Raw genomic sequence first — 96,696 nt, forward strand, 5'->3', positions numbered from 1 at the left:
GAACTACTTTTACGCATGAAAAACTCCCCGAAAGTAAGGAACTGAATTAGTCAGTCCAACTTTCGGGGAGCAGTTCACAAGGACACCACCCCACGAGAATATTCGCTGGTGCACCAGCGTGACTAGCTCACCGGAATGAGTGATTCCCCCGAATGTGTGGAGGTTGGAGTCCAGCGCAAATGCGTTTGCTCATCAACTTCTTCTTCCTTCAGCAGGGATAGACGCGGTCGAACGGCGTCGGTGCGGGCGCTTGGTGGTTTGCGGCGCCCCGCCTTGAATGGCAACGGCCAGCTGGCACCGGCTCCCACGTATTCCTGCTCTGCTGCGGCCTGCAGCGTCCATTGCGGGTTGTACAGGTGTGTACGACCCAAGGCCACCAGGTCGGCGCGACCCGCGAGCAGGATCGAATTCACATCATCGTAGGAGGAGATGGCACCCACCGCGATGACCGTAACGCCGGCTGCTGCGGCGACCTGGTTGCGGATCTTGTCCGCAAACGGGGTCTGGTAGCTACGGCCAAAAGCCGGGCGTTCGTTGCGCACGATCTGCCCGGAGGAGACGTCGATTGAATCGATGCCGTGGTCGATGAACCTCTGAGCGATGACCAATGCGTCATCCTCGGTATTCCCGCCCTCGGTCCAGTCGGTGGCGGATATACGAACACCGATAGGTTTGTGTGCTGGCCAGACCGCACGCACCGCGTCAAGCACCTCGAGCGGGTAGCGCAGGCGATTCTCTAACGATCCGCCGTATGCGTCGGTGCGTGTATTCGATAGCGGGGAGAGGAAGGAAGAGAGCAGGTAACCGTGTGCGGCGTGTAGCTCCAGCAGGTCGAAGCCTGCCGCATCCGCGCGGCGGGCAGCGTCTATGAATTGTTCGCGGACCGTATCCATCTGCGCCCGGGTGATTTCTGCCGGGACGTGGCAGCCCTCGCCATAGGGGATGGCGCTGGGAGCCAGCACCTCCCAGTTACCTTCCTCGAGCGGCTCATCGATGCCCTCCCACATGAGTTTGGTGGATCCCTTGCGCCCCGAATGGCCAATCTGCGCGCCGATCTTGGCGTTCGAGTTGCCATGTACGTAGTCGGTGATGCGCTTCCACGCCGAGCCCTGCTCACCGGTGTACAGGCCGGTGCAACCGGGGGTGATGCGCCCAATGTCCGAGACACAGACCATTTCAGTCATGACCAGCCCGGCTCCGCCCATGGCCTTGGAACCAAGGTGTACCAGGTGGAAGTCGCCCGGCACGCCATCAACTGCGCAGTACATATCCATGGGGGAAACTACCACGCGGTTCACCAGCTCCAGTTCACCGATCTTGTAGGGCTGGAACATTGCCGGGGAGATTTCCGAGGAGCCGGAGCGGCGTGCGAAGTCCTCATCAACCTTGTGCGCAAAATCCGTGTCGCGCAGTTTCAAGTTGTCATAGGTGATGCGGCGGGAGCGGGTGAGCAAGTTGAAGCAGAACTGCACCGGGTCTTGTTCCTTGTACTGGCCAATGTTTTCGAACCATTCCATGGAAGCTTGGGCTGCACGTTGGGTGGATTCGACCACGGGGCGGCGTTCGGTCTCATAGGCCTCAAGCGCTGCGGCGACATTTCCGTGCTCGTGCAGGCAGGCGGCCAAGGCCAGGGAATCTTCCATGGCGAGTTTGGTACCCGAGCCGATGGAGAAGTGCGCGGTGTGCGCGGCATCGCCCAGCAGCACGATATTTTCGTGGCGCCAGTTCTGGTTGCGGACCGTGGTGAAATTGATCCACTTGGAGTTATTGGTCAGCACCTCATACCCGGCAAGTTCTTCGGCGAAGATCTCCTTGACCTTCGCCACGGCCTTTTCGTCGCTCACGCCGGGGGCGAAGGCGTCGTTTTCGGTCTCGTCGAATCCCGCTGCACGCCAGACGTCCTCGTGCATTTCCACGATGAAGGTTGAACCTTCATCCGAATAGGGGTAACCATGGATCTGCATGGTTCCGGCGTCGGTTTCCTTGACGAAAAACTTGAACGCCTCAAAGACTTGGTTGGTGCCCAGCCACATGTACTTGGATACACGCGCATCAAGCGATGGCTTGAAGGAATCGGAGAACCGTGTGCGGATGGCAGAGTTCAACCCGTCTGCCGCCAGTACCAGATCATATTCGGCAGAAAGCTGTTCTACCTCCGGGGCCATGGTGGAGAAATGTACCTCCACGCCGAGTTCAAGGCAGCGGCGCTGCAGCAGCTCGAGGAGTTCCTTGCGGCTCATCGCGGCAAAACCCTGCCCGCCAACTGTATGCATTTCGCCACGGAAGTGAATATCAATATCACTCCAGCGGGCAAAGCGACGGGACATATATTCGGCAATGACGGTGTCCGCATTCCCAATTCCGCCCAGGGTCTCATCGGAGAAGACCACACCAAAGCCGAAGGTATCCGAGGCGGCATTGCGTTCCCACACGGTGACCTCATGCGCCGGGTCAAGTTGCTTCATCAGAGCTGCGAAGTACAGGCCGCCGGGGCCGCCACCAACGATTGCGATTTTCATGGGGGTGTTTCCTTTCAACGGTGTCAATCGGCCCGAAAACGGGGTCGACAAATGACCGTGGGGTGTTGCCTGTGAGTAAAGATGGGGGAGAAACTACGGTTTAGCTAGGGTGCAGGTGTCTGCATAAGAGCCTCACGCAGTTTGAAGTGCTGCAGCTTGCCGCTGGGGTTGCGGGGTAGCTCTTCAACAAAGCGAACCTCGCGTGGATACTTATATGGAGCAATGATGCTCTTGACGAAGTCCTGAAGTTCCTTGGCCTTTGCTTCGGAGCCCGTAACGCCCTCAATGAGAACTACGAAGGCACATACCACCGAGCCACGCTGTTCATCGGGACGAGCCACCACTGCGGTTTCTAAAACCTCGGGGTGCTGAATGATTGCCTCTTCAACCTCGGGGCCACCAATGTTGTAGCCGGAGGAAACGATCATATTGTCGCTGCGTGCCTGGTAGGTGAAGTAGCCCTCGGCGTCCTTGACGAAGGTGTCACCGGTAACGTTCCAACCATTGGAAACATAAGCATGCTGGCGCTCATCATCGAGGTACCGGCAACCGGTAGGACCGATGACCGCTAATCTTCCGATCTCATTGGGACCAAGTTCATTTCCCTCAAAATCCAAGATGGTGGCCCGATACCCGGGTATTGCCTTGCCGGTGGCCCCGGGACGAATATCTGTCCCGGCGGCGGAGATAAATACATGCAAGAGCTCGGTAGACCCAATGCCGTCAATTAGCTCGAGCCCGGTGGCTTCCTTGACCAAATGCCAGGTGGCCTCGGGCAGGTGTTCACCGGCCGAAACTGCTAGGCGCAGGCTACGCAAGAGATCTGCTTGGTCTTCTTTCAGAATGGCGCGGTAGGCGGTGGGAGCGGTGAATAGAATTGTTGCTCCGGCATCATGTGAGAACCGTGCAAGTTCTACCGGGGTGGTGCGTTCGGTCAACAGGGTGCTGGCACCAAAGCGCAGTGGAAAGACCACCAATCCACCGAGCCCAAAGGTGAAAGCCAACGGGGGAGAACCTGCAAAGACATCAGTGGATGTTGGCTCAAGAATATGCTTGGCAAAGGTATCGGCGTTGGCAAGAATATCCCGATGAAAATGCATGGTGATCTTAGGAACGCCGGTGGTACCGGATGTAGGGCCAAGGAGCGCAACATCTTCCGCCGAGGTTTCCACATTTGCGAATTCTCCGGACTTTGCCGCCGCTAACGCCAGCAAATCTGCGCCAGTTTCGGAACCCACCGAGATCACCGGGTACTGCGAATCTGCCGCGGCGAGTGCATCAGCCATGAACCGGTGATCACAAAGCATGACCGAGGGCCGTGTCAAAGCCGCAAGTTTGCTAATTTCCGGTGCGCGTAGTGCCGGCATGGTGGTGACAACCACCGCTCCGGCCTTGAGTACCCCTAACCAACAAGCAACTAACCATGCGTTGTTAGGTGCACGGAGCATGACCCGGTTCCCCGGAACGATTCCCAAATCTTCGGTGAGTACCGCGGCCACCTGATTGGCTCGAAGCAGTAACTCGCCATAGCTTTGGGTGGATCCATCCGGTGCTCTCAGGGCTATGGAATCTGCCCCAAATTTACGTACACCCTCATCAATCAGCTCAACGGCGGCGTTGAGCCGATCGGGATATTGCAGCTCGGGCAAGGTGAATTCTAGAGTTGGCCACAACTCGTGGGGTGGAAGGTGATCACGTGTAAAGGTGTCTTGGTGTGCCGAAAGCGATAATTCCATGAACTTGCCGTCTCTTTCCAGGAGTCGATTTTCAATGGTGCTCGGATAAATAAGTGGTTGCTAGCCGCGCGGCGCGCGGATCATGCCTTCTTGGGCGACAGTGGCAAGGAGCGCTCCCTGCCGAGTATAGAAACGGCCCCAAGCCAAACCCCGGCTGTTCTGCGTAGAGACAGCTTCCTGAACATAAAGCACCCAGTCATCAACTCGGCCCTCACGGTGGAACCACATCGCATGATCCAGACTTGCGGTCACCAGCCCCTCGGTACCCCACGACAGATTCTGGGTACGCAGGAGTGGTTCAAGAATCGTGTAATCACATACGTAGGCTAGCGCCGCACGCTGGGTGATCCCGTCATCTGGAAGTTCGGTAAATGCCTTGACCCATACTGCCTGGTGAGCCGTGCGCTCGCCGTCAACATTCAGGTAGAGGGCACCGGGGACGTGGCGCATGTCGAAACTACGGCCCGTTGACCAGTAGTCGGCTGCCGCACCTTCTGCCTCGGTGAGGACTTGGGCGGCGCTGGCCAATGATTCTGGGTCAATATCTAGGTATTCGGAGGGAGCCGTTGAAGATTGTTCGCTTCCATCTTCGGCAACATGGAAGGAACCTAAAGCCGTGTAAACGGGCTTATTATTCTGAAATCCACGTACCTGACGCGTTGAGTAACCGCGTCCATCACGTAAGAGTTCTACCTCGTAGCGGACCGGTACGTGCATATCTACCGGACGCAGGAAATAGGAATGCATTGAGTGAAGCGTTCGGTCATCACCGACCGATCGCATCATTGCCGAAGCGCCCTGGGCCACCATATCTCCACCATAGGCCTTGGGCCACGGAACATATTGTGGAATTGCGGTGTACGCCTGATCGAATACTTCGGCTTCACACGTGGTGAGCTCGATGGCATCGAGGAAAATCTGGGAACTCATGCTCGGCGGTATCCTTCCAAGGACGTATCTGCGACATCTTCGAGATTGACAACAATGTTTTCTGGAGTGCGGGCGGTGAGCCAGACGAGATCTTCGGTGATCGACATGTTGGCCTCAACATGTGGCATGAATGGTGGTACAAAAACCCAATCGCCGGCTGTCATATCGAGGAACTGTTCGTAGTTCTCACCGAAGTAGATCCGTCCGTGCCCGCGAAGTACGTAACCTCCGGTTTCTGCTTCACCGTGATGGTGTGGCAGCGAACGGTAGCCGGGGGTGTTAGAAACCTGACCGAACCAGATCTTGGTTGCGGGGGTGTGCTGAATGCTGACCCCGGAAACACGGATGCAGTCACCTGACTGAGCGGTGTTTGCGTCTTCTTCTCCGGCGCGGGTGACAACCGGAACTACTACGCCGTCTTTTCCTGCGTAAATGGAGTTATCGCCTTCGGTGCGGTAGACGGTGGGTGTGCTGCTCATGGGTGTGCTCCTTTGGACTATGTATTGGTGGGTGAGGCGTTAGCCGGGATTTTGATGCTGAAAGTGTTGGATAGAGTGCCGATACCCGTGATGGTGGTTTCTAGCGTGTCTCCGTCGTGGAGGAAGCGCGGGGGCACCATACCCATGCCGACTCCGCCGGGGGTGCCGGTCAACACGATGTCTCCCGGGCGCAGGACCGTAAAAGTCGAGATGTAGGACAGTAGTCTGGCGCTGGAGAAGACCAGCGTCTTGGTGTTACCGTGCTGGACTTCCTCACCATTGAGGGTGCAGATGACGTCCAATCCGGCTTCCGGATCTAGGCTGTCCGCAGTCACAAGAACAGGGCCAAGGGGAGTGGTGCCGTCAAAGGCCTTGCCCTGGAACCACTGCAGCGTGCGGCGCTGCCAATCGCGCATTGAAACATCGTTGGCGATCGTGTATCCGGCGATGGCGTTTGCTGCTTCGGCTTCTGAGGCGTTGCGTAGTTCGCCGCCCACAATCACCGCAAGTTCAGCTTCCCAATCAACATTTTCCGAATGTTCAGAAACAATTTTGGCGTGGGGACCGGTGAGGGTATCGGCAAATTTGGCAAAAAGCGTGGGGTACTCGGGTAACTCACGACCCATTTCTAGGATGTGATCGGAGTAGTTGAGCCCGCAGCAGATAACCTTGTGCGGGTTTGGCAGTGGGGTCAGCAACGTGGCCTCTGCCGAGACGATAACGTCATGTGCTCGGTGAGTGCTCAGGATCGTTTCTGCGGTGGACTTCCAACCGGCCTGTAAGAGTAGCTCGTTCAGATCGAGTGCCGGTAGCGGGAGATATCCTGTGGCGATTTCAAGCGCAGCGGTGCGTTGGCCCTTGTGCAGAATCGTTGCAAGCCTCATCCGTGTTCCCTTCAAGATACGAAATATATATGTGTCGACTTTTTGACCGCCGTCACGTATCCTCAATGTAACACGCGTCACCATTGTGGCGCTAGGGGGTGGAATAACCACCAAGCCAACCAAGTTCAAAGGGAGTGTCGCATGACCGAGACCAAGGTTCACGAAAACCTCACGATCAACCCCGAATCAATGGCAAAGCCATCCGGATACGCGCATGGAATGCTTGCCGGGAAGACTGTCTATCTTGGCGGGCAGACGGCACTGGATAAGAACATGCAAATTGTTCCGGGCGGAATCGTTGAGCAGTTCAAACAGGTGTTCTCAAATATTCTGACAACTCTTGAAGAAGCCGGGGGGCACCCGGAAGACCTGGTCAGCGTGACGATTTACCTGACCGATGTTGATGACTACATGGCCAATGGTCGTGAAATTGGCAGGCTGTGGCGTGACATGGCGGGAACTAAGTATCCGGCAATGGCCGGAGTGGGAGTAAGCCGTCTATGGCAGAAGGAAGCTCTTATTGAAATTCAGGGTGTTGCTGTCATTCAGGACCGCAACGACTAAAGAATGACTTTCTGAGTTAAACGACATGTGCCGCCCGGAGACGCTGCTATTTTCAGCGTCACCGGGCGGCACATGTGTATGGAACTAGTAATTAACGCGCTGCCAACGACCTCTCGATGGCTAGAGATGCGTGTCGTTCGGCGCGCGGGGCCAATATTGCATGCAATTGTTGGAAAAGACTCTCGGCTTCTAACGCATTCCAGTCATCAGGTAGATAGTTTGTGGGTAGGCCCGGGTCAAGATAGGGGAGCCGGCGCCATTGCGTGACAAGGACCAGATAGTCGGCAAATGCGCGCTCATCGATCTCGTAACTTTCGCTTAGCTCTGCTTGGTTTTTCCACGCAGTAAATAATTCGCTATTGTGCGCAAGGAAATCCGAGTACAGCGAATCTAGCGCGGGAAGATCCCACCAGCTTCCAATATTTTGGCGCAGGTCGGCTCCACCAACATGATCTGCCATGAAGAATTCTAGAAATTCATTGAGCTTTCGGCGAGCGAAATATGCAAGGACTTCATCGCGGAGGTGACCAGGCGCAATCCATAGACCGGGAGTTACCGAGCCAAAGCCCATGCGAACCAGAGATGAACGAATCTTATGGCGAATATTGCGTTGGGATTCAGGAACTGTAAAAGTCGCAAGTAGCCATGGGTCCCCAACTTCTGCACGGTGAGGGTGGAAGATCCTTTCATCACCTTCAATGAAAGTTTCAATGACGGACTCCGCGAGTGAGTAGCCGCTGCGCCCATTGACTTGGATGCTTTCAATAACTCCGCGCTTTTTGAGACGAGAAATTGAGGAGCGGGTTCCGGTGGAACCAACACCGATGTCCTCCATCAGTGAAATGATTGTTGCAACCTGTAACCCGCCACCGTGCTGGCGTGCATAAAGGCCAAAGAGCGAGACTATTAGTTGATGATGCCGGGGTGCTGCAGGCTCTGAAACTGCCTTATGGGGGCCTGCCGGGGAAGTCATGCGATTACTTTATCCAATCCGGACGGGTTACCTGACTGATCAGTGGGCTTCGGCCGTACGTGTCGTTAATATGACGTGCGATAATAATGCTCTTTGTCTTCCCAATAGACTCAAACGAGAACTCCAACAAAAGTAAAAGGAATCACTTATCATCATGCGCCCAAAGGTTTTGATAGCTTCGTATCTCGCTGAGGAACTCGTTTCACAGATTCGAAGCGACGTTCCTGACGTTGAAGTGATTTATGAACCCGAGCTTTTGCCCGTACCGCGTTATTCATGTGATCACCACGGCGATCCTCGGCAACTAACCGTTGCGCAACGAGCTCGTTGGCAAGAACATCTGGACACTGCCGAAATTATGTTTGATTTTGACTGGTGGCAGCCGGAGCTCTGGCGTGAGCATTCTCCGAAGCTTAAATGGATTCAGGCATCACAAGCTGGTGTTGGCACCCGGGCGAAGGCGCTAGGCCATACAAAGGGGGAAACCCGTATCACTAGTGCGGCTGGCGTGCATGCAAAACCACTTGCCGAATTTGCCGTGGCAGGATTGTTACATTTTGTGCGTAGGATCCCCGGCCTTGAAGCCGACAAGGAAGCCCAACGCTGGGGCGGTGGATCAACCTCAACTCTGTATGGGCGCCGTGCATTGATTATTGGCGCCGGAAGCATTGGTCGTGAAGTTGCACGGACTCTTGATTTCTTTGGTGTCACTACCGACGGGACCACTCGAAGCGAGCGAACGTTGGAGAAACCTTTTGCTCGAAGTCTCAACTTTGAGGAGCTCGAACTTGGGGACTACGACATTGTTATTCTTGCCTGCCCATTGACCGATGAAACTATCGGATTATTCTCAAGAGAGCGCATTGCAAGCATGAAACCAGGTGCCTTGTTAGTGAATTTGGCGCGTGGCCCAGTGCTTGATCAAGACGCGATTATTGAGGCATTGGAATCCGGGCATGTGGCAGGTGCCGTACTTGATGTGGCAACCCCGGAGCCGTTGCCTGTGGGTAGCCCGTTGTGGAATGCCCCGAACCTAATTCTCTCCCCACATAATGCGGCAAATGTCGATGCTGAAAACGCTCGGCTTGTAGAACTGTTTATTACTAATTTGCACCGATACCTAGCCGGAGAAACTCTAGTGAATATATACGACCCAGTAGCAGGATATTGATTTTCCCTAGGCACGCGGTGTTGTAGGGCGGGCGAGACCAACGCTGAGTGAGAGTGATACCTTGTTTTGCTCAAGCAAGCCAGCTTGGGCAACGAGAACCGCGAGCTGAACCCGCGTTTGGATATGTAGCGGTTCCATTAACTTGGCAATCTGTGCCTTGACGGTTCCTTCGCTGACATGGAGGATACTTGCAATTTGGGAGTTTGTCTTGCCTTGGGCAAGCGCGATGAGTAGCCGCTTATCGCGCGGATTTGCTTGGCGCAGGAACTGCGTCTGTAGCTCGTATTTGCGAGTCGGGTGTTCGGAAAAGTTTGAAGCGTTTGCTGGCTTTGAAAAAATTTCGTTGCCAGAGACGATAAGACGAATAGCCGGGGCAAGATCTGTAGCGATAGAGCTCTTGGCTAGGTAACTATGTGCCCCTGCAGAATACGAACGGCTCATGGTTTCAATGTCATGAATAGCCGAAAATATTACAATCTTCGTAAGTGGTGCATGAGCTCGAATTCGTCGAGTGGCTTCGAGGCTCCCCACATTGGTAATGCTTGATTCCATAAGCACGATTTCGGGCTTTGCCGACACAGCGGCTTCAGCGGCGTCAGTGCCGTTCTCAGTGACCTGTTCTAGAAGAATGTCTGGACTTGCCTCAAGCATCCGTTCCAACCCCAAACGGAGGAAAGGGTCTGCGTCTGCAAGATGAACCCGGATTGGGGTGACTGGCATTGTTCTCCTGCTGATTTCTTGACATCGCTACGTATTTGTTCTTGTCAGGCGCAGGACAGTTACTCGTCGCGCACATAAGAGCTTATCGGCTGAGCCGTCTATCGGTGATATCGAGCAGAATTTTTCACAGCCATACAATGGGTTCTCCTGCGCGTTTGAGCTTCGGTAGGCGCCGTCGGATTTTAGCCGGATAGCCGGATGGCTAGTAACACTGCTGCGTTGCACTGATCTCGGCAAACCCCATGGAATCTATCAAACATTGAGTCAGGAAAGTTTGTACAGAACCGGGGTCACGAAAAAAATTCTGAAGAAAAATGCTGGTAAGGCTAGCTATATAGCCAAAAGAAACTACTCGCTAGTGCTCGCTTGCATGCTCGAATGGCGATAATTTCATGTAGGCACGGCGGTATGAATCGGGTCGTTTGGCAAAAGCCATGAACTGTTTGCTTTTCTATGATGATTTTTGTGTATCGAAGCGATTGCCTCAACACTCATCACTCATCCACCCGAATGCCTAAGACGGAGAATTCCTTGAACGTAAAGAACCAGTCGAAGCGAAACGGAAAGCGGAGCTTTTCGGTTTCACGTCGCCTTGTCGCAGGGGCAGTTGCATCCAGCCTCGTCATTTTGCCCGCAACTTCCGCGTTTGCCGCACCAGCGGACAACTCTGAGGCCATTGGCCAGCTCATCGATACCAACTTGCTGAAGCAGGATCTACTTGATGCTGTAAAGAGTACTGCTGGTGATATTTCAGATCCGGGTCCAAACCAGAAGAAGCTAGCTTTGGGTGGAATTGAACTTCCACTCATCAGCAATGGCACGAACAACGGGCTGCTGGATCTAGGTTCAGTTGGACTGTTGAGTAGCTACGCGGCTGCTCCAAATGCTCAGACCGCAAAGGCTGCCGCTGGCGTATTGGGCGAGAACGGAATCATTAAGATTGGCAGCGGAACAAGCCCGTACGACAATGCAACGATCGACTTGACACGTCTTTTGACTGGTCTTGGTGTCAGCGGTCTCTCGAATAAAGTACTTGATGAGTTTGAGCTTTCGCTCGGTGCAGTTGCCTCGACAGCTTCGAAGTCAAATGGCAAAATCACTTCAGACTACAAGTTGGCTGATGCAGAGCTGAACATTGGCAGCCCTTTGGTTGCAAATCTCACCAAGACCCTTGGTAAATCCGTCAATGGCATCGGCAGCACATTGAATACGGCTGTTGGCACCAAGGGCGTCTTGGGTTCAGCGGTCAATGCGTTGAATGTGAACGTCAACGTGCTTGGACTCGTTAAGCTAAAAACGAGTGACGTTTCCATTGGCATTAACGGCCTAGACAAGGCTCTTGACGTTGTAGTCAAGGATGTGCTTCAGGGCACGGTCAAGGATAAGAACGGTTTGGTCAAGATTGACCTCAAGACCGGAGACATCAACGTTGACCTGGCCAAATTAGTCAAGAACAACCCTAAAACTGGTGACCTGAATGGGCTGGCCCCAAACACCGAAGTTCTCACGGCTGCAACAATTTCAAAGATTACCGATGGTGTTGCGCAGGCTCTGGGTACCGTTGTCGCTGATTTGAACACAGCGCTTAAAAAAGCACTGAACAGTGTTGAATTGGTCATCACGGTCAAGGCAAACGCGAAGGCTCTGCTTCTGGCAAAGGTCAATGGTGACGTTGTCATTAAGAGCACGCTGGGTGGCCTTGCTGGTGTTAAGGGTGCCGCTGCTCCAAAGGCTACAACTACTTTGACAGTGAAGGTCCTTGGGATCAAGCTTTCCGTCGGCAAGATCGTTGAACCGATTCTGAATGCGGTGCTGAAACTTGTTAAGGCTCCGGCCGGACTGCTGCTCAATGACGTGCTTGGCTCTGTAGAGCCGACCCTCACTAAGGTGGTAAACCCGGTTCTGAAGACACTTGATCCGGTTCTGGAAAAGGTAATTTCCAAGGCTCTCAAGGTGACAATCAATGAGCAAAAAAACCCGAAGGCAACTGATAATGAATCCTTCACCGTAAGTGCAGTAACCGTTACTTTGCTTCCAAACGCCAATACCTCGAACACCGCTAAGGTTTCGCTAGCGACCTCGACAGTTCGTGCGAAAGACAACGCTTCCAAGTAACCGCCGATAGAAGATATTGAGCGGGGCATAAGTCTTGTGGTGTCCTCCGGAGTTCTCATCCAAAATACCTAAGGTAGCCGCATGAGATATACCGCTAGGCGCTAGTACTCGCAATATTCTTTATGGTTGAACAAAGCCCATGGGCCGGTCTATATCGAGTCGATTGACCGGCCCATGGGCTTTTAACTATTTTTACTGAGACTCGTTCGCACGCGTGCTCGAGACTGGCTACGCTCGGTGCATGGACTGCCGCTTTGGCCCGGCAGTCAGCGGAATTGTGGGTCTAATTTCTTCAAGTAGACCGGCCTGTACAACAAGGACTGCTAGCTGGACACGATTTTTTACGTTTAGAGGCTCCATGATTTTTGCCAGTTGAGCCTTGACCGTCCCCTCACTGACGTGGAGCAGCGACGCAATTTGAGTGTTCGTGTATCCCCTGGCCAATGAGTTCAGCAGCCTTCTGTCCCTTGGACTGGTCTGTCGCAGCAGCTGGGACTGCAACTCATAGTTGCTCACGGTATTTAGGGGGAATCGTTCGGCATCTGCGGGCTTGGAAAATATCATGTTTCCGGCGTTGATCATTCGCAGAGCCGCGCCAAGATCGGTTGAAACGGAGCTTTTGGATAGATAACTGCATGCGCCCGCGGAATGTGCCCGGGTCATGGTCTCTAGATCGTGAACTGACGAAAGCATAACTACTTTGGTATTGGGCGACGCTAAAATAATCCGTCGAGTCGCTTCCATGCTGCAGACGTTATTGATGGTTGATTCCATCAGTACAACGTCTGGTTTCTCTTGCTTGGCCAATTGGATAGCGTCGTTACCGTTACTTGTAACTTCTTCAAGGCAAACATCAGGAGTCGCGGTAAGCAGGCTTTCCAAGCCTAAACGAAGAAAATAGTCAGAGTCGGCAAGGTGCACTCTGATTTGGGGCAACGTCATGGTTCTCCTACTGAAAATGTGATGCTGTCATTGCAAGTGAACTTGGCAGTGCATATCACCGCGTTGTGCCCCAAAACTTTACAAATCGATGTATGCACTTTCCATAGTAGCCATAAAAACTAGCTAGTTGGCGAACGGTGATGGGTTTTCTGTCATTTTCGCGTAAGAAAGCACTCAATAGATATAGGCAAGTGGCTATCATCTATGCCTTCTGACGGAAGTCTACGCGCTCGGTGCAGAACATTTACTAGTGATTTTCCCAGTAACTGGAGTATTCCCACTGTTCTAGCCTGAGCATTGAATGTTCGTAGGTTTGGGATACAAGCCAGTTCTCAACAACGTCATCCAACTGATAACGACTGAGGGGCTCTCCTTCATGGTGTAGCCACCGTTCTCGCAACTCAGATCATAATCGGAGCAATTTAATCCGTGACAGCGTCGGCATAAAATCGTACCCGGGGATTTCGTTACAAACCAACGGCTTGTGCTGAGTGCAACACACAGATGCAATCGGCCCGTGCAGACGTCCCGCCGGTTCCAAGAACATCCTCAACAACAGTCGCTTCAGCACGAGTTTGCAGCATCAGCCTCACACCGTTTTTCTTACTCGCCATTGGCAATGCTGATTCACCCACGAATTGCTAGGAAGCAACAGGCTACCTTTCCGAGCTTTCAAAGACTCGATAGGTGGCTCTGAATGGCAACATGGGCGGCTCTCAAGAAGCCAAATATTCGATGAATTGAGAACGAGTATCCAATCAGACCAACACGTTTCCCAAAACAGTTTATGAAAACGCAGTGAAACCAGCACCTCATCATGAGAGGACGTCTTAGATCTAATCTGGAATATTTCGTTCTCAACGGTAATCAGCTCGACTAAGAAATGTGAGCAGGCATTACAGGAGCTCTAGCGGATCGGCGAGATCTTGGCCTTGAAATCCACAGATGAGAGGAACAACGTTTGATGGAAAACATCAGCAGAGGCTGAGTTGTTTTTGTGGGAACAGAATCTACCCCGACTACGCGCCTACCCCGTGGATCGGCGCTAGCTGACACCTATCACCCAATACGAGGGAAGAGTCTGAGCAGGATGTAGCTAGCGGATTTCGGCTGAAACGACTTAGAAATTCCGCCAGTAGGCACTTAGCCCGGAGCTACCCATGAGCAATCTCCGTCATTAATCCGAGGACCAACGTCATTAAAGTGCAAGGCAGGCACGAGCCTATGTTAAAAATGTTTTCGACCAAGAAAACGTTTTATCAGGAGCATCGTCCCTGCCCTTCCATCTTTCCTTATGGAACCCCTCCGGAACCAATTCAAAGACCTCATTCCGAAGGTCGAAGACCATCATCCCTGGGGCTGTCACCGGCCGCGGATCAGCGATCGGCTGGTCTTTGAAAAACTCATCCAAGTCCTCGTCCTCGGCGCGCCTACGAAAAGATCAGTGACAACACCTGTCCTGCAACCACGATCCGACGACGCCGAGATGAATGGATCACCGCCGGAATCTTTGCCGATCTAGAACAAATTTGCCTCGAAGCCTATGACCGCATCGTGGGCCTAGAACTAGAAAATCTCACCGTGGATGGATGTATCGTCAAGGCACCCTGCGGCGGTGAAGTAGCCGGAAAATCCCCGGTAGACCGCGGCAAACTAGGAACCAAACGTTCCATGCTCACCGATGGCAAGGCATCCCTCTTGGCTGTATCGCAGCACCAGCTAACCGACATGATTCACCACTTTTACGACCCACCCTCGAAAAGCTCTCCCGCTTTGGATTCCACCGGCCACCCCAGATCACCGTGCACCTAGACGCCGGCTACGACAGCACCAAAACCCGCGATCTGTTAACCGAACTCGGTTGTGAATGGGAGATCAGTGAACACGGCGAACCGCTCCAAGCCGGAGCGCGGTGGGTCGTGGAACGCACCAACTCATGGCACAACCGCGGATTCAAGAAGCTGCTGATCTGTACCGAGCGAAAAGTCCGTGTCATCGACGCCATGATCAGCCTCGCCAACAGCATCATCGTTCTACGACGGCTCATCCGCGAAGCCTGGTACACCCACCGCTGGGACACCCGACCCACACGAAAACCCTAAGCAACGCTCCCTATTGGTGGAATTTCTTAGATTAAATTGCGTTGCAAAATTTAGGACTACTTTGCTCCGTCTTTTCAGCCAAGACGTTAGGGAAAGCTAGGGGTGAATCCGACTTGTTGTGGCAGGAATTCTTATCGAAGCCCGCGCGCGCCTGAATATTTCGTTAAACAGGTTGGTCTCCATACTCAGAGCAACCTGAGCATGGAGACCAACTCGGAAAATCTCAGTCTGTTAGCCTTCGCGGATGGTAAGAACCTTCGCATCTTCGAACGGAGCAAACGGCCCATAACCAACAGAGGTAATTACAGCACCGACTGGGCCCGTGACCATGAAGTTAATTCTCGGCTTCCCAGGGAAATCTGCGATTACATCTGCGGTAATTCGCCCATCCGCGTGAGTCTGAACATTGATGAATCCTGGGTAGGAGTTGACCTTGAGCGTCACACCTTCTGGTGGTGTGATTACGATCGTGAAGCCTGCAGGGACAGTTGCGTCTTCACCGTCGGCGCTCTGCCCATTGACGGTGAAGAAAGCGTTGTTTCCGCTGCCAACTGAGGCGGAGCCTCCAACTGACCAGTCGTAGAAGACCGGAGTCTCAACTTCGCCACTTGCTGCGGCGGAAGGTGCAGCGACTGCAAGTGCAACTACCGGGACAGACCACGCGGCGCCCTTGACGAGGGTACGTCGATTTGTTGAACCTTTTGAAATGTTTTCGAACATTGAAGACCCCAAAGCTTTCGTGACGAGTAGATATTCAGACGACAAATTGATTCGGCTACATCCTGCCATGCCCACACTTCAGCGAAATAGGCTAGAAAATCTAGGTCAAGTTCACTGAGCAAGCACCATGAATTATGAGATTTCTAATATAGTAAAGTTTCTTGAATAAAAATAAAGAAATTTATTTAAAAATAAAATACAAATTAACTTCAGTTTGTTGACCTGCTCAAAGATGGGTGACTTGTCACGAGATGTTTCCGAGTAAACAGGCACTTGGAGAGGTTTTTCGGTGCGCGGCAGCCGCTCCGTGGTTCTACGGGGCTGCAACGAAGAGCGTCTTCTCCATCTAAGGTCATGCGGCAGCAGCCGGCTGTTTCAATAGGTCTGAGTTCACCCTAGGTGCGGTCGGTGCAAACACAGTGCTCGGGAGGCGTATGATCGCCGTAGTTGGTGCGATCTTCTGATGGGTTCAAGAACTTGAGATGAGGGGGGTACGTGCACTATTCGTGAATATCTGAGGGACCAGGCCCCTCATGATCACTTTGCAGGATTTCCACAATGCTCGAGGGTTTAGCCACTCTACGCTGTTGCGCTTGGCGGATATCGGCTGGGCGTGTGATTGTCCGATCAAGTGGCCTCAGCCTACATTTGAAGGTGTCGACGGAACGTAGTGCCGCGTGCCTTATGTGAGCATGTTCGTAATGTTTGATTGGCTATGCATAATACAATCATAATCACGGAGCCTTGTGCGATCTTGAGTGTTTTATTGAAGGCGACTAATAGATGTCGGTTATTCACCGTCTTCTGGCCGAGTTGGTGGGCTGGTTAGTGTGTGCTCGAGTGGTTCCAAGAAGGGTGAATCTTGAATTCGTTTCCCATTTGAATATCGAGCTGGAGGAGGCAATACCACTCGAAGTTCGACATTGATTGAAGGATAACTCGTCACGAATCGTCGACTTTGATACCTGTGACCAAAGCATCCGAGCAGAATGACGGAAGCACTTCGTAGGATAGCCACTGCCCGTTGTGTTTGTCCGCCGCGCGCCCAGTGTTTGTCCTCTTGAAATAGAACAGCGAGTCGCCAGTGGAGGCCGCGTTCGATACCCAAGTAGCTTCGAGCTCGGCTTGCCATTTGGGGAAGACGCGCCTAATAAGTAGGTAATGACGTGACTGCTGAGACAATTTCCAGATGCCACGGTTTGGTGTTTAGGGGCCGTGAACTTGAATGTGATTTGCGTGGCTTGGAGTGCGTCGGGAAACTAGATCTCTGGGCTCAGCCTGGCACAATTGATGCTGCGGATGATCTGTCTGCTGGTAGTAGGCCGTGGCTCTGGCTCGATGCCCGGTTGGAACCTGCTGCCAGTGAGCATGTGGCAAACGGTTTCAATAGTGTGGGCTGGTTGACTTTCAATGTGAAGATGTAGTGCGCACCACGCCCTGCGAGAATGTGGACATAATCTGCCTGCGGATGCAGCGCTTCGGCATTGGCCACAACTGCAGCGCCTGACATAGCTGATCAAGGAGTCCTTCGGAATGGATGAGCCATTTTGGGCGCTCCGTTACATCAGGGGTGTGAGGTTCGGAGGAGACTGCAACGGGATGCACAGCGGCAATACACTATATTTCCTCACGTCACTCACCAGGCGGCCATAGCAGTACTCCGATTGCCAAGGAAACCCAACATCGCCGAAACCGCTCGAGCCAACCACATCAATCCCGAACTGACTCACAGCTACCTAAAATGAATGGGAGGCCGTAAGCGGACTACCCAACGGCCCTGCTTCGATGGTAATCGATCGAGGTCCGAAAGATCACGGTAAGAGACCACATCAGTGAGCGATTCGGAGAGGAGCTGGGATACAAGCATAATGAATCTATGAGCAATACGATCCAGTTTCTTTTACCTGCCATTCTAGGCCTAGTGCTCATTGTCAGTGGCAGTCAGAAACTTAGAGTTCCAGCGTCGACAGTGGAAGCCTTTCGCGGATTTGGACTACCAAAATTCGTACAGACGCGTCCGGTTGCATTGTTGTTTGCAGGTACTGAGATGCTTCTGGGCATCAGCTTGATACTTACAACAGGGCAACTATTGGTCATTGTGTCAATACTCGTTGCGGCGCTTTTTTTCAGTTTCACGATACTTGTCGGAATCGTATTGAAGCGAAAGACAACGGTTCACTGCAACTGTTTTGGCAATTTGAGTACTACTCCCGTAAACTTGGGGACTCTCATTAGAAATATTGCTCTTACCGCTGGTGCCGGGATACTGGCCTTAGCTTCACCGACAATGACGGGGAGCATGGTTGCAATGGCAAAATTCCTTGCCGATGACTACTGGTGGCTTATTGCGGTGCTTTGTTGCGGAGCTTGGATACTTCTTCTCCAGAACAGAGATTTCAACTTCGTTGTGCCATTACCTGAGCCTCAGAAGATCATAGACAATACAGGTAAATCCGTCGAGGCTGACTACAGTTTGCAAGGCCAACCTATCGCTAAAGCAGAATTGCGGACTAGAACGGGTGATGTCGTGGTTCTATCAGAGATGGCTAGTAAACAAGCCCAACTACTTATCTTTGTCCAGCCTGACTGCTACGCCTGTAAGCCAGTCACCGAATCTGTAGGGGAGTGGCGGGAACAGCTCGAACCTGCTGTGAGAATCAGATTGGTGACTAGCGCAAAGGCCGAAGACTTTGCAGAGCACTATCCACACGAAGCAGAAGACGCTTTGTACGATGGTTCTTCTATGGTGGCTACTATCTTGGGTTTGCCGGTTACACCAAGTGCCATCTTGTTAGGAACTGACGGTCATGTTGGTGCAGGTCCAGCTCTTGGACCGGATTCGATTCAGGGATTACAGGAAGCCATATCTATCGCAGTTTCTGCTCAGAACTGACGGATGCTTTTGTTGGCTATTTACCTATGGCAAAAAGATCATTACTTCTAGAAAGAGAAGGTCAAACAGGAAGCAACCTAAGTTAACTAGTGAGTTGGGAATGCGAGAGGCTCATCAGCTTAACCTATGTTGCCTAAAGCTCATAGCAGACTTAGTTTATTGTTTAAGCTGGCGACGCTTGGACTCGAAAGCTCTTCAGCTGGGGTTGATAAACCAGACTAAACCAGGGAGCTGAAAGCGGTCGAGTAATTCATCGGAGCTGGAAACTGGTTGCAGAATATGCGGAGTCCCACATCGAAAGTCGTGGATCAGAACGGCATAGTGCAAGCAAAAGCTGGGTCAACAATTTGAGAATGTTGACCCAGCTTTTGACTATTGTGTAGCCCGTACTAGAACGAGCATCCAATTAGGGCTCTAATTAGTTGGTGCTGCAGAGGGTGACGAGACCCAACAGGCCCAAGGTGAGGGACATGGTCTTCGAATCTCCGTTAGCGACTGCGCCCGTGTAAGATCCCAACAGCGAGACAAGCTGAGCATTGGACTTAAGTGTGACACTCTGGCCAGCAGTCAAAGCAGGGATAGTGAAGCTCCAAGTGTTGCCGCTCAGGACAATGAGGCTAATGCCACCGACTCCGGTCCAAGCGTTCTGCAGGGTTAGGTTAACGACCTTGCTACTCGTGATGTTGAATGTGGTCGTTGCGGTATCGCCACCCGAAGCTGTAATGACGAACTCAGGGTTACTGGCGATTTCAAGTCCGCTACAGTTATTGGTAGATACAACGAGCGTACCGGTTTCACCCGATGCCGCTGCCATCGGCGCAGCAATTGCAGCGGCGATGACTGGTACAGACCAGGCGGCGCCCTTGACGATGGTGCGGCGGTTCTGCGTGCTGGACATGATGCCCTGCTTTTCGATCTCAGACATGAATCTCCTCAAAGGAATGAAATGGGGGATGCCTACCTTTACGGTCTGCAATCCTGATTCAACCTTGAATTTGGAAGAATTTGTTGAGGAACCGAGCTACCTGTCGCTTATTGGCAACATTGACGTCGCGAATTGTCTTGTACGTTAAATTCATTGCGTTCGAGATGCAGTGCTTACGGCCTAAATAGTTTGCTGACCTGAACTCACTCGGAGATCTGTCGGATTGCCAAGTCCGGCTGCTTGCAGTGCTCGGCGAAGCTGCACTAGCGAGGTGAAGCCGGAGTGCTCTGCGATCTTTTCAATGGACAGAACCATGAACTTAGGATCCTGCAGTAGTCGAACCGCCAGATCAATCCTGTTCTGTTTGATGGAACTCGCAATTGTCAGACCCTGACGCTTAAACTCGCGCTGTAACTGACGCAATGAGACTGAGAGCTCTGTCGCAAGTTTTAGAGGAGTCAGTTCGGGATCTCCGGTTGTCGCAGCTATGTAGGCGATGGATTGTTCAAAGAGGCTCCGACGCGTAGTGCCGCTCTTTGAAACTCCCATGTTCTCGAGAATGATACCGCCGACCATTTCATGAACTAGTTTTTCTAGGAAATATCTTGAAACAGATGGTAGCTGGGAATCTAAATTGAGCGTTGATTCTAGGAACGCACGGGTGGGACCTACCAGTCCATCGTCGTAGCGCAACTGGAGAAGCTGGGCGGAGTCCGAAATTCCAAACTCGGATAGGACCTGAGCAGGTAGCCGCACTGCAATAATTTGTGAATCATCGATGAACTCAACTGTGGTTTCGGTTGATTCATCGTAAAACCAGGTTGTATCAGCAAGAGCTGGTGTTGTGAATTCTTGTGGTTCACCCAGCCTTATTATTGCACCGGCCACCACGAATATGATTACGATGCTCGTCGAATCCGTCGATTGACCGAGCGTTGAGGTGGCACCTTTCTGGAAGGCGATCTTTAGGATCGCAGTATCACCGAAATTAAGACAAGTTGCGCTGGAAGAAGCGTTGTCTTCAACCTTGATTCTAAATCCGGACAGCTCACGAATCTTATGGGTATCTGGCCGCTCGATTACTCGAGTTGTAGGTTCCCTGAGTGACGAATCGCTATTTACTCCCCGCATATTGCTCCCTAAGTCTCTATGCTCGTTCTAAGATCCCAAGGGAGCAGAGCGACTCTAATTGTTCATGCAATATTTGTTTGGCATGCGCAACACTTCCAAAAGTGATTATTGCAGCGTCGAATAGCTCGTCGAACGTCTTCCAATCGGACAAAGAATCCCAAATAAAGGGGCCGATGCCCGTAAGTAAAATGTATTGCTCGTCCTTGAGGAGCCCGAGGTCTGGACCAAGCCAGATGGCATCATCAACGGTTTGTCGGCGGATGGACCACACTGCTGGGGCAGGGCGCGATGTTACTTGGATGTCTGCTGCGGACCACTCGTGGTTCTTTGAGGCTCTGGGGGAACCCAATAAATCCTTGATAATTGCAGCAAGCTCGGATGCTTCAGCGTAGCGTAGCTGAACGACGCCTCCCAAAGAATCGATTAGCTGACAAAGCTGAACTAAGCCACGATCCAAATATGACAGCGAAGACATTTGGGGAATGAGCTGATTCAGTGCTTCCCCGAGTGAGAGCTTGCTTGCAATTGGTTCTGCTAAAAGCCCCGAACGATCGCGGTCTAGAACAGCGATCGTGGCGACGCGAGCTTCTCCCTCATAGGGTTGAAGTTCCAGCTCAGCCGGTGAGAACTGAGTCTTTGGGCGTTGTTTTGCGCCCGTAAGAATGGATAGTGGCTTTGCATATGGGTAGAGAACCCCATCAGTATCGAACGCTGCGGTTTCATCGGTAATGTAGCCGAGCTCAGTCGCAAGTACACGTGTTGCCGTGGTCTTTCCAGTCCCAGACTCGGCCGCCAAAACAATTGATGCTCCAGAACTAGGTGAGCATAGCGCGGCCGCATGGAACATGAATAGATTTCCGCGCCCAGATTCAATCGCTTGGCGAGTTATCCAGCTCACCAAGTTTTCGTGAAACTGCTTCCACTCCAATGACGGAGAACGTTCAATAGTGGGATGAGCCGTATTCACTGACTTAACAGGGGCTAAACGTGCTTTGCAACGTTCCCAAGCGGTCAGTAGTATCTGCGATTCCTCGAAGGATAGTCCGACAACCTGAACTGTCGTTTTGACTACGTCAATTAGGACAGATTCTACGTTTTCTTGGGAATGGTCCTCATCCGGACAATCGGACACACAAGTCTCAGAGTAGGCCTTCATAATTCTTCCACATTATCTCAAAGGGAGGTCTTATCTTGCTTCCGGCTTGGTATTTGACCCATACCGAACTGGAATTGGAAATATTTCCTGCGGTGAAGGCAAGTAGTAAGCGAGAAAGTAAACTTTACTTGCTTGAAGCAACATGTTCTCGCGAAGCAAATGCTATGGGTAGTCTTTGGCCAGAGGGAAGCTTAGCCATGATTCGATTCGAAACGTGCGATGGTCGCTATTAACGGATCTAAATCTTCAACCATGGTGTCGAAGGCTGCCTCGCCGCGCTTATAGGGATCGTCTACATCCAGAATTCCGTTAAGACGAGTACGAGCAGCATGGCGCTTAAGAATTGATACTTGGCGTAGCTGGACCCAACGAGCTGCTGTCGTGGCAGCATCATGTCCGCGTGGCATATTGATTGCGGGGTCGGACTCAACCTCATCGATTATTGCTGCGAACTCTCTAATGGTGAATGCGCGCTTAAGCATCCGTGGAGACAAACTGGCGACAGCTGTGCGATGTTCTTCCGTCATTGCGAATGCGATATCGATATCGGCGAGAATTACCTCGCTCAACTGCCGGGCTGCAAATCCTGTGTCGTCACCGCCGCCCTCGATTAGACGAGCCGCCGCGGTCTGCTCAATGGGATGACCAACCATTGCATGAGTTCCGGAGCTTCGAACAAGAAATACCCCGGGCGTTACCGCATCCAATTGTTTTTGGAGCATTCGCTCGGCATACGCAGAACGGCAAATATTGCCCGTGCAAACCATCAATAGTGTGATCATGCACTGATCTTACTGTTGATTGGAACCAATCGTAGGGAACAACATACGATGGAGTCATGATTCAAAATGCCGAGGAAATGCATTGGATAAAATCTCCAAGGTTGGCAGTCGTTGCATCCGCTGAAGCCGACCGTTTCGCGATATTGCATTTGGACGCTACTCAACCAATAGTTCTCACTGGAACTGGAGCGGCTATTTGGGAAGCCTTAGATCAAGCCGAAACAATCCGGAGCATTTCCGCGCTCTTGGCCGATGCATACGAAGTAGATCCCGCTATGATTCAGCCTCAAATTATGGATTTTCTTGAGCAGCTAGCTACACAGAGTTTGATCATCACCAAAACTGACGGATTGATCGATGTAAGCACACTGACTTCCTGATCGAAGGCAACGCGCGCCACAAAAAGCAAGTGGGTGCTGAATAACCGGTAGTATCAATGAGAAAGTCATGCGCGATTCTGTTGCCATGCTATTTGACTATGACAATTATTGAAGACCGCCAGGGAGCATAGCTGTGGAACCGACCGAGACCAATGCCGAGTCCGGCCCCGATTTACGTCACTATATGCAGGTCGTTCGCGCTTATTGGCGAGGTATTATCGGGATTTTCCTGATTTGTATTTTATTGGCCTTCCTGTGGACACTTACCCAACCGCGAATCTACGCTGCGACTTCTTCGGGACTAGTTATTGCTGGAGACTCGGAGAACATTGGTAATGCGCTCGCTGGCGATAACCTCGCTAAATCAAAGGCCGTTGGATATAAGAGCATCGCAGGAACCCGGACGATTGCCGATCTCGTTCGCAAAGAACTGAAGCTGGATGAAAGTTCGGATGTATTACTTGGCAAGGTCGAAGTTACAGTGCCAACCAATACCGCTGAAATTCGCGTCACTGCTTCATCTCAAGGTGCCGAAGAAGCACGGAATTTGGCGGATGCATGGGTGGTAGCTCTTGCTGCGCAAGTAGAAGAGCTAGAATCTGTTTCAGTCGGAGGTTCGGACCGAGCTACGGCTGTGAAGCTACAGCCGCTGGGTCAAGCCGTGCTTCCGTCGTCTCCAGTTTCTCCAAATACTAAACTTTCGCTGGCACTGGGTGGGGTCATTGGACTGGCATTAGGACTCGGTTACGCGCTGACTCGAAACCACCTAGACAGACGTATCCGCTCGGTGGAAGCCATTGAGCGTCTTGGCGTTAGCGTTGTCGGAACAATCCCTGAAGACCAACGACTGACAGAAGGCCGCTCAGTTGTTGAAACAGGATCCATCGTTCACGATGATCGCGCAGCACACGCATTTTCGGAATCACTTCGTGAGCTGAGAACAAACCTTAACTATATTGATGTAGATAACCCACCGAGAATTATTGTCGTTTCGTCTTCAGTCCCCGGTGAAGGAAAGTCATCGGTAACCGCGAACCTTGCAGTAGCAATCGCTTCTACAGGGCGTAATGTCGTTTTGATTGACGCCGATCTTCGACGCCCGGTTCAAACCGAGCTTTTCGACATGATGGATGGTGCTGGACTCACTGATGTGCTGAGCCATTCCGCAGATCTAGAAGATGTTCTTCAGCCCTACGGACATTTACCAAATCTGCAAGTATTGTGCTCGGGCCGCATTCCGCCCAACCCATCCGAGCTGCTCGGCTCTAAAGCTATGAAGTCACTCTTAAGCGAATTAGCATTAGACGCAGTGGTTCTAGTCGACGCGCCACCGCTACTTCCGGTTACCGATGCCGCGATTCTGAGTACATCAGCCGATGGAATCCTAGTTGTGGTACGTGCAGGAAGTACCACAGGTGACGAGCTCGGTAAAGCAATCGAAAACTTGAAGAAGGTCGATGCGAACATATTGGGTGCAATTTTGAACCAAGTGCCAACTAAGGGCGCTGGCGCCGCGCAGTACGGCTACTACGGAAAATACTACTACTCCAATACCGAACAGGATCCGAAGGCCGACGCAAAGCCCAGCAGGAGACTTCAGGATCCAGTTCCCGTAGATCAACCTGTAATTTCATCGAACAGATTCGGTGAGATACCTGGACTAGGCGCGCACGCAGGTTCTAGCGAACCAGAATTCCGAAGGCTTCGCCGTCGCCGATAGCTGTAGTCCAACCGTACTAGACATAGTCTCTCATCCAACGTATTCGAATCTTAGGGTTACGTCACCTGTGCATGGGAGTTAGTCTTGGAGGTTGCACAGTAGATTAAAGTGCGGCGATTCTTCGAGTGATGGCCGCCAAGTCTAAGCCTGAAGGAGTTCTTTGAGGGCCTGGCACTTGGGTGGTAGCGTGAGGCTGGTGCCCTTGATACGGTTTGCTGGGTTGTTTGACACAACGTATAGGCGCACGTGGCGTCCGATCCTCCCCGAACGATTGATCGTGGTTTGCTTGGTAGGAGGAAGAAGTTTCTGAGCTGGTTTATCATGGTCAGAGCCCGTGAAGGATGGCAAGTTCTCTGGGAGTGCGCCCGTATGGTGATCTGACAGGGTCTAGGAGAATTTGTTTCATGTCAGGTCGTCGTAGTTTTAGTAAAGAGTTCAAGGCTGGTGCCGTTGAGCTTGTTATTGCCTCGGGTCGTTCCTTGGCAGATGTTTCCTCGGAGTTGGGTAAGAGGTTGGAAGGCTGAGCATCCCGATTCAACGGCAGATGAGCCGGGTCCGGTGGAGTGGGCCAAATACAAGGTGTTGCAGGCTGAAAATGCTGCGCTGAAGAGAGAAAATGAATTTCTGGGAAAAGCCAGCGCCTTCTTTGCCGCGAAGCATCTGTAGCGGATTTCTTTGCTTTTATGTGGCAACAGAAGGCTAACTTTCCGATTGCCTGGATGTGCCAGAAGCTCGGAGTTTCGAGAGCTTCCTACTATCGGTGGGCACAGCCGACTGGGTTGACGCCGACCGCGGCTAGGCATGCCGAACTAAGCGTGGCTGTCCAGAAAGAATTTGAGGATAGTGATCAGATGGCCGGACGTGACCAGCTGACCAAGATCCTCAATGCTCAGGGCGTCAAGGTTACTGCTGGGACCGTGGGCTCGATCATGAATAAGTGTGGGCTACGGTCCCGGCGGATGCGCGCACTGAGCACATCAAGAACCATATGCTCGATCAGCACGGTAACCGTGATTTCACCGCCGTGGTTCCCGGGACCAAGCTGGTGGGAGATATTACCTACCTCAAGACCGGTTCTGGGTGGTTGTACCTGGCTACGGTGATCGTCCTAGCCACCCGCATGGTCGTCGGTTGGTCGATGTCTTCAAACATGCGAACACAGCTGATCATTGATGCGATGACGATGGCTCGGACACATGGCCGCCTAGCCACAGATGGCGCAATTTTCCATAGCGATTATGCCGAGGAATCCGTTAAGCCGAGCATGGGAAATCACCCCTTGTGGTTCAGGGGTTTGGAACCCATTCCTCGGCTTAACGTTTTTGCTATTTCAGTGAATAGAGCAGTCGAAGCTTGTCTTCGCCAAGCAGCTCGGTGGTTGCTTCGCTGATTGCCGGCGTGGCGGCATTCATGGCCTCTCGCATCATGTCGAGGGTCGCAAGGGATAGAACGCTGAGGTGGTGCTCATGCTTTCGTGCCCGAGCAACTGTATGATCAGCGGCAATGGGATGCCTTGCTTGTAAAGGTCCATGGCCTTGGTCTTCCGCAACATGTGGCAGTTAAGGTTCCCTGGAATTGAGGGACATTGTTCGCGGCCAAGGGTTCCGGCTTTCTTAAGCACTGCGTCAACCGTATCGCTGGAAAGAGCAATCGCTTCTCCACGGTGCCAGCTATAGAACAAGGGGCACGTCGCGCGATGAGCTGCGCTTCGTGCATGGAACTCATCCAGATAGACCTTGAGATGCTCAACCGTTTTCTCTCCCAAGGGCACGGTACGGCTCTTGGATCTCTTGCCGGTCAAGGTCAGGCGGGCTGGCTTTTCCAGGTTCAGATCATCAAGGGTGAGCGCCGTGATCTCACCGACGCGAGCACCGCTGTCATAGAGCAGGATCAGCAGTATGCGGTTCCGCCGTGACTTCAAGTCCCTGCCATCGAAAGCAGCGAGAACTGCTGCTGTCTCGTTCTCTTGCAGGTATTCGATGGGTTTGCGCGGTTGGGCTGGGGCCTTGATGTTTTTGGCCGCTTGATAAACCGCGACCAAGCTCAGGTCTTCGGCGGAGGCGAACCGTAGGAAGGCTTTGACCGCACTCAGACGCAATCCGATAGTTGCGGGCTGGTATTCCTTGGCCTGTTGCATCCAGGCCAGCCATGCCTTCAAGAATTGCCGCTCGAAGTGATCGAAGCTGATGTCTTGGCGGTGAACGTGTTGCTCGATGACCAGGTAGTTGACGTAGTTTTCCAGGCTGATGCGGTAGGACTCGATGCTGCGTGGCGCCATGGACCTCACGTGGGGCAGATAGTCGTGCAGGTAGTTCCGGGCGTAGCCCCAGAAGTTGGATGTTGGTTCTTGCGGCGTGCGTTTCATTCGAATCCCACCTCGGGAATCATTCCTTGGCTATCCTTCACGAGTGTTGCGTACCCATCCATGAAGTCCGGTGATGTGTGAATGTAGTAAAACGTGCTGTCCAGCGTTGCATGCCCCATATAACGGGAAAGGTAGGGCATCATGGCGTTGATATCCCGGCCCTGGGACATCCACCGTTCGATGTTCGCGTAAGCAAAATGATGCCGGAAAGAATATGGATGTGGTTGCTTCCCTCCGAGAAGTAACGGCAAACCTGCCTGGTTCCAGATCCTGTTGAACATGACCCCGGTGGTGGCCGGATCTACCGGTGCTGCAGTCGAGGAGACAAAGAACGTAGAACGGTGTTGCCCGAATTGCTGACGGGAGATCCTGTTGCAATCGGCAAGTACTGCGGTGATCTGATCATTCAGTGGCAATCGCCGGCTCCGGTTGCCCTTGGACCACAACACGTCGATGAACCCTGCGGTGAGGTCGACATCTTGGAGCTGAAGCCTGCGGACTTCACAGGTCCGTAGCCCGCACGAATGCATCAGCGCAAAGAACGCAACGGACTGCCAACGCCACGGAGAAGTGGTCTGAAGTTCCGCTGCGGATCCGAAGAAAGCATCGATTTCCTTGCGGCTCAACAAATAGGGCTGAGAGCGATAGAATTCGCTTTTCCAGGAATCGGCAAGCACATACGCGTCGGGGTTTTCGTGGGTGCGCATCCAACGACCAAAATCCCTGATGTATGACATCTACGACGGGCTGGACCCTGGTTGGGATGCCTTCTTGAAGCGCACCCAACTTTCGATGGCCTGCTGGTCAAAAGAGCGCACGTGGTGTTCCGTGCAGTATGCATCAAAGCTTCGCAGGTAGTGGATGCGTGATGCGCCGTTGCAACCCATGCTTTCCTTGAACGCAAGAAACAGCCGTAGTTCGCGGGCAAACACACTGGTGAATTCAAAAGTGCCCATCACAAGCCAGCTCCCGGCAAAGGAAGAATGCAGGAGCGTAGCCGTTCGGTATCCACGCTCAAATACACATTGGTCGAGTCGCTGTGGGCATGGCCTAGGATCGCCGAGATCGTGGGCAATGCGGTTCCCGCCTGCAGCAACTTGGACGCCGCGTTGTAGCGAAGGGACCGCGTTCCAACCTTCACACCTTCCATACCCGACGCGTGGAAGACCTTGTTGACGATCACGTAATTCGAGGCATGATCGGTCAAGGCAATGTGTGGGGCCTTCAGCCTCAAGAACACTTCGTGGGCATCGGAATCAGGCCGGTCCTCAAGCACATACTGCGCAAGTTTGGTGAGGACCAAAGGTGGTAGCGGCAGCGTCAACGGGTTGCCCGTCTTTTGCTGCACCAGCCCAATCGTGCCCTCCCGCCAATGAATATCCGTCAGCTGCAGGTTACGGATATCGCATGCGCGCAGGCCCGTGCCCAGGGCGAGCAGGGTAATCGCGGCATCCCGGGCCGAGACTAAACCCTGCTGGCAGGCATCAACAACTTGCCGTTCAACTCCGGAATCGAGCATGGGAATGATGCCATGGTGTCGTTTCGTGCGGGCCAATGCCAGCGCATCGAGCAGATCGGTGCGCTGCGTGAATTTCAGGAATGGGCGGAAGCTTGATAGCGCCGACCACATGCTCGTTGCAGCCCACCGGTCACGCAGGGATTCAGGGAATTCCAAGATGCTGGCCCCGTCTGCCGCATCCCATGAGGTTACTCCGCCAGTTTCCAAAAACCGCAAGTACTGGCAAGCCAACCCGCCAAAACAGGTTTGCGTGGAAGGTGTCAGGCCCCTTTGCTCCATGTCCAGGGACCATGACTCCAGCAGCCCTGAAAATTCCGGGCTGCTGGGCTTTTCCTTCTGCAATCCACGGGGCCGCATGGACAGATCCACGGTGCCGGTGAGTATATAGGAATCGAACAAACACACCAGCCGGCCATAATCGAAATGACGCTGCGCGCTATATTTTCCACTCCGGGGGCTGATGGTCATGGAGACGAACTTCTTGCCCAAGGTGAGTGTGTATTGGCCGTCTTGTTCCTCGGCCAGGACGCCGAGCCATTTGATGGATTTGCGGTACTGGTTAATTGTCGACTGCATGTAGTCGGCTTCTTTCAATGCGGTCACGATGACATCACCGAGGGCCGCAACTGTCGTATCCATTGCCTTGTCCTTCCACTGGGAACATGGATACAAGTCAGGTTAAGCCGAAATATTAAGCCGGGGAATGGGTTCCAAACCCCTGAACCACAAGGGGTGATTTCCCATGCTCGGCTTAACGGATTCCTCGGCTTAATCACTATTAAACGGAATTCCGTTTAATAGTGATCGTGGCACGCAATATACCTCGAGTGACTTTCAGCGGTGGTGCGCTGGCAATAATGTCGCTCAGTCGATGGGAATGACCGGGGATGTTGGGATAATTCGGTGGCTGAAAATTTCTTCTCCCATCTGAAAACCGAGATGTATCACCACTATGATTTTCCGAACCATCTCTCTGCCCGGACGGCGGTCATGGAATACGTCGAGTCTTGGTACAACAGACGCCGGCCACACAGCAACAACCAGGGCCTGCCTCCGGCAAAGGCCGTCGCCGCATACGAAAATCAGTTCAAACCAAAAGCAGCCTAAGAAGAAAAATCAATCAAGCTGTCTCAAAAACTTGACGAGCGCAGTCAGACGTTGTAGGAGGTTCACCTAATCAATTTCCCGCCATATGCCCGGACCGCAACCCGATCGAGCATGTCTGGAACGACACCAAAAAACGCGATCAGCAACGTCCAACGCGACGGCTTCGAACCCATCGTCACAGCCTTCGAAGCCCACACCCGATCACGGATCCTCGACTACAAGACCTGAGCTTCAGAGTCCGGTTCTGAAAAATTAGAGTCATACCCGGTAGCTTTGTCTCGCCTTTAGGATTGGTGATTAATCCCGTTGCGTCTAAGACCGGTATAGTTATGTCTTTCGCAGTCCTAAAATGGACAAAAGTTGCGGTAACTATTTCTGCAGTCAGAAGTTGACCGCCGCGCCACGCAAAAATCATCCAAGTGCGGGCATTCAACAGCTTCCATTATGGCTTAGCCCGGTAGGCTAGAAAGCATGTTAACCAGTGAGTCCACAACAACTTCGCTTTTGATTTCAGAATCAGTGGAATTATCGGCTGCGCTGACTGCGACATTGGCTAGTGGAGCAGATTTACGTGTCTTATTCATCAAAGGTCCAGCAGCAGTAGCTGCTGGCGTGCGTCCTCAGCGTGCTTCTGCCGATATCGATGTTCTTGTGCATCCAGAAGACACCAATAAACTACTAGCACTTTTAGCGGAGCGTGGGTGGAAGAAACGGCCTTTCGCAGATGGTGTAGGAATTCCCATGCATTCACATACTCTCTACCATCCCAATTGGCCGTCGGACATTGACGTGCATTTCCGTTTTCCTGGCCTGGACGCAGACCCAGGTGAAAGTTTTGACGTATTAGCTCAAAATTGTGCAAATCATAGTTTCTCAGGAGTCTCCGCACCCACTCCTTGCCACGCAGGCATGGCATTGATCCAGATAACGCATGCCTTGAGAAACTTACATTTGGAGGATTCACGGTCATCTGCGTCCCAGAAAGATTATGCTTTTTTGTTGGATCAGACTGAAAGTCTCCGCTGGGAGGAACTCTTAGCGGTGATGAAAGGGACTAAATCATTAGCCGCGATGAAACCATTTCTCTATGAGGCTTATCCGACGCTAGCACGCGACTTGGTATTTCCAACACCCTCCGAAGACTGGCAGTCACGAACAGCAACACGTTATCGAGGGACTCATCGATTGGTGTTACTTCAGCGTGCTTCATGGAGAAACAAACCAGCAATTATTTATCGATCCTTATTTCCTCCGCGCGAGCATTTAGCCGCCAAAAACCTTGAACTGCTTGATGCAAAGTACTCGACCTTGGTGAAATACCAATTATCCAGAATCTTCCTTTTCTTGCGTCTGATGCCACAAGCAGCTCAAGAGTCAAAAAGAAGAATAATCCAAAGTGAGGGCGATCAATTCCCTAAGCGAGATAACTCCTAGTAACCCTGCTACGAGGTTCCTGCAGGTTACTGAGTTGGCATTCTGGAGCCGGGCTGGCCGTTTTTGGGGATGCACTTCGATACCGAGTCGCTGGTGTTTTATGTTTTGTTCCACATATCCGCGCCGGTCTTCTTGCTGGTGATCTTGGATGGATTGGGCACTCTGTGTGATTAGAACGCAATCTTTGAAGCGTACCAGCAGACCCCTCTCGTGGGCGAACAAGTCAAAAATGACAACTAAGTTCACCGGATGTTTGAGTCACATTCAGCGGGTAGAACAGTAGGAACTTATGCCGCCAGTCAATTCAGAGCAGCTACAAACAAGCCTCACGGAGAGTCTCGGTCCTGTTTTTGCAGTGGCCTCGGTGCAGGGCATCAAGAAACGCAACGTTTTATCTGGGTGAATTGGACGAATAATGCGGTGACAAAGTTCCCCTCGGCGGCTAACAGGCTAGCCCGGGGTTTTCATGAAGGTGTGCGTCATTAACGTCGAATTTGTTATGTCACAGGACAGCGGTGACAGTTCTGCATCAGAACATCGGTAACATAACAAGCAGTTTTAGTGGTGACACTTCACCGGCTTGTTAAGGGTGTCCGTTTCGGGTTGAACTCGTTCATGAAGTCCAACAACGACCCAGTCGATGCCCGTGTCCGGCTGGAAATCGCCCAGTGGACAGATGATGCTCCCGGAGCGCCATGACGACCTTTTGCCTTGAACATGGAATCATCGACATGACGTTTTACAAGATCCGTGCCATCGCACTAGCCGAGGGACAGGCGCACTGCACTTGAACCACGTTCGCGCTGGCCCAAGCCTCGCCCCAACTACCCGATAAGTTCTACGACCCGGACGGTAAGTTAATCGGCGAGAAGACCCTGATCCGTACCGACAGTGCCGGCCCCTCCTTCGAATTCCCGAACCACCTACACGCGTTGGGATTGCAGCTCTCAACCTCATTCTTTTTGCCGGTGGCCAACGAATGGTTGATTGGGCGGATCAATGAGGAAAAGTACTGGGAACCAGCCACCGACCAACACGGCCAAGAACGCCATAATGCGTGGGTGATTGATGCCAGCAAAGCCATGCCCCTGAAAACTATCCACCCGGAACCCGTCTACACCTGAGAGCCGAACGCCCACACCCAGGTGCCAGTGCCAGCTTTTTCTACACCGACGGAATCGGGTCACCGCGTTCTTGACCAATGCGCCCCGATTCAACGTTGCGTTTCTTGATGCTCAGCACAGAGCCCACGATAGGTGCGAAATAGAGAATCATGGCTCTGAAGAATACGGGGCTTGGTAAGCTTTGTGTGTCAGCGCTAAACTTTGGGCCGTTTCAGCTATGAGTGTGAGCCAAATCGGAAGCTCAATTCAGACCAAAAAGCGGTAAGCACCTGCCACTCCGTATCAGCTCGAAATTACCCATCCGCGGTTCCCGCCGGCCAGACTGATTCGCTGCTGGCTAGGCCGCCGAAGGCGTGATGCAACAGGTGGCCGTTGACGGCCCGTATCCACTATGCGTACGTGGCATCAATGATGACGCCGCAGCTCAAAGTCGGCGGCAGGAACCTGCAGAGGACGCCATGCTGGAAAGCCTTGTGATCGGTCAGGGGATTCGGCGATGCCCCTCACTGCCAGGAGCGAATGGAAGCACGATAGATACTGATTGAAGATCGTCGCCGGTGCACAGATTGCACCATCGTTGACGGAGACACTCACCCTTGCAGGGCGTCTGCAAAGTCGTCAGTTCGAGTAGAAGCCAGCGATCTTGAGTGCTTGAGCAGGATGACTTCGTAGCGTGCGGGTAGCTTTGGCGATATTTTTTGCAACCTGCACGTTTAAGCAACGTGATGGCAATGTTCCTCAAAATCGACATCATGTGAGGTGAGTTTGCGGTGAGAACTTGTGATTTGTCTTCTTGCCAAACCACATCCCTACGCCAATATAGAGAATTTTCAATGCTCCAATGTCCACGGATCAACGCAGCTAGCTGTGCTGGACTAGCCAGATGGGTGGGCAGTGACGTGACCGCGTAAATGGTTTCGGTATGCCAGGTCTTGAGGTCTTGTTTTCGTGACTTTCGGATGATTTGGATGGCTTGTTCCGCGTGCAGGAATCTAATCCAGGGGTTGCGCGTGGCGCATTTGATAGCGCGGAATATGACCTTCCCATTGGCAACCGTCCTGACACGGTCCCCGTCGGGGACTTTCTCCCACGGGTTCTGTTCGAGCTGGGCGAGCAGGGTGGGTTGGTTTGCTTTCACTGTGAAAACATAGTGAGCACCACGCTGGGCAAGATAGCGAGCATGACCCGTCTGGGTGTGCAATGAATCTGCAGTGACTACGATACCTTGAGGTCCATGAAGTGGTCCAGAAGTACCGGGAATGCGGTGATTCCATTGTTTTTCTCGCTCACCGATACCTAGGCCAAGACCGTGTGGCTCTCTTGGTTCAGAGCAGACATTAGATGCACTCTGGTGCCTTTGCCGTCCACGGTAATCGATGCAGGGCTGTCAACCTTTTGGGCCCAGAGGCGAAAGCAACAGTTCCATAGCTGCGGCATCAAAAAGTACAAAGACTCGGGCCAGCGTGGTGGCATGAGGTGCGCCGACACCGTGGACTTCTAGTTCTGAGCGTGCGGTATCGAACGGCCCTTTCGGCCATTTCTACCAGCGTCTTGACGCCGACAATCACCGAACACACCATGATGACCAACAGGTGCACGAAGCTAAGTCTGATTCCTCGTTTGGCTCGTGGATCAGGCAGCCCAGTCAGAGCAGGTAAGACTTCGGTAGGATCCAATTTCACTGTCTCAACGCCATCAAATTGGTCTCACATATTAAGACTCTAGGCTAGCGCACCACTTAGCAGACGCCCTGCTCACCCTTGGGAGATCAGCACAGACCTGAGGTTTCAGCGGGTGAAAGCGAAGAATCGCCGAGGGTGCACGCGCAACTGCCGAAATGGCCTATTTTTAGTTGAGAAACAGAAAGCCTCCAACCACTCTTATGTTGCCAATGGTGCCTGGGCGAAACTTGCCATGTTTGCCATGAACCTAGTCAGCTGGCTCCAACTCGTAGCAGTACAAGGGGGCATGACGCAGGCTGCTTGGAAATGAAACGGTGGTGCTACCGACTATTTTCAATGGCAAGAAGAATCATCCACAGCGGCAGACAAACCAAACTCTTACTCCCATTCAAGGCACCAGTAGCCATGCTCCTCATGAACGTATAAACACCATCACCAGCACTTCAAAAAGCACATCCTGATCACCTCCACCGGCACCAAAGCTATCCAACATCACCAGAAAGGAGACCTGAGCGGAAAATGGTATCCGACGCACAGTCAGGGATTCGACCAACATCATTGTGCCCACAAACAGCAAAACCGCCAACCCGCACCGAAATGCGAAATCAGCGCTCTGCCATCGCTTCATGAAATGGCTGGGCTAAGAACATGGCTTCTAAGTCCGTAACCGTCATGAATTTTCGACTACAAAATCTGATCCTGCAACGATCGACTTTGAAAGATCAGACTACTTTTTTCAAAAGAAGAAACCTGACATCAATATAGAGACGGTTAGGAAAGTCTATTATCTGATCAGTATGCGCCGTCTTTACCAAAAACGGCTTTAACAGTACGGAAAAGAATTATTAAATCCTGCATTAGTGACCAGTTCTCGACGTAGTACAGATCTAACCGTACACTTTCTTCCCACGAAAGATCCGAACGTCCGCTCACTTGCCACAAACCTGTTACACCAGGTTTGACCATTAGCCTGCGCGAAACGTATTTCTCATATGCGGCCACTTCGGCTGGGAGAGGAGGACGCGGTCCCACCATGCTCATTTCTCCTACTAAGACATTCCACAGTTGCGGCAGCTCATCAATACTGTATCGGCGAATGAATGCCCCGAGCTTTGTAATTCGAGGATCGTCTTTCATCTTGAATAGTACGGCATTTCCTTCATTAGATGGCTGGAGATCCATCAATTGTGCTTCGGCATCAACTACCATAGAACGGAATTTGTGCATCTTAAATGCTTTTCCATTTAGACCAACGCGTTCTTGATGAAAAAAGGCTGGGCCTGGGCTATCAAGTTTGATCAGTGCAGCGATCAATAGAAAAAACGGAGACAATAAAAGGAGCCCAATAGTGGATCCCAAAATATCGAAGGTTCGTTTGAGGCTGGCTTGGCCCCCTTTCAGCCGCGGAGTTGAGACATGAATAAGCGGAAGACCTGCCACCGGCTGAGTATGAATTCTCGGTCCTGCAATGTCAGTCAGCGCGGGAGCCAAGATCATGGAAACTCGCCTTTCCTGAAGTTCCCAGCCCAGCTGACGTATCGTCACTGGATTGAGCTGTGAATCTGAAGAGAGCGCAATGGCATCTACATCATGAAACTCCACTGCACTCAGAATTCCACTTAGGCCTGTGCTCACTGATACGACAGGGACGGGTAGTTCCTCCCCTTTGGGCGACTTCATCGCATATCCGGGAAGGATTGCTCCTATCGGTTCGAATCCGGCGCCTGGCTCACTAGAGAGCGAATTGTAGAGATGTTCTACTGCGCTGGGCGCTCCCACAAGTAGCAGACGTCGGGTGAAATTACCTCGCAATCGGTGCCGTACCAGCCACCGGCGCGAAAACCACCGTGATAGTAGGAGCAAAAATAGGCCCACTGGCAGTGCAATTCCGACATAGCCGCGTGCGGTGCTGAGGTCGAGAGCGTAGGAAATGATGGCGATGCCACCGAAAAGGTACATAGTTGAAACGACAACTCTTTTATATTCTTCGCTTCCAGCCCCTAGGATCCTAAGATCCCGAGCTCCCCATATTTCCAGCACAATCCACCAGAACGCAGCGAACAGAAGTGTCAGTGTCCAATAATTAGTATTGAGATAGTCGGAGCTTAGAGACGGATCTTTGGCTGTTCCGAAGCGAGTAAGTTGTGCTGTAAGCATCGCGGACATGATAAGCACTGCGTCCATGAATGCAATTCTTCTCGGAAGCACAGAGCGCCATGAGTGGCGTGTTTTGAGCAATTTCGTCTCCCCCGAATATTGTGCCCAGCTAAGTTTGAGACTTTATGTGAAAACAATTGTTCCAAATCAGTGAAACTAGTTCTTGCTTTCGAATTTGCGACCCAACGCGGTGATGTTCCAGCCAGCGTGTTCCCACTCATCGATAGGCATAACATTGCGTCCGTCGATGAAGTTTCGGTTTGCTACGACGGTCGCGAGTTCGGTAGGAACGAGGGCACGGAATTCGGACCATTCAGTCAAGAGAATTACTAGATCCGCTTGTGTGGCTGCTTCAAAAGCTGAATCGACATATTTTAAGCGCGGGAATCGCTTTGCAGCGTTCGCGTTTGCCTTGGGGTCGTAGACGTTTACGTCAGCGCCTGAATTAAAGAGACGGGCAGCAACATCTAGGGCTGGAGAATCTCGTACATCATCACTATTTGGTTTAAATGCCGCGCCAAGCACGGCAATCTTCTTACCAGCTAGCGGACCAATCATGTCTTCGGCAAGGTAAACAACACGATCGCGACGACGAAGGTTGATTTCATCAACTTCAGACAGGAAACGCATCGTGCGTTCTAACCCCAGCTCACTGATTCGTGCCTGGAGGGCTCTGATGTCTTTGGGTAAGCAACCGCCTCCAAAACCTACACCAGCGTTGAGGAAACGACGACCGATCCTAACGTCAAAACCGATCGCATCTGCCAACGTTCTGATATCGCCACCGACGGTCTCAGTAACTTCAGAAAACGCATTGATGAATGAGATTTTGGTAGCTAAGAATGCGTTTGCTGCGACTTTGACCAATTCAGCAGTTTCAAAATCAGTGCTAATAAAAGGCGTATCTACCGCAAGTGCACGTGCGTAAACTTCGCGGAGCACCTTTTCGGTAACGGCGCTATCTGCACCAACGACGAGACGGTCTGGCGTCAAAGTGTCTTCAACTGCGAACCCCTCACGTAGGAACTCCGGGTTCCATGCAAAGCCAATTGAAATATCGGGATTTTTAATCTCAGCAATCATTTTGCTTAGACGTCGAGCTGTACCAACGGGTACAGTTGACTTTCCAACGATGAATGCATCCTTGCTAATGTTCTCTGCAAGCGAACGAGTGGCCGCGTCGACAAACGTTAGATCAGCTGCGATATCACCTGCTTTCTGGGGCGTTCCTACACCGATGAAGTGTACATCTGCCCAACCACCGATTTCTTCGTAAGAAGTAGTGAAACGTAGGCGTCCAGTGGCTATGTGCTTGCGAAGTAGTTCCGGCAGACCCGGTTCATGGAAAGGCAGCTCACCTCGGGTCAAGCTGTCAATCTTGTCTTGATCGATGTCAAGTCCGATGACCTCGAAACCCAATTCCGCCATACAAGCCGCATGGGTTGCACCCAAATAGCCGGTTCCGATGACGCTCATCCGCAATGACATTCTTCTCCAAATATGTAAAAACTAGGCTGCGCAAGCACACATAAGTTGCAGGCAGCTGTACTGATCAACCCTTGAAAAAATGACTTTGGCAGAAAAAGCTGAGTCTGCCCAATGAAGCATATCCGCAAACCGAGTCGAGGGTGAGTCGAGCAACTTTGCCCCCCGAGAGGCGTTCATCACATGGTTAATGCATCAACAGTTCGTTAAAACCTTGAAATTGCAGATAGATTTATATGTTGGTAGTAGGTTTTCAAAGAATAACGTAGGAGAGTCTTGAGCGGTCTCATTGTGCACGAGTGGTTGGAACCTACTGGCGGCGCGGAAAAAGTAGTCCAAGAAATGGCTAGCACTTACCCAGATGCAAGGATTCTAACGCTTTGGAACGATGGCCATGCAGAAATAGATGATTCGAGAGTCTCGGAGACTTGGCTCGCCAAAACGCCTTTCCGATCGAATAAAGCAATCGCTATACCTGCAATGTTGCCCACGTGGCGTCGCCAGAGCCTAGGCGATGCTGATTGGGCGCTTGTTAGCTCCCACCTGTTTGCACATCATGTTTCATTCACAGACGCAAAACGAGATGTTGAAAAATTTGTGTACGTCCACACCCCAGCACGGTACATCTGGGAACCTGATCTTGACGCGCGAGGTAACTCAATGATTGCGCGGGGCTTGGCTGGACTCCTGAAACCGGTTGATAGGAGACGGGCCGCAGAAGGGGCTAATTTTGCTGCGAATAGTGAATTTGTAAGAGACCGTATTCGGCGAACATGGAACCAAGACGCGGAAGTTATTTATCCGCCAGTATCCGTGAAGGCAATTCAAAGCGTTGAATGTTGGGCTGATGAGCTGGGACCTGATGACGCTGAAATCCTAGCCCGTCTTCCCGAGAAGTTTGTACTTTCTGCCTCTCGATTCGTTCCTTATAAGAGACTTGACATGGCCATAACAGTCGCTGAGGCCTCAGGAATCCCAGCAGTTATAGCTGGAAGTGGTCCAGATGAGACGAGGCTTCGAGCTCGGGCTGCAGAATCCTCTGTACCAGTTCACTTCGTCCAACGGCCCTCGGACCCATTCTTGTATGCGTTATATGAACGGGCTGTGGCATACGTTTTTATGGCCATAGAAGATTTCGGGATCATGCCAGTTGAGGCTATGGCAATCGGAACACCCGTAATCTGTGGAAACGAAGGTGGTGTTTTAGAGACAGTGTCCCATGGTATGAGCGGAGCACACTTACAAGCAACAGATGTCCAAGCGCTGCGTGAAGCACTGGAACTTACCGTGTCACTGGACCGGGCAAAGATTCGTTCGCATGCGACAAAGTTTGATGCCAGCCTCTTTAGAAGGAACATCGAATCCTGGACAGGCCGTAGTTCTACAAACGAGCAAATTTCTGGAATCGATGACTATGCCCAACGATGATTTTTCTTCTGCCGGTATGAAAACGATAATTATCTCTGCTCCGCTTGTTACAAAAGGGGGAGTCTTCCGCTCAACATGTGAGCTCGTCGAATCAGCTCGTGCGCAGGGCTTGGATTGGTCAGCCCTAATAATCACACGTGGTGACCTCAATCCCGGTAGATTACCAGTTGGTGTTGATGTAAGGGTTGTCAACCAGAGCGGTATACGAGGGCTCTTGGAATTACGTCGAATTCTTTCTTCATCTGAAACCGTCGGTCAGGCCGAAGCCGTCATCTCAATGATTCCGCAGACGGACATGCTACTTTCAACAATTAATCGTGGCCGAAAAAAGATTCATGTCGCGTTCGTTAGGGGAGCTGCATGGCCTCGCAAAGGTGAGTCAAACGAGCTCAGACGTCGAATATGGCGCCTCATTGAACGATGGGCTTTAGGCCAGATGGACGAGGTCTGGACGACAACAACAGTGTTGCGAGAAGAAATTGAATGGTCTTCGGCGGTTATCGTCCCTGCAGGAATCGCAGATATTGGATCGCAAGAAGAGCCACAAGTTTCCTTTGAGCCAGCCAATGTTGTCTGGGCTGCACGAATGTCAATTGACAAGAACCCTCATCTGTTCTTGAATGTGCTGGACGAACTGAAAGTACCAGGATTTATGTATGGCGACGGCGAACTACGTTTTGAACTAGAAACGAGTAAACCCACAAACGTCACTTTTGGGGGATGGGCAGATCCCCTTACATTATGGGATAGTGCTGGAATCTACTTAGGTACGTCTTTCCGAGAAGCCTTTGGACGGAGCGCAGTCGAAGCTGCAGCACGAGGCCTACCAATGGTTCTTTCGAATGCTTTTGGTGCAGCACCATTGCTATTCACTGACCCTGAACTGAAAGATCGCTTCGTTCTGGATCCATTAGAAACGGATGCTTGGATTCGAGCGACTCGTGAGTTGTCAGAAGACGCAATGCTAAGACAACGAGTTGGACATCATGTTTGGAAGAACGCGAATCTGCTGACCATTGAAAAATCAGTCGAAGCCGTACGCAGACGTTTGCACATGATTAAAGATTTAAACGAGATAGAAAAAAATGTTTAATAGTAAAAGCGAATTAACTCTAAATTATAAAGTTTTACACTTAGATCACACAACTGCACTTGGCGGCGCGGAGCTTGCATTAGCCAGACTGTGTAAAATGTCGAACGGATGGGAACCGACGATTGCGTTGCCTGGTAAGAACGACCAGGATTTAGGTCCATTCGAGTCGTTGGAACCGATAGTCGTCCGTGTTGGCGAACCACAATTATCCGGGGCCAGCCGGTCAGGGATAAACAGTATTGTCGGGTTTATTATCCGCATACTCGAACAGGTATGGCATTTGCGTCGCGAACATTCGTTCAAAAACGCCGACATCATTCACACGAATACATCACGCTCGGGCCTGTACGGAGCACTTTCGGTGCTCCTATCGCGCAAACGCTTAGTTGTTCATCTCCGTGACATGGTTACGAGAGAAAGCCTAGGCACTATGGGAAGCCTACTTTTCAAGTCAATTGTTTTGCCAAGAGCAAATGGTGTGATTGCTAATTCCGAAGCAACACTCGCGACGGCCACGAAGTATATACGGTCTTCTGCATCGATAGCAGTCATTCCAAGCCCTGCAGGTATACGATCGGACCCGAAGCCAACAACAATTCGAGATTCAGTGGACAAAATCGGGATGGTGGCAAGAATCGATCCGTGGAAAGGGCAAGAGCTGCTTATAGAGGCCTTTGCTCGTTCTTTCGGTGGTTCCGCAACGAGATTGGTACTTGCTGGAGCGCCTGCGTTTGGGCATGAAGAATACTTGTCCGCAATTACACAAAAAGCAGAAGTACTAGGCATTGCTAGCCAGATCGATTTTCTAGGTCATGTCAACGATGTGAATTCAATAATTGATGATCTGGACATTTGCGTTCAAGCTTCTATACGTCCTGAACCGCTTGGTCAGAACGTACTACAGTACCTTGCCGCAGGTAAGCCCGTCATATCAGCAGATCAAGGCGGCCCTACCGAATGGATCATTCATGGTGAAAATGGCTTGCTCTTCAAAGCTGGCGATGTCGAATCTCTTGCTTCAAATCTCAAAGCCATGCGTAGCAAATCGGTTCGAGAAAAACTTGCCTCTGGAACAACGCGAGTAAAACCCGTCCCTACGGATGAAATGGTAGCTAGAATGCACGCGGACCTCTTCTCAGAAGTCATCAAGAAGTAATTCATAATTAACTGAAGGAATGACATGTTATCAAAACCGAAGGTAGCCGTATTTAGACAACGTTTGTTCGTTCCGTCAGAGACGTTCATTAGAGATCAGACCAAAGCATTAAACGCTCATGATGGGATTTTTATAGCTCGAAGGCCCGTAATAAATCCGTTTGATGCTCCGGTATTCAGCTTATCGGAGCATCAAGGAAAGCTTCATGACAGCCTCTTTGCTCTCACCGGAAAATCCGTGGCATTTGAACGTTACCTTCGGCATACATCGCCGTCCTTAGTTCATGCACATTTCGGTCCCGATGGAATGCTAGCTTCCGGACCATGTCAAAATACAGAAACGCCGCTAGTGATTACGTTACATGGTAGAGACGCGACTGTTAGTCGTAAGAACCTTCTTCGCACTGGCCAACCAGTTGCCATCCGCTATGCATTGAATAGGAATACTTTAGCAGAAAGCGCAAAATTCCTTATTTGCGTATCAAATGATTTGAAGGATAAGGCAATCCAGAATGGATTTCCAGCCAAAAAGCTAATAACTCATTATATTGGTGTTGATACTAATAGATTTGCAATTTCGGTACAGCCACGAAAAAAACGGTTTGTACACGTTGCCCGCTTAGTGGAAAAAAAGGGTACTGCAAACTTGCTTCTGGCATTCACCGGAGTTCTGGAGCAGCACCCTGATGCAGCACTCGATATTGTTGGCAACGGCCCACTCGCGAGTCAGCTTGTGCAACAAGCTAGTGAATTGGGAATAGCCGATAAAGTAGTCTTTCATGGACATCAAGAAAACGAAGTCGTTCGCGAGCTGATCAGTCAGGCAGCCGCATTTGTGCTTCCTAGTGTGACCGCGCCTAATGGGGATCGAGAGGGTCTGCCTATTTCGATTCTAGAAGCAATGAGCACGGGAACACCTGTGATCTCAACGGTTCACTCGGGCATTCCTGAAGCCATAGTTTCGGGAGTATCCGGAATCCTAGTTGAAGAACACGATGTGCAAGAACTGAGAAAAAGCATGGAAAACATCCTGAGCAATGACAACCTGGCTACAGATTTGGGGCAAGCGGGAGCAGAACGAATTCGCCAGAGATTCGATCTTGGCATACAGACTAGCCTTCTTGAACAGTTGTATGACAATGCTAAATAGGCACTTGAATTACGGAGCTCTTGAGGCAAAGAAGTGAATTTAACATTATTACAAATGCTGGTGCTTATAATAATGACAATATTTTTATTTGGCTCAGCACTATTTTCTAAAGTTGGTAATGTACTAAATAAAGTTGTTATTATCAGCGTAGTCTACCGAATAGTTATTTTCGCCGATCACTCCGCATTGTTGTCAGTGATGGTTAACTTGGTCGGAATAATTAGTATTATATTTGCTATTTTCCGAACTAATCGTGAGATTCGGCTTCCGCCTTGGCCGCTACTTGCCTTCTTAATCGTTCCGATTTTCGCAAGCATTGGTTCATCGACAAGCGTAGGGCAGATGTTGGATCGCGGGCTCGAAAGTGCCTTTCTGATTGCTCTCTCCATCGCCGTTGCTTCCAGTGATAACGTGATCCGAAGATTTGCCAGAAAGCCTGCAGTCTGGTTGCTCTTCTTCCTATTTATACTTTCTGCAAATGAATTACTGCTGGATGGACAGGCACTCTGGCCGCGTTATGACGGGGTAACTTATAGATTAGAAGCCGTCAATCATTTGATTGATGTAATACGCGTTCGCGCAATGGCCTCAACGGGTTATTCCATTACACTTGGAATTGTTGCTGGGATTCTTCTCATTATAGTATGCACCGAGTGGACAAGAGCTCGAATTTTCTCGATTTTGTTAGCCCTTTGTGCAGGACTATTCGTAGTATTTGCCGCTGGTTCGCGAACAGCGACTATCGGCCTCCTGATTGTTCTTCTATTCTGGGTCCTCAAGATGAGGGGTTGGAAGAGGATCGTCTTGGCGCCAATCGTGGCCACAGGTGCGATCGCATTTGTGGCGCCTCGGGGAATCAGCTCTCTCAACGCTTTAGGAATTGACGAGAATACCGCCAATTCAGAGTCATTTGCCCACCGAGCAGGTGTTTTGAAGTCAGTCTCTGGCCTCATGCAGAGGGATATTGGTAATGTCCTATTTGGTGGAGGGGATGGGGCAGCGCGCACAGCTTTCACATCTGGTCTTGTCGCGGGCGTTGAGGGAATCACTGTCTTTGATAATCAGTATCTGCGCACGCTCGCCGTGAGCGGGATTATTGGATTAGTTCTATTGATAATTACAATAATCAGCCTATTGGTTCGCGGAAACAAATATCAGAAATCACTGATCATATTTTTTGCCATTTCGATGACTACTTATGATATTTTTACTTGGACCTCCATTTATGTGCTATTTGTCCTAGTTGCTGCTTCGAACTATTCGGGCAAATTGAACCGAGCTCAAATCTCACCAAAAGTAGAAATTCGACCTTAGTTCGAAGTCAGCGTACCGTTTACTTCTATGAGAAAGCCTTAGTATTGTCTCTTCGTAGCACTGCCGCAGGGGCCGCTAAATGGACAGCCCTGTCCACCGTCGTGACGGCTGCCACAAATTTACTAATTTTTGCGTTTTTAGCTCGCCTTTTAACCCAATCTGAGATGGGCCTCATCGCGATTATGGTAGTCGTGATGGCTCTAGTTGATGTTTTTGTTGGGCTTGGCCTGCCCGCAGCGTTAATCCATCGCAGGGGAGTGACTTCTCGCCAGGCATCTTCGGTTCACTGGCTAGTCGTTGGCTCTAATAGTGCGTGCGGGTTGCTACTTATTCTGTTGGCTGGACTGTTGAGTGACTTCTTCAGTCAGCCTGATCTGAAAATGCAGTTGATCGTCGTTGCAGCCGTTTTTGTTATAAATGGTTTTGGACAAATCCCAAAAGCTTCTTTGGAGAAACGACTACAGTTTGGTCGCGTAGCTTCGGCTGAGATATCGTATGCAGTACTTCAGCTCGTTGCTGCTGTCGCGTTTGCCCACTTTGGCTTTGGCAGTTGGTCATATGTTTTGGCTTTGGTCCTCTCGTCTGCCGTACGCGTATCTTTATGGGCGTACCTTGGCCGCAGAACATTCAGGCCAAGATTCGTTTTCGGATGGAGCTCGACCAAACCTTTTCTATCTTTCGGCGTTTATCAAGCGGCAGACGGTTTAGTTAACTATTTGACTAATAATTTTAGTGCTATTGCACTTGGAAAGATCCTCGGACCAGGCCCGCTGTCCGGTTATACGCTCGCCTACAACGTTGCTGTTCAGTTACCGGCGAAGGTGAATCCTATTATCACGAGAGTTGCTTTTCCTCTTATGGCTAAGATGCAAGGCGAGCAATCAAGAGTAGTACGCACTTACCTGCAGATTAATAGAATTTGTGCTTTGATCAGCGCTCCAGTGCTCATCGGTCTTGCGCTAGTATCTGGAGATTTCATGAGTTTCATGTACGGTGAACCTTATCGGTCCTACGAACGTGAATTCGCCATTTTGTGCCTTGTTGGCCTTTTGCGAGCATACGGAAATCCGCTCGGATCGATGTTGAACGCGACTGGTCGAGTAAAGCTTGGCTTTTCGCTAAACTCAATTCGAGCTTGCCTCTCGATACCGATCACAATATGGATGACAATCGAATGGGGAAGCCTCGGAGCAGCATTGAGTATGTTGATTTCTGGGCTTCTTGGATTCTGTGTGGGAGCAATCTGTTCTAGGGTCGTTCTCAGCGTCAAGTTGAGAACTTACGCCGCTGGACTATTTTGGGCAGTGTTACCTGCTTTGCCGATGGCGGTTTTCCTTGTCGGTTTTCAGCTGTTCCTGCCAACCAACTTGAGTAATTGGACAAACATTTCCATTCAAGCTGTAGTTGCTTTATTTATTTATTTAATTAGTATCTGGACACTCTGTAGAGAGCCTTTTATACTATCTGTCAAAAGTAGGATTATAAGAAATGTTTTGGAATTTAAAAGATCATAGAATTATATTCTGCTAATAAAAGCGTTTCAATTTATTTATAAGAGAATTAAGGCCTATGGTAGTTCTGATGACGTTGCCTAGCCAGGCCGTTTCATGAGATGATGGTGAGTCGCTGATTTCGTATTTGGTATGCGATTGCCAAATAGCGTCTGTTGGTAGAGCTATTCCGGTGACCTGGACTCTTCTATGTCTGTCAAACGGCTTCTTGGACCTTTTTCAAATGAACCGAGGCCGTGAAGATCTTGAAGACGCGTCGGGCCAGATAGCGTTTGACGCAACGTCGGATTTCTTTGTCGGTCTCAGGTATCCGGACATGGCACTGCAGCCGAATTCCAACTGGGCCGGAATACCGCTGAATATGCTCTGCAAAGTTCCGTCAACGAGCGACTGCCTCGAGATAATTAATCTGAAGGCAGCTTCAATCTGCTCATTCGAGAATCCGCATAGATCCGGGAAAATTCGTAGTAATTTGATCGAAAATCTCTTACTTTGTACGAATAAATTTTCTCGCGATGTCCAGATCCCTGGGTCTTCCCTTCGGCGCGACGTTTCTCAACGTAGTTGCAGGTCTCGGTGTCGTGAGTCATCCTGCTGACCGCAGCCATATGCAGGGCACTGTTTAGTCGTCTGTCCCCGCCCCGATTCAGTCTATGGCGCACCGTATTTCCTGACGACGCGGGGATGGGATTAACACCGGCCAAACTGGCGAAGGCGGCCTCGTTGCGAACCCGGCCCTCGTGCGACCATGCCACTAAACATTTCGCTGCGGTCACCGCGCGGAAGCCTTTCTCTTCAAGCAAGGGCGCCGCTTCGCTTACCTTGACCAGTTCGTCCAGTTTTTGTTCGTTGGACTTCAACTGCTCGCCGAGATCCAAGACGTGGTTGGCAAGGCGGACCGATTCGGAACGGGCGATGCTCGAGGCCAGCTCTTCCTCGCGTTCCCGCCAGCGGGAGATCTACTGGATCTGAACCGATGTGAGCTTCTTGCGGGCGTCAACTCCGAGGTCGTTACTGCGTACCAAGGCGTTCAAGGCATTGATTGAACGGGTACGGTCCTTGGACATGGATTCTCTGGCGGTCACCAAGATCCGTAAACCTTGACGGATCCCTTCATGCAGGCGGGGACGGCGCAGTTTATCCACCGATAACGGCAGCGCAGCCATTGCTATCCGGCGAGCATCTAACACGTCCGATTTGCCGATCCCGCGATTCTTTTTCGCGTCCATGCGCGGAGCCTCAGCGACGGAGAATCCGTGGGCGGCCACGGTGCCAGCGAGGATCGCTCCGTAGGACGCAGCGCCCTCAATCACCCAGAGAATATCCGCGTCGGCGTCAGTGCGACGGGCCACCCACTTAATGGCCCGGTTGATGCCAGCAGCGGTGGTCGGGAAAGACTGTGTATCCAATAACGCACCGTTGGTAGCGTCGAGGATAGCATAGACGTGGTTGCGGGCGTGGGTGTCGACACCCACGACAAATGGGTGGCAATGCGAGACGATAGTCATGGCGGTTCACCGTGCTCTTTCCAGTTGTGATGGACAGGGTTCTGGCGGCCGTCGCCGGCCGGCACCAGTCCGGGTTAGGGTCACAACGGAACAGCACTGTGAGGGGTCACGCCCGTGAGATAGCGGCGGACAATCTTCTAATTAAGCTACCGTGGTGGGCCGGACTGGTACCGGCCGACCACCCACAAGAGCAGATGTCCAACTAATGCCACTGTGAAGGGCAGGTGTGTAAAGAGTCATGTTCTCGGGGTAGACCGACCGGTACTTATCCTGCCAGCTAGTCCCAGACCAGCTACTGACAAGTCTCACAGTGTGTAACCTCCCTACATCGTGGACACCGAATCGCACCACATCGTAGACAGCCGATCTCATGACTTCGGTTTGTCAGAACAACAGTTCCAACTAGCGCCATTTAGCATTCAGGGTGGTCATAGCGTCCTGCGCATTTTCCAGCTGCTCAAAACAGCGAATGCCGACATCGAATCGAGTCCCATCATCGATGAACTGATAGTTCATCACCTTCGTGGCGTCCTGATCGAAGAGTCCGTATTCCAAACCATCGATTTGCCAAAGCTCCATGGGATAAGACCGGGCGAAACGTAGCCGTGACTTACGTGGCTGCGTTCGGGGAGTGCTCTTGGTGACTCCTGCTTTGGAGAGGATCTGTCCAATGGTGGCTACTGATGGTCTTCGGTCACCGAATTCGTCGGTGTCTAGGCTTTCAATCCAAAAGGATAGTGGACGGTTGTCCCAGCCTGCTTGCGCCAGGTGTTTGGGGATATGCAAGACCGTGGGTTTAGTGCTTCGTGACCTTTAACGACGCAGCGTTCTTGGACTTTGTAGTACGCGGGCCTGCTGATGCCTAGTTCCTTGCAGAACTGGGAGATACTCAAGGAGTCTGGCAGGCTCGGAGTCACTAGGCGTTTAGTAAGGTAAGTTTTGGTTTAGGTAGGTTGATACCTACCTGGTTGGCCGGCGCTGGGGTGTTGGGGCGTTGTCGGAAGCGTCCGGGGTTCTTTGTGTAGTAGTCCTGGAGCGCGTGAGCGCGTGTTTTCCAGAGTTCTTTCCATGACCCGTCGTGGACCTGGGCAGGTGAGAACAAGGCGATGCCCGAGTGTTTGTGTTCGGTGTTGTACCAAGGGACGTAGTCGCCAATATAGTCTCTGGCAGTTTCGACGGTTTTGAAGACTCTGGGGTATCCGGGCCGGTATTTCATTCTCCGGAACCCTGATTCGCTGAACGGGTTGTCATTACTCACGTAGGGACGGTTGTGCGATAGTTCCACGCCGTGCTCGGTCAGCGCATCACGGAGCAGATGGGACTTCATCGCCGGCCCCGAGTCCGCGTGCACTATATCTGGCGCTCCGTGTTCTTTGATGGCGTTTTCAAACATGTCCACGGCCAGATGGTCCGCTTCACGTTCCTCCACGCGCCATCCAACGATCTGTCGAGAGAAAATATCGATCACCGAATACACTTTGAACGCCTTGTTGCGCCACGGTGAATATACGTCTGTAATGTCCCACGACCAGATCTGGCACGGTCTGGTGGCTTTCAGCACCGGCTTAGGCCGGGGTTCTTGCTTGTTTTGCCGTTTGGTGGGGATCGTGGGGCGCAGCATTTGATCTTCAATCTCCGCGGCAATACGCCACCACGTGCGCCGCGATGCCAACATGATCCCGGCATCCCAAACGGTGGCGAAAGAATGATCCACCGAAACGTTCTCGGCCCATCCCAGCATGATGTATTCCCTGATCCGTTCGCGATCTTGGGGACTGATGCGGCATTCATAGGCACGCTGGGACTGATGCAGCGGGTCTTGGACGCGTTCACGTGGCTTTTGCCGGTAATGCCAGGTGAAACGCGATACTCCCGCTAAGTCAAGGGCCTGCCGCTGAGATCCGGTGAATTCACGCAGTGAATCAATGAGTTGGTTCTCGGTGGCTAGGGATGTTTCGGATCGCGAGTCTGCGGTGTTTCGGGCTCTGACACGTTCAAGTCGTGCAAGAGCCCGATAGCTTTTCCCAAGGCCGTGTTTGATCCTTCAAGCATGCGGGTACGATCCTTGAGCTGTTCAACTTCTGCCTGGTGATCAGCGATCTCCTGAGCACGTTTCTTTTCAAACGCGGACAGTTCGCCATAGGTGCGGGTCATGCTCCCATGATCCCTTGGAATCAGGTTCCGGTCGAGATCGCCGGCATAGACCAGCTTCCTCCACTGCGGCACCCTCCACACCGGCACCTGCTGAGCTTGGACCCAGGCCTTCTTGGTTCCATGCGGTTGCAGATAATACTGGTGCATGAACTCACGGATTTCCTCACGGGTAAATCCTTGCATCACAACGGACATTGGTGGTCTCCTTCAAGCATTCAAGAAAGAGCCGAGTGGCTCACAACCAGCCTGACTGAGAGGGCAACAGCGTATTTGTGATCGCCTGGGCATCGAATAGGCGATCAAGTAACAAATTTTACAAATGCTAAATCGCTATTTATAGTTTGTCCTTGCGCCCGTATCTGACGAGTAATCCATCCTAAATTTAGGATGTCATCCGTGCACTAAAGTGTCTTCGCGTTCTTGAACGGCCATAACACTAGACTGACGCGACCAACAATCTCTGCTTCATCCACAAATCGTGCACATCCGTGGGCAAGAGAACGGTCCAGCCCACGACATTGAGACACCCCATCAGAACTATTACTGCGGTGGTCACCCATCACTAGGAACTTCCCTTCGGGAACAACAATCGGTCCAAAACAACGCCTAGACTTCCGATCGCTTTCACAATCCAGCTGTCCCGGGAGAAAAGGTAGATCTTGGAAAATGTAGGGCTCTTCTAATAGTTCGCCATTGCGTGTAAGAGTCCCCGTAGTCGGACTACAGCATTCCAACGTATCACCAGGGGAAGCACTAACACGCTTGACCAGTGGACGCTCATGCGAAGGGCCAATGCCCGTTACATCACCAAAAGTCTTGATCGCCTGTTTTATTAGGGGATCCTCTTTGGTTGCGCCTGCCGCATGCCATGAATCCTCACTATTGAACACAACTACGTCATTATTCTGCGGAATGTAATCCGAGGAATTCCAACGATTCACTATGATGCGATCACCAATATTTAGAGTATTCTCCATGGAACCGGAAGGAACCTGATAGATCTTTGCGACAAATGTCTGAAAAAGTGAAATGACGATTATTGCGGCCAACAGATTGGCTAGAACAGAGAACCAAAGAGGTACTCGGTGTTTTGTTGGGCTTGGGGCGGTCATGATTCCAGCCTACTTCCAGATCATCGAGATAGAGAAAGCAATACAACCGATAGAACACGCATAGGTGTTTCCCTACAGGGTTTCCACCTCGAACACGGAACAGGCCTAAGGCTCTTCTCACCGCAGGCTTTTACGTTTAGCGAAAGACAGACGCGTTGATGTACACCCAATGGAAGACGAAGATAATACTGTTGCTCGCTTCACTATTTGCCAACGAATTTTGGTGAAACTTTAATTTGATTTAGACCCTGAACTTCCGGGCAAATAATGCAAATTGCCGAGAACGTGCCTAGTAACTATCGATTGCAGTGAAACACTTTTCCATTAGGTGCGGTGAGTCACATGATTTGCGGCTGATCATGAAATTATCTGAGTAGGCATGGTACCTACTGCAATGTTAAGTGGAGTCAACAAAATGAAAAAGAAGCGTAAGCCCCAAAAAAACCATTACCACCAAAACGGTCCGAAAATTCCCGTTAAGTGGCAGAACACAATGTTGGCAGTCCTGCTCATACTTGCTATTGGAGCCATCGTTTATGCGCTCTCCAGCTAGCCCCTGAGCTGCGGCGACCCGTCTTTATCCTGTGGTCAAGGTAAGACTATGAAGTTTGTGCTGTGATGACGCTCAAGAATTCGTAGTTTCGAGAAGAGCTGTCCTCCACACCACATGTGAGTTCAAGAATCCAGTGCCGCTAGTACCAGGTGAAAATTATGGTGTCAGTATGACTTTGAAGCATCGAGCTTTGCCGAAATAGATTTGGCTATCGACCTATGTCCCGCATCGTTGGGGTATTGCCCCGAATCGACGACAAGATCAGTTCTGTCCCGGAGAGGCTGTCCGATATCGACGAACTTCGCCCCAACCTTAGTTGCCGATTTCTTGACCTGTTGAGTGATTGTGTGCAATGTTTCCGGCGGCGGATCTATGCCCCACGTTGGGCTGACAGCAATGATTCGCGCGCGGGGGAGTGCACTGGATAAGCTTCGATAGAAGTTGTCGATCTCGGCCGCAGTGGAAGGTGTTCCTTGCCAGATGTCTCTTTGGCCACCCGAGACCACAACTATTGAGGGTTGGATTGATTTTAGTCGTTCAACTAACTCGGCATATCGTGGGCAACGTTGCCTATCACAGGCGGCTAACGCAGGGCTGCCGGTTAAGAAGCTGGCATAGCCAGTGTTCTTGTGCGCTAGGTTTCGAGGGTCCCATCCACGCTTTCTTGCGAGTATTTCAGCCCATCCAGATTCGCGACCCGAAGCACCTACTCCGATTGCGAAGTCATCCCCAATGAATGCAGCAATGGGTTTTTTCGGTGGTAGAACAGACGCCGGTGCGGGCGTATGAGATGATCTCGGAGTCGGTTTTGGCTTGCTAGTGGGAGAACTTGACGGAGTAGGCAGAGGAGAAGGTTGAATTGTGGGAATGCCAGTGGCGGGGGACTCTTGGGTCGCGAGAGTCGGCGTTGACCCTCCTGCCGTGACTAAAACGATCGCTAATACAGTCATGCTAACAACTAAGACAACGCCAGCTGTTATCGTTTTCTTCGATCTAAGCCTTGAAATCAGTTGATTCGGCTTGTTATTGAGTAGATGTAACGTCGGGGCAAGCCAAGATGGAAAACGGCGGATCGGTGGAGACAACCTCGAATCAGTAAGAATGCGCGAGCCAGAGCTGGTGCTGGCTTCGAAGGATTCCATTGGCAATCGGCCGTGCAAGGAAGTTAACTGATCATGCGTAAATGTCTTTGCCAGACTGGACTTTGCTTGCCTGCTATTGTGTTTTCGTTCCAGAATGTATGCGGCAACACCAATAGCGGTTCCAAGCGTGTTGGCTAGGATATCTAGGCCCGAAGCGTAGCGTTTGGGCAGTAGTGTTGCCTGTCCGAGCTCGAAGAGGAGCGAAGCCGAGAACCCAATCAGGATACTGAGGCCCGTCTTTTTAACCCAAACAATTGCTATGCATCCAAGCGGAACAAACAAGGCAATATTGGCTGCAAACTCGATCTTGTTGTAGCCAATGAACTTAGGCATTCCATGCCTGTGTAGCCAACTAATGACCTGATGAAGACTTCCGCTCACGGGCTGGTCCACCGGCGTTGGCCAGAAAACTATCAAAATCAGCGCAAGCAAATATAAGGACGCCAAGAAAATCGAGAAACGGTAAAGCGGCTTGGTCATCGGGCCCAGTCATCGTAACGGTAAAGCAAACTAGCAGGGTTTGCGAATTTGGCACTAGCCCAGCATTGAAAGTCTACAGGTTTAGGCATATGGACAATTGGCCGTGTTGGAATGAAACGTCAAGGTAACCAATTGAGATAACCCAGGGAATGGTGCCTCTGAGAAGACTACAAGATGATTCTTTCAAGCTGGAAAGTTCGTGTGTTGTGGTCAGCGATGGTATCGGGCTCGTTAGTTCCCTGCACAATTGGCAAATATCATTTTGTGGACAGCTTTCTATCGTCCTATGACCGTGGCTTCTTTGTCGGCGGAAAACCTGTAGGCTTAAAGTATGTTTCTGGGAATCAATGGCAGTGAGTTTCTGGTGCTTGCCATCTTGGCTGTGGTGATTTTGGGTCCTGAAAAACTTCCAGAATATGCATCCAAACTTGCGCGTCTCGTCAAAGAGCTACGTCGTATGGCCACCGGCGCAAAAGAACAAATACGCGAGGAAATGGGCGATGATATTGCCGATATGGACTGGAAAAAACTGGATCCGCGCCAGTATGATCCTCGGCGAATCATCAAGGATGCGTTGCTCGATGATTTCCAGGAAGCAGTCGACCTAGCCAAACAACCAGCAATTGAGCAGGGCCTTGCTGACCAGGACGAGACTTTACAGCTAGAAAAAAGCAAAGAGTCTGCTGAATCTGCAAAAGTTGTGAACTGAGCTTCAACGTCCAATTTCACGTTTTCTTAGTGTGGTTCATCTAGACACAGAAACTGTCACGCGATGTTAAAGATCTGCCCGGCAAATAAGCGTCGGCCATTTTTTAGTTCGCGTTCTCTCGACCAAGCATAGGCAATTACTAGAGACTGCTACAGATCAGCTAAGTAATACAAGCACTTGAACACTAGACTCATAGTGTTTGAGCAGATCCACTTCCGGTCGAGACAACTGATCATTATTTCGTTTTTGACCTTGGCATACAGTGAAACCGATCGAAAGGGAGGGACCCTCGCATGGGCCTTCAAGGATGGCATTTAGTTATTATCGTAATTTTGGCCCTGTTGCTTTTCGGCGCCCCGAAGCTTCCCGGCTTGGCCCGTTCGATGGGTCAGTCTCTTCGAATCTTCAAATCCGAGGTTCGTCAGATGAAAGACGAAGGCACCAGTGCGCCGGCTGCGGATGAAACCGTGGAAGACAAGATCATTGATGCTGCCCCTTATAAGAACAACGCCTAATATTTCGTGAGCGATAAGGAAAACGCCTCTAAACAAGGCCGAAAGAAAAACCCTGAAGGCCGTATGGCTTTCAAAGCGCACCTTGTTGAGGCGCGCAATAGGCTTTTTATTGCGTTGATAGCACTAGTGCTAGGGACCGTCGGCGGATTTTTCCTATATGACGATGTCCTGAAGATGATCATCGAACCAGTACGCGAATATGGAGGTGAAGTTACCTACACCTCTGTCATGGGTCCTTTCGACATCATGCTTAAGACCTCGTTGCTTCTAGGTCTTATTTTCTCCTCACCGATATGGATTTATCAGCTCTGGGCATTTATCGTCCCGGGTCTTAAGAAAAAAGAGCGAAACACGGCACTTGCGTTTGCCTCCGCAGCGGCACCACTGTTCGTCATGGGTGTAGGCATGGCCTATTGGGTTTTGCCGCATGCACTCAAATTCTTTATCTCATTGAGCCCCGACACCGCCATGACATTGCTGAGTACAGATAACTATCTGCCATTCGTAACCCGGCTATTGATTGCTTTCGGGTTAGCTATGCTGGCCCCAGTATTGATGGTCGGTTTGAACATGATCGGCATACTTAAGGCCAAAATGATCATCAAGAACTGGCGAATCACAGTCTTTTTGATTGCCTTGGTCGCTGCGATGGCGGCGCCCGGTGGCGATGCGATCACCATGTTTGCACTTGCTGGCCCACTATTTATCACTTTTGCAACAGCCACGCTGATCTGTCATCTCAACGACCGTAAGCGTGCGAAGAAAATTGCTGCAATAGAAGCGGCCATCGCAGCGTCGGTTGACGAAGCTTCGACGCTACCCGAGACCGTGGATCTTCCATAGTCCTTGTCTGAGATTCCCTCGAGCGCAGGGCTGCTTGTCACTATTACGGAAAGTATTCCTGTGCTCGAGGGCTTTAACCGAGCGTTTCTTGCTTAGGTCATACTGGACGGAGGCACCAAAGGAAAGCCTCACTCGTCTCTCATATGGAGAGGGACAGAGTGTAAAACATCTACGAGTGCTTTAGCCCCGAAGCACTAGGCTATGGACTACATACCATCTAATCAATTTCACCCGATGAGTTTTGTGGCTTTGAAAGAAAGCTGGCGAGAATTCGACCATCCTCGTATACGAAGAGGCGGACACAATTTGCAAGGTCTCAAAACACCTTGGGATTCTAATTTCTACTTCGGATTATTGAGGCGTCCGCACGCTAGATATGCGAGTGGGCCCAAAAAGTTGATGAACGATGCAGCCGCCCACGCACCTTTGTGTCCTCGTACGTTGATTGCTGGTCGTTTCATCAGGTCCCGCAGCGCAACAAACTGTAGGGCGAGTTGGATGATACCCAAGATAGCAATGCGCCAGCGTGAAACGACAGAGATATCATTCCAATGTTTTTTCTGTGCCATGTTTTTCCTTGATCCGAAGTTATTGGTGCGTCAGTTTTTTGTTAGGCGTCAAGCGGTTGTTTCATCGTATCGCTCTGCTTACTTGAAGCTGTCGCGAAGGCGTTCCATCTCTCTGCGGTCTTTCTTGGTGGGCCGACCAGTTCCACGATCTCGTACTGGTACCTGTGGAATGACTTCTTTAGCCCGCACTGGCGTGTGGTCGATATAGCAGCGGGCGGCGATATCTGCACCGACACGTTTGGACAAGACTGCGGTTACTTCAAGATTTCGTTCTAGCCCAGACTGTCTGACCCGGATAGCGTCGCCGGGCACCACGATTTGTGCCGCCTTGGCCGGTTTATCGTTGAGGCGCACATGACCGGCTCGGCAGGCTGCTGTAGCGGCTGAACGAGTTTTGTAGACACGAATCGACCAGAGCCAGGCGTCGATTCTTACAGCCTTTGAATCTTGCTTCACGTTCCCAGTCTATCTGTGGGCGATGTTTCAGCGTGGAGGCGCCGTGTAAGGGGCAGAAAATGCGGCAGGGATGCAATGAACCAACCAATTTGAGGACTGAATAGATAAAGCATGAAGGTGACGCTGGCATTTTGCGCCAATTTTGTTGGAACTCGTTGACCCGCTTAGTACAGTCCACGCGATAGGACGGGTACGCAGGAAGCTCTCTAGATGCTTTGAAAAGTAACATAGCTAGTCAGCTCTCGAATATGTCCTCATGGATGTGTACCCAAAGCCGAACTGTGAGATTATTTGACCTAATGGCTAATGGAAACTTTCAACTGTCTGGTGAATCGCGGTTCACCGATCCTTCTTCCGAGCTTCACCGGAATCTGGACAGATTTCTGGGTGGCGTCATGATCAAGGGAATTGCCCAACTAGCTGCAATTTCGCAGAACTGGACGATTACCGCGAAAAGCCCAGCAACTTATTCTAGCGTTGTCAGGAGCTGGAGGCACGGAAAGCTGCTCTTGACCCATTGCGCTGGGGACGGCGTGACGTTCCACCGTCGACCCGAGCATCTTGGCGATTCGTACGATAGGTACGTACAGATGGCTGTGCTGAGAAGTGGAAATATCAGGACAGTTCAGCGTGGAGTGCTCCGGAGCTTGGGCCCAGACTCGATAATTACCTTATTGCTGGATGAAGAGTTCATCTCTTCGACCACCGATGAGATGGATATCATCCTTTTTTATGTGCCTCGAAGCTACCTTGAATCAAGGGGGCTAAATACCGACCTGATGGCCGGGGCAACCATGGATAATGCTTTGGCATGTAATTCCATAAGAGCCTTAGTCGATTTGGCATTCGTTCTTCAACAACGAGATGAAGATACCCAACGAGGATTTATTGAACGTGCGATTCTTGAACTCTTGACCGGAGTCGCTACCGAGTTCACCGAAGGCTTTATCCTCATGGACGAGGTCTCGGCTTCCACACGTATTCAAGTACTCAACATTATTGATTCCAACTACAGTGATCCAGATATTAGTGTGGATTCAATTGCCAAGTCACTTGGTTTTAGTCGACGTCAGATTTATAGGTTCTTTGAAGGCCGGAAGGTCTCAATCGCCAAGATGATCCGAGAGCGCAGGGTGGATAGAGCCGAACTACTGCTACGTTTGCCGATCAAAAAAACTGTGGCTTCGGTTGCCGAAGAATGTGGTTTCGGCGGTCCCGACCAACTTGCCAGGGCTTTCAAAGCGCGCCATTCCTGTAGCCCGCTGGAGTACCGTTCGAGAACTCGCCGTCCTTCTTCCTAAACTCATTTCATTCGTGCATGGCGGTATGTCTGCCGGAAGCGCAGCGGCAACCGTTGTCCGGATCGTAGAGTCCAACTTTCAAACGCTCCGCAAGCTTCTGAGCAGCACGTAGCTGCTCGTAGTGCTTCACATTTGGTTTTACTTTCATCGCTGTTGCATGACCGCTCGAAATCATGGATTCGTTGATGAATTCATCCTTGTAGGTAATACTGGCCAAGACTCGTCCGTATTTATCAAAGCGTTCAACATCAAAATCCAGCTCCACAATGCTGCCCTTTGGCAACTTTTGGGTTAGAAATTCTGTTGCTTCATTGCCATAGCATTGGGCGGGTATCTCCATGTGCGCAACTTCCGGTGCGCTGACGTTCAAGAGGCGAACCTTTGTTCCTTTGCCCTCGAGCAAGACATACACTGTATCCCCATCAACCACATGCTGGATCACCGCGGTGGCTGAAGAAACAGATTTCGATTTTTCGGATTGTGTAGTGGTAAACCACCACCACACGAGAAAACGGCTCCGATAACTGTCAAAGCCAGAAATAGTCGAGTGATGCTCTTAGATTTATTCTTTGCCACCGTGGGAAGCTAGCGCACCGAGTTGTCGCAGGCAGTCACTAAGCGGGCCTGTGCATCCGCAGGAACATTGTCTCCGGCACCCGCAACTCCATCTAGGGCATTCACGAGTTCTTTGGGCAAGCCGCCTTCACGCACTGCATCAACCATTGATGAGAGGACCTTGAGTTCCGAGGCGTTGATGGTACCATCCTTCAGCGGCGCACATACGGCCGTGATCAGTTCCTTCTTGGCAAGCTCGGCAACGTGCGATGCTGCCGACGACGCAGCAGAGGATGCTTTGTCGCCAACTTCTGCACATCCGGCTATGGCAAACATAACCAGGACTACTGAAGCGAGCAACGGAGTCTTACGGAATTGGATCTTCATGAACACAAGCTTAACTGTTTGGGGTGTCCGTTCCCTGAAAAGGAAACAGACACCCCAAATGTCATACGGTAGCCGGTGGGAACCTAGATTAAAGGTCCACCGAGTTCGTCAATGATCTCAAAGAGTCGTGGCAAGACAGCTCCGGAACCAATGCCGTCATGCTCGAATTCATTGGTGACCCAAGCCTTCAGATTTCCGACCCTGCCTGCGGTATCCAAAGACAACCCCGAATCAACATACATGTCATCGTGATAAACGATAGCTGCCATTGGGACTTTGTTGGCTGCAAGTTTTTCAAGATCGTAGAGGGAGGACCACTCGGTCTTTTGTGCCATTAGGTCTACCGCGGCCTTGAAGGGGCGCAATAGCTTTGTTTCCTCAAACATCCACGGGAACATCATTTCCCCGGTGAATATCAGCGGACGGGCAGTGGCATCAAAATCAGGTAGACGCTCAAGCTCTGCCTGTGCCGCCCATGCCGTTGCACCGTTGTTGCCGTGCCCGTAAATACTTTCCTGCATCACAGCGAATAGAGGGTTGCCAGCAAAGGATGTCAGGGACTGTACTGCTGCAAGGAATGTATCGCTGAGACCATCAGCGCTCAGTGCTTCATCTAAGAGCCAATTCAATCGCTCAAAGCCCGGTTTCATACCAAAATCGATACCCAATGATTGGAATCTGCGTACCGTGAGACGATCCCCATCGGGGAGTCGCACGTCTGTAGATTCCAGTAGATCCGCGATCTTCGCAGTGGTTTCAACGTGGTGTGGGTAGAGATCGTAGAATTGTGCGGTTTTGGCGGCGGTGCGAGGGTAGGTGCGTGCATACACGCCCGCGGCGCTCGGTTCCAAGGAAGGAAGTCCACCGGTAATGTGGCAGGCGGTCAAAGCCTCAGGGAACAACGAAAGATAAGTCAGAGTCAGGAATCCACCATAACTCTGGCCCAAGGTTGCCCAACGCGTTGATGCATAGAGCTCGTTTCGTACAGCTTCGGCATCGCGGACAATCGAGTCGGCCCTAAACTTCAATAAGTACTCCGCACCGGCCTCGGCGGAATCGAAGCGTTGCATGGTTGCTGCGCTGATGGGTGTTGAACGGCCAGTTCCACGCTGATCAAGTAGCACTACTCGGTAACGCTCGAGTGCGGTATCGATCCAGCTTCCGCTGCCTATAGGACGCGGACCCTTGCCACCTGGACCACCCTGCAAAAAGAGCAAGAGTGGTAGCTCGCGGTGCTGATCCTGGGCCCGCGTTACTTCGCGAACAAAGATCTCGATCTTTTCGGACGATGCTGGGTTATCCCAGTCAAGCGGAACTTCAATGGTGCTGTCGCGGAATAATTTTCCCGCTGCGATGTACTCGGTTGCCATTACAGGGTCCCCGCATCAACTATTGCGCCGGCCTGGATGATGGTGCGCGGACGGGAACCATCAAAGATCACCGAAGGATCTTCAAATGGGTTTCCATCAAGAATGAGCGCATCCGCAACCATGCCCGGGGCAAGCCTGCCCAAGGTTGGCTCCTGCAGGAGTTCGGCATTGACGCTGGTTGCCGAACGCAGTGTTTCAAACACACCCGAGGCCTCAATCTGTAGGGCTAAGCCGTTGAGCTGCTCATCAGCCAGATCACCCATGAGATCCGAACCAAAGCCAACCTTGATTCCTGCTTTCAAGGCAATCTTGATAGCTTCGCGTCCCGCGTTGAGAACTTCAATGTTTTTAGTCTTGGAAACCTCTGCCAAACCTACTTCGTCGCCTCGACGGTCCATTGCCGCGTAGGCCGCCAAAGTGGGTACCAAGAAGGTGTTGTTTTCTGCCATGAACGCGGCGGTTGGCTCATCAAGAAGGTTACCGTGCTCAATGGAACGCACACCGTTGCGCACCGAATGCATGATCGCCTCTGGCGAGTAGGCGTGGGCCGCCACGTAGGAGCCGCGACGGGTTGCCTCGGCGACCACCACGGAGATTTCCTCATTGGAGTACTGCGGAATGGCCAACGGATCGGTCAGGGAGATCACTCCACCACTTGTCATGATCTTGATGGCGTGGGCACCGGTGCGTAGGCGTTCACGCACGGCAATGCGCAGTGGCTCGGGACCATCAAGAACCTCACACATGTGCCCGTGGCTGAAGCAAACATCAATATCGGCCTCGCGTGGATCCCCGTGCCCACCTGTTTGGCTCAAAGCCGGCCCGGTATAGAAGTAGCGCGGGGAGGGGAGCAAACCCTCCTTGATGGCATTAGCTAGCCCGACATCTCCGCCGGCAACATCACGAACCGTGGTGAAACCACGGCCCAGTGCCTCACCCAGACGTTTGGCTCCGGCAAGCGCCGAATAAGAGAGCGGCCCGCGTTCAATGCGGAACCCATCAAGGGAAATTGCGTAGGCGTGAAAATGTGCATCAATCAGGCCCGGGATCACTACCTTCCCGCTGGCATCAATTAGTTCACCTTCTTCCTGGCTTCCGATAGCCGAGACGAGTCCGTCGCTGAAAGTGATATTGCCACTGATCAGTTCCGGGTTTTCTCCGTCAAAGATCAATGCATTGGTAATGGTAAGAGTGCTCATGCCTTATTTCCTGCCTGTGCTGCCATCCACGCCTCGATGCCTGCGGCATCGATCGGCAAGGGATCTGAAAGGTTTTCGTGCCCGCTGGCGGTGACAAGAAGATCGTCTTCAAGGCGTACACCCATGCCGCGGAGTTCCGGTGGAACCATCTCATCATGCTTATGGAAGTACAGGCCAGGCTCGACGGTGAGTACCATGTTTTCCTGCAACTTGGCACCCTGGTATTCCTCGTAGGAAGCAGAAGCACAGTCGTGCACATCAAGACCCAGGTGGTGGCCGACTCCGCAGACAAGCCAGCGGCGGTGATGCTGTCCGGTGGGGGAGAGAGCTTCATCTACGGAGACCGGGAGCATTCCCCAATCGCTGAGTCCGTTGGCAATGACTTCCATGATTGCCGTATGGAAATCGGTGAAGTCCTTGCCCGGTGCAATCTGAGCCAGCCCCGCGCGGTGTGACTTCTCGACCAGATCGTGAACCTCACGCTGGGCCGTAGTGAACTTGCCGTTGGCCGGGAAGGTACGGGTGACATCCGCGGTGTAGAAGCTTGATTCCTCGACACCCATATCAAGTAGCAGCATCTCGGATTCGACTACTGGTCCATCGCAACGGACCCAGTGCAGCGTGGGAGCGTGGTGCGCGGAGCCAACAATGGTGGCATAGCCCGGGCCATGTCCGTAGGTGCGAGCCACTCGATCAAAGGTTCCTTGCAACCAGCGTTCACCACCACCTTCAATGGCCGTGGGGATCTGGTTGATGACCTGGGAGAATCCTTCAATGGTGTGGGTAACCGAGTTACGTAGTTCGGTGATTTCCCAGGGGTCCTTGAGCAAACGCAGCTCGGAGAGGGTACGGCTGAGCGTTGCCGAAGGCTTGAGTCCGTGCGTGGAAATCATGGAGGCGCTGAGATTTCCCGCGGCTTCCGCACCCGAGAGACGCGCCAGCACATTATCAAGTGCGGTCATCGGGGCGGTGGGCAGTCCTAGGGCTTGCTCCCAGTGGGTCGGGCCGTGCGCGGCACCTACCCACAGCTCACCGTGTGCGGCGCTGGTGAAGAACTTGGGATCTCCCGGTAGTGCGGGGGCCGGAACAAAGAGCTGGAAATCGTGCCCGCCGCCGGCCGGCGTCCCCACCAGTACGGCACCTTCTGCCGAGCAGTTGGTCAGCCACAGGAAGTCCGAATGCGGACGAAAATCGTAGAAGCAGTCATTGCTACGTACAGGCGCCCAGCCGGAGGCCACCACGAAGGATACCCCGGGCAGGGCAGCAGAAAGCTTGGATCTATGCAGGGCAGCGGCGGTTGCGGCATCCGGAGTTGCAGCTGGTGTGCGTTCGGGATCCGCCCAGCCTTGGGACATCCACTCGGTAAAGGCAGGAACTTCGGCGAGCCTCGGCAACTTTGGATCTGCTGTCTTGGGCGCTGGCATTGAGGCTGTTTTTTGCTCGGACGTGTTCACGACTACCTGAGGTTCCTTTGCTGAGACTGATGCGTTGGTGTGCTGGACGTGTGGCACCGCACACGCACCCTTTAAGCATCACATGTTTTGGATGCCAAGTGTGATGCCGGGGCCGTGGCGTATTTGCGTCATCTATGCCTCTTGCTGGGCATGGGTGGCTTTGACTCTTCTGCCGACACTCGTGAGCGGAACACCTACGGTATCGGATGGATGCGGCAGACTTGAGTGGTGAGCCAGATGCGAATTATTGACACCATTGCTGCCGAACTATCAGTTGCCGCCTGGCAGGTGAAGGCCGCCGTTGATCTCCTTGATGCGGGATCAACGGTTCCCTTCATTGCCAGATACCGTAAGGAAGTCACCGGAACTCTTGATGACACAGCGCTACGTATGCTCGAAGAGCGCCTGCGTTACCTGCGTGAACTTGAAGACCGTCGCGAATCTATCCTCAAGGTCATTGACGAACTTGGTAAGCTCACCGCGGAGCTAAAGACCGCAATCAACGCGGCAACCACCAAGGCCGAGCTCGAAGATCTCTATCTTCCCTACAAATCTAAACGCCGGACCAAGGCCCAAATCGCTCGCGAGGCAGGGCTTGAACCGCTCGCCGATTCCCTGATTTCTGATCCTAGCCAGGACCCAGAAACTCTTGCGGCTAGCTTTCTGAGCACCGAGCACGAGATCACTGCTGCGTCCGATGCACTGGCCGGTGCCCGGGCCATTCTCACCGAGCGAGCATCACAAGATGCGGTGCTGGTTTCTGAGTTGCGTGAACGGCTGTGGACCCGCGGCAAGATCGCTTCCAAGGCTGTTCCCGGAGCTCCGGCAGCCGAGGCCGCAAAATTCTCTGACTATGAAGACTTTGTTCAACCAGTTGCCGCGCAACCATCCCACCGGGTGCTTGCGCTCTTGCGTGGGGAACGGGAAGGGGTACTAAACCTTGAACTTGCCGAGGCAGACCCACGCGATGATGCGGCGCTGACCGAGGCGCGCAGCGGGTATGAGGCAGCCGTTGCCCACTCGTTGGGAATCAAATCCTCTGCTGATGCGCCGGCAGGTAAATGGTTAGCCCAGACTGTTCGTCTAGCCTGGCGCGGGCGCCTGCTGGCACGTTTGGAATCCGATCTGCGAACCCGCCTTTTTGAAGCCGCGGAAGAAGCCTCGGTGAAGGTCTTTGCAGCTAACCTGCGTGATGTGCTGCTTGCAGCACCTGCGGGTAACCGGGCAGTTCTGGGACTGGACCCGGGGCTTCGCACCGGCGTGAAGGTCGCTGTTGTCGATGCTACCGGCAAGGTAGTCGACATTGCCACTATTTACCCGCATGCACCTGCAAATAAGTGGACCCAATCGATTGATACTTTGGTGGCCCTCGCTACCAAGCACGGTACAGAGCTGATTGCCGTGGGTAATGGAACGGCAAGCCGTGAAACGGATAAACTTGCCGGTGAAGTCATTGCCAAGCTGACCAATAAACCGGCCAAGGTGATTGTTTCTGAGGCGGGAGCTTCCGTGTACTCGGCCTCCGCGCTGGCGAGTGCGGAACTTCCCGATCTTGATGTCTCAATTCGTGGTGCTGTCTCAATTGCCCGGCGGTTGCAGGATCCATTGGCAGAGCTTGTGAAGATTGAACCCAAATCCATTGGTGTGGGGCAATATCAACACGATCTGACCCCTGCCAAGTTGGATAGGTCGTTGGACGCGGTGGTTGAAGACTGTGTCAACGCTGTGGGTGTTGATGTTAACACCGCTTCTCCTGCGTTGCTGGCACGCGTTGCGGGTGTCGGTCCCTTGCTGAGCCGCAATATTGTTGAGCACCGCAATGCCAACGGTCCTTTTGCCACGCGTAAGGCCTTGCTCAAGGTTCCGCGCTTGGGAGCCAAGGCCTTTGAGCAATGTGCGGGGTTCTTGCGCGTTACCGGCGGCAAACAGGCACTTGATGCCTCGGCAGTTCACCCGGAGGCCTATGGTCTTGCCGAGCACCTCTTGGCTGCCGTTCAAACCAGGAACACCTCGGTGGCTGCGTTAAACCCTGCCGATTTTGTTACCGAACAATTTGGGTTACCAACCGTCAAAGACGTCATTGCGGAACTAGAACGTCCGGCACGTGACCCGCGCCCCGACTTCAAGACAGCAAATTTGAAAGAAGGCGTTGAAAAGATCACCGATCTTGCGGTTGGCATGATTCTTGAAGGCACCGTCTCCAACGTTGCTGCCTTTGGTGCGTTCGTTGATGTGGGAGTTCATCAAGATGGCTTGGTCCATGTTTCTGCAATGAGTAACAAATTTATCTCTGATCCACGCGAAGTTGTCACCTCCGGGCAGGTCGTCAAGGTCAAGGTACTTGAGGTCGACCCAGCACGTAAACGCATTTCGTTGACCTTGCGCCTTGAGGATGAACCCGGCACCAAGAAGCCTCGCACCGATCAGCGCAATGAACCGCGCGGGGATCAGCGAGGCCCCCGGACGCCGCGCACCGGGAACCATGCGGAAACAAGAGGCAGCAAGCAGGCACAGAGTCGCCCCGCTCCGGCCGGTGGAAATACGGCAATGGCAGAGGCACTGCGCCGGGCCGGGTTAAACAAATGATCTACAAAGTTTGCTGCAACACGCTTTATCTTTTACCCCAGGTAAGGACGCGGGCATGAGTGATCTGATCTGGACAGGGTTTATGGTGTTTCTGATGGCCGGGCTGGGCTGGGTGATTAAGGCCGCGGGAACCGGTCAAATTAAACGCAATGCTTGGTTCGGACTACGTACCGAGGCGTTGAAGCATTGCGATGAATGTTGGTTGTTGGGTCATCACGCTGCGGCACAAAAAAGTACTCTTGGATGTTGGAGCGCCGCGGTAGTTATGGCCGTGGGCGGCGTTGGATCCGTGTTGATTCCGGGTGCCGAGTTCCTGCATGTGCTCACTCTCTATATGGGGCTGGCGCTGATGCTCACGGGAGTTCTTCTGGGCCTGCGAGATGCGAATGTCATGGTTGCCAAGATGCACGGCGGGGAACCCGTCGCCCAAGTATGAGTGATCTCCAGCCGGCCTAGTCTTTGGCGCCATGAGACCCGGTGAATGTGAGTGCCAGGTATGCCAAATGCACACTAACCGAGGGATTTGGAGATTGCCTAAGCAAGGTGAGCATCACCTTGCTTAGGCAATTGACCACCCCAATCCGTGACATATTTACGTGCGGGTAAGCATGGCCAAACTTCGGTGACAAGGGACAAAAGAGTAGGTAGCGTGTGGAACATGGAACTTACAGGAAAACTTGCAGACGCATTCAACGACCAGATCACTCTTGAACTGCACGCCTCAACCGTGTACCGCCAGCTGTCCATTGAGATGGATGCGCTGAGCCTTTCGGGTATTGCTGGCTGGTTCCGTGCCCAGGCAGCCGAAGAACTCGAGCACGCCGAAAAGTTCATTGCTCACGTGATTGATCGATCCGCACACCCCGTCATCGGTGCCATGGCTGCACCGAGCGTTTCGGTGAGCACGGTTGAAGATGCCTTTGAGATCTCTTTGGGCCACGAAAAGAAGGTTTCGGAAGCGATTCGTGATTTGTACCGTCTGGCACAAAATGAAGGCGACATTGACTCGATTCCATTGCTTCACTGGTTCATTGAGGAGCAAGTCGAAGAGGAAGCCACTGTCGGCGGTATTCTTGAACGAATCAAAATGATCAACAATGATGGAAACGGATTGCTGCGTTTAGATGCCGAGCTCGCTGCCCGCTAAAAGCATAAGCACCATCTGAGAGAGTCCATCGGTTTGGTCATCCTGGCAGATACCCGTCCACTAGCTTTGTTTGGAGTTCAGTATGAGTGAAACCTCAACGCCAGTGAATCCAACACCAGAACCATTCTTAGGTGCGTGGGGCCGTGAAGAACGCGGCCAAGCGAGCCTTGAATTTGTACTTGAAGATTTTAGGGTCAGTGGATCGGATGGATGCAATCGAATTTTCGGTTCCTGGGAACTCAAAGCGGACGGTTCAGTTGAGCTTAAACAGATGGCTTCAACCATGATGTTTTGCCAGGATATTGATACTTGGATCAGTGATGCAACAACGGTCACCGTAGTTGATGCGAAGCTGGTTGTTTCGAATGCCGAAGCAACAGTCTTAGGTTCTTTGGAACGCCGTGAAACAGCCGCCCCGGATACTGAAACAGAATAATCTTTTCGGGTGAAAATCAAAACAAATTCATCGTGTGACTAAGGCCCCCAGTCCCGGACTGGGGGCCTTAGTGCCCGGTGCAATAGCATGTAGGTGTGCCCTGACGTTTACTTAAGCCTCAGCATGGTCCCGAGAGAACAAAATCGGGGTTTATCCGGTGTTTTCCGGCATCATCCTTCTAGCTCCCAGTGAGGTCGTCAAAAACGTGTTTCACGTACACGCATCCCTCGGGGCATTTGGTCATGGCGGCGGGTCCGCCAGATGAAGAAACATGATTTCGCACGAACCAGCCCGCAGTCTCTTCCCTTAGACGTTCGTGGGCCAACACATCAGACCACAGCAGAGCTAAAACTTCGCAAGGGCGCCGGCCGGCATTACGCAACACAACAGATTATCCCGGCCCTATCGAGCGTGTATTTATTGCGTATCAATGGTTTGTGGGCGAGCGTTCAATTTGGCCAGGTCTTTGGCTGGCTCCCGGTTCAATGCCTTGAACGAATTATGCTGGTGCCTCAAGCAATACCAGTAATTTCCACAGCCGAACGCAGCGCAAAGTCTGAAAAATCAACATTTAGTTCGCGCAGTGCGCCAAGCCCGGCCGAGGTGCTGGAAGCAGAATTCGTTCCAGATCATCGCACCACAGCGGATCTTAATTTGCGCAAGGGCTCGGGAACCAACTATCCGGTGCAGCAGGTCTTGCCCGGATCCATGATGGTGCGCAAGCTCGAAGAATCGGGTACTTGGACCAAAATCTCAACCGGCCGACATATTGGATGGGTCCCTGCTGCCTACCTTGAACCAGTCGCAGTGAAACGCAAGGCTAGCGGTATTCAAGAGCAAGACATTAGTGAATGCACAACTACCGTTCGGCTGAACGTGCGTAGCGGAGCCGGCGACCATTACCCGGTGCTGCGCATCTTGCAGGCCGGAACCTTAGTTCGCGTGAATGCAACGCTTGGTGACTGGCGTCGGGTCATCCTTGAAGGAATCCAAGGATGGGTACCGGCAAGCCAGTTGGTCGAGAGGCATGTTTCATCGGGAGTTTTGCATACGGTAATCGAAACGACCCTTTATCAGGGAGCATCTGCTAATTATCGGGCTTTGGTCCATATTAAGCCCGGAGAACGAGTCGAAGTTATAGGGGCCAAAGGCCCGTGGGCCAAGGTACGCTACGGTCGCTTTGAAGGTTGGATTAATACCAATGCCACAGATGAAGGTGCGCGTTAGCATTCTTGGCGTTTGAGCTTAATAGCAATGAGCGTGGGTACTTTCCCTAAGGGAAGTACCCACGCTCATTGCTTGAGGCGCAAAGATCAATCGCTTCTAGGTCGCGGTTTCCGGTGGGGTTTCTGCATTATTTACCGGTGGCTCTTGAACCGAAGGCTTCTGATCCGCCGTGCTTGAACCAGCACCCGGCAGGCTGGTATGGGGCTCTGCTAGTTCATCGATGCGCGCTTCAACATGTGCCAAGATGCGGGCAGTGGATGGAACATCGGGTTTTTCGTCCTTGTCGGTGGCGGGGGGCCGTACATCTCGATCTGTCCAAATTTTGGTGATTGACCAAGCCACTGCCATGAGCGGAACCGCAAGAACGGCGCCCACAAGGCCGCCAAGCACTGTGCCAGCTGCCAATGCCAGCAAGACAACAAGCGCATGAAGGTTCAGCGCATGGGCCATGACCACAGGTTGTAAGAAGTTACCTTCAAGCTGGTTCACCAGAATCACGGCGCCCAAGACGATTAAGGCAACCACCGGACCATTTGTCACAAGCGCGATAAGTGTGGCAAGAATACCTGCAAAGGTAGCACCAACCAGCGGGATGAAGGAACTCATAAAGACCACAACACCTAGTGGAATGGCCAATGGAACCTGGAGGATGAGCAGCGCAGCGGTAATACCTAGTGCATCAACTGCGGCGACGGTTGAGGTGCCGCGCATGTAGCCGCCAAGTGTTTCCACTGTACGTTCACCCGAGGCCAACCAACGGTGCTTTTGGTGTGCTGGCACCCAGGAAACAAAGAATGCCCAGATCCGATCCCCATCTTTAAGGAAGAAGAACAGGATCACCAGCAATAGGACCAGACCCGTGAAGAAGTTGCCTGCGGCCGAGATACCGCTCAAAGCTCCGGCGCTAAATTGGGAGCTTGTCAGGAAATCGGTTGCTTGTTTAATGGCCTGATCGATTTGTTCTTGGGAGATCTTCCACGGTAATTGATCAAGCATGCCCTGAAGTTTGTTAAACCCTTCGATTCCCTTATCGACGAGTTTTGGCCATTCGGCAAGTACCGAATAAACAAGGAGCGTGCCAATGCCGCCCAGAACCAATAGTGAACCAAGAAAGACGGTCCATGCCGCAAGCATTGCTGGCATAAATTTTCTGAGTAGGCGAACCAATGGCCATAAGGCGCTAGAAAGGATCAGCGCAAGCAAGACCGGTAGAGCAATGAGGCTGAGCCGAAGTATGCCAATGACAATGAATGCAGCGAGCACACCAACGATGAGTACCTGAACCGCACGGATTGCTACGCGGCCCAAACCATCGGTCCATAGATTGGTCACCGTGTGAACCGGCGGCTTCACAATGACGCTTGAGGCGATCGGCTCGTCCGGAACTAAACGGGCCCTACCTTTTCGCCGTGATTGCTTCTCTGACATGCGCATGCTCCTTGTGCTTGGACAACTGCCTCTACTCTATGTGCCAAGAGCACATCCAAGAGATTTCGCAATACCTTTAGCGCAGAGTGCGCCCGATAGATGGCCAGTTGGCCAGCGTTTGGGTACTGATCGAGTGCTTCACCGATTGGTTGGGTGGCGCGAGGTCTGCCCACGGCCTTTGATGAAAATGTATAAGCGAATATGAAATCAAGGTGAGGCATTGGCCAATTTCTTGGCCTGTGAACAGACAAGACACAGGAACGCGTGAAACCTGTCATAAATTTGAATCCAATCGAATAATTCCCGTTTGACAACGGAGCAAGACGTAAGCTGGCCACATGAAGAAAATCGGTCTCGTTGCTGCCTTGGGCGCTATCTTGCTCGTGTCCGCTTGTGCTACTGGTGGTAGCGCGAGCCCGAACCCCGTTGGAACGTGGGGTGTAAGTGAAGAGGGTAAACCACAATTAGTCATTGAAGATGGTGGAACTCTGCATGGCACAGATGGGTGTAACCGTCTGATTGGCAATTGGGCCGAAGCCGACGGGAATATCACTTTCAGCCAGTTGGCCGGAACCCGTATGTTCTGTGAGGGAGTCGATACGTGGCTTTCGGATGCTGCGAGCGCCAAGATCGTAAATAAGACTCTGGAAATCCACAATGCCCAGGACGCCAAAATTGGTACCTTGGAGCACCAAGATCAATAGAAATTCTAAAATTCCATTCGGCATCGCCACAGCAGGGGGGACGAGGAAGTCTTACTTAAATGAGTTGGCCGGGTGTTCCGTTGCGGAACACCCGGCCAACTCATGTAGCTAGAGATGCTGTGTAACCAATAATTAGTCGGCTACGTAGAAGAGGCGCTTGTTGACGAACTCTTCCATGCCCAGCGGTCCAAGTTCGCGACCGAAGCCCGAACGCTTGACGCCACCGAAAGGCATATCTGCACCTTCGGCTGCCGGTGCGTTGACATTTGCCATGCCAACCTGCAGGCCAGCTGCGACCTTGGCTGCACGTGCCGGGTCAGTGGAGAAGACAGCGCCGCCCAGACCGTACTGGGTGTCGTTTGCCAATTCCAGTGCTTCTTCGTCCGAGGACACCTTGTAGACGATTGCTACCGGGCCGAAGAGCTCTTCGTAGTAGGCACGCATTTCCTTGGTGATACCGGAGATGATGGTGGGGGACAGGTACGCTCCCGGACCATCATGCAGTACACCACCGGCATGCAGGGTTGCACCCTTGTCGATGGCATCCTGAACCTGTGCGGCAACGCCCTCGGCAGCGCCGCGGGTGGAGAGCGGGCCGAAGGTGCCCTCTACTTCTTCTGCCGGGTTGCCCGGGACCAGACCCTCAGCGAGCTTGGTCAGTTCTGCAACGAACTCATCGTAGATGTCTTCCATGATGATCATGCGCTTGTTGGAGTTACAGGCCTGGCCGGTGTTCTCCATACGGGTAGCCCACGCGGTTGCGGCATCTGCGGCAAGATCGGCCGAATCAAGGATCACGTATGGATCCGAACCGCCAAGTTCGAGCACAGCCTTCTTCAGGTTGCGTCCTGCCTGCTCACCAATGATGGCGCCAGCACGCTCCGAACCGGTCAGCGAGACACCCTGAATGCGGGAGTCTTCGATGATGGTGGAAATCTGATCGTGGGTAGCGAAGACATTGTTGTACACGCCTGCAGGAATACCAGCATCATCCATGATCTTTTGGATGGCCAGAGCGGAGCGTGGGCAAGCTTCCGCGTGCTTGAGCACGATGGTGTTACCCAGCATCAGGTTAGGAGCCACGAAGCGGGCAACCTGGTAGTACGGGTAGTTCCACGGCATGATGCCCAGCAACGGACCAACCGGAAGACGTTCGATGACGGCCTTGCCGCCACCAATGGTCTTGATTTCCTGATCCGCTGCCAGGGTTGGTCCTTCGGTTGCGAAGTACTCGAAGATGTCCTTGCAGAACTCGGCTTCACCCTTGGATTCGGACAGTGGCTTGCCCATTTCCTCGGTGATGATCGCGGCAAGTTCGTCGGAGCGCTCGGCGAAGAGCTCGCCTACGCGGGTGACGATCTTTGCGCGTTCGTTGATGTCAACGTTTTTCCAGGACTGGAAGCCAGCTTCGGCTGCTGCAAGTGCTTCCTGAACTTCTGCGTCGGTTGCGGTTGCGAATTCTTCAACCACGGCACCGGTGGCGGGGTTGATAACTCGGTAGCCTGTGGCTGTATTCGTCTGGGCGTTGGCGGTCACTGCCGTGCTCCTTCTGTAATCGCTGGGCGGCGAAAATCTACTCTTGCGCGCCTGGTCTGGATTCATCATCTCGCGAAAACTGCGATTTGTGAACCCTGTCACGCGCGGTATATGAGCATATCCGCAGTAAGCGAAATAGCCTACTTCGGTTTTCGTTGTTAAGCACACAAAATCCTACGAATTTCGTAGATTCGTAGGATTTTGTGAACTCTGATCATGGGGTCTAGCTGGTTGCGGCACCGCGCCAGTGATCGATACCAGCCTCTCCGGTCACGATCCTGTCAATGAGATCTAGTTCCTCGGCGCTGAAGCTGGTGTTCTGCAGGGCCCCAAGATTCTCATCAAGTTGTTTGGTGGATGAGGCGCCCATGAGCACCGATGTCGCACCGCCGTCACGCAAGAGCCAGGCAACGGCAAGCTGTGCCAAGGTTTGTCCACGCTCGGAGGCTACCCGGTTGAGATTACGAGCCTTGGAGAGGTTTTCCTCAGTCAAATGTCCGGCAAGTGAGGTGCGGCCACCGGCCGGAACAGCAGCATCATTATCCAGGTACTTGTTGGTCAATAGGCCCTGGGCAAGTGGGGTGAAGGCAATCGAACCCATGCCATGTTCCTTCAAGGTATCCAGAAGTCCATCCTCAACCCAGCGATTGAGCATCGAGTAGGACGGCTGGTGAATCACCAGCGGGGTGCCCATTTCCTTGGCGACGCGAGCGGCCTCGGCGGTGCGTTCGGGGGAGTATGAAGAAATCCCCACATACAGGGCCTTGCCCTGACGTACCAAGGTGTCAAGGGCCCCAATGGTTTCCTCGATGGGAGTGTCCGGATCGGGGCGGTGGGAGTAGAAGATATCAACGTATTCAAGACCCATGCGCGCAAGGGATTCATCCGCAGAGGCCATGATGTACTTGCGTGAACCAAGATTCCCGTAGGGACCCGGCCACATATCCCAGCCAGCCTTGGAAGAGATGATCATTTCATTGCGGTACGCCTTGAAATCTCCACGCAGCATGCGGCCAAAGTTTTCTTCGGCAGAGCCATACGGCGGGCCGTAGTTGTTGGCCAAATCAAAATGCGTGATTCCGTGATCAAATGCGTGGCGCAAGACTTCGCGTTGGGTGTCGAAGGGACGGTTATCCCCAAAGTTCCACCACAGACCCAAAGAAATTGGAGGCAGGATCAAGCCGGAGTTTCCAACCCGGCGGTATCCGGTTGAAGCGTAGCGATCAGCGGCGGCTACGTAGGGTGCATGAGTCTCTGGTACCGGGTTGTACCTGATGTCTTCGGCCATAGGGGGGTGTATCTCCTGCAATTAGGAATCGTGGAATTTGGCGGGGTTTTCAAAACCCCACTTTATTGTGCTTCTATCCTTGCACTATCGTCCACACGCTATGGCCTGCGGCGCATGTTTTTCAACCAATTTGGTGGGGTGTGGTTAAAAGTGAAGAACCGGTCGTGACGGCTAAGGAGGTGAAACTCCGCCGCGACCGGTTCTTCTGATCACTCGCACCTTGAGAAGGTAGCTTCAGCATATTTTGCAAAGCTGGGTATGGGCTGTGGATTACTTGGTAGTACGCACGGAGTTAGTAATTTGAGGGCGGATCTGATGCCGGGAAAGATTCGTTTTCCCATTCTTCGACCAACGCCTCATCATGCTCACTTGCGTGGTGTTCTTCTTCGGTGGCTTCGACGCCTGGCTGTTCGCTCATCAGCTGTGCTCCTTATGATTCCGCAATAGGACGGAGACTCAATTTTTAGCGGACTCCGATAAATCCAGTGTGGTCGCATGCGCATTCAATGTCGAGAGAAGAGAATGATTAGCATCTTTCACCCAGAAAATACCTGTTAAAAGGGTTGAGCACCGGTCAGAAGGTTTGGGGGAATAAACCTTGAATCTAACCGGTGCTCTCATCACTCGCACCTTCATGAGGTATCTACAACTATAGAAAATGAAGCTATGCGTAGGCTGTATAAGGGCACATAAGCAGGTGTGAAATTAGGCCCGCAAAATCAAGGCATCGCCCTGGCCGCCGCCACCACAGAGGGACACAACCCCAACACCAGTTCCACGGCGCGCCAACTCCATGGCCTGGTGCAGAGCAAGCCTGGTACCCGAAGCCCCCACGGGATGCCCCAATGCGATGGCTCCACCCTCACGGTTGATCACCGCCGGATCTACCCCCAAGTCCTTGGCAGACTGTAAGACCACCGAGGCGAACGCCTCATTGATTTCAATCAAATCAAGATCAGCTGGCTTCAATCCTTCCTTGGCAAGAGCCGCAAGAATTGAGGAGCTCGGCTGGGAATGCAAAGAACCATCGGGGCCCGCCGTCTGACCGTGTGCCCCAATCTCACAGAGCCAACTCAACCCGGCCTTGCGTGCTGCCCCCTTGGAAGCAACCACCAAAGCTGCGGCACCATCAGAAAGTGGTGAGGAAGTTCCAGCGGTAATGCTCGCACCGGGATCCTTTGAGAATGCGGGACGCAGCGCAGCGAGCTGTTCAACAGTTGTCTCTGGACGAATGCCTTCATCCTGGGAAACAACAATTTCTTCGCCACGACGCTGCGGGATGCTCATCGGTGCGATCTCTTCATTGAGGGCTTGGCGTGCAGCCGCCGCACGTTGATGTGAGGCAGCGGCGAAGGCATCCTGTTCCGTACGCGGAATATGTAGCTGTTGATTACCGCGATCCGTTGCAGAGCCCATCAACTCACCGGTGAATGGATCTGCCAAACCGTCATGGTTCAGCGAATCTTCCATCCCACGATCTCCAATGGCCAACCCCGTACGCATACCTCGCACCAGGTGAGGAGCATTCGACATGGATTCTTGACCGGCGGCAACAATGAAGTCCGCTTCACCGCAACGAATCATCCGCGCCGCATCAATGACTGCTGTGAGCCCGGAAAGGCACAATTTATTGATGGTCACGGTGGGGACGTTGTAACTGATCCCCGCCTTGATGGAAGCCTGACGTGCCGGTCCCTGACCAGCACCGGCGAGGATTACCTGGCCAACAATCACATACCCAATCTCGGATGCAGGAACTCCACTGCGCTCCAATGCTGCCTTGATCGCGTGAGCGCCAAGGTCATTGACCTGAACCGAAGAAAGCGCACCACGGAATTTTCCAAAGGGAGTTCGAGCCCCGGCAATAATCACGGGTGTTAGATCATCATTCATCGCAACTGTCCTTCGGGTTATTGGGACATGGCACCATTGCCATAAGCTCGTGGGTATGCCCTATGCAGTAAATCCGGTTGATTCTAACCCTATCTATTTCGACGCCAGCTCCACAGATGCCCCGCCAGTATTGTTTCTGCACGGATCGGCGCTTTCACGTTCCATCTGGCGCGGTCTTGGCTACGTACGCGCCTTTGAGCCCGAATTCTCAACCATCCGCATGGATCTGCGCGGGCACGGGCGCTCATCAAAACCCCATGCAGCAACCGACTACTCGATGGAGGCAATGCTCGGGGATGTAAACGCGGTATTGGATGCCACGGGACATGACTCGGTACATATCGTTGGATATTCTTTTGGTGCACGTGTAGGCCTGGCTCTGGCCGCCCGCTCCCCACATAAGGTGCGCTCGCTTTCCATGCTCGGCGGAACACACGCGATCGAGGCCGGACAACTTGCCGCACTGTTCTTCGACGGATACCTAGAGGTACTCAAGGCCGGAGACATTGAGGGCTTCATCTCTGGAATGGAAACCGGCGGAGGAAAACTTGACCCGGCCACCCGGCTAGCCTTTGCCTCCAACGATCCATTGGCCCTAGCCGCCTACTTTGAGGCAACAGAATCCGGGGCAGGAATCAGCGAAATACTGCTCCGACAGATCAGCACCCCCGCGTTATTGATGACAGGGACCCGCGATTGGCCGCGCATCGAGCATTCACGCATCATGGAGTCCCTCATGCCAGATGCCCGGCTTGTAGAACTTCCCGGACGCATGCACGGTGGAACACTATTCCCGGTGGAACCAATCGTGGATGAGATCTTGCCATTTATCAGGAGTCACGAGAAGGCCTAGCAACGCAGCTTCTTGAATTTTACTGATTATCTTATGATGAGTGCGAACTCGAATGATTAAATCACGTTTCTAAACTTTTGGTCGATGAAAAACAATACGTCAGTAACGGAAAATAAATATGGATTTCTTAACCATTTTTGTGTTTAATTCCAATCATCGTGTCCAAATAAATATTTCTACGTCGTGAATGTTGGATGGAAAATAAGATTACATCTATTAATTCTCACGTAGGATCCACGTCGGAAGATCGCGCCACGTTTCTGTGCCAGCCAGAGGAATTTGTTGTCCTGCGGATAAGCCACTGAACCGGTGATAGGTGTGACCATTGGCATTTCCGTTTACGACTAACCACCCAGTCAGACGGTAGACTGAGGGAGTTTTCTGTCAGAAACCTTTAGGAAATAACAGAATCCAAAACACTTTATGAAACGCAGTTGCCAAAAAAGTATATTGCCAGCATCGATGCGTTGCGTATCTTTGCGCTGGTCGCCATCGTGATCGGGCATGTTTATACGAACAATGAAACATTGGATCGGCTGATTCAAAGTTGGAGGCTGCCGATATTCTTCATGCTATCCGGTTACTTCTGGTCTGGGCATCGAAGCGTTGGGCAGGAAGCAAGTAAGCGATGGCACGCTTTGCTTGTGCCATACCTATGGTGGCTGGCCATCATAGGTATGGTTAGCCTTCTTGTCCGGGTTCTGATCGACCTTTCGTCTATACGGAATGCTGTGCAAGGTGTGCTTCTGGGCGGGTCAGATGCGGAGCGCCCTCTGACAACGTTCTGGTTCTTCACTGCTCTATTCTTTTCCACGGTCATCTACCGCGCTTTGTCAAAATTTCCGTCGTGGGTGAGGCTGAGCGGCGTGGCAGCTGGACTTGTAGCGAACATGCTTGCTGGCCACGAACTCGCGCTGGTTCCATTGTCAGCTGCTACGGCGCTCGGAGCACTTGTATTCCTGGAAGCAGGTCGAGCCCTTCGCGCACTACAAGGGAAGTTCGCCGACGGAGTACTCTTCGCCGTAGCGGTCGGATTCTTGGCATTGGCCGCAGCCATCCTCCTGACTATGGAAGATTTCATTCCAGTCGACATGAAATCCGGAGAATTCCCGCCAGCGGCTGTTGGCGTCGCGATACTGATCGGCGGCTCGCTAATGATTGCAGCAACCGCTGCGCCAGATATTCCACAGCGCGTCGGGCACGTCTTAGCAAAGGTGGCGAATGGCAGTCTGGCTGTAATAATCTTGCACCCATTCATCCTGTGGATGCTGCGTCCCGAAGCATCATCGATCCCACTCTCAGTTGTAGCTTCGGTGGCATTCTTGATCCCCTTGGGCGGGGGCTCATGCTGTCCCGCGCACGGCTTTCCGAAGCACTATTGGGAGTGATACAAGACAGGCATCAGGAAACTTCGCCAGCCCCCACCGTCCACCCACGCCACACCAACGCTGTAAGGCTTCTTGCCGAGTGTGGTGTCGAAGTACTCTGCTCCAATTCCAACCACCGAAGCAAACGGACGCTTCAAGGTGGTCATATGTGGCATGGCCATGGGGAATCGCGGCCCGAAAGTGACCCGTCCCGTGGCCCGCTGAACTGTCATTATTTGCTGCAAGACAATGTCAGCGTCAGATCGGGACAAGAGCTCAAAGTCGGAGCTTTCGTTGCCTCCCGTCTCAAAAGCAGAGGATAATCGGGCGATACTTCGATCAGCGTCGGCAGTTTATCGCTTGATTGCCTGCTCACGAGCAGCGCTATTGATCTCCAATATTGAATTCCCGGCCTTGCGGCTCGGGGGCCTATCTGGTTCGTCAAGGGGTAGCGCCGGTTTTTCTGGAATTTCTTGTTCAGGTTCCGGGCATGGCAAAGAAGTTCGGAGCGGTGGTGCTGACCCGGATGGCTGTGTATTAGTAGGTTTCTGAACGGTGTTTCAGGCTGCCGATAGCTCTGGTCAGGCGACGTCATAGAGCGTTCCGTCGCGCAGCATGGCGAACAGGACGTTGCAGCGTCGGCGGGCCAGTGCGATCACGGCTTGGGTATGGTTTTTCCCTTGGGTGCGTTTCTTGTCGTAGTAGATCCTCGAAGTGGGGTCTTTGGAGGAGATCGAGGCGAACGCCGAGAGATAAAGCGCGCACTTGAGGACCTTGTTTCCTTTCTTGGAGGAGTGGTCCCCGCGGATCGAAGTTCCGGATCTCCACGTCACCGGTGCCAACCCCGCGTATGAGGCTAAATGTCCCGGGGTGGCGAATTCCTTGCCACTGACCTCGGTGAGGATTCGGGCGGCGGTCTTGATTCCAACCCCTGGCAGTGAGGTGAGCAGTTCGTGCAGCGGGTGTGCCTCGACCAAGGCCTGGATCAGGGGCAGGACGTCGGCACGGGCCGTGAGATTCTGGGCCAAAGAGCGAGCTTGATGGCCCAGTGCCGTGCCTGCAGCCTCGGTCCCTGGCACGACCACCGTCTGTTGATCTATGGCCTCAAAAAATTGTGGAACCCAGCGTTTCCAAGCCCGTGGAGCGTGCTTGCGCAGTAGTGTTTCCACCCGAGACTTCCCTGCTCGTCGCAGGGTTGTGGGGGTTGAGTATTTGGCTAGGAGTTCTAGCATTGCTGGATGGTCCAGATGCTGGCCGATGACCCGTTCCAAGGCTGGGTGGATGTGGGTGAGCAGGCCGCGAATCCGGTTGGAGGTCGCGGTGCCTTCCTTGGTTAGATCGTCTCTGAATCCGCAGAGCATGCTCAGTTCGGCGACTTGTTCATCGGCGATCTCCACGTTGCGCAGAGTGTGGGGCATGGTGCGGGCCGCTGAAGCGATTATCAGGGCGTCTCGCGCATCAGTCTTGGCCTCGCCAGGATGCAAATCTGCGATCCGGCGCATGGCAAGCCCTGGTAGGTAGCCGACCTCGATTCCCTGGGCTTGGGCGACGGCGACCGGCAATGCACCGATGGCCGCTGGTTGGTCCACCACGAAGAGCAGTCGTCCATGTGTGGACAGGGTCTTGAGCATGGCCTTGAGTTTGGCTTCGTCCTGCGGCAACGCCTTGTCCAGTAGCTTTTTACCGGTCTTGTTCAGTGCCACCGCGTGGTGGTCGTTCTTGCCGACATCGACGCCGATGAATACGTCGATGGTTTCGTGGTCCTTGATCATTGCGCACCTTCCGTAAAGCCTGGGTTTAACGGATGAAACGGTGCTGGCTTGTCCTGCGGCTCCGCGGCTCGGCTTCCACGTTACGCCCGACCTTGGATAGAGGTTTCTGTCCTGGCCCGGCCCCTATTAGCGATGTCCTCGGTGCCTATCGGGCCCCGGTGGCAGCACCCCCCGGATCATTGAAATTAACTGGGGGGGGAAGAACCATGCCGGGACCGACAGGCCAGCATCCCCATCCTTGCCCATAAGGTTCGGGAGTAGGGATGCTAAAACGGCAACGGGGGGGATTCCTCTGTGTTAACGTGTCATGCACCGATCCTATCGAGGGCACTGCACTATTCTCGACAAAGCCGACGCAGTGAGTGCCTACTATCCCGGCAGATAGGTGCACATATTTCGAGAGGTTTAGGTTTCGAAAAATATGCTGGATAAACTAACCGAGATTCAGTCGCATATTTCGGGGAGTAATTGCTATGCCTTCAGGCGCAACTATGCTGCGTTCCGACCGGAGAAAAAAACCAAGCTCTCCGGCGAAGAACGGATTCCGGCTAGACATTCAAGGGCTACGAGCTTTTGCGGTCATCGTCGTAATTCTTGATCATCTTCTGGGATGGCCATCTGGCGGATTCGTCGGTGTGGATATCTTCTTCGTCATTTCAGGGTTCCTAATTACCGGGCACCTCATGCGCGAATGGGAAAAAACTGGAAAGATCAGCTTCTGGAACTTCTATAAGGGAAGAATCAAGCGAATTCTCCCCGCCGCAACGCTGGTACTTGCTGTCACAGTAGGAGCCTCATTCCTTCTCCTAAACAAGTCTCGGGCAATGTCCGTACTCTGGGATGGGGTTTGGGCCACGCTCTTCTCGGGTAACTGGCGTTTTGCTTCTACGGGAACTGATTACTTCCAAGCCGACGGTCCGGTATCTCCCCTCCAGCATTTCTGGTCATTAGCTGTCGAAGAGCAGTTCTACTTCGTGTGGCCATGGCTCATGCTCCTCGCGCTAATTCTCGTCGGACGATCGCAGTCGGCGAAGATCCGCCCCCGAATCATCGTCGGCTTGCTGATCGGGGCAATTAGCGCAGCATCATTTGCCTGGGCAATGTTTGAAACCATTGCTTCTCCGACGATGGCTTACTTCTCCACGTTCTCGAGGGCATGGGAGTTGGGGCTTGGAGCTTTGCTGGCGGTAGCTTCGCCTCTAATGCTTAAGATAAGCAACGGTATTCGCCCGGCACTGGCATGGATTGGCATTGCAGGAATGGTTGCCTCCGTGTTCGTGATCAGCTCAAGCATGGCTTTCCCAGCGCCAACTGCCTTACTCCCAGTACTATCGACAGTTTTGGTGATTGCTTCTGGCATTGGAGGGGAACAAAAATATCTTGCTCCGCTCACTAACCCAGGGTCTGCGTACATTGGCAATATTTCTTACAGCCTCTATCTGTGGCATTTTCCCGTAATCATTCTTCTTGGCCCGCTACTCCCATGGGAAGGCGTCTTGTCACTATTGGTGCAGGTAGTAATCATGGTGCTCGCCGCGGTTATTGCTTACCACCTCTGGGAAGACACAATCCGAAAGAGCCCTTGGCTGAATGGCACAACAGCGTGGAAAAGTTTCAAGCTACCAACTTGGTATAGGGATGCCAGCCTTGGCGCATTGGCTATCCTCACGGTAAGTGTCATCGGTATTACGATGCTTGTCAGTAACAACCAGCAAGCCCGAATGAACTCTGAAGCTCGCGCTGCAGAAGCAATTGCTACCAAACTTGACGAGTCGAAGAAGTCTGCAGAGTCACCAACCAATGAATCAGCTTCTCTCGTCGTAGAAAAAGACCGAATGGCAGAGACCGCCTCTCTGACAGCCGGCAGCGAAGCGAAAGCGGTTATTGCAGAAGTCGAGAAAGCTCTCACTATGACTTCTTGGGGCACCGCAGAAAAAGCAATGTCAGAAGCCGCTGGAGGCAAATCCACACCTGCATTAGGTTCGTGTGGCAATGAAGCCGCTGCCATTTCTCAATGCTTCACGGGCCCAGAAAATGCCAGCAAAACAGTAGTCCTAACTGGCGACTCAATCAGTATCAGCTGGCTTTCAGCGCTCAACCCCATTTTGGATGAGCTAGATTGGCGGCTCCATATTCGAGGACGCTTCGGGTGTCCATTTGTTGGTGCTGAGAAGGTTTTTGACAGCGAAAAAGACGCACAGTCATGTGCAGAACATAAAGCCTCGGTTCTTGATTACATCAAGACTGAAAAGCCGGATCTAGTGCTTATCGCAAATACGGCTGCCATCCCAAAGCTCAAAGGTGAAGGGAGCAAAGAAAGTCTGTGGGTCAAGGGCGTTGAAAATTACCTTGGAAAGATGGGTAATAGCCAAGCGATAATCCTGACTCCGGCACCCGCCGACAAAAATATGTCACGCTGCTTCACTGCGAACAGTAGCCCAGTAGCTTGCCAAGGCGAGCAGACCGCAGAGTGGACAAATATAACTGCCGGCGAACGTAAAGCTGCGCAAAAATCTGGTGCACTCTTTGTAGATTCGAGTCCGCTTTTCTGCGCAATTAATTTGTGTCCGGCTGTCATCAATGAAATTCCTGTGAAGCACGATGCCAGCCATATCACGCAGGAGTATGGCGAGTACATATCCCCAGCTTTAGCGGAAATGATTCAAGTAGCGATAGCAAAGAAGAACTAGATAAACGGGTGGGAAGTTTGGCGAGACTTCCCACCCATTTTCATATTGACGACTTCACTTATGAGTTGCGCGTCACATCCGTTGGCCTAGGTGCCTAGGTCAACATTCTCGCCAGATACCTAACTCATTAACCAAGGTCATAGATTAGTTTACGTTCAAGGCTCTATCAGCCCCACCTTTGAGTGTTAGCCCCTCTTCATGGTTGATGGTGGCTCTACCATCCGTGGACCGAAGGCTAACCAGCTGTCCGTTACTTCCCTGGATCAGGCTGGTCACGGTTGTAAGGGCCGCATAAGTGAGTGCCACAACGGTGGAGCCAAACACGCTTGGTGTGTTTGACGTTGCCCCCTTCGCTGGAGCGTGTGGCAGCTTGAAGATGTTACTACCCAAATCTATCCGAGTCGTGGTAACCATGTTCGACCAAACGCGCTGGAAGGTGTTCGAGACTTCATTGTTTTCTACCGAAGTGCCGATTTGGTAGGTCGCTCCCGATGCAGCGGGGGTGTCCGCATAACCGATATTATCTTTGACTATATTTCGACTGCTAACAAAGTCGAACAGCCTGCGACCTTCCCCGGCCATAGTCATTGTGGCTCCGATGATCTTGTTGAAGGACCCCAATCGGAATCCATATGAGGAACCGTTACAGCGCTGGAATTGGCCCCCATTGAATTGGGTGTATGGCCGTTGAAGTAGAGAGCGCCAGCGGTCGCTTTGGTGCTGGCGAAGAACAGACAGTTAGAGAACATATTGGCTTGCCGGATGTTGTTTTCTACGATGTAGCTGTTATCCGTTGTCTGCGCATTAACGAAGTGTTCGGGACGGCTGTAGTTTTCGGTGAACATGCAGTTCAGGAATTGGGTTTCCAGTCCCATTCCTAAGCTGATTGCGGACTTTCCAGAGGTCGAATCCTCGACGGGCGTTCTGTTTTCGAACTTGTACCCAGTGAAATTGTTCTGGCGCGAGTAGTCCAAAGTCTCTACAAACAACGGGCCACCCTCGAAGTGGCAGTTGATGAACTTGTTGGCGTTCGACTGGTCAAGGTATCGGCCAAGCACCAGCGAGTATCCGTAGCCGGTTTCGAAATTGCCGGTCAATACCGCGTTTTCTTCGGCCCCTACAAAATACCCGCAATGGAGGAATCGCACGCCGGAGAATTCAGAATCGAACATGTCCCTGGCAAACAGACCTACGCGGAAATGGTCAATCGTAACGTCCTTGAACTTGACCCACTGCCCTGCTTCGACCTGAACCCCAATGCGCTTTCGATGGTTTCGGTATGGGTCGCCAGGAACCCCCGAATCGGTGTATGCATACCCAGTTCCGGAGATGGGCAGATTCTCGACTGCAACATTCTTCAGATACCCTGCACCAATAAATTCTGGGGGGGTCTGCGGTGTGATGGTGAACGATGGATCTTGAGAATCCGCCGAAGCTAGTGGACGGAGTGTCGCATTGCCCAGCCACGAAGAGTTACAAACCCTTGATTAATGGGCCTCAGGGCCAGCTTCGTGTAGCGGTAAGAGCTATGTGCGCCAGGGAAAGTGACCACTCGCCCGAACCTATCACCAGCCAAAGCTACTGCTGCAGGTTGCTTGAATCGCTGCTGTGTCGTCGGTGCTACCATCACCCTTTGCGCCAAAGTCTAGAACGTTTAGCTCAAGCTCCCCGCGCTTCACCGCCTTTTCATCAATCGCGGCGGATACTGATTCGAAGAGACGGATTCGGCGAGCTGTACCTCGGGCACCTTCCCAGCAGCCAGACCTGTTTTTACCTTGAGTATTTGTCCGAGTCGTATTTTTATCGGGCTTGGGAACTTCTTTTCTCCACCGATAGATATAAGATCTTCCTCCCCAGCTGGTCAAAGATTTGGGATTAGAGGGGGCTTGAAAGCGCTCGTAATATTTAGCGGGGGAGCTACTTTGTCAGAAGATCGTCGAAGAATTCAAACGGATCATCTTTCATTGCAAGCGATTTATTGACGGTTTCCTAGTTAATGATCGGAACCAACTGATCTACCAACAAGCCACCGACGATCCTGTTCCAGATCTCTGTGCAGTCCAGCTATGTTCATGTCGGTTGCACTGCAGTTTCAGTTGTCAGCTCTGTAGCGATTTATACCGCAGCAGCGTCTGTGGCAGAGGAATACGTCGTTTGCTCAGCTCCCAACGCCGAAGCTTTTGCTAATAGCAAGCTATAAAAACGGGGACGAGAGGCTGCTCAAGGATTATCGACAAATCCACAGCCCGCCGTATGGCAGAGCGAACCTGTGAACCGGAAGACCTAGCTCATATATCCATTAGTAGATCGCTTAAATAGGTGATGCCCCACTTCCAAAACCGTGACCGCAAAGTCTGGGCGATTGATAGCAATCAACAATACGCTCCAATGCTGGAGTTCCAACGTGTCATGAAGGGGGCCACACAAGCCCAAGGCCTCATCCAGTACTCCTACATCGGGAGCCCATAACATCATCACTGATGCGGTTGGGCTGTTGGAATCTGGAAATAGGGCACCGAAGAAGTGGAGAAAGTACGTCGGTGAAGTGCGGTTGCGCCCGTGGCAAAGTAGGTCTCTGGCACAACAAGTATGTAGACGATGAAGCATTCAACGACTGAGCCCGTTTTTGCTTTTATGGGAAGGCTTACCGGCCCCTCTGACTTCAAGTAACGTTACTGAGAATTTAGGGATTCCGGTTTGCAGGGGCTCCTAGATCTTTATGGCGTGTGGTGGACAAGAAGCGAGCACCCTAGTTCAGTGTTAACTACCTGATCTTGACCGGGAACCACCCAGCGGCAAGACTCAAGAAATGGAAGCACACGCAGCTGCCGTTTCAATCACCGGGCTGATCGTTAGGCGCGGAAAGAACCTAGTCTTGCCCGGCCTTGATTTAGAAATCCCCCGTGGCGAAGTAGTCGGCTTGCTGGGACCCAGCGGCTGCGGAAAATCTACCTTGATGCGCTCAATAGTTGGAACCCAAATCATCGCTTCCGGAGACGTCTTGGTGCTGGGGGAAACCGCAGGGTCTGCAGGCTTGCGCCATCGCATCGGATACATGACCCAAAGCCCAAGTATTTACGATGATTTATCGGTAACCGAGAATCTTCGCTATTTCGCAAAGATTATCGGAGCTTCCACCCCAGAAGTCCAAGCAATCATCGAGCGCACCGACCTAAGTTCGGTCGCTAAGGCTCTGGCAGCCGATCTCTCCGGCGGTCAACGCAGCCGAGCCTCTTTAGCTATAGCGTTGCTGGGTAATCCCGAGCTCTTGGTACTTGATGAACCAACGGTTGGCTTAGACCCAGTACTACGTGTTGAACTCTGGGAACTTTTTGCTCAACTTGCTGCCGAAGGCGCCACACTATTGGTCTCCAGTCACGTAATGGATGAAGCGACTCGCTGCGACAGACTGATCCTCATGCGCGAGGGCAAGATCATCGCCCAAGAAACTCCACCACGATTACTAGAGCTCACCAATACGACAACCGCCGAGGACGCATTTTTGGCATTGATCCACGCCTCGGAAGAAAACCAGAGCAAACCTGTAGGTACGGCTAAACACCGGGCGACGGGGGAATGAATCATGAACCCGAAACGCATCTTGGCCACAACCACTCGAGTGCTCGGGCAGATCCGTCACGATCACCGCACCATGGCTCTGTTGCTTGTAGTTCCAGCCCTCTTGATTGGGCTTGTCGCATGGATTTTCACCGATACACCGGTCTTCGGACAGATCGGTCCGGAAATGATCGCACTCTTCCCCTTTATCGTGATGTTCTTGGTGACTTCGATAGCCACGTTGCGCGAACGGCGTAGCGGAACCCTTGAACGGCTACTTGCCTTGCCACTAGGCAAGGGGGAATTCATCCTCGGCTATGCACTGGCCTTTGGGTTACTTGCGATCATTCAAACTGCGGTGGCCGTGGGGTTTGCCGTCTGGGTATGTGGGCTAGAGGTCTCCGGCAGCCTTGGACTGCTCTTTGCCGTGGCAATTGCCGATGCCTTACTGGGAACATCACTGGGGCTACTTGCCAGTGCCTTTGCCCGCAGTGAGTTTCAGGTAGTCCAATTCATGCCAGCCTTGATCTTCCCGCAAATCCTCTTGGGTGGAATCTTCCTACCCAGAGGTCAGCTGCCCCAGGTGCTCGAAAGCATTGGTGATTGGCTGCCACTGAGCCATGCAATTGATGCGCTCAGCGCGGTGGCACATAATGATCAGGCTGCAAGCTATATCTGGATTCGCATTGGATTCATAGCCATCTGGATCATCCTGTCAATTGTTCTTGGTTCGATCACCCTACGACGGCGTACCAACTAGGTTTTCGCTCCACCAAACCTAGCCGAAGCATCTCTGGGCACGGACACCGGGATAATGGGTGAGGTGAGTGTGCAGCAGGTGCGGGCCAATCCCGGAGTAATCCCCTTTGATCTAGCGAACATTGGGGAAGGTTTGATCTTTGCTCAATCACTTCCCGAACTCTCACGGGTGCTAAGTGATAGAGGCGAATCGGCAACGGCTGTTATCCAAGCTCCTCCCGGAACCGGTAAGACCACCTTGGTTCCACCGGTTGTGGCAAACCTGGTCCATGACCTGAGCGGGGGAGCTGGCAAGGTTATCGTCACCCAGCCGCGTAGGGTCGCCGCGCGATCAGCCGCCCGCCGTCTCGCTGCCCTTGATTCCAGCGCACTGGGCACCAAAGTTGGATTCAGCGTGCGTGGGGAAAACAAGACGAACGCACAAACGGTGATCGAATTTGTCACCCCGGGAATTCTGCTGCGCCGATTGCTCGCAGATCCGGGCCTAGAGGGCATTAGCGCAGTGATCATCGATGAGGTTCACGAGCGCGGGCTAGAGACCGACCTGCTGGTGGGCATGCTGCGTGAGGTACACGAGCTTCGCGGGGACTTAATGCTCCTGGCCATGTCTGCAACACTCGATGCACCACGTTTTGCTCGATTGATCGGAGACAGCCAAGGAGAAGAGGCCGCACCGGTTGTTGATTGCCCCTCGGCCCTTCATCCACTGACTGTTGGGTGGGAACCAAGCATTGGTGCAAGGCTCACCGATAGGGGAGTCTCACGTACCTTCCTCACCCACGTTGCGGCCACGGCAGCGAAGGCTCACACCAACGCGCTCGCCGAAGATTCCAGTATTGATGCGTTAGTCTTCCTACCCGGTGCATGGGAAGTAGCAGAGGTGGCTACCCAGCTACGTAACCTAGCCCCGGAAACCGAGGTGCTAGAACTACACGGTCAGGTACCTCCGGCGCTACAAGACCGTGCGGTTTCCGGACGCGAACCACAAGCAAAACCACGCATCATCGTCTCCACATCCTTGGCCGAGTCCTCACTGACCGTTCCCGGGGTCAGACTAGTGATCGATTCCGGGTTGGCCCGTGAACCACGCCGGGATGCAACTCGAGGCATGAGCGGGCTCGTCACCGTCTCGGCATCCCGAGCCTCCTGTATCCAACGCGCCGGCCGTGCCGCTCGCCAGGGACCGGGCCGCGTGGTCCGGTGCTTTGAAGAAAAAACCTTTGCCGCTGCCCCGGCACACCCACGAGCAGAAATCAGCGTTGCCGATCTGGCACCAGCTGCCCTGATCCTCGCCTGTTGGGGAGCCCCGGGCGGTGCGGGGTTGGAACTGCCCGAGGCACCACCTGCCTCAAGCCTCGCCGACGCGCTGGAAGTTCTCGACCAGCTTGGCGCCATCGACGCAAGCGGGCACGCAACAACCCTAGGACGCAAGCTTGCCTCAATTCCCGCCGACCCACGCCTTGGACGAGCACTGCTAGATGGGGCACCACTCCTGGGTATTAACACCACAGCATCCTTGGTGGCGATGCTTGCCGGAGACTACCGAGCCCCGGCCTCCGACTTGGGAGAACTCTATAAATCCCTGCAACGTGGAACCCACCCACAAGCCAAGGCTTGGAAACAAGAAACTGCCCGACTCAAGCGCCTGCTTGAACACACAGGAGTAAGCAAAGCACCAAGTCCTGAACAACCAGACGCGGCAGGACTCATTGTCGCCCTCGCCTACCCGGCCCACGTGGCACGGCGCGTGAACGGAAGCTCGGGAACCAGCTACCTGCTGGCCTCCGGAACCCGCGCAGGAATCCCCGCTGGCAGCGCACTAGCCCACCACGAATGGTTAGCCGTTGGCGATGTTGCCCGCGCAGCGGGCCGCGACGCGGCAGGAACCGGAGCACTCATCCGCGCCGCAGCACCGCTCGATGCCCACGAAGCAGCCCAAGCCGCTGCTCACCTACTGGGCGAAGAAACTCGCACCAACTTTTCCAACGGCAAACTCAGCGCCCGACGCATCCGCACCCTGGGTGCCATCGAATTAGAAAATACACCCGTCACCCCAACCCTGGCCCAAGGCCGGGACGCAGTACTTACGGCTCTTCAAGAAACCGGGCTTGGAATGCTCGGCTTCTCCCCAAGCGCTGATGCACTGCGCCGCCGGCTGGCCTTGCTACACCGCGAACTTGGCGACCCATGGCCCGCCATGGATGATGAAGCGCTGCTCGCTTCGGCCGGAGACTGGTTAGCACCCGAACTCGAGGCGCTCGCCGGTGGTAAGTCGGCTGCCTCGCTGAGCCTAGCTGAGGCATTGCGCAGGCTATTACCGTGGCCCGAAGCCTCCAAAATGGGGGAGTTGGTTCCCGAGCATCTTGAGGTCCCCAGCGGATCAAAGATCCGCATCGAGTATCCGCCGGTTGATGAACCCGAGGCCAAGCCGGTGGTGTCGGTGAAACTACAAGAATGCTTTGGGCTGGACGTCTCACCACGTTTGGTCTTAGGTAGAGTTCCAATTCTCTTCCATCTGCTTTCCCCGGCACGCAAACCACTGGCGATCACCGAAGATCTTGCTTCATTTTGGTCGGGACCCTACACCCAGGTGCGTGCGGAGAACCGGGGACGCTATCCAAAGCATCCGTGGCCCGAAGACCCTTGGACGGCACCGGCAACTCGGCACGTGAAAAAACGTATGGGACAGCCTTAAGAATCCCTTCATGGCACACTGGTGGGCATGATCCCACCGACCATCAAGCGTAATTCTATGAGGAGCTCACCTTCTGGGCTGTTGCTGATTTGTCTTGCCGGGATTGCTTGGGGAACCATCGGTCCCGCCGTGAAAATTGCCAATCAAGCCTCGGGCCTCGCACCCTCGTTGCTTGGATCTTATAGAGCAGCAGTAGCCGCGTTGGCTTTGATAATCGCAGCATTAGTCGCGGGAAAATTGCGCGATTGTTGGGTACTAGGGCGAAAGCATGCTGGCCGCACGCTGGCCGTTGGTTCATTGACAGCGGTTTTTCAATTCTTTTTCTTTCTGGCCGTGGTGTGGGCCGGGGTAAGCGTTGGCACCGTGGTGTCCTTGGGACTGGCACCGGTGTTATTACTGGTGCTCAAATCTATTCGTACCCGTAGATTTCCGCGGTTAGGAGCGCTAGGCACGGTCTTTCTGGCGTTGACAGGGCTATGTTTGGTGAGTCTATCCGGCGGTGAAGTTTCCGCTGCTCCACAACCGGTGCTTGGTATCGGTGCGGCGGTGGTCTCCGGGATAGCGTTTGCTTTGGCTACCGATGCTGTGGCGCCCCTTGCACGGGTTCTTGATCCATTCGTCCTCACGGTGAGCACCATGCTGGTTGCTGCCGCATGTCTGGTTCCGGCGGGGCTAGTTCTGGCCTTGGCCAATGGCGAACCGTTAGTGACTACAGACATTGGATCCTGGGCGCTGATCATCTATCTGGGTTTAGTGACCATGGCATTGGCATATGGGCTGCTGTATGCAGGGCTGCGCACCACGTCGAGTGCCAACGCTGTACTTGCAACCTTATTGGAACCAGCAACCGCGGTGCTGATCGCCGTGCTTTTCCTGGGAGATCAACCCACGCCAGCCTCAACTATTGGGTTCTTCATGATCATCGCCGCAGTTTTGACCCTGGGCCGGGCGCCAAGGAGTAAACGCCCGGAGGAGTCGAGGATTACCGTCCGTGAATAATCACTTTCGGGACTGAGGTAGACCACCGGCCTCCCGAATGGGGGGGATTCAGACCTACTTGGTTTTCACTTCGGTCATTCATAGGTTCGCTTAGAACTCAAAACAGTTTGACCATAGCCGGCAACGGTAGCGTGGAGGATCTAATCAAGGAATGCTCAATAGAGCACAACGCAATGAGATCTCCGAGATGGAACAGCACAAGCATCAGCGTTACGATCCGTCGGGTACTGCGCACCCCCCCGATTCCAGGGTCGGGTGTTACCCTCGTCCCGATGAAGATCGTGAGGGTAAAGGGTGCGGGTTTGATATCCAGACGTTGCTTAGACGGCGCACCGTGCTGAAAGCATTTGGCTTTCAGCATTGGCGAATCCACGACCACGGCCGCGGGATTCCCCTGACCCTAGAACTGAACCTCAAATGCCTTGGACACGGGTCATCCGCCTTCTCAGGAGTCGCAGTGTACGTGTGTCAGTGCGACAAGGGGCAGGAATTATTCGATGTATTCTTCCGCGATCGAGCAGGAGAACTACCTGCGTGGGGTGCCGGTCGCAGATCCGGCAGGGATTGTTCGATTCACCAGCATTTTTCCGGCCTGTTATTCGGGGCGGTGGCCGCATATCCATTTTGAGGTATACCCCGACCAAGCCTCAATCGCCGATGTCTCCAAGGCCATTGACACCTCGCAGGTAGCAGTCCCAGAAGGTGAATGCCAGAGCGTCTATGCAACAGACGGCTATGCTTCATCCGTGCGGAATCTCTCCGAGGTTGCCCTTGGCCACCGATAACGTATTTGGAGACGATTCGTGTGTCAGCCAATTGGCAACGGTCACCGGTGATATCTCCACCGGGCGCAAGGTTGTCCTTGAAGTCGGAGTTGACACCCGAACCGCGCCCTACGGTGGCTAGATGCCAGGAGGTGGGGATGGCGCGCCGCCATCGGGAGAATCTGGTGGGGCTCCTCCATCGAATCCGTCTTCATCTAGTGGATATCGGCGGGTGACTTGCGAATCGAAATTAGGCCTCGGTGATAATGAATGGGGTGTGGTTAGCCCATCCGTTGCGCGCCACGAATGCCTTGGGCTCGTTATCTCGGAGCCCCACCTTGAGAGTCGAGGATCCAAGCAGTGAACTACTGCCGCGATACCGTAGCCCCACGCTCACCTTGTGAGCACCCGAGCGTAGCGCCACGGTGCATGCGGAATTCCATTGAGCCCTCTGTTCGACACCATCGATCTGCAACACGGGCTTGGCTGCGAGATAGAGAAACCATGCGCTAAACCAGTGTGGATGAATGCTGACGGTGATAGAAGAACCCATGAATGAAGAATAGCTGGGAAAAATTCGGTCAATGAATCGTCACTGACCCCCATGGTCTTCAACTAGCCGTTCTTGTTGAACCGGGTATCTGAAGGCATATGCCCTAATACTCAGGTGATCATTGAGCCAAACTGCCCAGGCAAGGACTTGGGAGGCCCTAGCGAACGAGTTCAGCCGATGTCATGGTTGGTATTGTTTCCCAGCTCAAATTCGGGTGACCATTCTCAACACGCATGGTGCTCGTGGCGATCAAGACGCCCGGTTTGGATCCGGTGACTTTGAATCCGAGCAATGATCCAGACCCGGCCTTGATACGGAAAGTGAAGATGTTCCCAGGGGCCGACAAATCTGGCTCACTGGCGAAGCCCGGATCTGCGTATGGGCTGGAGACGGTTACTTGTTTGTTAAAGAAAACGGTGATCACGATCGCGCAATTTTGCTCAAAGTCCACGGGAGCTCCCGATAATTTGAGACCAGTCTGCAGTGAATAGTCGGCGCTGAGCCCGTGTTTAGCTGCGCTCAAGGTTGTCGCTTTTGAAGAAGTCGTCTCTTTCCAGAAGTAGCTTCCGCCGCTTGTGATGGCGCTGGCCGATGCCGGTTGTTCAGCTATAGCCGCAGCTATGACAGGAAGACTCCAGGCCGCGCCCTTGATGATACTTCGGCGCTTAGGAAGCTGGAGCTCTGCCACGATCTGCTCATCCTTCAAAAATGGACTGTTAGAGGATCAAAACTATCCCACACGTTTACTGTCTAGTAGCTTACAGGGTATTTGCTAATAGCTAACTAGCCATTAAGGGGTGTGTCAAAATATGTTGGAATTTGTGACGCTTCGACGACCGATGCCCTTTTGTTTTGACCCCTTGACGTTAAACGGACGGGGGGCCGTTGCCTACCTCATCTGGTGGGTAGGCAACGGCCCCCGGGGCCGGTGGTAAAAATTTAGGCGAAAGCTGAAATCCCGGTAATGGAACGACCAATGATCAGGGCTTGAACTGTCTCGGTGCCCTCATAGGTGTGAATCGCTTCGATATCTGCAATATGACGGGCCACGCGATTTTCTAGCAGGATACCGTTACCGCCCAACAAGTCACGGGCGTTTGAGGCGATACCGCGGGCCAGCCGGGTGCAGGTGAACTTGGCAAGGGATGCCTGGGTGGGGGAGAGCACGCCTGATTCTTCGCGCTTGGTTGCCTGCATGACCATGAGCTGCATGGTGGCGAGCTCCGAATGCATGCGAGTCAGGCGTTCTTGAACAATCTGGCTAGCCGCGAGCGGGCGACCAAATTGGATGCGCTGGGCGGCATACTGTACCGCTGTTTCGTAGCAGGCCGTCGCGTGTCCCACCGCGGACCAGGCAACACCGAGCCGGGTTGCAAAGAGTACTCCTGCGGTGTCCTTGAAGGACTGTGCCTTGGGCAGCACATGGGAGTCGGGAACGAATACGTCATCCATGCGGATGTGTGCCTGCCAGATGGCACGCAGGGAAAGCTTGCCCTCGATGGTGGTGCCGGTGTAGCCATCCCATTCCTGCTGGACGATAAAGCCGCGGACCTTGGCTTCCTCATCGCGTGCCCACACGATGGTGATCCCGCCAACCGAACCGTTGCCGATCCATTTTTTCTCACCGCTAATCCGGTAGCCACCCTCGACCCGTACGGCACGGGTCTCTAAGGACACCGAGTCCGAACCGTGAGTTGGCTCGGTCAGGGCAAAGGCTCCAAAAACTTCACCATTGGCAAGCTTGGAAGCCCACTGTTCGATTTGCTCCTCGGAACCACGGTCAATGATCGAGCGAAGTGCCAGGCCGGCTTGAACCGCGGCGATGGTTCCTATCGAACCGTCGGCTCGCGACAGTTCCATGTTCACCAACCCGGCTGCCAGTACGCTCATCTCCGGATAGCCGGCGAGGGTTAGCCCATCACGCATCAGATCCAGATCGCCAAGTCGCTTGGCAAGATCCAGTGGGTATTCGGCCTTGTCCCAATGGCCATTGATGACCGGGCGGACTTCTTCAAGGCCGAATTTTCGTGCCCTATCCCAGTATTGGCGATCCGCGACAGGGATATCTTCGAAGACGCCGGTCGGGTCAACATCAACTTCACCCCACAATTCGTACTCGGGCTCAATGACTCCGGTAGGAAAATCGGTGGCGAGGTTGGTTTCGATGCTCATGTGCGAAGCCGAGCCTTTCTGCTGCTGATGAAGATTCATTAGGCAACAGCATACTGGAACCCAGTGTCACGTCAAGGCACTGCGTGTCACTTTGGTGTGTTGTTGACCCATTCATCGGCGCGCAACCCGTAGCCATAACCATCGAGCCAGCCAAGCTCACGATGCAGTGCCGCGGCAATAAGGTGAGTTTCACGGCGCATCCCCAGTCGTTCCATGAGGCGCCAGGAAGGCTCATTATCGGCAAAGCAACGGGCGGTAACCCGGAGTAGGCCAAGATCCGTGAAGCACAGGTTGATGACCCGCGAAATGGCCTCGGAAGCCAAACCGTGACCCGAAACCTGCGGATCAAAGGCCCATCCAAGTTCGGCCTCCTTATCTTTGCCTAGCTCAGAAACTTCGCGTTGGACCCACGCGTCAACTGGTTGCACCATCACTTCGCCAATGACGCGGCCTTCATGCTCAACAACCAGACGGGTCTGTAATCTTTCGGGGATAAGAAACGATTCGCGGTAGTCGGCAAGGTTGTCCCACGCGCTGGTGATCCATTGGGTGACCTGCGGCAATTTGCGGTACACCCAGGTAGCCTCGGCATCCGAGGGCATCGCCGGGCGCAGCAAGAGCCGCTCGGATTCCTGTGGCCAACGTATAGCTGCGAACGGTTCAGGTGCTTTCGATACCTTCATGACTCGAAGCTAATCGATGAGCCATACACTTACCCGTGTAATCCTCAGTGAGTTCCATTCAAGGCGTTGCGTACCTGATCAACAACTGCCTCGGTGTCCGGGGCATCCCCGGAAATGGTGATCACAACAGTTGTGGGCTGTACGCGCGCCGGCTCATCCGTTGGCTCAAGTACCGGGGTAAAGAGCGTACCTAGGGCGAGTAGTTCACGCTCTAGTTCCGGACGGCGAGTTTCTTCTGGGTGGCGTAGCCAGCGTCGCAGATGATCATTGTGGACAGAGACCACACCCGAAGCGAAGGCAATACACATGGCCCGACCATGCACCAGGTCGTAGAGGCCACGATCGCGCAGGTGATTACGGAAGACTCGTTCATAACGGTGAATCGAGACGAGTTCGCGGTCGCGCAGCGAGGGAACGTCGAGCAAAAGCTGGTGGCGCAGGCTTGCTGCCTCTGGACGTGCGGTGTGTTGATCAAAAACTACCAAGCCGGCATTGACCATGCTCTGAACCGGGCCAACAGAAGAGGTAGCAAGCATCGTCTCGAGATGATGGATGATCATTTCCTGGTCGGCAAAGACCATCTCTTCCTTGGAGCCGAAACGCCGGAAGAATGTGGAGCGCGAAATGCCGGCGGCCTGAGCCAAGGCATCAACGCTCGTTGCGTCAAAGCCTTTTTCAACGAGAAGGCGCAGTGCCGCATCGGGCACGGCGGAGGAGGTGATCATGCACGCGAATCTAGCACGCTGGGCCAATAAAATGCGGGATATGTCGGGGTCTTCTACCTCAATGTGCGCAAACTAATGCTGGTTATGAGACTCCGGTGTACTCGGGATAGAAGGTGCCCCCCGTTATTAATGCGAGTCTTTCACGGCGGAAAGTTGATGGTTTTTGGGATTATCAATTTTGAGTAAATAGGTACTTATTCCCGGTTTCTGGCTATCCAGGATGGTGACTGCGTGAGGTCGAGGGGGCAAGTCGTTTTGCCGTGCTGCGATCGAAAAATAGCCAACTGGGTAACTGGTTTTGCTTGCCGTCTTCAGTAATTTAACTGAAGGGAAAATACCAGTATGAAAATTTTGAATGAGTAAATTCGCTCACTACGGTTGGAAACCATGCCCCTTTAGGTATCTGTTTTTTGCGATCTTTTTGGGGGCTCCGAGCGTGCACAGCACCCTCGGCACAACAAATTTTTCAGGAGAGCTATGACTCACGAGGATCAATCGATCCCCTCATCCATGCGAAACCGAGGTCGCCGTACTGTAGGCCGCGCAACCGCAGCTGGTGCAGCTATGGCTGTTGCCGCCATTCTTGGCGCGGGTTCTGCCCAGGCCGCTCCGCTGCCGGCCGCAGTTACGGTCGGCGCTGCAGTTTCGATCCCAACCGCAGTTAACACGACTCCCATCACCGCTGACGGGATCGCAACGGGTGAAATCAAGACCTCCAAGGATCTCCGTGATCTCACGGTTGGCAAGTACACCGTGTCCGGTCACGCTTGGATGGCAGGCGGTGACGGTGGCCCATCCACCATCTCGCAGCGCCTGACAGCAGTTCCGGCCGGCACCAAGGTTTACCTGCAGTGGAAGGACACCGACGGTTCGGTATCCCCGATCTACTCGGCAGCAACACACGACACCGTGACCGGTGAACAGGGCGGCGCAGGCACCTACGCGTTCAAGCTTCCGAGCTGGACCGACAACGCCGGAAAGAACCACTACTTCACAGGCAAGCTGAAGCAGGAATACAAACTGTGGATTGAACCGATGAAGAACCCTGCCACCGGCGGGGAACTGACCATGATGCGCGCTGCGGACGGCATGTACCCGAACCGCTTCGTCAAGACCAACAGCGGTAGCGGCTCCCTGGGCGCGGTGACCATTGCTGGCACCAACGTCCAGAAGACCGGAATCTTCCTGTACGAGGCCCCGCAGAACTACATGAAGTCCTCGACCAACCTTGTCGAAGACCAGAAGGGGCCGGTTAAGCACGCATCGGTTCAGCTGAACGAGCGTCACACGGTATCGGGCACGGTATGGCTGGAATCTGGCGCTGGTGATTACTCCAACCTGGCCACCGGACCGAACAAGAACCTGAAGCTCGGCGATCTGCCCGCAGCTAACCACAAGGTTTACGTTTCGATGCTGACCCGTGAGGGTGCAGCAGCAAACGACGCAATCAAGAAGCTTCCGGTGTCCGAGCGCGCCGCAGCGACCAAGAAGATGTTGACCGCAAACCCGGAATACATCTCCAAGACCGTCGTTGCCACGACCGATGCCAACGGTAACTACACCGCACGCATGGGCCAGGGGCACTTCGACAGGAACCACATGTACTCGTGGGTTGAATCCCCGGAAGGCAAGATCGTTTCGAGCTACAGCTCGTCGACTTCCCCGGTGTTTGCCCGCTACGACTCATCTCCGCTGTGGACCCCGCAGACCGTTCCGGCTAACAACCTCGTTGCCCCGAACATCTACAACCGTCACCACGCAGTCATGGCGTACTCCAATGCCAAGCTCAGCGTTACGAACTTCAACGTAACCGACAAGCCGGCTCGCCCGGGCGACGTTGCCAAGCTCAGCCTTGAAGGTGGCCTGACCCCGCTGGAAAGCACGATCGTGTGGACCAACTCGGCCGGCGAAACCGTCAAGACCTGCAAGAACGTGACCTCGGCGTCGATCGCCGCGGCGTGCACCTTCGAAGTACCGGCAGACCTGACCAAGCCGGAGATCTACACCGCAACGCTGATGGCTGCTGATAACCCGGTTAGCGCTGATTCGTTTGCCGTGACCATGGAAACCCTAGGTAACGTGAATGCCTCGGCTTCGGCTGCTGCATCCGCAAATGCCGATAGTGACAAGAACGCTGCAGCTGTTGCCGCAGCCGTTGCTGCCGCTAACGCAGATGCCTCCACCACGGCTTCGGCTTCGGCGGATGCAAACGCTGCCGCCGCTGCCCAGGTAGCTGCTAACGCCGATGCTTCCCAGGATGCCTCGGCTGACGCGAACGCGGATGCTAATGCTTCGGCTGCCGCCGCAGCTAACGCTGCCTCGCACTCAAAGGCTGATTCGGATTCGAATGCTTCGGCTTCGGCTTCGAAGGACGCCAACGCTGCTGCCGCTGCAAACTCGGCTGCTACCGCAGATGCTTCAAAGGATGCTTCCTCCGACGCTGCTACGGACGCCAACGCTGACAGCAACAAGGACGCCGAAGCTGGTGCTGATGCAAATGCTGAGGCTGGCACGGACGTTGAAGCTGGCGCAGATGCCAACGTAGAGGCTGGTGCTGATGCTAACGCTGAGGCTGGCAAGGACGTAGAGGCTGGTGCTGATGCTAACGCTGAGGCTGGCAAGGACGTTGAGGCTGGTGCTGATGCTAACGCTGAGGCTGGCAAGGACGTTGAGGCTGGTGCTGATGCTAACGCTGAGGCTGGCAAGGACGTTGAGGCTGGTGCTGATGCTAACGCTGAGGCTGGCAAGGACGTTGAGGCTGGTGCTGATGCTAACGCTGAGGCTGGCAAGGACGTAGAAGCTGGTGCTGATGCAAATGCTGAGGCTGGCAAGGACGTAGAGGCCGGTGCTGATGCTAACGCTGAGGCTGGCAAGGACGTTGAAGCTGGTGCTGATGCTAACGCTGAGGCTGGCAAGGACGTTGAAGCTGGTGCTGATGCTAACGCTGAGGCTGGCACGGACGTAGAGGCCGGTGCTGATGCAAATGCTGAGGCTGGCACGGACGTAGAGGCCGGTGCTGATGCAAATGCTGAGGCTGGCACGGACGTAGAGGCCGGTGCTGATGCTAACGCTGAGGCTGGCACGGACGTAGAGGCTGGTGCTGATGCAAATGCTGAGGCTGGCAAGGACGTTGAAGCTGGCGCAGATGCAAACGTAGAGGCTGGTGCTGATGCTAACGCTGAGGCTGG

At 53.0% G+C, this 96,696-nt stretch carries 80 protein-coding genes and 9 pseudogenes; 41 read left to right on the top strand and 48 right to left on the bottom strand.

The genetic code is table 11. The annotated features are described in order from the left end of the window. Positions 1–122: 122 nt before the first annotated feature. The 5 genes from CQ018_RS17250 to CQ018_RS17270 form a co-directional block, all read right to left on the bottom strand. The gene (locus tag CQ018_RS17250) at positions 123–2,519 is read right to left on the bottom strand and encodes a bifunctional salicylyl-CoA 5-hydroxylase/oxidoreductase (RefSeq protein ID WP_105551259.1); all 2,397 of its coding nucleotides are present in this window, start codon (positions 2,517–2,519) and stop codon (positions 123–125) included. Between the two features lie 104 nt (positions 2,520–2,623). After that, positions 2,624–4,255: an AMP-binding protein gene (locus CQ018_RS17255; RefSeq protein ID WP_105551260.1), complete on the bottom strand. Its 1,632-nt coding sequence runs from the start codon at positions 4,253–4,255 to the stop codon at positions 2,624–2,626. A gap of 60 nt (positions 4,256–4,315) precedes the next feature. Then, positions 4,316–5,185, bottom strand: a complete 870-nt coding sequence (locus CQ018_RS17260) for an acyl-CoA thioesterase II (RefSeq protein ID WP_105551261.1) — start codon at positions 5,183–5,185, stop codon at positions 4,316–4,318. Continuing rightward, the gene (locus CQ018_RS17265) at positions 5,182–5,664 is read right to left on the bottom strand and encodes a cupin domain-containing protein (protein ID WP_105551262.1); all 483 of its coding nucleotides are present in this window, start codon (positions 5,662–5,664) and stop codon (positions 5,182–5,184) included. Before CQ018_RS17265 ends, CQ018_RS17260 begins: the two co-directional genes overlap by 4 nt. 17 nt (positions 5,665–5,681) lie before the next feature. Next, positions 5,682–6,548, bottom strand: coding sequence for a fumarylacetoacetate hydrolase family protein (locus tag CQ018_RS17270; RefSeq protein WP_105551263.1), 867 nt, complete (start codon positions 6,546–6,548; stop codon positions 5,682–5,684). Between the two features lie 141 nt (positions 6,549–6,689). Between CQ018_RS17270 and CQ018_RS17275 the strand changes: the two genes are divergently transcribed. After that, positions 6,690–7,112 (top strand): RidA family protein, encoded by a 423-nt coding sequence (locus CQ018_RS17275; protein WP_105551264.1) that lies wholly within the window; start codon positions 6,690–6,692, stop codon positions 7,110–7,112. 91 nt (positions 7,113–7,203) lie between these two features. On the opposite strand, the gene CQ018_RS17280 is transcribed toward CQ018_RS17275, so the two are convergent. Beyond that, the gene (locus CQ018_RS17280; RefSeq protein WP_105551265.1) at positions 7,204–8,085 is read right to left on the bottom strand and encodes a PaaX family transcriptional regulator C-terminal domain-containing protein; all 882 of its coding nucleotides are present in this window, start codon (positions 8,083–8,085) and stop codon (positions 7,204–7,206) included. Between the two features lie 154 nt (positions 8,086–8,239). Here CQ018_RS17280 and CQ018_RS17285 point away from each other — a divergent pair, with 154 nt between their 5' ends. Continuing rightward, positions 8,240–9,256 carry a D-2-hydroxyacid dehydrogenase gene (locus tag CQ018_RS17285; RefSeq protein ID WP_105551266.1) on the top strand — a complete coding sequence of 339 codons (1,017 nt, stop codon included), beginning with the start codon at positions 8,240–8,242 and terminating at the stop codon, positions 9,254–9,256. A 6-nt stretch (positions 9,257–9,262) separates the two neighbouring features. Here CQ018_RS17285 and CQ018_RS17290 read toward each other — a convergent pair whose 3' ends face one another. Next, complete coding sequence (locus CQ018_RS17290; protein WP_105551267.1) at positions 9,263–9,976, bottom strand: response regulator transcription factor; 714 nt, start codon at positions 9,974–9,976, stop codon at positions 9,263–9,265. Between the two features lie 627 nt (positions 9,977–10,603). On the opposite strand from CQ018_RS17290, the gene CQ018_RS17295 reads away from it, so the two are divergent. Next, positions 10,604–12,091 carry a choice-of-anchor G family protein gene (locus CQ018_RS17295; protein WP_219844082.1) on the top strand — a complete coding sequence of 496 codons (1,488 nt, stop codon included), beginning with the start codon at positions 10,604–10,606 and terminating at the stop codon, positions 12,089–12,091. A gap of 228 nt (positions 12,092–12,319) precedes the next feature. Here CQ018_RS17295 and CQ018_RS17300 read toward each other — a convergent pair whose 3' ends face one another. Then, entirely contained in the window at positions 12,320–13,033 is a 714-nt protein-coding gene (locus tag CQ018_RS17300) for a response regulator transcription factor (protein WP_105551269.1), read from the bottom strand. Between the two features lie 1,294 nt (positions 13,034–14,327). On the opposite strand from CQ018_RS17300, the pseudogene CQ018_RS17305 reads away from it, so the two are divergent. Next, positions 14,328–15,135 (top strand): annotated as a pseudogene (locus CQ018_RS17305) (IS5 family transposase). A 231-nt stretch (positions 15,136–15,366) separates the two neighbouring features. Here CQ018_RS17305 and CQ018_RS17310 read toward each other — a convergent pair. Further along, complete coding sequence (locus CQ018_RS17310) at positions 15,367–15,855, bottom strand: hypothetical protein (RefSeq protein WP_105551270.1); 489 nt, start codon at positions 15,853–15,855, stop codon at positions 15,367–15,369. A 1,876-nt stretch (positions 15,856–17,731) separates the two neighbouring features. On the opposite strand from CQ018_RS17310, the gene CQ018_RS17320 reads away from it, so the two are divergent. Then, on the top strand, positions 17,732–18,748 hold the full coding sequence (locus tag CQ018_RS17320; protein WP_105551272.1) for a MauE/DoxX family redox-associated membrane protein: 1,017 nt from the start codon (positions 17,732–17,734) through the stop codon (positions 18,746–18,748). Positions 18,749–19,166: 418 nt separating this feature from the next. Here CQ018_RS17320 and CQ018_RS17325 read toward each other — a convergent pair whose 3' ends face one another. From CQ018_RS17325 to CQ018_RS17340, 4 genes are all read right to left on the bottom strand, one after another. Then, entirely contained in the window at positions 19,167–19,673 is a 507-nt protein-coding gene (locus CQ018_RS17325; protein ID WP_105551273.1) for a hypothetical protein, read from the bottom strand. Between the two features lie 180 nt (positions 19,674–19,853). Continuing rightward, on the bottom strand, positions 19,854–20,561 hold the full coding sequence (locus tag CQ018_RS17330) for a helix-turn-helix domain-containing protein (protein ID WP_219844083.1): 708 nt from the start codon (positions 20,559–20,561) through the stop codon (positions 19,854–19,856). Positions 20,562–20,820: 259 nt separating this feature from the next. Continuing rightward, on the bottom strand, positions 20,821–21,702 hold the full coding sequence (locus tag CQ018_RS17335; protein WP_146111946.1) for a hypothetical protein: 882 nt from the start codon (positions 21,700–21,702) through the stop codon (positions 20,821–20,823). A gap of 449 nt (positions 21,703–22,151) precedes the next feature. Next, positions 22,152–22,742, bottom strand: coding sequence for a low molecular weight phosphatase family protein (locus CQ018_RS17340; RefSeq protein WP_105551276.1), 591 nt, complete (start codon positions 22,740–22,742; stop codon positions 22,152–22,154). 56 nt (positions 22,743–22,798) lie between these two features. On the opposite strand from CQ018_RS17340, the gene CQ018_RS17345 reads away from it, so the two are divergent. From CQ018_RS17345 to CQ018_RS17360, 5 genes and pseudogenes are all read left to right on the top strand, one after another. Next, a complete protein-coding gene (locus tag CQ018_RS17345) occupies positions 22,799–23,122 on the top strand; it encodes a PqqD family protein (protein ID WP_105551277.1) in 324 nt (107 codons plus the stop codon). A 133-nt stretch (positions 23,123–23,255) separates the two neighbouring features. Then, positions 23,256–24,842 (top strand): polysaccharide biosynthesis tyrosine autokinase, encoded by a 1,587-nt coding sequence (locus CQ018_RS17350; RefSeq protein WP_258142684.1) that lies wholly within the window; start codon positions 23,256–23,258, stop codon positions 24,840–24,842. 404 nt (positions 24,843–25,246) lie between these two features. After that, positions 25,247–25,366 (top strand): transposase, encoded by a 120-nt coding sequence (locus CQ018_RS19940; protein WP_181149972.1) that lies wholly within the window; start codon positions 25,247–25,249, stop codon positions 25,364–25,366. Positions 25,367–25,693: 327 nt separating this feature from the next. Beyond that, positions 25,694–25,747, top strand: a pseudogene (locus CQ018_RS20860) (hypothetical protein); the annotation flags it as partial. Between the two features lie 32 nt (positions 25,748–25,779). Next, complete coding sequence (locus tag CQ018_RS17360; protein ID WP_146111948.1) at positions 25,780–26,232, top strand: DDE-type integrase/transposase/recombinase; 453 nt, start codon at positions 25,780–25,782, stop codon at positions 26,230–26,232. Between the two features lie 33 nt (positions 26,233–26,265). Here the strand turns inward: CQ018_RS17360 and CQ018_RS17365 are convergent, their stop codons facing one another. The 4 genes from CQ018_RS17365 to CQ018_RS17375 are packed head-to-tail and all read right to left on the bottom strand — an operon-like array spanning position 26,266 to position 29,365. Then, on the bottom strand, positions 26,266–27,207 hold the full coding sequence (locus tag CQ018_RS17365; protein ID WP_219844084.1) for a tyrosine-type recombinase/integrase: 942 nt from the start codon (positions 27,205–27,207) through the stop codon (positions 26,266–26,268). After that, entirely contained in the window at positions 27,204–27,914 is a 711-nt protein-coding gene (locus CQ018_RS17370; protein WP_258142685.1) for a tyrosine-type recombinase/integrase, read from the bottom strand. The genes CQ018_RS17365 and CQ018_RS17370 overlap by 4 nt, the downstream gene beginning before the upstream one ends. Before the next feature lie 30 nt (positions 27,915–27,944). After that, positions 27,945–28,163, bottom strand: coding sequence for a hypothetical protein (locus CQ018_RS20635; RefSeq protein ID WP_258142686.1), 219 nt, complete (start codon positions 28,161–28,163; stop codon positions 27,945–27,947). Further along, complete coding sequence (locus CQ018_RS17375) at positions 28,163–29,365, bottom strand: tyrosine-type recombinase/integrase (RefSeq protein WP_105551279.1); 1,203 nt, start codon at positions 29,363–29,365, stop codon at positions 28,163–28,165. Before CQ018_RS17375 ends, CQ018_RS20635 begins: the two co-directional genes overlap by 1 nt. A gap of 145 nt (positions 29,366–29,510) precedes the next feature. On the opposite strand from CQ018_RS17375, the pseudogene CQ018_RS20640 reads away from it, so the two are divergent. The 4 genes and pseudogenes from CQ018_RS20640 to CQ018_RS20650 all read left to right on the top strand — a co-directional run. Continuing rightward, positions 29,511–29,833 (top strand): annotated as a pseudogene (locus CQ018_RS20640) (integrase core domain-containing protein); the annotation flags it as partial. A 57-nt stretch (positions 29,834–29,890) separates the two neighbouring features. Then, positions 29,891–30,061 (top strand): annotated as a pseudogene (locus tag CQ018_RS17385) (IS630 family transposase); the annotation flags it as partial. A gap of 243 nt (positions 30,062–30,304) precedes the next feature. Beyond that, positions 30,305–31,267 (top strand): nucleotidyltransferase family protein, encoded by a 963-nt coding sequence (locus CQ018_RS17390; RefSeq protein WP_105551281.1) that lies wholly within the window; start codon positions 30,305–30,307, stop codon positions 31,265–31,267. Positions 31,268–32,070: 803 nt separating this feature from the next. Continuing rightward, positions 32,071–32,573: pseudogene (locus CQ018_RS20650) on the top strand (IS1380 family transposase); the annotation flags it as partial. A 299-nt stretch (positions 32,574–32,872) separates the two neighbouring features. On the opposite strand, the gene CQ018_RS20865 reads toward CQ018_RS20650, so the two are convergent. Then, positions 32,873–33,769, bottom strand: a complete 897-nt coding sequence (locus tag CQ018_RS20865) for an ISAs1 family transposase (protein WP_105551283.1) — start codon at positions 33,767–33,769, stop codon at positions 32,873–32,875. 58 nt (positions 33,770–33,827) lie between these two features. Then, positions 33,828–34,073 carry a transposase family protein gene (locus tag CQ018_RS20870; protein WP_105551284.1) on the bottom strand — a complete coding sequence of 82 codons (246 nt, stop codon included), beginning with the start codon at positions 34,071–34,073 and terminating at the stop codon, positions 33,828–33,830. A gap of 196 nt (positions 34,074–34,269) precedes the next feature. On the opposite strand from CQ018_RS20870, the pseudogene CQ018_RS20655 reads away from it, so the two are divergent. Next, positions 34,270–34,487, top strand: a pseudogene (locus CQ018_RS20655) (IS1380 family transposase); the annotation flags it as partial. Here CQ018_RS20655 and CQ018_RS20355 read toward each other — a convergent pair. The 3 genes from CQ018_RS20355 to CQ018_RS17420 all read right to left on the bottom strand — a co-directional run bounded on the left by CQ018_RS20355 (position 34,486) and on the right by CQ018_RS17420 (position 37,706). Continuing rightward, complete coding sequence (locus CQ018_RS20355) at positions 34,486–34,701, bottom strand: hypothetical protein (RefSeq protein WP_105551285.1); 216 nt, start codon at positions 34,699–34,701, stop codon at positions 34,486–34,488. The pseudogene CQ018_RS20655 and the gene CQ018_RS20355 overlap by 2 nt on opposite strands. 164 nt (positions 34,702–34,865) lie before the next feature. Beyond that, entirely contained in the window at positions 34,866–36,257 is a 1,392-nt protein-coding gene (locus CQ018_RS17415; protein ID WP_105551286.1) for a sugar transferase, read from the bottom strand. 129 nt (positions 36,258–36,386) lie between these two features. Next, positions 36,387–37,706: a UDP-glucose/GDP-mannose dehydrogenase family protein gene (locus tag CQ018_RS17420; protein WP_258142687.1), complete on the bottom strand. Its 1,320-nt coding sequence runs from the start codon at positions 37,704–37,706 to the stop codon at positions 36,387–36,389. A 285-nt stretch (positions 37,707–37,991) separates the two neighbouring features. Here CQ018_RS17420 and CQ018_RS17425 point away from each other — a divergent pair, with 285 nt between their 5' ends. Genes CQ018_RS17425 through CQ018_RS17450 form a run of 6 tightly spaced genes read left to right on the top strand, consistent with a single transcriptional unit; the run spans position 37,992 to position 45,369 of the window. Next, the gene (locus tag CQ018_RS17425) at positions 37,992–39,143 is read left to right on the top strand and encodes a glycosyltransferase (protein WP_105551288.1); all 1,152 of its coding nucleotides are present in this window, start codon (positions 37,992–37,994) and stop codon (positions 39,141–39,143) included. Beyond that, a complete protein-coding gene (locus tag CQ018_RS17430) occupies positions 39,130–40,236 on the top strand; it encodes a glycosyltransferase family 4 protein (RefSeq protein WP_181149976.1) in 1,107 nt (368 codons plus the stop codon). Before CQ018_RS17425 ends, CQ018_RS17430 begins: the two co-directional genes overlap by 14 nt. Further along, positions 40,229–41,392 (top strand): glycosyltransferase family 4 protein, encoded by a 1,164-nt coding sequence (locus tag CQ018_RS17435; RefSeq protein WP_105551290.1) that lies wholly within the window; start codon positions 40,229–40,231, stop codon positions 41,390–41,392. Before CQ018_RS17430 ends, CQ018_RS17435 begins: the two co-directional genes overlap by 8 nt. Positions 41,393–41,416: 24 nt before the next feature. Next, positions 41,417–42,541, top strand: a complete 1,125-nt coding sequence (locus tag CQ018_RS17440; RefSeq protein WP_105551291.1) for a glycosyltransferase — start codon at positions 41,417–41,419, stop codon at positions 42,539–42,541. 33 nt (positions 42,542–42,574) lie between these two features. Then, complete coding sequence (locus CQ018_RS17445) at positions 42,575–43,855, top strand: O-antigen ligase family protein (protein ID WP_146111949.1); 1,281 nt, start codon at positions 42,575–42,577, stop codon at positions 43,853–43,855. A gap of 44 nt (positions 43,856–43,899) precedes the next feature. Then, the gene (locus tag CQ018_RS17450; protein WP_181149978.1) at positions 43,900–45,369 is read left to right on the top strand and encodes an MOP flippase family protein; all 1,470 of its coding nucleotides are present in this window, start codon (positions 43,900–43,902) and stop codon (positions 45,367–45,369) included. 401 nt (positions 45,370–45,770) lie between these two features. On the opposite strand, the pseudogene CQ018_RS20660 reads toward CQ018_RS17450, so the two are convergent. From CQ018_RS20660 to CQ018_RS17490, 6 genes and pseudogenes are all read right to left on the bottom strand, one after another. Then, positions 45,771–46,874, bottom strand: a pseudogene (locus tag CQ018_RS20660) (IS110 family transposase). Between the two features lie 414 nt (positions 46,875–47,288). Beyond that, a pseudogene (locus CQ018_RS17470) lies at positions 47,289–47,791 on the bottom strand (IS481 family transposase); the annotation flags it as partial. Further along, on the bottom strand, positions 47,791–48,915 hold the full coding sequence (locus CQ018_RS17475; RefSeq protein ID WP_146111950.1) for an IS3 family transposase: 1,125 nt from the start codon (positions 48,913–48,915) through the stop codon (positions 47,791–47,793). The gene CQ018_RS17475 and the pseudogene CQ018_RS17470, both read right to left, overlap by 1 nt. Then, complete coding sequence (locus CQ018_RS17480; RefSeq protein ID WP_105551298.1) at positions 48,819–49,223, bottom strand: hypothetical protein; 405 nt, start codon at positions 49,221–49,223, stop codon at positions 48,819–48,821. The genes CQ018_RS17475 and CQ018_RS17480 overlap by 97 nt, the downstream gene beginning before the upstream one ends. Before the next feature lie 206 nt (positions 49,224–49,429). Next, positions 49,430–50,140, bottom strand: coding sequence for a signal peptidase I (lepB, locus tag CQ018_RS17485; protein ID WP_105551299.1), 711 nt, complete (start codon positions 50,138–50,140; stop codon positions 49,430–49,432). A 717-nt stretch (positions 50,141–50,857) separates the two neighbouring features. Beyond that, positions 50,858–52,315, bottom strand: a complete 1,458-nt coding sequence (locus tag CQ018_RS17490; protein WP_105551300.1) for a VanZ family protein — start codon at positions 52,313–52,315, stop codon at positions 50,858–50,860. 331 nt (positions 52,316–52,646) lie between these two features. Between CQ018_RS17490 and CQ018_RS17495 the strand changes: the two genes are divergently transcribed. From CQ018_RS17495 to tatC, 3 genes are all read left to right on the top strand, one after another. Continuing rightward, positions 52,647–53,024, top strand: coding sequence for a Sec-independent protein translocase TatB (locus CQ018_RS17495; RefSeq protein ID WP_258142690.1), 378 nt, complete (start codon positions 52,647–52,649; stop codon positions 53,022–53,024). A gap of 293 nt (positions 53,025–53,317) precedes the next feature. Further along, positions 53,318–53,539, top strand: a complete 222-nt coding sequence (tatA, locus tag CQ018_RS17500) for a Sec-independent protein translocase subunit TatA (protein WP_105551301.1) — start codon at positions 53,318–53,320, stop codon at positions 53,537–53,539. A 6-nt stretch (positions 53,540–53,545) separates the two neighbouring features. Continuing rightward, the gene (gene tatC / locus CQ018_RS17505; protein ID WP_258142692.1) at positions 53,546–54,382 is read left to right on the top strand and encodes a twin-arginine translocase subunit TatC; all 837 of its coding nucleotides are present in this window, start codon (positions 53,546–53,548) and stop codon (positions 54,380–54,382) included. Between the two features lie 341 nt (positions 54,383–54,723). Here the strand turns inward: tatC and CQ018_RS17510 are convergent, their stop codons facing one another. After that, the gene (locus tag CQ018_RS17510) at positions 54,724–54,951 is read right to left on the bottom strand and encodes a PLDc N-terminal domain-containing protein (protein WP_105551303.1); all 228 of its coding nucleotides are present in this window, start codon (positions 54,949–54,951) and stop codon (positions 54,724–54,726) included. Positions 54,952–55,029: 78 nt separating this feature from the next. Continuing rightward, positions 55,030–55,407, bottom strand: a complete 378-nt coding sequence (locus tag CQ018_RS17515; protein ID WP_105551304.1) for an RNA-binding S4 domain-containing protein — start codon at positions 55,405–55,407, stop codon at positions 55,030–55,032. A 674-nt stretch (positions 55,408–56,081) separates the two neighbouring features. Between CQ018_RS17515 and CQ018_RS20130 the strand changes: the two genes are divergently transcribed. After that, positions 56,082–56,708: a helix-turn-helix domain-containing protein gene (locus CQ018_RS20130; protein WP_181149982.1), complete on the top strand. Its 627-nt coding sequence runs from the start codon at positions 56,082–56,084 to the stop codon at positions 56,706–56,708. Positions 56,709–56,715: 7 nt separating this feature from the next. On the opposite strand, the gene CQ018_RS17525 is transcribed toward CQ018_RS20130, so the two are convergent. From CQ018_RS17525 to CQ018_RS17545, 5 genes are all read right to left on the bottom strand, one after another. Then, a complete protein-coding gene (locus tag CQ018_RS17525) occupies positions 56,716–57,213 on the bottom strand; it encodes a thermonuclease family protein (RefSeq protein ID WP_105551306.1) in 498 nt (165 codons plus the stop codon). A gap of 80 nt (positions 57,214–57,293) precedes the next feature. After that, entirely contained in the window at positions 57,294–57,650 is a 357-nt protein-coding gene (locus tag CQ018_RS17530) for a hypothetical protein (protein WP_105551307.1), read from the bottom strand. A gap of 83 nt (positions 57,651–57,733) precedes the next feature. Further along, a complete protein-coding gene (locus tag CQ018_RS17535) occupies positions 57,734–59,020 on the bottom strand; it encodes an alpha/beta fold hydrolase (protein WP_105551308.1) in 1,287 nt (428 codons plus the stop codon). Next, the gene (locus CQ018_RS17540; RefSeq protein ID WP_105551309.1) at positions 59,020–60,219 is read right to left on the bottom strand and encodes an amidohydrolase family protein; all 1,200 of its coding nucleotides are present in this window, start codon (positions 60,217–60,219) and stop codon (positions 59,020–59,022) included. Before CQ018_RS17540 ends, CQ018_RS17535 begins: the two co-directional genes overlap by 1 nt. After that, positions 60,216–61,673 carry an aminopeptidase P family protein gene (locus CQ018_RS17545; RefSeq protein WP_258142694.1) on the bottom strand — a complete coding sequence of 486 codons (1,458 nt, stop codon included), beginning with the start codon at positions 61,671–61,673 and terminating at the stop codon, positions 60,216–60,218. The genes CQ018_RS17540 and CQ018_RS17545 overlap by 4 nt, the downstream gene beginning before the upstream one ends. Before the next feature lie 237 nt (positions 61,674–61,910). Here CQ018_RS17545 and CQ018_RS17550 point away from each other — a divergent pair, with 237 nt between their 5' ends. From CQ018_RS17550 to CQ018_RS17570, 5 genes are all read left to right on the top strand, one after another. Further along, positions 61,911–64,259, top strand: coding sequence for a Tex family protein (locus CQ018_RS17550; protein ID WP_105551310.1), 2,349 nt, complete (start codon positions 61,911–61,913; stop codon positions 64,257–64,259). A gap of 55 nt (positions 64,260–64,314) precedes the next feature. Beyond that, positions 64,315–64,695 (top strand): hypothetical protein, encoded by a 381-nt coding sequence (locus CQ018_RS17555; protein WP_105551311.1) that lies wholly within the window; start codon positions 64,315–64,317, stop codon positions 64,693–64,695. 222 nt (positions 64,696–64,917) lie between these two features. Then, a complete protein-coding gene (locus CQ018_RS17560; protein ID WP_105551312.1) occupies positions 64,918–65,406 on the top strand; it encodes a ferritin in 489 nt (162 codons plus the stop codon). Between the two features lie 82 nt (positions 65,407–65,488). Beyond that, entirely contained in the window at positions 65,489–65,842 is a 354-nt protein-coding gene (locus CQ018_RS17565; RefSeq protein ID WP_105551313.1) for an META domain-containing protein, read from the top strand. A 261-nt stretch (positions 65,843–66,103) separates the two neighbouring features. Next, positions 66,104–67,069 (top strand): SH3 domain-containing protein, encoded by a 966-nt coding sequence (locus CQ018_RS17570; protein WP_105551314.1) that lies wholly within the window; start codon positions 66,104–66,106, stop codon positions 67,067–67,069. 96 nt (positions 67,070–67,165) lie between these two features. On the opposite strand, the gene CQ018_RS17575 is transcribed toward CQ018_RS17570, so the two are convergent. Continuing rightward, the gene (locus CQ018_RS17575; protein ID WP_105551315.1) at positions 67,166–68,497 is read right to left on the bottom strand and encodes an AI-2E family transporter; all 1,332 of its coding nucleotides are present in this window, start codon (positions 68,495–68,497) and stop codon (positions 67,166–67,168) included. Between the two features lie 338 nt (positions 68,498–68,835). On the opposite strand from CQ018_RS17575, the gene CQ018_RS17580 reads away from it, so the two are divergent. Continuing rightward, positions 68,836–69,201 carry an META domain-containing protein gene (locus tag CQ018_RS17580; protein ID WP_105551316.1) on the top strand — a complete coding sequence of 122 codons (366 nt, stop codon included), beginning with the start codon at positions 68,836–68,838 and terminating at the stop codon, positions 69,199–69,201. A gap of 132 nt (positions 69,202–69,333) precedes the next feature. Here CQ018_RS17580 and CQ018_RS17585 read toward each other — a convergent pair whose 3' ends face one another. The 4 genes from CQ018_RS17585 to CQ018_RS17595 all read right to left on the bottom strand — a co-directional run bounded on the left by CQ018_RS17585 (position 69,334) and on the right by CQ018_RS17595 (position 73,918). Next, positions 69,334–70,737, bottom strand: coding sequence for an NAD-dependent succinate-semialdehyde dehydrogenase (locus CQ018_RS17585; RefSeq protein WP_258142696.1), 1,404 nt, complete (start codon positions 70,735–70,737; stop codon positions 69,334–69,336). Between the two features lie 223 nt (positions 70,738–70,960). Then, positions 70,961–72,025, bottom strand: coding sequence for an aldo/keto reductase (locus CQ018_RS17590; RefSeq protein WP_105551318.1), 1,065 nt, complete (start codon positions 72,023–72,025; stop codon positions 70,961–70,963). Between the two features lie 292 nt (positions 72,026–72,317). After that, entirely contained in the window at positions 72,318–72,443 is a 126-nt protein-coding gene (locus CQ018_RS20665) for a hypothetical protein (protein WP_258142697.1), read from the bottom strand. 287 nt (positions 72,444–72,730) lie between these two features. Next, entirely contained in the window at positions 72,731–73,918 is a 1,188-nt protein-coding gene (locus tag CQ018_RS17595; protein ID WP_105551319.1) for an acetyl-CoA C-acyltransferase, read from the bottom strand. 55 nt (positions 73,919–73,973) lie between these two features. On the opposite strand from CQ018_RS17595, the gene CQ018_RS17600 reads away from it, so the two are divergent. Next, positions 73,974–74,771: an alpha/beta fold hydrolase gene (locus CQ018_RS17600; protein ID WP_105551320.1), complete on the top strand. Its 798-nt coding sequence runs from the start codon at positions 73,974–73,976 to the stop codon at positions 74,769–74,771. Between the two features lie 434 nt (positions 74,772–75,205). After that, positions 75,206–76,159 carry an acyltransferase family protein gene (locus CQ018_RS17605; RefSeq protein ID WP_258142699.1) on the top strand — a complete coding sequence of 318 codons (954 nt, stop codon included), beginning with the start codon at positions 75,206–75,208 and terminating at the stop codon, positions 76,157–76,159. Between the two features lie 560 nt (positions 76,160–76,719). Here the strand turns inward: CQ018_RS17605 and CQ018_RS17610 are convergent. After that, complete coding sequence (locus CQ018_RS17610) at positions 76,720–77,910, bottom strand: IS110 family transposase (protein ID WP_105551322.1); 1,191 nt, start codon at positions 77,908–77,910, stop codon at positions 76,720–76,722. Positions 77,911–78,383: 473 nt separating this feature from the next. Here CQ018_RS17610 and CQ018_RS17615 point away from each other — a divergent pair, with 473 nt between their 5' ends. Then, a complete protein-coding gene (locus tag CQ018_RS17615; RefSeq protein ID WP_105551323.1) occupies positions 78,384–80,600 on the top strand; it encodes an acyltransferase family protein in 2,217 nt (738 codons plus the stop codon). Between the two features lie 584 nt (positions 80,601–81,184). On the opposite strand, the gene CQ018_RS17625 is transcribed toward CQ018_RS17615, so the two are convergent. Both CQ018_RS17625 and CQ018_RS20875 read right to left on the bottom strand, forming a co-directional pair. Continuing rightward, positions 81,185–82,063 (bottom strand): right-handed parallel beta-helix repeat-containing protein, encoded by an 879-nt coding sequence (locus tag CQ018_RS17625; RefSeq protein WP_374954216.1) that lies wholly within the window; start codon positions 82,061–82,063, stop codon positions 81,185–81,187. Positions 82,064–82,165: 102 nt separating this feature from the next. Then, on the bottom strand, positions 82,166–82,279 hold the full coding sequence (locus CQ018_RS20875) for a glycoside hydrolase family 55 protein (protein ID WP_219844085.1): 114 nt from the start codon (positions 82,277–82,279) through the stop codon (positions 82,166–82,168). 1,130 nt (positions 82,280–83,409) lie between these two features. Here CQ018_RS20875 and CQ018_RS17630 point away from each other — a divergent pair. The 6 genes from CQ018_RS17630 (at position 83,410) to CQ018_RS20670 (ending at position 89,517) form a co-directional block, all read left to right on the top strand. Next, complete coding sequence (locus tag CQ018_RS17630) at positions 83,410–84,180, top strand: ABC transporter ATP-binding protein (protein WP_105551326.1); 771 nt, start codon at positions 83,410–83,412, stop codon at positions 84,178–84,180. Positions 84,181–84,183: 3 nt separating this feature from the next. Then, entirely contained in the window at positions 84,184–84,918 is a 735-nt protein-coding gene (locus CQ018_RS17635) for an ABC transporter permease (protein ID WP_105551327.1), read from the top strand. Positions 84,919–84,981: 63 nt separating this feature from the next. Next, entirely contained in the window at positions 84,982–87,612 is a 2,631-nt protein-coding gene (gene hrpB / locus CQ018_RS17640; RefSeq protein ID WP_308729247.1) for an ATP-dependent helicase HrpB, read from the top strand. 57 nt (positions 87,613–87,669) lie between these two features. After that, positions 87,670–88,611, top strand: a complete 942-nt coding sequence (locus CQ018_RS17645) for a DMT family transporter (RefSeq protein WP_258142700.1) — start codon at positions 87,670–87,672, stop codon at positions 88,609–88,611. Positions 88,612–89,108: 497 nt separating this feature from the next. Further along, positions 89,109–89,396 (top strand): hypothetical protein, encoded by a 288-nt coding sequence (locus tag CQ018_RS20135; RefSeq protein ID WP_181149987.1) that lies wholly within the window; start codon positions 89,109–89,111, stop codon positions 89,394–89,396. Continuing rightward, entirely contained in the window at positions 89,383–89,517 is a 135-nt protein-coding gene (locus tag CQ018_RS20670; protein ID WP_258142701.1) for a hypothetical protein, read from the top strand. The genes CQ018_RS20135 and CQ018_RS20670 overlap by 14 nt, the downstream gene beginning before the upstream one ends. Positions 89,518–89,625: 108 nt before the next feature. Here the strand turns inward: CQ018_RS20670 and CQ018_RS20140 are convergent, their stop codons facing one another. From CQ018_RS20140 to CQ018_RS17670, 5 genes are all read right to left on the bottom strand, one after another. After that, a complete protein-coding gene (locus CQ018_RS20140) occupies positions 89,626–89,928 on the bottom strand; it encodes a hypothetical protein (RefSeq protein ID WP_181149988.1) in 303 nt (100 codons plus the stop codon). Between the two features lie 157 nt (positions 89,929–90,085). After that, positions 90,086–90,616 (bottom strand): hypothetical protein, encoded by a 531-nt coding sequence (locus tag CQ018_RS17655; RefSeq protein ID WP_105551330.1) that lies wholly within the window; start codon positions 90,614–90,616, stop codon positions 90,086–90,088. A gap of 251 nt (positions 90,617–90,867) precedes the next feature. Continuing rightward, a complete protein-coding gene (locus CQ018_RS17660) occupies positions 90,868–92,100 on the bottom strand; it encodes an acyl-CoA dehydrogenase family protein (RefSeq protein ID WP_105551331.1) in 1,233 nt (410 codons plus the stop codon). Positions 92,101–92,186: 86 nt separating this feature from the next. Next, a complete protein-coding gene (locus CQ018_RS17665) occupies positions 92,187–92,783 on the bottom strand; it encodes a GNAT family N-acetyltransferase (RefSeq protein ID WP_105551332.1) in 597 nt (198 codons plus the stop codon). 44 nt (positions 92,784–92,827) lie between these two features. Then, positions 92,828–93,508, bottom strand: a complete 681-nt coding sequence (locus CQ018_RS17670) for a TetR/AcrR family transcriptional regulator (RefSeq protein ID WP_105551333.1) — start codon at positions 93,506–93,508, stop codon at positions 92,828–92,830. 477 nt (positions 93,509–93,985) lie between these two features. Here CQ018_RS17670 and CQ018_RS20145 point away from each other — a divergent pair. Then, positions 93,986–96,696, top strand: a pseudogene (locus CQ018_RS20145) (hypothetical protein); the annotation flags it as partial.

It is taken from the genome of Arthrobacter sp. MYb227 (genome assembly GCF_002975435.1).
Lineage (GTDB): Bacteria > Actinomycetota > Actinomycetes > Actinomycetales > Micrococcaceae > Paeniglutamicibacter.

Excerpts from the sequence above, each read along its gene's own strand:
- tatA (WP_105551301.1), top strand. The coding sequence starts at position 53,318 with ATGGGCCTTCAAGGATGGCATTTAGTTATTATCGTAATTTTGGCCCTG.
- CQ018_RS17440 (WP_105551291.1), top strand. The coding sequence starts at position 41,417 with ATGTTATCAAAACCGAAGGTAGCCGTATTTAGACAACGTTTGTTCGTT.
- CQ018_RS17285 (WP_105551266.1), top strand. The coding sequence starts at position 8,240 with ATGCGCCCAAAGGTTTTGATAGCTTCGTATCTCGCTGAGGAACTCGTT.
- CQ018_RS17290 (WP_105551267.1), bottom strand. The coding sequence starts at position 9,976 with ATGCCAGTCACCCCAATCCGGGTTCATCTTGCAGACGCAGACCCTTTC.
- CQ018_RS17480 (WP_105551298.1), bottom strand. The coding sequence starts at position 49,223 with ATGTCCGTTGTGATGCAAGGATTTACCCGTGAGGAAATCCGTGAGTTC.
- CQ018_RS17420 (WP_258142687.1), bottom strand. The coding sequence starts at position 37,706 with ATGAGCGTCATCGGAACCGGCTATTTGGGTGCAACCCATGCGGCTTGT.
- CQ018_RS17560 (WP_105551312.1), top strand. The coding sequence starts at position 64,918 with ATGGAACTTACAGGAAAACTTGCAGACGCATTCAACGACCAGATCACT.
- CQ018_RS17565 (WP_105551313.1), top strand. The coding sequence starts at position 65,489 with ATGAGTGAAACCTCAACGCCAGTGAATCCAACACCAGAACCATTCTTA.
- CQ018_RS17610 (WP_105551322.1), bottom strand. The coding sequence starts at position 77,910 with ATGATCAAGGACCACGAAACCATCGACGTATTCATCGGCGTCGATGTC.
- CQ018_RS17550 (WP_105551310.1), top strand. The coding sequence starts at position 61,911 with ATGCGAATTATTGACACCATTGCTGCCGAACTATCAGTTGCCGCCTGG.
- CQ018_RS17370 (WP_258142685.1), bottom strand. The coding sequence starts at position 27,914 with ATGCGCACCCACGAAAACCCCGACGCGTATGTGCTTGCCGATTCCTGG.
- CQ018_RS17415 (WP_105551286.1), bottom strand. The coding sequence starts at position 36,257 with ATGGACGCAGTGCTTATCATGTCCGCGATGCTTACAGCACAACTTACT.
- CQ018_RS17365 (WP_219844084.1), bottom strand. The coding sequence starts at position 27,207 with ATGAAACGCACGCCGCAAGAACCAACATCCAACTTCTGGGGCTACGCC.
- lepB (WP_105551299.1), bottom strand. The coding sequence starts at position 50,140 with ATGACCGCCCCAAGCCCAACAAAACACCGAGTACCTCTTTGGTTCTCT.
- CQ018_RS20665 (WP_258142697.1), bottom strand. The coding sequence starts at position 72,443 with ATGAGCGAACAGCCAGGCGTCGAAGCCACCGAAGAAGAACACCACGCA.
- CQ018_RS20635 (WP_258142686.1), bottom strand. The coding sequence starts at position 28,163 with ATGGGCACTTTTGAATTCACCAGTGTGTTTGCCCGCGAACTACGGCTG.
- CQ018_RS17260 (WP_105551261.1), bottom strand. The coding sequence starts at position 5,185 with ATGAGTTCCCAGATTTTCCTCGATGCCATCGAGCTCACCACGTGTGAA.
- CQ018_RS17575 (WP_105551315.1), bottom strand. The coding sequence starts at position 68,497 with ATGTCAGAGAAGCAATCACGGCGAAAAGGTAGGGCCCGTTTAGTTCCG.
- CQ018_RS17600 (WP_105551320.1), top strand. The coding sequence starts at position 73,974 with ATGCCCTATGCAGTAAATCCGGTTGATTCTAACCCTATCTATTTCGAC.
- CQ018_RS20355 (WP_105551285.1), bottom strand. The coding sequence starts at position 34,701 with ATGAAGCGATGGCAGAGCGCTGATTTCGCATTTCGGTGCGGGTTGGCG.
- CQ018_RS17495 (WP_258142690.1), top strand. The coding sequence starts at position 52,647 with ATGTTTCTGGGAATCAATGGCAGTGAGTTTCTGGTGCTTGCCATCTTG.
- CQ018_RS17630 (WP_105551326.1), top strand. The coding sequence starts at position 83,410 with ATGGAAGCACACGCAGCTGCCGTTTCAATCACCGGGCTGATCGTTAGG.
- CQ018_RS17590 (WP_105551318.1), bottom strand. The coding sequence starts at position 72,025 with ATGGCCGAAGACATCAGGTACAACCCGGTACCAGAGACTCATGCACCC.
- CQ018_RS17340 (WP_105551276.1), bottom strand. The coding sequence starts at position 22,742 with ATGATCACACTATTGATGGTTTGCACGGGCAATATTTGCCGTTCTGCG.
- CQ018_RS17660 (WP_105551331.1), bottom strand. The coding sequence starts at position 92,100 with ATGAGCATCGAAACCAACCTCGCCACCGATTTTCCTACCGGAGTCATT.
- CQ018_RS17510 (WP_105551303.1), bottom strand. The coding sequence starts at position 54,951 with ATGGCACAGAAAAAACATTGGAATGATATCTCTGTCGTTTCACGCTGG.
- CQ018_RS17255 (WP_105551260.1), bottom strand. The coding sequence starts at position 4,255 with ATGGAATTATCGCTTTCGGCACACCAAGACACCTTTACACGTGATCAC.
- CQ018_RS17430 (WP_181149976.1), top strand. The coding sequence starts at position 39,130 with ATGCCCAACGATGATTTTTCTTCTGCCGGTATGAAAACGATAATTATC.
- CQ018_RS17580 (WP_105551316.1), top strand. The coding sequence starts at position 68,836 with ATGAAGAAAATCGGTCTCGTTGCTGCCTTGGGCGCTATCTTGCTCGTG.
- CQ018_RS17320 (WP_105551272.1), top strand. The coding sequence starts at position 17,732 with ATGAGCAATACGATCCAGTTTCTTTTACCTGCCATTCTAGGCCTAGTG.
- CQ018_RS17275 (WP_105551264.1), top strand. The coding sequence starts at position 6,690 with ATGACCGAGACCAAGGTTCACGAAAACCTCACGATCAACCCCGAATCA.
- CQ018_RS17570 (WP_105551314.1), top strand. The coding sequence starts at position 66,104 with ATGAAGAAACATGATTTCGCACGAACCAGCCCGCAGTCTCTTCCCTTA.
- CQ018_RS17595 (WP_105551319.1), bottom strand. The coding sequence starts at position 73,918 with ATGAATGATGATCTAACACCCGTGATTATTGCCGGGGCTCGAACTCCC.
- CQ018_RS17670 (WP_105551333.1), bottom strand. The coding sequence starts at position 93,508 with ATGATCACCTCCTCCGCCGTGCCCGATGCGGCACTGCGCCTTCTCGTT.
- CQ018_RS17635 (WP_105551327.1), top strand. The coding sequence starts at position 84,184 with ATGAACCCGAAACGCATCTTGGCCACAACCACTCGAGTGCTCGGGCAG.
- CQ018_RS17325 (WP_105551273.1), bottom strand. The coding sequence starts at position 19,673 with ATGTCTGAGATCGAAAAGCAGGGCATCATGTCCAGCACGCAGAACCGC.
- CQ018_RS17665 (WP_105551332.1), bottom strand. The coding sequence starts at position 92,783 with ATGAAGGTATCGAAAGCACCTGAACCGTTCGCAGCTATACGTTGGCCA.
- CQ018_RS19940 (WP_181149972.1), top strand. The coding sequence starts at position 25,247 with ATGTCAGGTCGTCGTAGTTTTAGTAAAGAGTTCAAGGCTGGTGCCGTT.
- CQ018_RS17555 (WP_105551311.1), top strand. The coding sequence starts at position 64,315 with ATGAGTGATCTGATCTGGACAGGGTTTATGGTGTTTCTGATGGCCGGG.
- CQ018_RS17615 (WP_105551323.1), top strand. The coding sequence starts at position 78,384 with ATGCCTTCAGGCGCAACTATGCTGCGTTCCGACCGGAGAAAAAAACCA.
- CQ018_RS20135 (WP_181149987.1), top strand. The coding sequence starts at position 89,109 with ATGTATTCTTCCGCGATCGAGCAGGAGAACTACCTGCGTGGGGTGCCG.
- CQ018_RS17540 (WP_105551309.1), bottom strand. The coding sequence starts at position 60,219 with ATGAGCACTCTTACCATTACCAATGCATTGATCTTTGACGGAGAAAAC.
- CQ018_RS17530 (WP_105551307.1), bottom strand. The coding sequence starts at position 57,650 with ATGAAGATCCAATTCCGTAAGACTCCGTTGCTCGCTTCAGTAGTCCTG.
- CQ018_RS17345 (WP_105551277.1), top strand. The coding sequence starts at position 22,799 with ATGATTCAAAATGCCGAGGAAATGCATTGGATAAAATCTCCAAGGTTG.
- CQ018_RS17265 (WP_105551262.1), bottom strand. The coding sequence starts at position 5,664 with ATGAGCAGCACACCCACCGTCTACCGCACCGAAGGCGATAACTCCATT.
- CQ018_RS17375 (WP_105551279.1), bottom strand. The coding sequence starts at position 29,365 with ATGGATACGACAGTTGCGGCCCTCGGTGATGTCATCGTGACCGCATTG.
- CQ018_RS17250 (WP_105551259.1), bottom strand. The coding sequence starts at position 2,519 with ATGAAAATCGCAATCGTTGGTGGCGGCCCCGGCGGCCTGTACTTCGCA.
- CQ018_RS17645 (WP_258142700.1), top strand. The coding sequence starts at position 87,670 with ATGAGGAGCTCACCTTCTGGGCTGTTGCTGATTTGTCTTGCCGGGATT.
- CQ018_RS17310 (WP_105551270.1), bottom strand. The coding sequence starts at position 15,855 with ATGTTCGAAAACATTTCAAAAGGTTCAACAAATCGACGTACCCTCGTC.
- CQ018_RS20140 (WP_181149988.1), bottom strand. The coding sequence starts at position 89,928 with ATGGGTTCTTCTATCACCGTCAGCATTCATCCACACTGGTTTAGCGCA.
- CQ018_RS17535 (WP_105551308.1), bottom strand. The coding sequence starts at position 59,020 with ATGGCAACCGAGTACATCGCAGCGGGAAAATTATTCCGCGACAGCACC.
- CQ018_RS17390 (WP_105551281.1), top strand. The coding sequence starts at position 30,305 with ATGTTAACCAGTGAGTCCACAACAACTTCGCTTTTGATTTCAGAATCA.
- CQ018_RS17490 (WP_105551300.1), bottom strand. The coding sequence starts at position 52,315 with ATGACCAAGCCGCTTTACCGTTTCTCGATTTTCTTGGCGTCCTTATAT.
- CQ018_RS17280 (WP_105551265.1), bottom strand. The coding sequence starts at position 8,085 with ATGACTTCCCCGGCAGGCCCCCATAAGGCAGTTTCAGAGCCTGCAGCA.
- CQ018_RS17270 (WP_105551263.1), bottom strand. The coding sequence starts at position 6,548 with ATGAGGCTTGCAACGATTCTGCACAAGGGCCAACGCACCGCTGCGCTT.
- CQ018_RS17435 (WP_105551290.1), top strand. The coding sequence starts at position 40,229 with ATGTTTAATAGTAAAAGCGAATTAACTCTAAATTATAAAGTTTTACAC.
- CQ018_RS17300 (WP_105551269.1), bottom strand. The coding sequence starts at position 13,033 with ATGACGTTGCCCCAAATCAGAGTGCACCTTGCCGACTCTGACTATTTT.